Source organism: Acinetobacter sp. CFCC 10889 (genome assembly GCF_003268395.1).
Classification (GTDB): Bacteria; Pseudomonadota; Gammaproteobacteria; order Pseudomonadales; family Moraxellaceae; genus Acinetobacter.
The window spans coordinates 1-115,343 of the sequence record NZ_LQXQ01000003.1 but is presented as its reverse complement, the minus strand read 5'-3'; the positions used below and the strand labels follow the sequence as shown (position 1 = coordinate 115,343).

The following is a 115,343-nucleotide window of genomic DNA, read 5'->3' as shown; positions in this document are numbered from 1 at the left end:
CACTGGGCGAGTTTCGCCTTCTGGGAAACGTGAGTCAGACGTTTCATAACCACGACCTTGAGCAACTTTCAAGCGCATTTTTAATGAGCCTGAAGCACTTAAAGTGCCGATCAAGTGTTCAGGGTTAACCACTTCAACATTATGAGGTAAACGAAGATCAGCGGCTGTTACATCGCCTGCACCTTGTTTTTCTAATGTTAAATATGCTTCATTTTGATCGAACAGCTTAATAGACAATCCTTTTAGGTTCAGCAAGAGCTCGACGATGTCCTGCTGCAAGCCTTCTAAAGTACTGTACTCGTGCTCGACACCTTCTATTTCTACTTCAACCACAGCAGCGCCAGGCAAAGAAGACAATAGAATGCGACGTAAAGCATTACCTAGAGTATGACCAAAGCCACGCTCTAAAGGTTCAAGAATCACTTTTGCCGAGGTCCCGCTTGCCGCTTCGACCTTGATCGCTTGCGGAGTAAGAAACTCGTTTGCAGTACGCGTCATTATTGCTACCTCAAGGATTATTTAGAATACAATTCTACAATCAAGCTTTCGTTGATTTCAGCAGGTAAATCAGAACGATCTGGTGCAGCTTTAAATGTACCTTCAAGTTTCGAATGATCTACTTCGATCCAAGAAGAAGTACCACGTTGAGCAGCTAATTCAATTGCGTTTTTAATACGTAATTGTTGTTTAGCACCTTCGTGAACTGCGATCACGTCACCAGCTTTAACTTGAATCGATGCGATGTTAACACGACGACCATTTAAAGTGATAGAACGGTGAGATACAAGCTGACGAGCTTCTGCACGTGTAGAACCAAAGCCCATACGATAAACAACGTTATCTAAACGGCTTTCAAGCAATTTCAACAAGTTTTCACCTGTTGCGCCTTTAACACGAGCAGCTTCTTTATAGTAATTACTAAATTGACGCTCTAACACACCGTACATACGACGTACTTTTTGTTTTTCACGTAATTGTAGTGAATACTCAGATTGTTTACCACCACGAGCTCCGCCATGTTGACCAGGAGCTTTAGCAGCTTTTTTAGTTTTGACGTCAAAAGGTTTAACGCCAGATTTTAATTGCAGGTCTGTCCCTTCGCGGCGAGAGAGTTTGCATTTTGGACCAATATAACGAGCCATGAATGTTTCTCCTTACACGCGACGTTTTTTAGGTGGACGGCAACCGTTGTGCGGGATTGGCGTCACGTCGGTAATGCTGTTAATTTTATAACCCACTGCACCTAATGCACGAACCGCAGATTCACGACCTGGACCAGGACCTTTTACAAGGACATCCAAGTTTTTCAAACCGTAATCCAAAGCAGCTTTACCAGCAACTTCAGCAGCTACCTGAGCAGCAAACGGAGTTGATTTACGTGATCCACGGAAGCCTTGTCCACCTGAAGTAGCCCAAGCCAATGCATTACCTTGACGATCAGTAATCGTAACAATGGTGTTATTAAAAGAAGCGTGAATGTGTGCAACACCTTCAGAGACGGTACGAGTGACCTTCTTGCGTGTGCGTGTATCTTTAGCCATCTTTTAGCTTCCAGAAATCTTATTTCTTAATAGGTTTGCGCGGACCTTTACGGGTACGTGCGTTAGTTTTGGTGCGTTGTCCGCGAACAGGCAAGCTGCGACGATGACGAAGACCGCGATAGCAGCCTAAATCCATTAAACGTTTAATGTTCATGGAAATTTCGCGACGTAAATCACCTTCGGTCGGAACCTTAGCAACTTCTGCACGAATCGCATCAAGCTGAGCATCATCTAATTCACGAATTTTAGTAGTTGTAGCAATACCCGCAGCAGCTAAGATAACTTTAGCAGTATGGCGACCAATACCAAAAATATACGTGAGAGAGATAACAGCATGCTTGTTATCCGGAATGTTTACACCGGCAATACGAGCCATTCAAATTTCTCCAAAAAGGCAGTAGAGATAATCAACCGCCCCACAAAAATCTTGAGGGGCGGATAATAACCTAATTAGCCTACTGAAATCAACAGGTCTTAATTAAATTAACCTTGACGCTGCTTATGACGAGGTTCTGCGCTACAAATTACGCGAATAACCCCATTACGACGGATAACTTTACAGCTACCACAAATTTTCTTTACAGAAGCTTGTACTTTCATGATGAAACCTCTAAGTGCGCTTATCCTTTAGGATGAGCAGTCGTTTTTCTCATTAACGTTTGATTATCATACTGGCGTGAAGTGAGATGTGCTTGTAGCTGAGCCATAAAGTCCATCACAACAACAACTACGATTAACAATGATGTACCACCAAGGTGGAACGGGATGCTAAATGAGCTTTGTAGAATCATTGGCATCAAACAGATCACTGTAATATAAATCGCACCAATAAATGTCAAACGATTAAGAATATGATCTAAGTAACGAGCAGTTTGCTCACCTGGGCGAATACCAGGTACATAAGCTCCGCTGCGTTTCAAGTTCTCTGATACTTCTTTAGGGCTAAATACAAGTGCCGTATAAAAATAACAGAAAAAGATAATTAACGCACCAAAGAGCACCAAATACAAAGGTTGTCCAGGCGACAATACGAGTGCCAAATCTTGAAGGCTACGTTTTACGATTCCTGCATTTGGATCAGCACTACCTAACCATTGACCTAAACTTGCAGGGAACAACAATAACGAACTTGCGAAAATTGCTGGAATTACCCCTGCCATGTTAATTTTCAATGGCAAATGTGTCTGTTGTGCAGTGAATACACGACGGCCTTGCTGCTTTTGAGCATAGTTAACAGGTATACGACGTTGAGCTTTCTCAATAAACACAATCGCTGCAAGTACAGCAACAGAAAGCAATCCAAATATAGCCAAACCAATTAAACTTGATTGACCATTATCCACCGAAGTAAATGCTTGAATTACTAAATTTGGTAAACCAGCAACAATACCTGCGAAGATAATCATCGAGATACCATTACCAACACCACGTTCTGTAATTTGCTCACCTAACCACATTAAGAACATTGTACCTGCTACTAACGATGTTAGCGCTGGAATATAAAATGCTAATCCAGATGTCAAAGTAATCCCTTGACTAATTAGACCTGCACACATTCCGATACCTTGGACAAATGCCAGTAAAAGTGTGCCATAACGTGTATATTGATTTATCTTACGCTTACCCTGCTCGCCTTCTTTCTTTAATGCTTCCAGCGAAGGAACAACTGTTGACATTAACTGCACAATAATTGATGCAGAAATGTATGGCATGATCCCTAACGCAAGAATTGACATTCGTTCTAATGCCCCGCCTGAGAACATATTAAACAAGCCTAAAAAAGTACCTTCATTAGCCTTGAAAAAACGTTCTAAAGCGACATTATCGATACCTGGTAGCGGAATATGTGCCCCTAGTCGAAAGACCACCAATGCACCAATTAAAAACATTAATCGGCGTATAATTTCACGATATTTCACATGAAAAGGTTGACCTTTCATCATATTCACATGACCTGAAGAACTAGGAGACATACTCACTCGCGATTACTCCTCGACTTTACCGCCAGCAGCTTCTACAGCAGCTTTAGCGCCTTTAGTCAAAGCAACACCTTGTACAGTGAACGCACGAGTAATTTCACCAGAAAGAACGATACGAGCACGTAACATATCTTTACGCACAACATTCGCAGCTTTCAAAGTCTCAAGTGAAACAATATCACCTTCAACTTTAGCAAGTTCTGACAAACGTACTTCAGCAGTTTTCAAAGCCTGTTGGCTAGTGAAACCGAATTTAGGTAAACGACGATATAACGCAGTTTGACCACCTTCAAAGCCTGGACGAACGCCACCACTTTTACGTGATTTTTGGCCTTTGACACCACGGCCACCGGTTTTACCAACGCCAGAACCGATACCACGGCCTAAACGACGGCTTTCACGTTTTGCACCTTCAGCAGGCGCAAGCTCATTTAAACGCAGAGTCATGGCTTATTCCTCTACACTAACCATATAGTAGACTTTGTTGATCATACCACGGTTAGAAGGAGTATCTACCACTTCTACAGTATGACCAATACGACGCAGACCTAAACCTTGTAGGCAAAGTTTGTGATTTTTCAAACGATGCGAAGAAGATTTAGTCTGGGTAACTTTAATCGTTTTCATGATTGATTACCCTAAAATTTGTTCTACTGAAAGGCCACGTTTAGCAGCAACTTTCTCTGGAGAAGTCATATCACGCAAACCGTTAAAAGTCGCATTTACAACATTAGCAGCGTTTGTAGAACCATAACATTTAGTCAATACGTTACGAACACCAGCAGCTTCAAGCACCGCACGCATAGAACCACCAGCAATTACGCCAGTACCTTCAGATGCAGGTTGCATGAACACACGGCTAGCACCATGACGCGCATTGATTGGGTGTTGCAAAGTACCGTCAACAAGATCAACAGTGATCATGTTACGACGTGCAGCTTCAAGTGCTTTAGAAATAGCAGCAGGAACTTCACGTGCTTTACCACGACCAAAACCTACACGACCGTTACCATCACCAACCACAGTCAACGCTGTGAAAGAGAAGATACGACCGCCCTTAACAACTTTGGCTACACGATCAACGGCAACCAGCTTTTCAACAAGACCTTCGTTTTGTTCAACTTTAGCCATGATTAGAACTCCAAGCCGTTTTCACGAGCAGCATCAGCCAAGGCTTTGATACGACCATGATATTTAAAACCAGAACGGTCAAATGCTACTTTAGTAACACCAGCAGCTTTCGCACGTTCTGCGATTAAAGCACCTACTTTAGTAGCTGAATCTACATTACCTGTAGTACCGCTACGTAAAGATGCATCCAAAGTAGAAGCTTGCGCTAATACTTTGCCACCATCTGCTGAAATAACTTGCGCATAGATGTGACGCGGCGTGCGGTTTACACACAAACGAGTCGCACCCAATGCACGAATGTGCAAGCGTGTGCTTTTTGCACGACGCAAACGGGATTGTTTCTTTTCGTTCATAAGAACCTCGCGCCTTATTTCTTCTTAGCTTCTTTACGAAGAACAACTTCGTCAGAATAACGAACACCTTTACCTTTATATGGCTCTGGTGGACGGTAACCACGGATATCTGCAGCGACTTGACCTAAAGCTGCTTTATCAGCAGATTTAAGAATAATTTCAGTTGCAGTAGGAGTTTCAGCAGTTACACCTTCTGGAAGGCTGTAATCGATTGGATGTGAATAACCAAGGTTAAGGTTAACAACATTACCTTTTACCGCAGCTTTATAACCAACACCGATCAGTTGTAACTTACGTTCGAAACCTTCGCTAACACCTTTTACAAGGTTGTTAAGAACAGCGCGAGCAGTACCAGCTTGCATCCAAGCGTCTTTCGACTCAGCTTTAGGAGCAATAACTAATGTACCGTCTTCCTGTTTGAGCTCGACCAGCGCATGCAGGTTGAAAGACAACGTACCTTTGCTGCCTTTCACTTCGACCTGCCGGCCGTTCTGAGTAACTGTTACACCATTAGGTACAGTTACTGGGGCTTTAGCCACACGAGACATGAGGAATCACCTATTAAGAAACAAAAGCAATAACTTCACCACCAACGCCTGCAGCACGTGCAGCGCGATCAGTCATGATGCCTTTGCTTGTAGAAACAATTGCAATACCTAAACCTTGCTTAACGCTCGGAAGTGCATCTTTACCGCGATATTGACGTAGACCAGGACGGCTTACGCGTTTCACAGTATCGATAACTGGTTTGCCTTCGAAATATTTTAAAGTAATAGTCAAAGTAGCTTTGCCTTCATTATCAGCAACTTCTACATTTGAAATATAACCTTCTTGTTGAAGTACGTTCGCAATTGCAACTTTCAACTTAGAATTAGGCATAGAAACAGTTTGTTTCTTTGCCATTTGTGCGTTACGAACACGGGTTAACATGTCGGCAACGGTATCTTGCATACTCATTTATAGTCGCTCCTTACCAGCTTGCCTTAACAACGCCCGGTACATCACCTTGCATTACTGTGTCACGTAATTTGTTACGGCTTAAGCCGAACTTACGGAAGTAACCATGAGGACGACCAGTTAAACCACAACGGTTACGAAGACGTACTGGAGATGCATTACGTGGTAATGCTTGTAACTTCATCATCGCATCGAAACGTTCTTCATCAGAAGCATTTACATTTGCAATCGTCGCTTTTAATTCAGCACGTTTTGCAGCGTATTTAGCTACTGTTGCTTCGCGTTTCAATTCGCGATTAATCATACCTTTCTTAGCCATGTCGACCTCTTATTTGAACGGGAAGCCGAAACCACGCATAAGCGCACGGCCTTCGTCATCAGTGCGAGCAGTCGTAGTAATGGTAATATCCATACCACGAATACGATCGATCTTATCAAAATCGATTTCAGGGAACATGATTTGTTCCTTGAGACCCATTGAGTAGTTACCACGACCATCAAATGATTTTGAAGAAAAACCACGGAAGTCACGGATACGAGGGATCGCAATTGAGATCAAACGGTCTAAGAATTCGTACATTTGTTCGCCGCGTAAAGTAACTTTACAACCAATCGGCCAACCATCACGGATTTTAAAACCTGCGATTGATTTACGAGCTAACGTAAGTACTGGTTTTTGACCAGCGATAGCTTGCATATCAGCTAAAGCGCCATCTAACAATTTCTTGTCAGCTGAAGCCGCACCAACACCCATATTAATGGTAATTTTTGTGATGCGAGGAATCTCCATCACGTTTGCCAAGCCAAGTTCTTCTTTCAACTTAGCTCGGATTTCGTCGTTATAACGCGTTTTAAGTCTGGCCATAGCCTATTTCAACCTATTACTTCGCTACCGCCACTGATTCACCATTTGACTTATAAACGCGAGTTTTCACGCCTTCAGCCACTTGGTAACCAACACGGTCAGCCTTTTGGGTTGTAGCATTAAAGATTGCTACGTTTGAAATATGAAGCGAAGCTTCTTGTGTAACGACAGCGCCTTCAGCACCTGTTGCACGGTTCGGCTTTTGATGCTTCTTAACCAAGTTAAGGCCTTCAACCATAACACGGTCATTAGAAACAGACAAAACAGTACCTTGTTTGCCTTTTTCTTTACCTGCGATCACAATTACTTGATCGCCTTTTCTAATCTTAGCCATGATTGCCTCTATTATAGAACTTCAGGAGCCAATGAAATGATTTTCATGAACTGTTCAGTACGAAGTTCACGAGTCACTGGTCCGAAAATACGAGTGGCAATCGGAGCCTTGTTGTTGTTCAAAATAACTGCAGCATTATCATCAAAACGGATCACAGAACCATCTGGACGACGAATACCGAATTTAGTACGAACTACAACTGCATTCATCACGTCACCTTTTTTAACACGGCCACGTGGAATTGCTTCTTTTACAGTAACTTTAATAATGTCGCCAACAGAAGCATAACGACGATGTGAACCACCTAGTACTTTAATACATTGTACGCGGCGAGCACCACTGTTGTCTGCTACGTCTAGCATACTTTCGGTTTGAATCATTGCCCTACTCCAAAACCGAGTCGCATCACCGGTCGCAATTTCGAAAGGCTCAAAGAGTACTCGAAATTGACCAATGATGCAACAAGAACGTTAATTACTCAGCAGCAGCTTCAACAACTTCAACTAGAGTCCAAGACTTAGTTTTAGAAATTGGGCGGCTTTCTTTGATGGTTACAACATCACCAGTTTTAGCTGTGTTGTTTTCATCATGAGCGTGTAATTTAGTTGAACGGCGGATTGATTTGCCATACAACGGGTGTTGAACGCGGCGTTCAATAAGAACAACAATAGACTTGTCCATTTTGTCGCTTACTACTTTGCCAGTTAACGTGCGAACTGTTTGCTCACTCATTGTCCGTTCCCCTGTTTTTCGGTAAGGAGTGTCTTGATGCGAGCAATCGTCTTACGAGTAAGCGCAACTTCATGCGATTTACCCAATTGACCAGTTGCTTTCGCCATACGAAGACGGAATTGGTTTAGCTGTTGCTCATCAAGCAAAGCTGTCAACTCTTCTACCGATTTTTCACGTAGATCTTTAGTTTTCATTACATCACCGTCTTAGTAACGATAGTGGTTTTGAACGGAAGCTTAGCAGCAGCAAGCGCAAACGCTTCACGTGCCAATTCTTCACTAACACCATCCATTTCGTACAAGATCTTACCTGGTTTGATTTGGCAAACCCAGTATTCCACAGAACCTTTACCTTTACCCATACGAACTTCTAATGGTTTTTCAGTAATTGGTTTGTCTGGGAAAACACGGATAAAGATCTTACCACCACGTTTAACACGACGACTGATTGTACGACGACAAGCTTCAATCTGGCGCGCAGTCATTTGACCACGTTCAACAGATTTAAGCGCAACAGTACCAAAAGATACAGTGCTACCGCGATGTGCTAGACCAGTGTTACGGCCTTTTTGTACTTTACGGAATTTAGTACGCTTAGGTTGCAACATGGATTATTCTCCTTTTTCAGCAGAACGATCATTGCGACGACCACGACGCTCTTGACCTTCACCACGACCGCGACCGCGTTTAGCTGGACGTTCTTCAGCAGGAGCAGGGTTCATGACTTGTTTCATGCCACCTAAAATCTCACCACGGAAAATCCAAACTTTAACACCAATCGTACCGTAAGTAGTTTCAGCACGCATAGTTGAATAGTCAATGTCTGCACGAAGTGTATGTAAAGGTACACGACCTTCACGATACCATTCAGTACGTGCAATTTCAGCACCGCCTAAACGACCAGAAACCTCAACTTTAATACCTTTAGCACCAGCACGCATAGAGTTTTGAACCGCACGCTTCATAGCACGACGGAACATTACACGTTTTTCTAATTGAGAAGCAATTGCTTCAGCAACTAAACGAGCGTCTAAATCTGGGCGATCGATTTCGTTGATGCTTACTTGCGCTGGAACACCCATAATAGTAGTGAGTTCACGCTGTAATTTTTCAATGTCTTCGCCTTTTTTACCGATCACGATACCTGGACGAGCAGTGCTAATTGTTACTTTAGCAGCGCCTGTAGGACGTTCGATAAGAATATTGCTGATCATCGCGCTTTTAAGTTTTTTAGTCAAAAACTCACGAACTTGAAGATCTTTAAGCAAGTATTCAGCGTATTGTTTCGGACTCGCATACCAGTTGGCGTTATGACGTTTTACAACACCAAGGCGGATACCGATTGGATGAACCTTCTGACCCATATCAAACCCCTACCTTAACGGTAATGTGACAAGTACGCTTAGTAATACGATCTGCACGGCCTTTAGCACGTGGCATAATACGTTTAAGGCTCATACCTTCATCAACGTAAATCGTAGTTACTTTAAGATCGTCTACATCTAAACTGTTATTATGTTCAGCGTTTGCAATCGCAGATTCCAATGCTTTTTTAACCAAAACTGCAGCTTTTTTATTACTGAAGTTTAAGATATTTAAAGCGTGCGCAACAGATTTGCCGCGGATTAGGTCTGCAACCAAACGAGTTTTTTGTGCCGAGATAGCGGCACCGCGTAATTTAGCAGTAACTTCCATCATAGCACCTTAACGTTTAGATTTCTTGTCAACACCGTGACCACGATAGGTACGAGTTGGCGCGAATTCACCAAGTTTGTGACCAACCATATGTTCAGATACGATTACTGGAACATGGTTACGGCCATTGTGTACAGAAATTGTTAAACCAACAAAATCCGGGAGGATCATCGAACGACGCGACCAAGTTTTGATCGGCTTACGGTTATTAGCCGCGATAGCCGCTTCAACCTTAGCGAACAAGTGCGCATCGACGAATGGGCCTTTTTTCAGAGAACGAGGCATTGTCAGATTCCTTTACTTGTTACTTAACGCGACGGTCGCGAATGATCATCTTAGTCGTACGCTTATTGGTACGAGTCTTGTACCCTTTCGCTTTTTGACCCCATGGGCTTACAGGTTGAATACCTTTATTACGCCCTTCACCACCACCATGTGGATGGTCTACTGGGTTCATCGCCATACCACGAACGGTAGGACGAACGCCACGCCAGCGTGATGCACCTGCTTTACCAAGTGAACGAAGGTTGCTTTCTGAGTTAGATACTTCACCTAACACAGCGCGACATTCAACGTGTACTTTACGCATTTCGCCTGAACGTAGACGAATGATAGCGTAAGAACCGTCACGACCTAACAACTGAGCAGAAGTACCAGCAGAACGTACTAATTGTGCGCCTTTACCGATTTTAAGCTCGATGTTATGTAGTGTAGAACCGATTGGCATATTGCGAAGTGGCAAGCAGTTACCTGTACGAATTGGAGCATCGTTACCAGATTGTACTTTATCACCAGCGCGAAGACCTTTAGGTGCAATGATATAACGACGCTCACCGTCAGCATAAAGCACAAGTGCAATATGAGATGTACGGTTAGGATCGTATTCAATACGCTCTACAGTTGCAGGAATACCATCTTTGTTACGTTTAAAATCAACAAGACGATAGTGCTGCTTATGACCGCCACCAACGTGACGAGTCGTAATGTGACCGTTATTATTACGACCACCAGTACGTTTTTTAGCTTCTACCAACGGTGCATAAGGCGCGCCTTTGTGAAGATGGCTATGAACCACTTTCTCTACAAAGCGACGTCCTGGAGACGTTGGCTTACATTTTTGAATAGGCATAATTCTCGTCCTTACTCCGCTGCGTTTTCAGCGGTATCGCCCAAGTCAGCCATTTCAACATCTTGGCCAGCTTTCAGGGTGACGTATGCTTTTTTAACATCAGAACGACGTCCTAATGTACGACCAAAGCGCTTAGTCTTACCTTTAGTGATCGTTGTGTTAACTTTAACAACTTGAACACCAAAGAGTTGTTCTACTGCTTTTTTGATTTCAAGTTTGTTTGCATCAAGTGCAACTTTAAATACTTGAACACCAGCAGTTTCACCTAGAACTTGTGCTTTTTCTGAGAATACAGGTCCTTGAAGGACTTGATAGATACGTTCGTTGTTCATCCGAGTTCTACCTCAATTTTCTTAGCAGCAGCTACAGACATAACAACTTTATCGAACGCGATCAAACCAACAGGATCGATTCCAGCAGCATCAACCACATCAACGTGTGGAAGGTTACGAGCAGCTAAATATAGATTTTCATCTACAGCTTCAGTAACGATTAATGCGCGAGTAGCGTTCAAGTCGTTAAGTTTTGCAAGCAATTCTTTAGTTTTAGGCGCTTCAACAGCAAACTCTTCAACTAATACAAGACGATCTTGGCGAACAAGTTCAGCTAAGATACATTGCATTGCACCACGGTACATTTTACGGTTCACTTTTTGTGACCAATCTTGTGGACGAGCAGCAAAAGTTTTACCACCACCAACCCAGATTGGGCTACGAATAGAACCAGCACGAGCGCGGCCAGTACCTTTTTGACGGAATGGTTTTTTACCACCGCCAGAAACGTCTGCACGTGATTTTTGTGCTTTAGAGCCTTGACGACCACCAGCTAAATAAGCTGTAACAACTTGGTGTACAAGAGCTTCATTGAAGTCACGACCAAACGCAACTTCTGACAATTCAACAGCAGAGCCGGAAACAGTTTTTAAATTCACAATATTTCCCCTCAGGCCTTGATCGTAGGACGTACAGTTACGTCACCACCAGTAGCACCAGGAACCGCACCTTTAACAACAAGAACTGAACGTTCAACGTCGATAGCAACGATTTCAAGACCCTGTGTAGTTACGCGTTCAGCACCTAAATGGCCAGCCATTTTTTTGCCTTTGAATACGCGACCAGGAGTCTGGTTTTGACCAGTAGAACCCAAAACACGGTGAGAAACAGAGTTACCGTGAGTAGCATCTTGCGTACGGAAGTTCCAACGCTTAACACCACCTTGGAAACCTTTACCTTTAGAAGTACCAGTTACGTCAACAATTTGACCTACTGTAAATAATTCAACGGTAAGAGCACCACCAACTTCACGACCTTCAAGATCAGCTTCTGTAGCACGGAATTCTTGAACTAAACGACCAGCAGCAACACCCGCTTTAGCGAAGTGACCTTTCTGAGCGTTAGTTACGCGAGATTCGCGACGTTCACCAGTAGTGATTTGAATCGCTTGATAACCATCAGTTTCAAGCGTTTTGATTTGAGTGATACGGTTAGGATCAACCTCAATCACTGTTACAGGTACAGAAACACCAGCATCTGTAAAGATACGTGTCATACCGCACTTGCGACCGACTAAACCAATAGCCATGTGCATAAACCTCTAAAAAAGCGGCCTAATTAACTTAGAGCGTTAATTAACCGAAAGCCTTAACCCAATGCGATCTGAACATCAACACCAGCTGCAAGATCCAACTTCATCAACGCATCTACAGTTTTGTCTGTAGGTTGAACGATGTCGATCAAACGTTTGTAAGTGCGGATCTCGTATTGGTCACGCGCATCTTTATTAACGTGTGGTGATGTTAAAACGTTAAAACGCTCGATGCGTGTAGGCATCGGAATAGGACCACAAACTTGTGCACCAGTACGTTTTGCTGTTTCTACGATCTCTTGAGAAGATTGATCAATTAAACGATGATCAAAAGACTTAAGACGGATACGAATTCTCTGGTTAGACATACCAGTTAACTCCAAGCCAAATATATAAAGAATCACTCCTGACGCATCTCACCCCACTAAATAGGCAAGTGTCAAGAGCAGTGAAAATCACTAAGGTCATGATCGATGCCACGACTGTAACGATCTGGACAACTTCATTTGTTATCCAACCCTTCATATCGAAGGGTCGCCCATTATAACGATTGTTTAACAGTTAAGCAAATGTATTTCGCATTTTTTAATTATTTTTAAATCTCTCTCAAAATTAAACCGATTATTTTTAAGCCACTCTTTTTTCATATTTCAACACATAATCAATTGCTCGATTTAATATTTGATTCCCCACCATAAAATCATTTTTTGCTGATGCTTTTAAGCTTTTTAAGGACTGTACATAATTTCCATAAAAAACTTGCTGATCTTCTTCGTGCTCAATAAAAACCTCTAAATTTTGTGGCGTAATCTCAGGATGAAATTGAAAACCTAAGACATTTTTGCCAATTTGATACATCTGATTGCTACAAATTTCATTCTCAGCCAAGCGCACCGCGCCTTTTGGGATATCAAAGGTTTCACTGTGCCATTGCATAACTTGCATCATCTCAGGTAACTGAAAACAAAACTCTGGTACAGCTGTACTTCTATAAACTGTTGTCCAACCCAGCTCTTGCATCTGATTACGATAGACATTTGCACCTAAAGCATTGGCAATAAGTTGACCACCTAAACATAATCCTATTGCCGGTTTTTCAGTGGCTAAGTAACGGCGAATCCAACGTTTTTCTATTTTCAACCATGGATAATTCGCCTCATCATTCACACTCATTTCCCCTCCCATAATAATGAGTAAATCAACATCATCGACTTGGGGTAAAGCCTCTATATCTAAGGCAAAGTCTTTAGGTAAGGCATAAAATTCTGTTGCTGTAATATGCGCATTTAAGGATTTTAAATAGTCATAGCACGCACCAAAATCTTCACCTGCGATATGTCTAAAATAATGTACTTTTAATTTTTTCATATACGGCACCATTTTTATCATAATGTCCTTGATCATGATTTTAATTAAGCAAAAATGAAGCCAAATTCTTTTTAATTTATAAATATTCACATTTTAAAACTTTGCGGCAAAGATTTTCTATGTTTTGCTTGAATCATCTTTTATTAATACTTTGAGCCTTGTTGTGAAACTTCATCCACAAACTGCTTTGATTCACGCTGAACGTAAAGCGCCACAATTGATCAACACAATCCAACCTCCGATTTATCGTGCATCCACAATTATTTTTAACAATACAGCAGCATTATTTGATCGACATTGGACGGATGCGTATGACTATAGCTATGGTACGCATGGAACACCAACAACCTTTACTCTAGGGGATAATATTGCGCAGATTGAGGGCGGTAATTATTGCTTACTTGCACCAAGTGGTTTGTCTGCCATAAATTTAGTGAATGCTTGTTTTTTAGCACATGGAGATGAAGTTTGGGTTGCTGACAATATATATGGTCCTAATATGGAGCATTTGCGCAATTTAGAATCACGTTATGGCATCACAGTTAAGGTGTATAACGCAATTGATGTTGAAAGCTTTCAACCTTCAGAAAAAGCCAAATTACTGTGGTTAGAAGCAGCTGGTTCTGTCACTTTAGAATTTCCAGACTTGATCAATCTGGTCAAAAAAGCCAAAGCTAATCATATACTCACAGCACTCGATAATACATGGGGTGCAGGACTTGCGTTTAATGCTTTTGATTTTTCGGATCAACATTTAAGTGTTGACCTCACTGTACACGCACTCACCAAATATCCAAGTGGTGGTGGTGATATTTTGATGGGATCTGTGGTGACACAAGATAAAAATCTACATCACAAACTTTTTCGCATGCATGCCATTCAAGGGATTGCCATTTCAGGGGATGATGCTGCGCAAGTGCAACGTAGTTTATCTTCGATGCAAATTCGCTATGAACGTCAAGCTGAAACAGCTTTAAAACTTTTAACATGGTTAAAAACACAAGATATTTTCGCTCAAGTGCTCCACCCTGCCGATCCTGACAATATTAGTCACACTTTTTGGAAAGAAACTTGTCAGACTGAACAAAGTGCAGGTCTAGTCAGTGTGATCTTTAAACCTGAATATGACATGACTGCAATTCGTCAATTCTGTGATGCTTTAACATTGTTTAAACTCGGTTTTAGCTGGGGTGGTCCTGTAAGTTTGGTTATGCTCTACAACTTAAAAGACATGCGTCAATTAGAACATTCACACTTACAACAAGGTATATTGGTTCGCTTTTGTATTGGTCTGGAAAATGCAGATGATTTAATCGCAGATCTTCAACAAGCTTTAAAATTTATCGAAAAATAAGTAAAAACAAGCTCATTGAGTAATGCCTGTAAGTTAAGTTTTTTAAATCCTCTTTCAGAACATGTTTCTCACCTTTTTCAAAGATGAGAAACTAGTTTCACAGAAAGGGAAGATTTTAGGAGTTTATTCTGTCATTTATCCCAACTAATCAGCATTAACTCATTAAGCCTATTGTTATTTTTTCAAATATTTATAACTTACATCCACTTTTTGATTTGCCGTTGGTAATGCTGCGCCATAAAACACTACAGTCACATCTGTCGCACTATAAACCAAATCAAACCCATTTTGATGAGCTAGATCACGTTGTATTTCCTTACCTGCAACTTTCACTGTCACAGTCGATGGAATTGGAAGTTGTGTCAATGTGAAGCTACTTGCCAAACCTGATGCGGACTTAATAATTTCATTAAACATCACCCCCCAACTGCTTGCATTTGAACAAATCGAAGCAAAACTACCACCTGTTACACGTGAAATTTCTTTAAAATGTGCTCCTCCTGCCGCAGAGCCACCCTCCCCTTTACAGTCCCAGTTTTTATCCTGATAACTCAAGTTATTATCTTCAAATGTATTACGGATAACATCTGCTGTACCCACAATAGAGAAATAAGTCGCACCAGTTTTCAAGAAGTAGTTTTTATAATCTGTAAAGTTACGAACCTTATAACCTGAAGCACCTGAAGGTCTTGTCTGCTGTACAGTTTCATTTTCTGGCTCATCAGATACAAAAACAACTAAGTTTTTTGCATTTGGACGATCAAAACTTGTCAAATCCGCTTCACGCACACAGTAAAAGCCCGTCTCTGTTGCAGAATCCCATGTACCAGGTTGAGCAAGTTTTTTCCATTCTTCCTCTGCATTTGCAGTAGTTCGGTCAATAAATACAGACTTCTTATCACTTAAGGTTCTTAAACTTTTACACTCTCCTCCATCCTGCGTATTGACCGCCAAACGGTAATCCACACCCGCCTTATTTAAAGCAGTAAAAAATTGTGAAGCTCCATTTGCGAGATTTTTTTGCTCCTCAGACATTGAGCCTGAAGAATCAATATTCCATAAAATATCAACTGCATTTGAACCTTTAGCATTTTGAGTAAAACTATTAGTCACAGTTTTAATTTCTAATTTCACATTACTAGTTAAAGCACTAGCAATATTTAAATCTCCATATTGTTTTTCAATTGTACCTGCTTGACTCGCTGCATAGGTATTTCCCCATACAAACCCAGTACCATTCGCCACCCAAAAAGCAAGGTTTAAGCGCTGCTTTGTGTCTTTTGCTGTTACTGTTGTAGGTAGTGCAATTGATTTACCCTGATTTAAAGAAAGTAATAAAATTTCACGTACACGATTTAAGTTTTCAGCATTCTTAAAGTCCACATCAAGTGTTACATTAACAACATTACCTTGCGGGTTTTGCGATGTTTTATTCACTAAAACATTGACGATCGCACCATTATCTTTCAACAATTTCATATAATTATTAAGTTGTGCTGCTGAAAATACACTAAGATCCGTTGCTTTTTCTTTCAAATCTAATGCAAAACCAACAGAATTCAATTGAGCATCATCTAAAAGCAAAACACCATTTCCAGTACTTAATGAAGTTTCAGAAAAATTCTTCTTATCCACTTTACCAAACACTGCGATATTCGCTTTTTCACTAATTAAAGTCGCTTCAGTTTGAACAGTAACTTCAGTCGGTTTTGGTTCAGTAGGCTTTGGTTCTGTTGGTTTTGGTTCTGTTGGTTTTGGTTCAGTAGGCTTTGGAGTTGTTGATTCAGAATCATTTGAATCACCACCACATGCGGTTAACAACATTGATGAGCCAACCAATAAAGCAAGAAGTTGTTTTTGAATAAGCATATTGTTTCTCTTTTCTTTGAACTATAATGTGAAAAATAAAATGAATATTGTTTAATAAAGCTAAAACAATATAAGCTATTGAAAGCTAAACTAAATTATAGTTATGATCATTTTACAATGGATTAAAAAAAATACAATCGCATCCTATTACACTTTAAAATTAACATTTGAAATCTTTAAAATTATTTTTTAGACTTATTCCATCAATATTTTTTTTATTTAAGTATTAATCAAACTAATTTCACATATTCTAATATATTTATCACAATATCACTCCTAACTTACTATTTTTTACTCACAAATAAGTTACTTTTTTATGCTAAATTTCACTTTTATACTTTATTTAAATCAACACTTAATATATTTATCTCTGTATTGTAAAAATAGATAAAATTTAAGCACAACAGCTTCTTTCTATGCTAAAAATTAAAGTAATAATTCCAAAATTTTAGATCAGAAATAGGTTCATTTATGGCAACACCAATCGTCATTGCAAAAAAAACATCTGATACAACACAAGACATCGTTTTACATTCTCAATTTGCCAACCGTCACGGACTGATCGCAGGCGCAACAGGTACAGGAAAAACGATCACCCTCAAAGTCCTCGCCGAAAGCTTTTCCCGAATTGGTGTACCCGTCCTCCTCGCCGATGCTAAAGGTGACGTATCCAGTATCGCAAAAGCAGGTGCAAGTAACCCCAAGTTTGATGAGCGTATCAAAAGCTTAGGAGTTGACAGTATTACCTTTACAGCATCACCTACGATTTTTTGGGATTTATTTGGTGAGCAAGGTCATCCGATTCGTACAACTGTTTCTGAAATCGGTCCTTTACTCCTTGCACAGATGTTAAATTTAAATGAAACGCAAGAAGGTGTGTTATCTGCAGTATTTCGTGTCGCTGATGACCAAGGTTTACTCCTCATCGACTTTAAAGACCTCAAAGCGATGCTGACTTATGTCAGTGAAAATGCAGCTGATTTAAAAGCAGAATATGGCAACTTATCTCCAGCCAGTCTCGGTGCGATTCAACGTAATTTATTGGCACTTGGTGATCAAGGCGGAGAGCGTTTCTTTGGCGAACCCAGTTTAGACATTATGGATTTTATCCAAACCGATACTCATGGGCATGGTTATATCAATTTACTCGCTGCTGATAAATTGATGAATACCCCAAAACTCTATGCCACATTCTTACTTTGGATGCTATCTGAGTTATTTGAAAAATTACCTAAAGTCGGTGACATGGATAAGCCAAAACTGGTATTTTTCTTTGATGAGGCGCATTTATTATTTAATAATGCAAGTCCCGCATTACAAGAAAAAATTCAGCAAGTCGTGCGCTTGATTCGTTCTAAAGGGGTGGGAATTTATTTTATTAGTCAAAGTCCACTAGACATTCCCGAAGATGTACTTGGACAATTAGGCAATCGTGTACAACATGCATTACGTGCATTCACCCCAAAAGATCAAAAAGCAGTAAAAACTGCTGCTGATACTTTTCGTGCTAATCCAGAGTTTAAAGTTGACCAAGCCATTACCGAGCTCGCTGTCGGTGAAGCCCTCATTAGCTGCTTAGATGAGCAAGGCACACCTCAAGTGGTTGAACGTGGTATGGTCATGCCGCCCTACTCTGCTTTTAGCCCAATCACACTCGATGAACGCAAAGCACTCATGACACAAAGTATTGTCGCAGGCGTCTATGACACTGAAGTCGATCGTGACAGTGCTTATGAAATGCTACAGCGTAAAGTTGCAAATCAAGCACAAGAAAAAATTGCATTTGAACTCGCAGCACAGCAAGCAAAACAACTTGAGGAAATCACTAAGCAACAACTCAAACAACAGGAAGCCATAGAAAAACAACAAGCCAAAGAACAAGAGCGCCTTGCCAAAGAACAACAAAAGGAAGCAGAACGTGCTGCAAAACAACGTGAAAAAATAACCCAAGATATTGTGGGAACTTTTGCTAAAAGTGCAGCACGTAGTTTAGGTGGCAGCACAGGTCAGAAAATTGTACGTGGTTTGCTAGGCTCTCTATTTGGTGGAAAATAAATTCACACTTTTGAGATATAAAGTACGATTAAATAAGGAATAATTTATTATTCCTTATTTTTTTCATGGTTTTTATTTTAAAGAGGCTTGCAATTTAAATATTAAAGATGTATTTTAAATATATCTTATAAAGCCAGATAAAAAGGTCTAGCCATGACACCACAACATATCGAACTCGTAAAATCTACTGTACCTGTGCTTCGTGAAAATGGCGTTGCATTGACTCAATATTTTTATAACCGCATGCTGACCAACAATCCTGATCTGAAAAATGTATTTAACATGGATCATCAAAGCAGTGGTCGCCAACCACGTGCGCTTGCTGCGGCAGTTTTGGCTTATGCAGAAAATATCGAAAACCCAAGCGTTTTAGCTAAAGCAATTGAACACATTACAACAAAACATGTCAGCTTAAATATTCAAGCAGATCAATATGCAATTGTCGGGGAAAACCTTTTACACTCAATCAGTGAAGTTTTAAATGTTCCTTTTGAATCAGACCTAATCGCTGCATGGAAAGAAGCATACTTACAACTGGCAGATATTTTGATTAATGTTGAAAAAGCCAAATATGATGGCTTAGCAACACAAAATGGCGGTTGGGCTGGCTGGCGTGAATTTGAAATTACAGCAGTAGAAACAACAGAAATCGGTAAAAAATTCACTTTAAAAGCCAAAGATGGCAATGGCATTCCTGCTGCTGAAGCGAGTCAATACATTTCAGTCAAAGTACAAGTGCCAAATCACAGCATCCAACAACCACAACAGTTTACTTTGCAGCAGCACAAAACGATGCTGAATATCAAATTGAAGTAAAACCTGTAGAAACTGCGACTGAATATTCTGTTGCTAATATTTTACTGGAAAATTACAACATCGGTGACACAGTACAAGTGACTGCACCATTAAAAGGCTAATGCTGACTCAATATACTTAAATAGGTCAGACTATGTTTGACCTATTTGCTTCATTCAAAAACTCTGATACTTTTCAAGTTTTCTTTCAACAATCTATTTTTAATCAAGTTTTATAGCCGATAAATTCAGTCGGATTTATTTTCAGATTCTTTTGCTTTCAACAAATTTCACGTTAACATAGTTTTAAATTTAGCAACCGAAAGTACTATGCAGTTAAATAAATTTACGGATTATGCACTCCGTCTCGTCTTATACACAGCAAGACCTCGAGAGACACCGTATACCATTGCGGAAATTGCTAAAGACCTGCACGTTTCAGAAAACCATTTGGTCAAAATTGTACATTTCATGGCAAAAAAAGATTGGCTCATCACCACTCGTGGTAAAGGTGGAGGCATTCGTTTAAATCCTAATGTACACACTTTAAAACTCGGTGCGATGGTGCGTATTTTACAAGGCGAAGTTCCAATCGTAGAATGCAATACTCCACCTTGTGTTCTACGCAGCAATTGCGGATTAAAAGGCATTTTAGATCAGGCTGTTGAACAGTTTTATCAAATATTAGATCAATATACTGTTGCTGATGTTTTGAATCGTTCCAATGGCGCAACACCTTCTCATAATTCACCAATTGAATTAATCCAACTTGGATAAGGGTTTTAATTCGGATCAATGACTGAATTTATTGCAAGAAATTCGTCAGACTCAATCTGATCATTTATACTAGGCATAATTTTTAGTTTGAAGTTGAATTATGCATCGCAGCAGTGGAAAGTCGAAAAACAGTAAAACAGCAAATGCACCTCGGCAGAAAATTAGCTACGAAAAAAAAGTGGATTCGGCTATTTCTGAATATGCAGGCACAGCACTCAAGTGGCTACATAAAGCTGAGTTTTTAATGAGTGCTCCAAAGCTCGATTTGTGCGTAGAAGACACAGGTTATGAGGTCGCATTTGCAGGTCGCTCAAATGCAGGAAAATCGAGCGCAATCAACACCATTACCAATCAAAAACAGCTTGCACGTGCCTCGAAACGACCTGGTCGTACCCAAATGATCAACTTTTTCAGTTTGGGAAATCCAGATCAACGCTTAGTGGACTTACCTGGTTATGGTTATGCCGCTGTTCCTGAAGCGATGAAAATCGTATGGCAAAAAGAGCTTGAAAATTACCTGATTCATCGTCAAAGCCTACAAGGCTTAATTTTACTGATGGATATTCGTCATCCTTTACAACATTTTGATGTGATGATGTTGGAATGGGCGTATTCTCGTCAGTTATTTGTGCATGTCTTACTCACCAAGTCAGACAAACTCAATCGTGGTCCTGCCAACAAAGCCTTGTTAGAAGTCAAACAAGAATTGAAGAAAATGAAACTCAGTTTCTCTATTCAATTGTTCTCATCGTTAAATAAAGAAGGCTTAGAAGAACTCGCAAGTGTCATGGGTGGACGTTTAAACTTCACGTTGGATAACCCAACGGGCTTTGACTTAGACAGTATTCCCGAAATCTCTGAAGATGATTTAGATACTGATCTGGATGATGTAGAAAATGAGTTAGATGAAGCTGATTTAACAGAATTTGATGAAAATTTAGAGAATGATGCCAATAAATAAAATAATTTTGTAATTGTCCGACCAAATACATCACCTATTGATAACGGAATGTCCTAAATTGCTAATAACTATTTAGGACATTTTTTTATACTAAATAATATAGAATGTGTAGTAACAGATTAAAAAAATTAGGACACTGTGATGAAATTATTATCGAAATTAAAAAACAGTAAGATTGGATCGTCTATTCAGTATCATATCAAACCTCGTAAAGTGAAGTTCGAATGGCAAGATACTCCGATTGATTGGATTCCAAATCAGCCATTTACCAGTTATTTCATTAATGAAATTAACAACATTCTACCTGCGGGTGAGTTTTGGTTCTGCCGTTTATACAACCGTGTATTGCCTAAAGTGACTGATGAAAAATTGGCTGAGGATGTTCGTGCATTCATTCGCCAAGAAGCTATGCATGCTCAAGCCCATGTTTCTGCAAATAAAGAATACCTCACTGTACGTAACATCGATATTCAACGTAATTTAGATGTGATGGATTTCCTTTTTGGAAAATTACTGGCAGATAAGCCATTTGGTCTTAATGTTCCAAAAGCCCTTGATCATCAATGGGATTTATTCCGTGTTGGTATTGTGGCAACCGTAGAACATATGACCTGTGTACTCGGAAAATATGCACTTTACAACACCCAATGGGAAAAGTTAGGTGCAGATCCAAATATGCTTGATTTAATCAAATGGCATGGTGCAGAAGAAATTGAACACCGCACAGTTGCATTTGATTTATATCGCCACTTAGGTGGAGGTTATATTTCGCGTTATTATCAAAGTGTTATCGCAATCGTTGCCATTTTAGCACTGTGGGTAGATGGTGCTGCGCATATCATGGGACAAGATCCACGTTTTGCAGATAAGAAACCTGCCTTTTATAAGCCTTGGATTTGGCGTGAATGGGCAGCGATTGCACAAAAAGACAATCGCATCATGCCTCACCCTTTCTGGTTAATTTCACAACAACTCAGCTACTTAATGCCGTGGTATGATCCTGTGCATGAAGCGAAGACCGAAGATGCTATTGCATATTTAGATCAGTCTCCTGCTGCAAAACGTGCTTTACCGAAAGTAGCAGCATAAATTTAAAATAAACATCTTTCAGTATAAAACCAAATAAAAAAGCAGGATTTATATCCTGCTTTTTTTATCGAATCACCCATCAATACTTGATGGTTGGCTTTCCATATTACGTGTATGACGATCAACAACTACACTAATCATCATATCTCCCTGAACATTCACTACAGTACGTACTGTATCAAGCAAACGGTCGATTGGCAGTAAAATTGCTATCGCTTCTGCAGGCAGTCCAACCGACTGCAACACCATGATCATCGTCACCATCCCTGCGCTTGGAATCCCTGGTGCACCCAATGAAGCAATCATCGCTGTCAAACAAACTATGATTTGCTGCCCAATACTCAAGTCCAAGCCCATTAGATTTGCAATAAATAACGCAGCTGCAGCTTCATATAACGCAGTACCATCCATATTGAGCTGTGTGCCAAGTGGAATAACAAAGCCTGCTGTTTGTGGTCGTACACCTAAATTTTCCTGTGCACATTTCATTGAAAGCGGCATAGTTGCCGAACTTGAACTTGTTGCAAATGCAGTGATCAGCGCTGCTCTTGTACCCTTAAAAAAGGTGATTGGGCTCATTTTTCCAAAAACCCATAATAACAATGGTAAAACTACAGCTCCATGAAAAATGGTTGTTCCTGTCACCACCGCAGCAAATTCAGCTAAACGGCTCAAAATCGAAATATCTTCAGTTGAAATCAACTTTGCCAATAATGCAAAAATTCCAATTGGTGCAAGTTTCATGACCCAACTGACGAGCAACATCATCACTTCAAAAAATTGCAGACTTAAACTACGAATACTTTTAAACTTCTCGCCACCTTTGACCAATGCAGCACCCAAAAAAAGCGCAAAAACCACCACCGCAAGGACATTACCTTCTGCAAATGCTTTAAAAGGATTGATTAAGGTATTTTGAATAAAATTGGTGAAAAATGAGCTTGGTGTTAAGGTATCTGGAGTTTGATGACTATTCATTGCATCTTGAAATAGTGCAATGTCTACCCCCTTACCAACATCAAATAAATGAGCACAGGTTAAACCTAAAATGAGTGCCAAAGTTGTTGTGGTTACACAACAGGCTAAGGTGATTTTCCATGTGCGACTCAGCTGCCCACCTGCTTGCAAATTAGAAACACCCACCACGATCGAGCTAAAAATCAAGGGCACAAGCAGCATTTTTAGCAAACCAATAAAAATACTACTGGCAATACCAAGTATATAAATACTACTATCAAAAAATTGTGTTTCGGGAAACTGATTCAGAAAGAAACCAAATGCAATTCCTAATATTGCAGCAATCAATATTTGCGTATTTAAGCTCATCTTCACTGACTATTTTTCTTAAATTAGCTGCACTATGCCATTGAAAGCATGAACAATCGAGCATTTTTTGTGACAAGTCTTGCATTAAAAATGCAAAAGCCATCAAGGATTGATGGCTAAATATATATTTTTATAAATAAAAATCTTAACGCTGCTCAATTTCACGCATACGCATCAAACCTTCTTGCACTGTACTACAAACCAGTTCACCATTTTGCCACATACGTCCATGATTCAAACCACGTGAGCTTGCTGTCACTGTCGCATCCATATCATAAAGCATCCATTCATCTGCTTTGACAGGTTTATGGAAATAAATCGCATGGTCAATACTGGCAATCTGAATGCTTGGTGTGAGATAACTAACGCCATGTGGGCGTAATGCTGTCACCATAAATGAATAATCTGAATAAAATGCCACAATCGACTGATTTAAAGCCACATCATCTGCAAGTTGTTGTGGCAGCTTTTCATAAGTTTTCATATAAAATGCATTTAACGGCGCTTCAGGCTGTGGCTGAAATGGATTGCCAATATTAATCGGTTTAATTTCCACTTGGCGTGGACGCATAAATGCAGCACGAATATTTTCAGGAATAAAATTAATTAAATTTTCTTTTAATTCCTGTTCTGATTTTAATTCATCAGGTGCTGGATAATCAGGTTCATCAACTTGATAATTTAAGCCTTCCTCAGGCGTTGCAAATGACACCATCGCTGAAAAAATGGTGCGCCCATGCTGAATGGCACGCACTTGGCGGCTTAAAAAGCTTTTACCATCACGTAGCTTATCCACTTCATAAATGATTGGCGCATTAATATCACCACCATAAAGGAAATACGCATGCATCGAATGTGCAGGTCGATCCGCAGTATAAGATGCTGCACGCAATGCTTGACCAAGCACTTGCCCACCAAAAACACGTTTACCTACCAGATTACGGCTTTGTCCACGAAAGATATGTTCTTCAAGCTTTTCCAGTGTAAGTAAATCTACGAGATCTTGGGTTAAAGCATTCATATAAAACCTATTCTTATTTAGGCGATAGTGCAGTAAAATTCTCACTTATGCCTGAAACTTTAGATAATGGATGCTATTTTGCCATAATTTCAAAGTAATTGACTAAAGTTTCATAAACAATGTCGTCACTTATTTTTTTGTTATAATTCTTAAAAATACGATTTTTAACGATAAAATTGCATACGATTGTCATGATTTATCAGAAAATGACATAGGATTGTATGGTAATTTTTAAATATTTTAATAGTCTTACCACACACAATATGTCTAGGTGCTAGGAGTAAATATGTCCAAGAATGGTTTTGGTCAACTGTATCGTCGGCTTTCCAGTAAGCTACTTGACCTCGTGGTCACACCACATGTTCTTGGAGAAGTTCCGACAGCAGAAACGACCCTCTTAGACAATGAAAATAATACTAATCCTGCTGCAACACCGACACAAAAAGTTGTGTGCTATGTCTTGCAGAATTATTCACGTAGTAATGCCTTAGTTGTGGATGCAGAAACACGCCGTTTAAAATTACAACCTGCTCTTGATCCAATTCAGCTTGCGGGACAGCATGAAAAAGCGGCTGTAGTCTTTTTACAAAATACAGATGATACGCAATTCTTAGGACAACATAGTCATGCTTTCCCACCTCGTCTGGTACGTTTAATTGAGTTTATTGAACAACATCCCGATGTTGATGTTGAACTGATTCCTGTAACGATCCTCTGGGGGCGTTCACCTGACAAAGAAGACTCACTATTAAAACTTTTATTTACTGACACTTGGGCAACACCAAGCAAAGTCAAACAGCTCATGAATATTGGTTTGCATGGACGAGAGTCTTATTTAGAGTTTCATGCACCACAATCTTTAACAGATTTATTTAACTATGCAAAAACACAGCATCCTAATATTTCTCCTGCGACCTATATTGTCAATCAACTGAATGATTATTTAGATCAGCAACGTGAAGTGGTACTTGGTCCAGATTTATCAGACCGCCGTAATGTGATGCAATCTTTAATCAAATCTCCTGATGTACAGGATGCCATTCGTAAAGAAAGTATCCGTTCAAAAATCAGTATGATCGAAGCAGAACGTAAAGCTGTGGGCTTTGTCAATGAAATTGCTTCGGATTATTCTGCATCTGCGGTACGTTTTGCGGATATGGCACTGACTCGTTTATGGACACAGCTCTATGACGGTGTGGAAGTGCATAACTTCAGTACCGTGCGTGAATTGGTCAAAGACTATGAAGTGATTTACACACCTTGCCATCGCAGTCACATCGACTATTTATTATTGTCTTATGTGATTTATAAGCGTGGTTTGATGGTACCGTATATTGCTGCGGGTGATAACCTGAACATGCCATTTGTTGGTCAATTATTGCGTGGTGGTGGTGCGTTCTTTATTCGCCGTTCTTTCCGTGGTAATGCACTGTACACCTCAGTATTTAAAGAATATTTATTCAGCATCTTGTCCCGCAACACCCCACTCGAATATTTCATCGAAGGTGGTCGTTCACGTACTGGTCGTTTGCTTCCACCAAAAACAGGGATGTTAGCGATGACCGTACATGGTCATTTACGTGGTCGTGCCAAGCCGATTGTATTTATTCCAACTTACGTGGGTTATGAGCGTTTGATGGAAGGCGCAACCTATGTCGGTGAGATGAATGGTAAAGCCAAAGAATCTGAATCGATTTGGGGTATTGTTCAAACCTTGAAAAAGATTGAACGTATCTTCGGTCGTGTTCACGTCAACTTCGGTGAGCCTGTTTTCTTAGATGACCTATTAAAACAACACGGCGCAGATCAGATCAAAATTGAACATAATGATGATCCGATTCCGCAAGAAATTTCAGATGCGGTGAATAGTTCTGCCAATGCGATTTTGGAAAATATCAACCGTGCGGTGGTGATTAACCCTGTTTCGTTATTGTCTTTAATTTTATTGGCAACACCGAAGCATACGCTTGATGAAGATATTTGCGTAAAGCAGCTTGATACTTATCGTAATTTATTGACTGCGATTCCGTATGATGGTCGTACGCAAGTCACTCCTCTTTCAGGTAAAGAAATCATTGCCTATGGTTTGAAACTGAAATTGATCAAGCGTGTACAACACGTATTGGGCGACATTATTGCGATTGAAGACAATCAAGCGGTATTGTTGACTTATTTCCGCAATAATATTTTACATGCCTTTGTTTTACCGTCGCTTATTGCTGCTTTGGTTGAACATAACGGTAAGATCAGTAAGGCTGATTTGTTGAATGTGATTCGTACTTTATATCCATTCTTAAAAGCTGAATTGTTCTTAAAATGGAAAGACAGTGAAATCAATGCTCAAGTTTCTGAATATATTGATGCTTTGGCACAAGCGAATTTAATTTTTGTCGATGATGAAGATTTGATTTTCTGCCCTGCACCAAACTCGGAAGATCATAATCAGTTGAAAGTCTTGGCTGCACCTGTGCGTCAAAGTCTTGAGCGTTATTACATGACTTTGGCGTTAATCACGCAACGTGGTTCGGGCAATATTTCAATTCGCCAAGTTGAAGAATTGAGTCATTTGGTCGGTCAGCGTTTGTCTGTGTTGTATGAGTTCAATTCACCTGAGTTCTTTGATAAGGCTTTGTTCCAGAGCTTTGTGAAAGTATTGACTGAACAAGGTTATATCAAGACCAATGAAGATCATGCGATTGTGTTTGATGCGCAATTCCGTAATGTGGCACAATATGCCAACTTAGTGTTGGATGATGTGACTTTGCAAATGTTGCAACATATCACCTCATTTACGGATGATGAGTTAAAAGAAGCTTTGGATGCTTTAGCTGCGCAACAAGCGAAGAAACGTTTGAAACGGAAGAAGAAGTAAGATTAAGTAATTTTAAACGTTAAGCTAGTAGCTTAGCGTTTAATTTTTTATAAAAGAATATTTATGCTGAAGCCGAACAAAAAATGATGATTTAGTTAAATTTAATCAAATAACTACTATAATTAAATCATTAACTTTGAGAAATTATTATGGGAAATATTACTGATAAAAATTTAAAAATATTATGGGGTGCATCTGGTAATCTCTGTGCTTTCCCAGAATGTAATATAGAAATTACAGCCTTATCTGAAAATGAAGGTTATACCTTAGGTGAAATGGCTCATATTAAAGGAGATAAAAAAGGTTCTTGTCGATATGATCCAGACCAAACAGATTTGGAAAGAAATAGTCATAAAAATTTGGTTTTGCTCTGCCCTACACATCATACTATCATTGATAAACCTGAAAATTTAAATATTTATACTGTAGACTTTCTTATGAAAATAAAGGAAGACCATCTAGCAAATGTCAAAGCTAAATTAAAGGTTGATGAAATATTTAATATCAGTGCTTTGAAAGATAAAATCGCTCCATACTTGACAGATAATCATACAAATTGGGCTGAATACGGTCCTCTATCTGAGAAAGCTAGACGTAATCCTCACAACACTAAGCTACATAAAATTTGGCTACACATTCGCTTGGAAAAAATAATACCAAACAATAGAGCCATATTAGAATTACTAAAAATAAACCGTAATTTGTTCAAAACTAATGACCAACAAACTATTAGTGACTTTATTACTCATGTAGAAAGCTATGAAAACTGGGTGTTAAGCGACAACACTTATGAAACGGTTAAACCATTTCCATCAGCCTTTAATAAATTAATTTGTGGATAAAAATATTATGCCAACAGCTAACATTGATTTCCCTTGGATGAGCTATTATGGGAACTATAATAGTTTTAAAAGAAAAATTAGTAATCACAACAAAGTGATAAATGTAGTAGAAGTTGATGTAGCTAACGGGCTATTCGATATAATACAAGAAAATCGAACTTTAAGAATTTTTATATGTGAATGCTATTCCTTTGGTGTTGCCGAATATGAAGAGGCTTTAGAACATTTTGAAAATCTTGATGCTATTATCATTAATTCAACATGGTGTGAATATACACCAGAGGTAAAAGAATACTGTAAAGAACAAAGGAAAGGCGTATTTAATCTTTCAGAATTTTTTGGTGCTATTAATTTCCCTTCATTCTGGAATTACGTCTCCCCTGATGAAAGATAATAATGAAAATGAGATATTGAAAATATACGGGTTTGGTTCTTATTTTAATGGAGCCAAAAATTTCAATGACATAGATTTTCTAATTATTCATCCAACAATTAACAAGCCTTCATGTTTAGCTGCAATAGAATGCAAGGCATTGCTTTTAAAAAAGATCATGAAATCACACATTTCTATTTTATCTATTAAAGAAAATGAGTCTATACATTTTATTAAAAAAAGTAATGCATATTTATTAGGTGAAATAAATGTTAGCAATATGGAAGCTGACTTAAATAAAATTGTAGATGCTATAGTTCGGAACATTAATTAAATCTTTAATTGGAATAGTTCAAACCATCTTTGCAAAAATCTTCTTCCCTGTCTCCCTTTCACTCTCCAAAACCAACTTAGGCAAACCCAACTCACGTTGAATCTTTAAAATCATTTCATGCAAAGGTTGTGGCTTGTTATTGGTACAAATATAAGATTTTTCAGGACGTTCCACGTGAAGTAAATACGCTAAGAAACTCGCTAGATCATCAATATGAATTCGATTCGACCAATGAATATTTGGATAACTTCTCGTGATTTCAGCAAGCTTCGCCATTCTCGCAGTCGAAGTGCCATAAATCCCTGTTGGACGTACAATCACACACTGCTCAGGATAAGCCTGTTGCCACAGTTGCTCCATTTTCAAAAGCAATTCCCCCTGCTCATCACTCGGAATCGCAGGTGAATCATCATTGATGACTTCACCATGATTCTCTCCATAAACACGAGTCGATGACACCACGATGATTCGTTGAACAGGATGATTTTTTAAAGCACTTACAATTGGCTGAACAGAATCTACATAAGTCTGTTGATAGGCTTCAACTGAATTTAAAGCCGTATTTCGAGATGGCGCAAGAAGCACATAAACCGCATCAACAGGTTGAATCTTTGACAAATCAAGTTGCTGAATATCCTGAATCAAGTGCTCCACAAAATCATCCTCTTTCGGACTACGACTCACTGTGGTAATTTGGTGATCTTGTTGAAATAATTGTTTAGCAACACGCTGCGATGTTTTACCATAACCGATAAATAGAATATGCATCAAACGACCTATTCTGAACACTGATCTATGACGATCAATTAAACCTAAGTTGAGGGGACATGGCTGCCGTCCATCAATTGCAAGGGGTTGGCAATGCCGCCGCTGCGCTACTTGAAAAACTAAATATATTCACCACAGACGACCTGTTGTTTCATCTGCCCCGTGACTATGAAGATCGTAGCACAATCATTGCCATGAACCAATTACAGGTTGGTCGAAGCTATCTCATGGAAGGCGTGGTCAAATCCATTGACATGCCACCCGGAAAGCGCAAGTCGATGGCGATTCTATTGCAGGATGATTACGGTAAAGTCACCTTACGCTTTTATCATATTTATAAAGCACTCATGGATCGAGCCAAAGCAGGCAATCGTTTAAGAATCTTTGGTGAAGTCCGTGTTGGTGCGCGTGGTTTAGAGCTTTATCATCCTGAAATACAGCTCATTACCGAACATACGCCTTTACCGCAAACTGAATTGACCGCGATTTATCCTGCAACGGACGGTTTAACTCAGCCGAAACTACGTGAATACGTCAAACAGGCACTGAATCATCATGCCGATGACCTGCCTGAATTGTTACCTGAAAAATTCACCAATGGTTATGCACTCAATCAAGCATTGGAATATATTCACCATCCTCCTGTCGATGCCAATATGTTGCAACTGTCGCAAGGTTCACACCCTGCACAGCAACGTTTGATTTTTGAAGAATTGGTCGCACATCAAATCAGTTTACTGACCCGCCGTGCTTATATTCAGCAAATCACAGCGCCATCATTTTCCTATAGCAAAAGCTTTGCTAAACAGCTTTTAGCAAGCCTACCTTTTGAAATGACCAATGCTCAAAAGCGTGTATCCAATGAAATTGCCAAAGACTTAAAACAGAACAAACCCATGTTACGCCTTGTACAAGGGGATGTAGGTGCAGGCAAAACATTGGTTGCAGGCGTGGCTGCCTGTCATGCCTTGGAAGAAGGTTGGCAAGTCGCACTGATGGCACCAACTGAGATTTTAGCGGAACAACATTATCTAAACTTTAAAAAATGGTTTGAGCCATTGGGTTTAAATGTTTCATGGCTTTCAGGCAAACAAAAAGGCAAAGCCCGAACCGCAGCAGAACAAACCCTTAAAGATGGTACAGCGAATGTCATTGTGGGAACACATGCGCTTTTTCAGGACAATGTCGAATTTGCCAAACTCGGTTTAGTGATCATTGATGAACAACATCGTTTTGGGGTAGATCAGCGTTTAGCATTACGCAATAAAGGCGTGGACAATACTACCCCACATCAACTGGTGATGACAGCAACACCTATTCCTCGTACTTTAGCCATGTCTACTTATGGTGACTTGGATACTTCGGTGATTGATGAACTCCCTCCTGGACGTACCCCAATTCAAACCGTGACTATTCCACTTGATCGTCGTGAAGAAGTCTTACAGCGTATCGCCAAAAACTGTGCTGAGGGCAAACAAGCCTATTGGGTCTGTACCCTCGTTGAGCAATCTGAAACATTAGATGCTCAAGCCGCAGAAGCAACCTATGCAGAAATTAAAGATAGCTTTCCTGAACTGAATATTGGACTTGTGCATGGCAAAATGAAAGCCGATGAAAAACAATCAGTCATGCAACAATTTAAAGACAATGAATTGCAGCTTTTGATCGCAACTACAGTCATTGAAGTCGGTGTCGATGTGCCCAATGCCTCAATTATGGTCATTGAAAATGCGGAGCGTCTAGGGCTTTCACAATTGCACCAATTACGTGGACGTGTCGGACGTGGTGCAACAGCAAGTTTCTGCGCCCTGCTTTATAAAAATCCACTGTCGCAAAATGGACAGGAACGTTTACGCATCATGCGAGAAACCAACGATGGTTTTATCATTGCGGAAAAAGATTTAGAAATTCGTGGACCGGGTGAATTACTTGGAACGAAGCAAACGGGAGATATGGGCTTCCGTGTGGCAAAACTGGAACGAGATGATCATTTACTCAGTCAAGCTCACCATGTCGCACAACAAGTTTTAAAAGACTATCCTGAAAATGCTGAAGCCTTGTTAAAGCGATGGTTACCTGAAGCACCAAGATATGCGTATGTGTGATTTAACAAACAGAACTTAATATTAGAAACCTCGAGTAATTTTGCTATCGCGTAAGGCGACATGGATGTCGCCGTCAGGCAAGGGTGATATGGATATCCCCTTTGCCTGACAAAGGATTTTTGTAACTTTTGATCCTTCAAAAGTTAGGCATCGCCTACACAAATACACTTCAACTTTTATCTGAAATATGTGGCTGTGCTAATTCATTATCAATCAATATACCTCAAATTCAAGAATAGATTTATAAGTTCAGTATAGCTATTATTAGAATGGTCAAATCATAAAAAATCAGAATAAAATGCTCCAATTCATCAACCAACTACTCCACAAAGGCGTACAAAGTATCTCCCCTTGCCTACTCTGTGGCATAGACCGCCAACAACAGCATTCACTCTGCACAGACTGTTGGGAACAACTGCCGTGGTACAAACAACACATCGCACGTCATGAACACAGCATCCTTTGCGCACATCATTACGACTTCCCGATTGATCGAATTATTCAAACCTACAAATACGAACAGCAACTACAATATCAAAACCTACTCGCACACAGCCTACTCAATTTAAGAATTCCCAAAGTCCACGCCATTGTCCCTATGCCTATTTCCACAGAACGATTAATCGAGCGTGGTTATAACCAAATGTTGATCATTGCTAACATCATGGCAAAAGAACTGAAAATTCCCGTATGGCAACCCGTGATTCGAGCAGCACAGCATTCACAAAAAGGCTTAAGCCGGATCGAACGACTGGAAAATATTGAAGATCAATTTCAAATTATTACGACCGAAAAAAGAAAATATAAAAAAGTACTGATTATTGATGATGTAGTCACAACAGGAAGTTCGATTCATGCACTGAGCCAAGCTTTAGAAAAACTCGGCTGTCAGCAGATTTATACCGCATGTATTGCAGCAGGAGGAATTAAACAATCATCTCAACTTGAAGAATCAGAAATCGATGCACAAGAAAATAATTAAGCCAGATTTGCTTTACACCACGGAATCACAACTTCTTTGGTTAATGGTGCAAGTAAGGTCTGCTCATCATTCAGATCAATCCATTTCATCTCAGCAATTTCTGCATCAATTTTGGGTGCTTGATCAAGATTGACCTGATACACATAGCTCACTAACTGATGCCCTGCTTCATTGGCAGCCCGTGTTTCAAAACGCCCAACAAATTGCTCAATTTCAGCCTTTGAACCAATCTCTTCCGCAATTTCACGAATCATGGTCTGTTCAGGCGCTTCATTTGGCTCAAGCTTGCCACCGACTTGCATAAAAAACTGCGTATTTTTCTTGCGTACAAGTAACAATTGATTATGTTGATTCAGAATAATGGCAGCAGCAACAGTAATAACATTCATAAAATAAAGAAAAACAAAAAAACACAATATATTGTGATATCAATTTTAAAATTAATCAATATATTGTGTTTCAAACTCAAAAAAGTCGCCAACTCTGTTCTTTATGTTAAATTAACCAAACTTTTTATCAGCTTGCTCCAATTTCACCAATTCTTCACGATCTTTAACACCCCATTTCGGTTCAGGTGCTTGATATTGTTCAAACTGTACCAAAATCTCATCTAAAGATGCTGAATGAATCAATTGATCGGTAAAACGTGCTTTCGAGAAGCCTTTGTCTGTTGTGAGTTGGATGAATTTTAATAAATCATCATAAAAACCTTCGACATTTAGAAACGCACACGGTTTTAAATGAATACCAAGTTGCGCCCATGTCCATTGCTCAAAAATTTCTTCGATTGTTCCTGCACCACCTGGTAGAGCAATAAATCCATCTGAAAGCTCAGACATTTTGGTTTTTCGTTCATGCATATTTTTTACAATATACAATTCTGTTAAATCTGGATGTGCAAGCTCTCGATCCACCAACCCTTGTGGAATGACACCGATCACCTTGCCACCTGCTGCCAGTGCACTGTCAGCAACAATGCCCATTAAGCCAGAACGCCCACCACCATAGACCAATGTTTTACCTTGCTTGGCGATAGTTTCGCCAGTCAGCTTTGCAGTATCTGCAAAAATTTGATCTGTACCGAGAGATGAACCACAAAAAATTGCAATAGAATTCATAAATTTAACCTATTTTAAATTTTATTATGCAACAATTGTAAAATGTATCACAAATTTTTTTTTACAAAAGAGCAATGTAATCCGTGTTTTTACTGAAATCCTTGTCTAAAATACACGCATTGATTGAACACTACAGCGCAAGGGAGAAAAGACACTATGCTTGAAGCCTTTTACGCCACTGAGCGCGGTAGCTTAGAAGACGCCACCATTAATGGTGGATTTGATCTACATCCTGAACTGGTCTGGATTGATCTTATTGCGCCTTCACAAGAAGAACAAGAGTGGGTTTTAGATGCCTACGAACAAAATTTTCCAACACTAAAATCACTGGAAGACATTTCTTCTTCCGCTCGATTCTATCGTGATGATGATGGCATTTTGCATATCAGCACCTATTTTTTAACCAAAAATAAAAATTATCAAGTCGAAGATGATCCTGAAGATTCTTCAAACATGCTTGCCAATGTGCAAACCGTGGCTTTTATTCTGCATAAAGATCGTTTATTTACTTTGCGTGGTGAAAAGCTTGTTGCATTTCGTGCTTTCCGCGCACGTGCACGACGCAATGATTATGATATTGACTACAAAGATCCAACATGGATTTTATTAGGCTTACTTGAAGCAAAACTAGATGAACTTGCGGATATTTTAGAAGATGTCCACAAAGACTTAGAGCTATACTCAACCGAAGTACTGAATGTTCGACATCGTGAACAGATTTTAGATCTAGATGACATGATTACCCGTTTAGCACAAAAAGAAGACATGATTGGAAAAGCACAGCTCTGTCTCATTGACTTACGTCGTGTTTTAACTTTTCTTTCTCGCCCTCGTGCTTTAGGCAGTCATATTTATGATGCAGATATTCGAGAGCTTAGTGAAGATGTTCGATCATTGGTTGAGCATGATGCTTTCTTATTTCAAAAAGTGCGATTCTTACTCGATACCACATCAGGATTTATTAACACCGAACAGAATGATACGATTCGTCGATTCTCTATCTTGCCAAGTATGCTTGCACCACCAATGCTGATCGCAAGTATTTATGGGATGAATACAGAAGTTTTACCTTTTGCACATGGTACAACCAGTTTTTATGTTGTCATTACTATTTTAATTGCATTCTTTGTGGGTCCACTAATTTACTTTAGATGGAAAAAATGGATTTGAGCAAGCTTTGAAGCATTGCTTCAAAGCGCAGCGCAAGAAACGTACCTTATTTATTAAACATCAATTTAAATCCAATAAAAAAGCACCTTCCGGTGCTTTTTTATTCTTACAGTCAGATTAAATTTAAATCATCCTGTAAATGGCAGGCTTGGATAATTTTCATCATTTTTTCAGGAACAGCTTTAAACTGTAAACCTTGATTCTTTGGCGTATGGCGTAACCATTGCACAAAAACAGAGAGTGCTAAAGTACTGCCTTGCTCAAGATTGGATAGGTTTACAACCAATGGAAATTTATTTTCAGACTGAATCATGTGCAGCCCCTTTAAATAAATTGCTTCCGCATTGTCATATGCAATTTTACCACTGATATGCATTTCCTGATTTTTAAACTCAATCATCCAACACCTATCCTCTTATTTTTTATTCACAGCTGCATCTGCATCTGGTTCAAATGTTGCAATTGCTTTATCAATATTACCGCCATTACGTTTAACATTTGCCGCAAACTGATTACGGAATTGTAAACCAAGATCAATACCCGATACATTGATATTACGGATTTTCCATTGTGAACCATGATCAGCCAATTGGAATGACACTGGAATTTTCTCGCCTTTGTTATTAAAGTCGATGGTCACCACAGGATTTTTGCTGCCCGTATCTTTATATGGACGCAGGGTATAAGTCTGGTTAGTATATTTTGCAAAAGCCGAACCGTAGTTTTCAATTAAGGTATTACGGAAATTTTGCTCAAATTTCGCACGTTGTGCAGCATTACTATACTGATTAGTCGCATAAGTCCCCATCACAATACGTGTGAATGCTTGACCATCAACATAGGGATCAAGATTTTGACGCACAATCGCTTTCACAGCAGCTGGATTGTTTTGCAATTTTGCATGATCTGTTTTCAAACGTGTAATCAAACCATCTGCAACACGTTTTACAAATGCTGACGGTGCTTCTGCAGGGGCTGCATTCGCAGCAGTTGCAAGCATAGTCGCTAATGCTGTTGCTGTAAGAGTTTGTTTCATTAAAATATTCATCTTTCAATATTTCCTCTAATGTTTATTCAACAAAAGATGTTTGAGCATCTGTCGTTTCATTTGATGCATCTTGTGAATCTGATGCACCCTCTGATGATTTCCCTGCACCACCAGTAATAAATTTAGAAATAAGGTCTTCCAGATCCATTGTACCTTGGGTATTTGAAACGCTTTCACCACGTTTCACATAATTCAAACCACCACCTGGAACAACTTTGAGGTATTTCTCACCTAAAAGACCGTTGGTTGCAACCATTATGTAAGCATCCTCATCAATACTGGTGATGGATTTCATGTTACTCAATAGTTGCTGTTCCATTTCTTTTTGTTTCTTTGCATCAGCCGCTTGATAATCTGAACTATAACGCAATTCTTCTAACGCATTTTGTTGTACAGTTTTGAGTTGTTTTGGACTAAAACTGGTTAATGAGCCATCAAGATCAAATTTTACAGTCGCTAAACGTGTCACAGGATCTAGACTGATCGATTCTACCTGACCAATTTTCACCCCACTCATGGTCACTTTCGCACGTGGTTTTAAACCATTGACATTGTCAAATGTTGCAGACATTTCATAACTGTCTTTTAAATTTGTACCAACTAAACCACTGACTTTCATAGCCAAGAAAAATAGCGCAATACCGAAGATGATGACAAAAACACCTACGGCCAACTCACTTGTACGTGATTTCATTAAACACCTCCAAACATGACCGCAGTCAACACAAAATCAAAACCTAATACACATAATGATGAATACACGACTGTACGTGTTGTAGATGTCGCAATCCCTTCTGATGTTGGTTCACAAGCATAACCTTGATAGACTGCAATCCAAGTACAGAGCAAAGCAAAAACCAAACTTTTTATAATTGTGCCATTAAAGACATCTTTGTAAAATTGAGTACTGCTCATGATGCCACTCCAATAAGAGCCTTCATCTGCACCCAAAAAGTCCACACCCACCATTTTACCGCCCATAATACCAATAGCAGCAAAGATCACAGACAACATCGGTAAACTCACAATGCCTGCCCATAAACGCGGTGAAATCACACGCTTTAATGGATCAACACCGATCATTTCCATACTCGAAAGCTGCTCTGTAGCTTTCATTAAACCAATTTCTGCAGTTAATGCAGAACCTGCACGACCTGCAAACAGCAAGCCAGCAACAACAGGAGCAAGCTCACGTAATAAGGTTAATGATACCGCCGCCCCCAACATTGCCTCACTGCCTAAAGTGACGAGAATGTTATACATTTGCAAGCCGAGTACCGCACCAATAAACAAGCCTGATACAGCAATGATCAAAAACGACAATACGCCGACTCGATACATTTGATAAATAAAAAGTTTTACACCTAACCATGTGGGCATTGAAAATAAAATGCGTAACAACATCAGTGTTGCAACGCCAATGCCTTGAATACGCTCTAAAACACGTCTACCTAATAAGGCAATTGCATTCATGAAATGACCTCATTGCTTAAATAGGCTTGATGGCTAAATTGATAATCAACAGGACCTTCAACAGATCCCGTTAAGAACTGACGCACAAATGGGGATGCATGTTCACGTAATTGTGCAGGTGTACCCTCACCCTGAACTTTCCCTTCAGCCACAACATAAATGTAATCTGCAATAGATAATGTTTCATCCACATCATGCGAAACAATAATCGTAGTCAAATCTAAAGCTTCACGCAAAGAGCGGATCAAGCGTGATAATACCCCCATCACAATAGGGTCTTGCCCTGCAAAAGGCTCATCATACATGATTAAATCTGGATCTAAAGCAATCGCACGTGCTAAAGCAACACGACGATTCATCCCGCCTGAAAGCTCTGAAGGCATGAGTTTTTCTGAACCACGCAAACCAACAGATTCAAGCTTTAATGCAACAAGTTCAGCAATTAAATTTTCTGGTAATTTTGTATGTGCACGAATAGGAAAAGCGACATTTTCATATACAGACATATCCGTAAATAAAGCACCACTTTGGAATAGCATTCCCATACGTGCACGTGCTGCAAATAATTCGTGACGTGACATACTGGCAATATTCTTAGCATCCAGTAATATTTCACCTTGATCTGGAGTTAATTGCCCACCAATCAAACGTAGTAATGTGGTTTTCCCTGTGCCAGATGGCCCCATAATTGCGGTAATTTGCCCACGACGAATTTGTAAGTTCACATTGTCATATATGACACGCTCCCCTCTCCTAAAGCTTAAATTTTTAACTTCAATTAGAGCTTGAGTATTGGGAAATAATTGATTATTCATAGCTGAACGTTTTCCTGCATTCATCAGCTCGCATACTATACTCTGAAATCAAGATTTTTGTTGTAATTAAAGATAAAGAACAATGTCTAATTTTTATCACTAAAAATCGGATGGGTATTTTGTAGAAGAATAATGGTGTGGATTTTTATTTATGTTTTAATTCACTTTAAAATTTCATGAATATTTAAAGCAAGCTACTATAAATAAAATACACAATATTTGAAATCAGTAAAATCGAAAAAATATATAGCATAATTTCCCCATAATTTTCTTTCATCATAATATAAGCCTACAGGTTAATTTATCACACCTTAACATAAATGTGATTTAATTCACAAATATTTAAGCAAATGTACCATAATTAAGCATAAAAAAACCAGCATAAATGCTGGTTTTTGTTTTATAGAAGATATTAGTCGTTAAATTTACGACGTGGACGATCTTCACCACTTTCACGACGTGGACGGTCATTATTGAATTCACGACGTGGACGGTCATTGCTGAACTCACGACGTGGACGATCTTCACCGAATGAACGCTTTGGACGATCCGAGAAGTTACCTTCACGACGTGGCTTATAGTCTACACGATTGCCGCGATTATCATCATTTGAATCAAAACGTGGTTTATCATTGAAGCCACCTTCGCGACGTGGGCGATCATTATTGAACTCACGACGTGGACGATCTTCAAACCACCTTCACGACGTGGACGGTCATTGCTGAACTCACGACGTGGGCGATCTTCAAAACCACCTTCACGACGTGGACGATCATTATTGAACTCACGACGTGGACGATCTTCACCACCAAATGAACGTTGTGAACGGTCACCAAAACCACCTTCACGACGTGGTGGACGATCACCAAAATCACGCTTTGGACGATCATCACCATAAGATGGACGTTCGCCACGAGGTTTATCATCAAAGCTACGACGTGGACGGTCATCACCACCTTCACGACGTTTGAAATTGCTTTCACCTTCAAAGCGACGACCACCATCACGACCGCGACCGCCACCAAAACCACGACCATCACGACCACGACCGCCACCATTGCGACCACGACCATCACGACTACCACGTGCAGGTGGTGGAGATGGCTCTAAACCTTCGATTTCAGAAACATCTAAACGAGTTTCTAAATAATCTTCTAAAGCACGGATTTTGCCACGCTCACGGTAAGTCGCCAAAGTAATTGCTTTACCTGTACGACCCGCACGACCTGTACGACCAATACGGTGTACATAGTCTTCGTTCTTCATTGGAAGACCGAAGTTAATTACATGTGAAATCGTTGGTACGTCTAAACCACGAGCTGCTACGTCTGTAGCAACAAGGATTTTTGCACGACCTTCACGGATGCTACGTAAACGACGGTTACGTACTGTTTGCGGCATTGCACCATGGAGTGCAACAACTGACAAACCTGCTTCAGTTAATTCTTCAGCAAGCATATCCGTGTCTTCTTGTGTAGACGCAAATACAACTGCTTGATCCAAATCTTCTTCATTTAACCAATGCGTAAGCAATTTTTTCTTATGCTCAAAACCATCAGTCCAATGTAAAGTTTGGGTAATATCAGTATTTGTTGAATGACCTGTTTCAATTGCAATACGCTCAGGATCATTCATCATGCGTTCAGCAAGGTTAATGATACGTGGTGCAAATGTTGCAGAGAACATTAATGTTTGTTTACGGTTTGCAGCCAAATCGCTAATCGCTTCAAGGTCTTCAGAGAAACCTAAGTCAAGCATACGGTCAGCTTCGTCAACAATTAAAGAATCAACTTTATCAAGTTTGATTTGACGACGATTTACAAGGTCAAGTAAACGACCTGGGGTTGCAACAACAACTTGTGCGCCTTTTAATTGTTGGATTTGCTTACCAAAAGGCATACCACCCATGATTGCAGCAACACGAACACCTTTCATGTGACGTACAAGAGCGATTGCATCTTGACATACTTGCTGTGCAAGTTCACGAGTAGGAGAAATCACTAAAATATTTGGTTGAGTGACTGCTTTCATACGTTCTTTAAAAGGAACAAATATGTCTTCTTGACCAGCCAAAGCGTTTAATGTAGGGAGTAAGAATGCAGCAGTTTTACCAGAACCTGTTTGGCTTGATACAAGAAGATCTTTGCCTTCCATAGCCGCTGGAATAGATTGTTCTTGCACTGGTGTAGGTGCAGTAAAACCAAGAGATTCAAGTGCTTTTTGTAGCGACTCGTCTAAAGAAAAATCAGCAAAAGTTTTGCTCATAGAGATATTCACCCGAATGTGGGTGCTCCATTAAATATATATGGTCTGATGGACATCGGCAAAAAGCGGCACAGCAATTATCGCTGAAAATATAGAATCAGCGGCGATCCGAGAACGACGATGCGTATAACGCACACATGATTACAGCCGCAACCTGAAGGAATCGCTTTAGCGATTGGGTGGGGCGCGATATAATGTCCTCTCTTGGGACCGGACGCGCATACACAATATAGAAGGAATGTTCAGGTAATGAACGAAATTTAGTGCGTGCGCGGAGTATAGCAGAATTTAAAATAATGTCACGAAGTTTTATTGTTTTTTCCTGTGAGTGATAATTTAGTCATCATTGGGAATTAAATAAAAAATTGAATCTAAATCTTCATCTTCTATAATATCAGTGACTGCCAATGCTAGACACTCGACTGTAAATTGGTTCAAAATAATTACATTGGTTTGCCAGTGATATGCTCCTGAAGCACACTCTCCAGTTTGTTTATTCTTTTCCATTATAGATTGAATATTTGCAGTAGTCGTTGCACTCCCCCAATAGGTCTTTCCATCAGTTTTAATCGTAAAATCTATATTTTGATGAGTAGTATCTTCATTAGGTATCTGATGATGTGTTACCAAACTAAATTTTTCGTTTTGGTAAATTGTTTTCAATACACTTATTCCTAATTAATGTTTGAACGCCAGTTATTTTCTCGTTTCACTCTTGTAGTGTGAAATACCAAAATGGTTGATACTTCAACCCTAGTAAATGCATGAAAATCTAATTATAAATTAACCATAAACAGTCTAAAATTCCACATTCAAGCAAATAAAACTAAATAATTAGAATTTATTATCTAGCTGAAAAGGATATGGATAATATGTAGGGCATCCTGTTATTTTAGCCAATCTATATCTAGCTTCATCTCGTATTTGTTTATCTAACGAACTTGTATAGAGCTGAATAACAGCTATCGACTCTTCAGTTCCAATACTTTCAAGCGCCCAAAAACATTTTTATAAAATGCCCCATAATAATCATAGTCTAAATAAGAAAGTTGAGGTTTTAACGCCACAACCTTCTTCAAATAAGGTATAGCATAAGGATTTTTACGAAATTGTAAATTCTGAATAATCTCTGCATGATCATAATGATCCAATTCAAGCAATTTCTCACACTCAACTTCTATAGAAAGTGTTTCATTTACCCACCAAAATTCTTCATAGTTTTGATTTTCATATTTCATCAAAGTGCTACATGATTTTGGCAATAAAAGTAGACTTAATTTTTTGTAATATATCACTCTATTTCCTCATTTATTATTCTAGTTAAAATATCGCAAAAAAGCCCTCATTCACATGAAGGCTTTTCAAAACTCAAACTACAAAAGCATAAATTACTTCGCAGCTTCACCCCAAGCAGGAACAACTTGTTGCATGAGTGGTTTTAACATTTTCATAGAACATGCGATCACTTGACCGTTTTCCATAGAATCAGAACCACCACGTGCATCCACCACTGTACCGCCCGCTTCTTTCACGATGAGCTCGCCTGCTGCGATATCCCAAGGTTTCAAACCAAGTTCAAAATAACCATCTAAACGACCTGCAGCGACATAAGCCAAGTCCAATGCAGCAGAACCTGCACGGCGATATTGCGCACCCGCTTCAGTGACATTCAATAATGAATCAAAATGGTTTTTTGCATAAGAAACCACTTCACCATTACGGATTTTACGGAATGCATGACCAACACCCATGAACGTATTTTCAAGGCTGTCTTTGACATTTACACGGATACGGCGTTGGTTCAACATTGCACCACGACCACGGCTCGCAGAGAACAACTCATCTTTCACAGGGTCATAAATAACACCGTGTTGAGTAATGCCTTTGTGTTGAACAGCGATAGAGACACAGAAATGAGGGAAACCGTTAATGAAGTTTAAAGTACCATCTAAAGGATCAATCACCCAACACCAATCAGCGTCGTGACCTTTACCTTCTTGCAGACCAAACTCTTCACCAAGGAAGCTGTGATTTTTATAACTTTTACGAAGCGTATCAATGGTTAGCTGTTCAATGTAGCGATCTACACGTGTTACAGGACCATCAATACCTTTTTCTTCGACTTGTAGATCGAGTTTATGACGATTTTGATGCGCTTTTAAAAGCTCTTGACCAACTAATTGAGCCGCACGCGCAGCCATCACCACCATAGGTTCCATTGAACACCCACTACAAATTTGAAGATACTGATAAAGAATAATGCATAAAAGCCTCGACATTTTAGCAAATATCGAGGCTTTTAGGGAAAATTTGTTGCTAAATTTTAGTGTGACTCATTTTTCATGAATATTTACATCAATTTAGCAGATAGACTTAAATATGCTGAACCAACTTTGTCCAAGCGTGTTCAATTGAATTTTGAATGCCTTTTGCATCCAAACCACAATCTTGCAACATTTCAGCATGACTGGCTTGTGGTAAAAATTCATCAGGTAAACCAAGGTTTAACATTGGCTTGAGAATTTGCGCTTGTGCCATAAATTCATTCACAGCACTGCCCGCACCTGCCATCACGGCATGTTCTTCTACAGTCACGAACAGACTGGTCTTATCTGCCAAATCGCGAATGATTTGCTCATCCAATGGTTTCACAAAACGCATATTGACCACACGTACAGCAAGATCAAGTTTACTCGCAAGTTGTTTTGCCGCTTCAACTGCGATACTGACACGACTACCAAATGCAAGAATGCTAATACATTCATCATGCTCAAGATTAAATTCAGCAACGATTTCAGCTTTACCCATTTCAAGGGTGGTCAACTGTTGTTGAATCTCAACACCTAAACCATTACCACGTGGATAACGCACTGCAGTTGGACCTTGATGTAAATAAGCAGTGTGCAACATTTGACGACATTCATTTTCATCTTTTGGTGCCATGATCACCATATTTGGCACAGTGCGCATAAATGCGTAATCGTATGCACCCGCATGGGTTGGACCATCTTCACCGACCAAACCTGCACGATCAATTGCAAAAGTCACATCAAGATTTTGCAAAGCAACATCATGAATCAGTTGATCATAACCACGTTGTAAGAATGTTGAATAAATCGCAACGACAGGTTTTAAACCTTCACATGCCATACCCGCAGCCAAAGTCACCGCATGCTGTTCCGCAATCGCCACATCGAAATAGCGCTCAGGGAATTGCTTGGCAAATTTAACCATACCCGAGCCTTCACACATTGCAGGGGTAATGGCGAGTAATTTGTCATCTTGTGCAGCTTCATCACACAACCATTGCCCAAATACATCTGAATACTTTGGTGCTGTATTTTTCGCAGGGCTTACGTTTAATTTGCTAATCGCATGATATTTAATTTGATCTGCTTCCGCAGGAGCAAAGCCTTTACCTTTCACTGTATAAATGTGAATCAGGCGTGGACCTTTACGTTTTTTCAGTGCATTAAAAACTTGTACGAGTTGATCAACATCATGTCCATCAAATGGACCAAAATAGTCAAAACCAATCGCTTTAAATAGATTATCGGCAGCATCAGTTGCAGACTCATGTAAACGAGAGGTGTAATCCCATTCAGGGCAATCTTGCACAAAAGCTTGACCGTGTTCATCAATATTGACGAACTGACCTTGTTCCCAAATCGAAGCTAAATGTTTAGCAAAACCACCTGTGCTTTGCGAAATTGACATATCATTGTCATTCAATACAACCATCATGTCCGCATTGTGAGCAACCGCGTCATTCATCGCTTCAAATGCCATACCTGCGGTCATCGCCCCATCACCAACGATGGCAACCACTTCACGTAGAGATTTTTGATAGCGACTGGCTAAAGCCATGCCCAAGCCTGCTGAAATCGCAGTCGATGAATGCCCTACACCAAAGGTATCAAATACAGATTCTTCACGTGCAGGAAAAGCCGCCAAACCATTTTTAGCACGAATCGTACGAAGTTGTTCACGGCGACCTGTTAAAGCTTTGTGCGGATAAGCCTGATGACCAACATCCCACACCAAACGGTCTTCTGGCGTATTAAAACAATAGTGCAATGCAACAGTGAGTTCGATAACGCCAAGATTAGCGCCAAAATGCCCACCACTTTGTCCGGCAGCATACAAAATAAATTGACGCAATTCGTCTGCGACCTGTGGCAATTGGCTTTGCTCAAGTTGACGTAATTGTTGAGGATGATCAATCACATCCAACAAAGGCGTTACAGGACGTTGACTAGGTATTTCGGTATACAACATATGTGGCAAAGCCTTCTAAAGCCTGGCAAATCTAAGCTAGGTACACGGGTTAGCATGATCGTGAGACTGAATCATATCACATTCGATCAGCCACATTTATAATGATGCGTCATTGGATGGTTTCCAAATCCACAAGCGTGTTCGTAGCGTCAATTATCCTGAATAATCTATCTATATCAACTATTATTGCGTGCTTTGCACAAAAAAGAAATTTTTTATCTCAGACTTCACAATAAAATCACAATACACGATTCTACCAAAGTGCGAGCATTGCGTTATACTTTAAGCAATTTCTAAACAAAAAATGGAAGATTCTGTGCCAATAGCGTTTGTTGCCACTTCAAAATTACCAACAGCTTATGGTGATTTTAAAATTTCTGTATTTCAGGATCCGCAAACGGGTGAAGAACATGTTGCACTTTCTACAGGTTTGGAAAATGCGCCGACTGAGCCTGTTCTTGTTCGTATTCATTCTGAATGTTTAACAGGTGATGCCTTTGGTTCTTTGAAGTGCGACTGTGGTCCACAACTGCACAACACCATGAAAATGATGAATGATGCAGGGCAAGGTGTGATTTTATATTTACGTCAGGAAGGTCGTGGTATTGGTTTGACCAATAAAATCCGTGCCTATGCACTACAAGATCAAGGACATGATACCGTAGATGCAAACTTGTTATTAAATCTTCCTGCCGATGCACGTACCTATGAGATGTGTAGCATCATGCTGGATCATTTACAGGTCAAACAAGTCAAACTCATCACCAATAACCCTCTGAAATTAAAGGCTTTGACTGATTTAGGAATTAATGTCATTGATCGTGTGCCATTGACTGTCGGTTTAAATGAATTCAATGCGGACTATTTAAAAACTAAACATGATCGTATGTCACATATGTACGAAAAAGATGATTTTTAAAATAGCACTTTTAAGAAAAATCACCTCATTTAAAAATTAGAGATGAAGCAAATGAAGTTTTCTTCCATTTTATTTGCTTGTACTCTTTTTGTGCAGAGTAGATTTACACATGCAATTGCAGCAAAACATCAACTACAATAATGATGCAAAATACATCTGAAAGCTTTCAACACATAAATCCCGTAAGTGTAGATTCTGAAGATTAGCAATAAGTCACACCGACATTTGAAAAATTTCTAATATTATCGAGTTAAAAAGCACTGAAAAAATTTTGAATACATGAGCATATGGTGGAGAAATCAAACATATAATTGAACAAGGAATCATTAAACTGCATGAATGATCTGTAAAAATCTATGTTAAATTCAATATAAATGTCATTCCACAATACTGTAAAAAAGAAATGATCAAAACCTTACTTTTTTTATGGTTTTGTGCTTTTATATACGTATTACAGTATATTTTTGAATTCAAATCTTCCCAATGAGGGTCATCATGCAGAATCCTACTTCAGCTGATATTCAACGTGTCCGTGAATTTCTCCTCGACTTACAAGCACGTATCTGCGCGGGCTTAGAAACCCGTGAACTCGAAAGCGGTGGTACAGCAACATTTGAAATTGATGATTGGGAACGTCCCGAAGGTGGCGGTGGTCGTTCACGTGTTTTACAAAATGGTACAGTGATTGAAAAAGGTGGTGTGATGTTCTCACACATCAATATTTCCAAGCTGCCTGCTTCTGCCACCGAACGCCATCCTCAAATTGCAGGTGCAAAAGCTCAAGCCATGGGTGTTTCACTGGTCATTCATCCTAAAAACCCAAATGTACCCACTTCACATGCAAATGTACGTTTATTTGTTGCTGAACCTGAAGGTCAAGACCCGATTTGGTGGTTTGGTGGTGGTTTTGACTTAACCCCATTTTATCCTGATGATGCAGATGTGTTGGCTTGGCATCAAAAAGCAGCAGATCTGTGTGCACCATTTGGTGAGCAAGTCTATGCTGAACACAAAAAATGGTGTGATGATTATTTCTATTTAAAACATCGTGATGAGCAACGTGGTATTGGTGGATTATTCTTTGATGATCTAAATCAATGGGATTTTGAAAAATGTTTTGAATATATCCAAGCTGTGGGTAATGGCTATCTCGAAGCAATTTTACCTATTTTCCAAAAACATCAAAATCAATCCTATACCAAGGCACAACGTGATTTCCAACTGTACCGCCGTGGTCGCTATGTTGAATATAATTTAGTGTACGATCGTGGAACATTGTTTGGTTTACAAACTGGTGGTCGCATTGAATCGATTCTGGTCAGTATGCCACCGCTTGCTGCATGGTCTTATCGCCCTGAATGGGATGAAGATTCAGCAGAGAAACGTTTAACTGATTATTATTTAAAACCAAAAGATTGGCTTACAGAATTAAAATAATTTTAATGTTAAATATAAACAGAAATTCTAAATTTTAGGTTTCTGTTTATAGTTTATATGTTCCATCACCCCAATCTTTTCATTTCTCTAAACAAACTACACACTCACATAGTTTGTCACACTTTCCTCGCAGCTTTTTCTTTTTTTCATAGATAAATGACGTACACTTGACTCAAAACCTAATCCCATTTTATGGACAGCAGAATAATTTTTTATTTGCTATTTTGTATGCCCAATGCTCAGGAAATTGAGATGCAGACAAAACGTATTAACCTTAATTATGCGGTATTTTTCACACTTTGCATTACCCTCATTAGTGCTATTAGTACTGTGATTTTTTCCGAAAAACCATTCAATGACAATTTTGGATTCAGTCTAATGTTTTTTGCAATCATTGGCTTATGTCTAAATATGTCTCATATTTTTATGGATACCATCCGCAATATTTGTAATCCTTAATTTTTTTATATTGTTCAATACTATTGTGCAAAGATAGGCTTTAGAGCTATACATTTTTGACGTATATTAAGCCCTTATTTTAGCCCAAGGATGTTGCAACATGCGCAAACAGTTTGCCGTTATTGGTAATCCCATCGAACAATCACGCTCACCTGAACTTCATCATGCATTTGCTGAAAAGACTGGAATCTCGCTTGATTATGCCAAACGTTTTGCGCCTTTAGATGGTTTTGAAGACAGTGTTCGTACTTTTTTCGCTGACAATGGTCAGGGTATGAATGTCACTGTACCTTTTAAAGAACAAGCATTTGCTTTATGTCAGCACTTGTCTGAACGTGCCAAAATTGCAAAAGCTGTCAACACTTTATGGATGGAAAATGGCGAATTACATGGCGATAACACCGATGGACAGGGTTTAGTTGAGGCCATTCAAGCTTTAGATTGGGCATTGGACAATGCTTCCATTTTAATCATTGGTGCTGGCGGCGCAACTCGTGGGGTGATTTACCCATTAGTACAAGCAGGCGTGAAAAAAATTGTGATTGCCAATCGTACCCTTGCACGTGCTGAGCAATTAATCTCTGATCTTCAAGATTCCGTAGCTACAGCAACATTATCTGCATGCGCTTTAGATGATCTTCATGGACAATTTGACATCGTCATTAATGCTACCTCAGCAAGTTTGTCAGGTGATATTTTGCTGTTACCTGAAAGCTTACAGTTTAATGCCGCTTATGAAATGGCGTATGGCAAAGCATCAAGCTTTTTAGAGCAGGCTAAAGCACGTGGTGTAGCCACCTCTGAAGGTTTTGGTATGTTGGTTGGACAAGCCGTTGAAGCTTTTTATATTTGGAATGGTGTGAAACCGAATATTAAAGATTTTCTCTAAAAAATCATTTCGCTTAAAATAAAAGAACCTCCGCAGAGGTTCTTTATGCAGTTTAAAACCTTACTTTAAATTTGCAGCGTTCAAAGCCTCATAGGTTTCTTTAAATAATGCATAATCAATAAATTCAACTGACTCTTCTGTTAAATTTTTCACCATTTCATTTTTAAACTTGTTATTTTTCAATGCAACATAGACTTTACCTAAAGTATTTACGGTTTTCTTAAATTCAGCCTGTTGCAAAGCCTCTACACCATTTTCTTCCTCAAATTTTTGCGTATAGTAATATGCAAATACAGCTTCTGTGGTCTTATATTTTTTCACCAATTGCTGCATTTCATTCACACTTTTTTGTGCAGCCATCGCACTGGTTACAATATCATCAACATCATTACCCAGATCATGATCAAACTGCTCATCTTCTTCTAAATGATGCTTTTTCTGTAATGCTTCAATCTGTTTTAATGCCTGCCCTTTCGGATTGTAGATATCTTCATCACTATAAGAATAAGCATAAACTGCTGCGATCTCTTGTAAGTCTTGTGCTGAATATTGCTTAATAATCTCTGGAGACTGTTGAGTTAATTTAGCAATAAATACTGCTTTATAGGTTTTTTCATAAGACTGATTTTGCTGATACAACGTGGTTGCCAATTTTGCTAAATATTCAGAAAAGTCCATTGTTTCAGCTTGGCTTTCAGATGAATCATCTTTTCCACCAAACAGTTTTTGCATTGGACTGCCTTTAAAGATTTCCTGAAATGATTTGGCTTGACTTAAAGCTTGACGGTCGATTTTATTGGCATTGCCATAGTTTTTAATCTGCATATCAAATTTGACGTTTAATTTACGATCAAAATCAGCTAAATCATACTTTAAATCATAATCTGCTTTAACCATACGCCCCTGTTGATCCAAGAAAACATCTATCGTCACTGGATTACGCTTTTCTTTAGGAACAAGAACAGTATTAATATCCGCTTGGTGATCTAACCACAATTGTTTAAATTGTTGAGCATTCACCAACTCACCTTTACCACCCAAAGTCGCAAATTTTTCAGTCAAAGCCCTACTTTTTGCCGATAACTGCATTTCAACTAGCGATGGTGCTGAAGCTACTTCAAAAACATCTATATCATAAGCATATTGGCAATATGCAACATCACCTATGCGAAGATTGGCTTTATTTTCAGTTAAATCATCACATTGTTGTGCTGTCAACAATACGCCTTCTTCAGATGCAGACTCTTCATCTTCTTGTGCTGCCGATTCATCTTCGTCTTCGTCACTTACTGCAACCGTAGCATCTGCGGCTGCCGCAATAGCTACATCTGCTGCTACAGCAGCTGTTGCATCTTTTGTGGCTCCTACAGTTTCAACATCTTCATCTTCATCAGAGATATCTAAAACCGTTTTATTCACTGCTTCATACAATGTATACATTGCAGCAGTTGCCTCATCTCGTTCTTCATCCGTTGCAGTTTCTTCTGCGGCATATTCAGCTTCTGCTTCAGCAACGGCTTGAGCTGCTAAACTCTCAATCGCCGATTTCTCTGCTGCTGCGGCATCCATACCAAATACTGATTGCATCAAATATTCACGGTTGACTGTGTTATATAAGTTCGCTTGTAAAAAAAACTCTTCAATACTGCTATTCAAACGGATTTTTTCAACAATCCCTTGCTGTTTTTCCGCATCACTCACACGCAAACTTTGTATTTGATCTGGATCAGCCAAAACATAACTGGTTGCACTGGATTGCTTTAAAAATTCGATCAAGGCTTTGCTATTTACCTTTGAAATTTGATCCTTATATTTTGAAAAATCTAAATAAGCGTATTTATCTTGATCTTGTGAATTTGCCAAATAAGGCATTAATGAAAAGATTTGGGTATAAAATTTATAATCATTAAAATCAACAACTGTTGGCACACGTACCGCAACCAATAAATTTGGTTTTTTATATTCTGCGGAAATATTCATTGATGCTATTTTTTGACGATAATTGACCGTACCGTCATAACTCATATTTAAATCATTTAGCATATTTTCAACAAAACCAGCACCTTTACCTAAAACATCAGACAAAGAAGCCACGTCTTTTTGGGCAATATTTTGATACAGTGCTTTCTTTTCCGCAGTGCTTAATTTGATGTTTTGTGCTTTTAAATATTGCTCTAATTTTCTTTCAATTTCAGCATCTAAGCTTTGGACTTTCTTGGCATTATTGTTTGTTTTTGCACTTTGATTTTGAGTTAAATTCACATTGACTTGACCAGAATAATCAAAGTTTGGATACTCATAAATTGCGTTTATAGCTTGAGTTGCTCGTGCCGATGGCGCTAAGTCTGTTTGTACTGAATTGGATTTTATGACATGTGATGAACATGCAGTTAAACTTAAACTAAAAAGACTTAAACTTAAATATTTTAATCGCATAATGTTACCTAACACCTTGAATAATTATAATTACCAATAGACGTCTTTAAAAGAATATTTTAAAAATTGTTTAAAATTATATCAAAAAAAAATAAAAATGCATTGCATCATTTCTTACATATTCGCTTTTCTGACATTTTTTTTAACGACTATTATCAATGTAATTCAGTAATGTTTATGAATAATGAAACTATAGATTTTAAATCCACAACTATTTTTAAATTAGGATTAAAGACATGCCAGCATATAAAGCCCCGCTCCGTGATATTCGTTTTTTAATGAATGAAGTATTTGATTACCCTGCTCACTATAAAACTCTCTCTATTGGCGAAAATGCCGATGCAGATACAGTAGATATGATTTTAGAAGGTGCTGCAGATTTTTGTGAAAATGTACTTTCTCCGCTGAACCAATCAGGTGATGAAGAAGGCTGCCAATTTAAAGATGGCGAAGTGACTACACCTAAAGGTTTCAAAGAAGCATATAACCAATTTATCCAAGGCGGTTGGCAAGGTTTGTCTTACCCTGAAGAATTTGGTGGTCAAGGCTTACCGATGTCACTCAACCTTGTAAAATCAGAAATGATGGGTTCTGCAAACTGGTCATTCACCATGTACCCAGGTTTGAGCATGGGTTGTATGAATACGATTCTACAATTTGGTACAGAAGAACAAAAAAATCTGTATATGCCACCACTTACTGCAGGTACTTGGTCAGGTACGATGTGTTTAACTGAGCCTCAGTGTGGTACTGACTTAGGTCAAGTTAAAACCAAAGCAGAACCTAAAGCAGATGGTACTTATGCCATCACAGGTACAAAAATCTTCATCTCTGCGGGTGAACATGATTTAACTGAAAATATCGTACATATCGTTCTTGCACGTCTTCCAGATGCACCAGCAGGTACTAAAGGTATTTCACTGTTCATCGTACCTAAGTTCATTCCAAATGCAGATGGTAGTGTCGGTGAGCGTAACCCTGTGACTTGTGGTTCGATCGAACACAAAATGGGGATCCGTGCGTCTGCAACTGCTGTATTGAACTTTGATGAAGCGACTGGTTATTTGATCGGTGAAATCAACAAAGGTTTACATGCAATGTTTACCTTCATGAACACTGCTCGTATTGGTACTGCGGTACAAGGTCTTGCACATGCAGAGTTGTCTTTCCAAGGCGCTTTACCTTATGCCAAAGATCGTATGTCTATGCGTGCACTTTCAGGTAAAAAAGATCCTGAACGTGTTGCAGATGCGATTATTCACCATGCTGACGTACGTCGTATGTTATTGACGCAAAAAGCCTTTGCTGAAGGTGGTCGTTCAATGATTTATCACGCAGCTCAGCTTGCAGATAAAATGGCAGATGCACTTGCACAAGGTGACCAAGCGAAGTTTGATGAATATGATGACAAACTTGGTTTCTATACACCAATTTTGAAAGGTTTCTTGACTGAAATGGGTCTTGAGTCTGCAAACTTAGGTATGCAAGTCTTTGGTGGTCATGGTTATATCAAAGAACACGGCATGGAACAGATTGCTCGTGATGCACGTATCTCTACATTGTATGAAGGGACAACGGGTATTCAAGCACTCGACTTAATTGGTCGTAAAGTTCTTCTATCTTCTAAAGGTAAAGTGGTTCGTGAATACACTGCTGAAATCTTAAAATTCTGTGGTCAACATGCACGTAATAAATACATGCGTCGTTTTGCATGGGACTTAACTAAAGTATGTGCACAGTGGAATGCTTTAACTGTTCGTATCATGCTTGCTGCACGTAAAGACCGTGACATCGTATCTTCTGCATCTGTAGACTTCTTGATGTTCTCTGGTTATTCAATGATGGCATATTATTGGGCACAACAAGCAGCCGTAGCATCTGAAAAATTGGCTTCAGGTACAGGTTCAGAAACCCCTGAATTCTATAAAGCCAAAATCAAAGTTGCTGATTTCTACTTTGACCAATTGTTGCCACGTGCACAAGGTCATGCAGAATCTATGGTGAACCCATCTAAAACCACGATGGCGCTTGAAGCAGAACATTTTAGTTTTGATTACTAAGTTTCTAATTTAAATATTTAAGTTTAGAAAACAAAAAGACCACTACGGTGGTCTTTTTTATGTTATGAATAAAACACTTGTATAGAGGATCAATAATGCTACAACGTGCAACCCAAGAAGACTTTCCTATTTTAATTGAAATATGGGAACGCTCTGTCAGAGCAACACATGACTTTCTCCCAGAAGCCGAAATTAATGAGCTAAAACCATTAATTTTGAATGAATATTTCCAACATGTGCTATTGCACAAATATATAATAGATGAGCAAATTATTGGGTTTATCGGTACAAGCCCTGACAATATTGAAATGTTATTTATTGAACCTGACTTTAGAAGTCAAGGGATTGGTAAAGCCTTAACATTGTTTGCCATTGAAAAACTTAATATTCAAAAAGTCGATGTCAACGAGCAAAACCCGCAAGCCGTTGGCTTCTACCAAAAACTTGGATTTGAAGTCATCGCAAGATCTGAATTAGATGGTCAAGGTAAAGCCTATCCCCTTTTACATTTAAAATACAGCGCTAAAGTCTAGCGCTGTTTTATATCAAAATACTGTGTAATGAAGCTTTGAACGCCCCCGTTTCTTTACATACTGTTTTTATGCATTTTTTGATAATAATCATTTAAATACCTTCCAAAACATAATTGCTCATTCTTCTTTTGGCGCTGGTGCTTTCACCGTTTTCAATAATTTAAATTTATTATTTTCAAAAAGATAAAATCGTGTTGTTAAACTTTCCACTTCCCAGTTTTCATTCATATTTTCTTCTTGCGTGACCAATAAACGACTATTGGCACGCGAATCAATCACATCTTCCTGACTTTCTTCGCCACCAAAACCACCTGCCAATAACTTGCCTGTGCGCTTATTGACAAATGAATAAACCCGACAGCTTGCCCCGCAACCCCACATGGTGATGACATATTCTCCTGCAAAATCAGGCTTTTCTTTTAAAGCCTCACGCAGTCGAGTACGAAACATACGTGCATCAGGATCAGACATGTCCAATTGTGCAGTTTTGCCTGTATAAAGTTTAACAGGATAATCGGTAAATTGAGGAACATTGGTTTTGCCGTGAACCCACCCTATACTGAGGATTGAAACACACACAGCCATCAAAAATTTATTCATTTATTTTAATCCTGACTAAAGTAAAGTCCACAACATCGAAATGCCTGCCAAAAATAACATTGCGTCAAGTAATACATTAAACATGCGTTCTGATATTTTCAACACAAATAATTTACCGAGATAATTACCCAACATCAGTGATAATCCGACCAATACCCCTGCAAAAACCACTTCTTGTTTTAAAACACCCAATGCACCAAAAGCGATACTTTTCGATGCATACAAGGCAAATGATGCCGCTGCTTCTGTAGCGAGCAATGCTCCTTTGGTTAAACCAAAACCACTGAAAACAGGCAATAATAATGGACCTGTCGAAAAGACCATTCCTGTCAGATAACCAAGCACTGCACCTGCAATCAGCAAATGGACTTGATTGAGTATAAAGCCTTTACGTTTGGCTAAATGGCGCAAAGGAATAAGTGCAATAAAAAATAAACCGATACACAGATTGGAAATATTCGCAGGTATGACCCACAATGTATTTGCACCCAAAGCAGCCGCAGGCACACCGACACCACTAAACAGTAGAAAGGCTTTGAGATTTAGTTCATGTCGCCACAGCACAACTCGGGAAATATTGCCCATAATCGAGGCAATTGCCATGATTGGCACTGCCAATTTTGCACCAAATATATAAGCAAGAATCGGCAATAAAATAATGGATGAACCTGTTCCCACTACGCCACTGATCATGCCCGAAAGCACACCAATCACTGCCAATGCAAAATAAATCATCGTGTTGTCAATTCACCTTAGTCAGGTTAAAACTTCAAAGAAATTCTTCCAAAACAGAGTTTAAAAATATATGTCCTTTGTCCGTACAATTAAGAACTTCAACACTAGTCATTGCAACCCATATATTTACGTTTTCGCCATTAGACTTCTTGCGAAAGTTAGTTTCAGCAAAATCTAAATTAATATTGAAGGTTCCCTCTCTTTTCAGGATGAGAAACATCGTTTCGCAAGAGGGAGAGGTTTTCTATTTAAAAGCCCTCATCCTTTTGCGGAGTTACCTCCTCATTCTAAAGGGAGAAGAAACTTCCAATATTGTTTTGAATATGTTTTAAATCTAAAATTTGAACATTTTTCGACCTATGCAAGAGGTCTATTTTACTTTTAAATTTTCAACTTTTAATGCTTCATTATTTGAAAAACAAATCCAATGAAAACAATGAAACTTGCTAAAACAGGCAAATACCACACTGACCAATCAAAATGAAAAATTAAACCACCAATTCCTGCCCCAATTGCACCACCCAAATATAATGCAGATTCATTTAAGGCAACAGCCAATTCACCACCACCCTTTTGTTCTCTTTCGATGATTAATTGTTCATTTTGAGGCACTTGTAAAGCCCAACCCACTGCTCCCCACACCATAATTGGTAATAATGTCAGCCATGGACTCAGTAATGCCAACAAAGGAATCATCAATAAACTAATACTCAATATCAACATAATCCACGATGTTAATTTTTTATTCGACATCCTCTTAGCCACACCCCCCACTAAGACACTTCCTAATATTCCTCCAATTCCCCAAAACCATAAAAATACCGTAATATTTTGAACACTACCAAAAGTAGAGGAATTTAAAAAAGGAAATAAATATGTATAGAAGCCAAGACTAGCCACTGCTGCAAGAAGAGAAATCAAAAGTATTTTCAGAACTCGCTGATCACTTAAAAGTTTAAGCTTCTCTCTCAATGTCTGCACTGTAATATTTTGAATTATGGGTAATTTTAAATATAAACCGACGAAAGCTAAACCACCTAAGACTGAAATCATATACATAGATGCCTGCCAGCCCAACTGATTTGAAATGAGCAATCCAATCGGTACTCCAAGTACCGTACCTGCCGCCATCCCTCCCATAATAATCGAAATAGCCTGTCCTCGCTGTTGAGGATCTACCACAGTTGTTGCAATCGCTATGCCTATAGCCAAATAAACACCTGCACCTATACCTGCAAGAAGCCGTGAAACCAAAAGCATAAAGAAGTCGGGAGCTATAGCACTGATAAAATTAGCGATAAAAAATATGAAAAGCGCAGATAATAAACCCTGTTTTTGTTTATTTTCAGGCAATAACGCTACAATAACAGGTGAACCAAGACCATAAGCCAGAGTAAAAACCGTCACTAGCTGAGCCGTTAAAGTGATTGATACATTAAAGTCATGTTGAATGAGCGGTAATAAACCTGCTGTAATATACGATGACATGCCTAAAGAAAATGCACCAATCGCAATAAAATACACTGCCAAAAAATTTGAATTATTTTGAGTTTTAACCATACTAATGACATACAAAATGAATGAATAACTCAATCTACGCCACTATTTTAATTTGTATATATCTTACATTTTTGAGCTCAAGTATAGTTTTTGGTACCTAAAGCAGAGAGTTTATGAAGCAAAATCACTCAGGTTGTCCCGTCGAAGAAGTTTTTGTTCAATTAGGTGGACGTTGGAAAATTATGATTTTATCGTTTCTCTTAGAAGAACCTAAACGCTTTAATGAGATCAAAAAAAGCATTCCTAATATTTCACAGCGGATGCTTGTTTTAGAACTCAATTTCTTGGAAAGCAAAGGTTTTATAAAAAGAACGGTATATTCTGAAAAACCTTTAAAAGTAGAATATTCTCTTACTGAGGAAGGACAATATCTTGATCGCCTCATTTTAATGTGCCGTGAGTATGGTACATGGATCAGAGAAAGAGAATTTATGCGTAATCAATTTGATCAAAACCAATAAATTGTTACATTTATTGGTGATCCAAGAACAGAAATTTAAATAAATTATAAAAATTCTTCCAACACTGAGTTTAAAAATATATGTCCTTTATCTGTACAATTGAGAATATTTTCATCATCGACCATCAACTGACGCTGACGAAGTGATTTTAATAATTCATCCAAATGCGCCAAATCCAAACCTGTACGTTGTGCATAAATTGCAGAAGCCACACCCTCATTTAAACGCAAGGCATTCATCATAAATTCAAATGGCATATCTTCGTTTTCAATGCGCTTGAACTGTAAATTTTCCGCAGGCACTTTGGCTAAATAGTCTTTTGGCAAGCGAGTTTTTTGAAAACGATACACACCATCAGGCTGAGTGACTTTGCCATGCGCTCCTGCACCGATCGCCAAATAATCCCCGAATTGCCAATAATTTAAATTATGTGCCGAAGGTTTTTCTTTACGCCACGCGGACACTTCATAATTGATAAAGCCTTGTGCTTTTAAGTAGGCTTCACCCTGCTCTTGAATATCTTCAAGGACATCATCGACAGGTAAAATCGGTTGGGTACGGAAAAATACTGTATTCGGTTCAATGGTCAACTGATACCATGAAATATGTGTTGCACCACTTTCCACGGCGAGTTTTAAATCCAATAAAGCTTGTTCTATGCTTTGCTCAGGCAAACCATGCATCAAATCCACATTGACCCGTTCAAAACCTGCTTGTTTGGCATGTTGAATGGCTGAAATCGCATCATCGTTGGAATGAATACGTCCTAATTTTTGTAAATGTTCAGTATTAAAACTTTGTACACCAATCGATAAGCGATTAATTCCCGCAGCTAAATAATCTGCAAATGGATCGTGTTCTACCGTTCCCGGATTGGCTTCTAAAGTGATTTCACAGTCTTTTTCAAAGGGAATAAGTGCTTTCAGTTGTGTAAATAGCCATTGATAACTTTGTGCTGAAATGAGTGATGGCGTTCCTCCACCGATAAATACACTATGAATTTCACGCCCCTGTGCAAAATCAATTTGGGTTTTAAAATCCTCAACCAAAGCTTGTAAATATTCCTGTTCCAATGCCAAAGACAATTTTCCATCAGGTACAGCATGCGAATTGAAGTCACAGTACGGACATTTACGCACACACCACGGCATGTGAATATAAAGAGACAACGGAATATTTTGGGGATTTAAATCAGCCAAGGAACAAGCTCAGAACAGTATGGAGAATGAGGAATTTTAACATGAGTCGAGTCAATTCAACTCAATCTAAATAAAGCAAATCACAAATGATTTTTTGGCTTTATTTTCGCTTAATATATCCCTCCAAGAAAAAGAAAAGAGAACAACACTCATGGAAATTGATCATATTTTTATTCGTAGCCAATCTGCTGCACCTGAAGCAAAATTATTAAAAAGTTTTGGTTTGATTGAAGCAAGTGCAAATACTCATTTAGGACAAGGCACAGCCAATCGGCGTTTTTTCTTTAAAAATTTATTTCTTGAATTGCTCTTTCTTGAAAATATAGAAGATGCACAAAGTGAAACCACCAAGCCTACACAACTTTTTGAGCGTTTAAGTCACCATGATGCTGAGGTTTCACCATTTGGCTTTTGCTTCCGACCACAAAATGCCACGCAAACTGCTTCACCATTTTTAAGTTGGCACTATCATCCTGCTTATTTACCACCACATTTACATGTTGATATTGCACAACAGCTTTCTTTGGCTGAACCCATGTGGTTTTATTTATCTTTTGCAACTCGTCCTGATCAAGCTGCACCTGAAAAACAGCAACCATTTCAACATCGTCATGGTATATCTGAAGTCACAAAAATAAAGCTCCATATTCCCAAACTGTCAGAAAGTTTAACGGTGAATGAAGTTCAACATATTGAAAATTTTGAACTCATAGAAAGTGAAAAGCATCTTTTGGAAATGACTTTTGATCATGGTATACAGGGGTTAACACATGATTTTAGACCTGATTTACCGCTTATTTTTCATTATTAACTGATTATTCAACCCATGAATATTTTCATTCGCTCATGTCATAAATTTCCATTAGACTAAAAATCAATCAAGGACGATTGAGTGGTCAAACAATGATAAAACTCTCAAGCCAATTTCTCCTCCTGTTGCCATTAGCAATGGGCATCGGCATTGCTATGGCTTTTCAAACCGCGATCAATTCACAACTAAGAGAATATTTACACTCACCTTTGCAAGCTGCCCTTTTGTCATTTTTAATTGGTACAATAGTGCTCGCTATTTTTGTGTTTTTTCAGCCTGCATCTAAGCCCAATCTACACGATTTAGGTCAAATTCCTTGGTATCTATGGTTTGGTGGTTGTTTGGGTGTTTATGCGATCAGTATCAGCATTTACACTGCACCTAAACTTGGCTTTCTGACTTTGTCAGCTTTGATCATTTTTGGGCAGATCATGATGTCGATGCTGCTTGATCATTTCGGATGGCTCGGTGTGGAAAAAACTCAACTCAATTGGCAACGTCTTTTTGGTGGCGTGGTGATTTTTATTGGTGTGCTTCTCACTCTACAACGCTAACCTCCTTTCTTCTAAGCACATTTAAAACGAGTAATACGTGTCAAATCATGCTGCCACTACGACCCGCTTTGAATTAAAGCAACTTTTTCATTTAATGTTACCGATTTTGGTGACACAGTTTGCCCAAGCAGGCTTTGGTCTGATCGACTCCATCATGGCAGGTCATATGTCTGCACAAGATTTAGCAGCCATTGCGGTGGGTGTGGGCTTATGGATTCCTGTGATGCTATTGTTTAGTGGCATCATGATTGCTGCAACACCTTTGGTTGCAGAAGCTCAAGGCGCACGTACCCCTGAAAAAATTCCATCCATTGTGCGTCAATCCTTATGGATCGGTTTGGTTTTGGGCATTATCGCAGGACTGATTTTGCAAGTGCTGCCTTTTTTACTTCCTTTATTTAATGTACCTGAAAGCTTGCTTCCCAAAGCAAGTTTGTTCTTACATGCAATTGGTTTTGGAATGCCTGCGGTGACCATGTATGCTGCTTTACGCAGTTATTCTGAGGCAATGGGCTATCCTCGTCCTGTAACCGTACTCAGTTTATTGGCATTGCTTGTACTGATTCCACTGAATTTTATTTTCATGTATGGGCTTGGTCCAATTCCTGAACTAGGCAGTGCAGGCTGTGGTTTTGCCACCGCAATTTTGCAATGGCTCATGTTTATTGCCTTGGCGTTTTATGTCTTGAAAGCCGAGCGTTATCAGAAAACCCAACCGTTAAAAGCATGGGAAAAAATCAATCCTGTGCTGATCAAACGTATTTTAAAGCTTGGTTTACCGATTGGTTTGGCGATTTTCTTTGAAGTCAGTATTTTCAGTACAGGAGCAATTGTCCTGAGTCCGTTGGGCGATATCACTGTCGCCGCACATCAAATTGCGATTTCTGTCACTTCCCAATTGTTTATGATTCCAATGTCTTTGGCGATCGCACTGACCATTCGGGTCGGAATGTATTATGGTGAAAAGAATTGGGCAGCGATGCGTAAAGTGCAGTTTGTGGGTTTAATTACAGGGACTGTATTTGCATTGGTCACCATGGCATTGATGTGGTTTTTACGCCCTGAAATCGTGGCAGCTTATACCTCTGACATCGAAGTTTCACAAGTGGCAATTTACCTGATTTTGTTTGCAATTGGCTATCAGTTGATTGATGCGTGGCAAGTCAGTGCCGCAGGCTGTTTGCGTGGTATGCAAGACACCAAAGGTCCAATGTGGATCACCATGTTTTCCTATTGGGTCATTGCATTTCCTGTTGGGATTTATTTGGCACGACAGACCTCAATGGGTGCAGCAGGTGTTTGGACAGGGTTAATTGTGGGTTTAAGTATTGCTTGCGTACTTCTGTTAATGCGTTTGTATATGAATAATAAAAGGTTAGAGCACAGTTAATCCCAACCAATGCTATAACTTTTTACTGACTCCTCACACAATTTAAAGTGAGGAGTTATTCAAACTCCTCAAGATTGTCGTGCAATCGCATCCCTCAACCCTTGAGGCACTTCACTTTCATCAGCAACATCTTTGACAATCGCCTGTCCCACAATTACATCTGTACCATTAAATGTCATCGTGGGCGCACCATATAACTCATAACCCTCATTTAAAGCTTTCGTTACTCTTGCACAAAAATTCACATCATCCTTGCCTGTCAAATAACGATAAACTTTCATAGCCAACTCTTGATTTATACATTAAGATCATTTTAACGTTGAGTGATCGCTAAAGCCCATTCATCTATAAAAATATATTCAAAATAGCAAAGAAGAAACAATCTCTTAACAATTTAAAGTAGGCAGTTTAAGAATAGTCGCCTATGATCAAAATGAGAAAAAACTTCATCAAAGTTTAAGGATTTGTCTGAATGTCTAAAAATTCAAGTACACCCGGTCGCCGTTTTATGAAACTTGCAGGTATGACTGCAAGTATCGCCACCAAAACTGTGTCCAATTCCATTCGCAACTTTAATGCTGATGAAGATAAAAAGAATGAAGCACGCAGCAAATTGTTTCAAGACATTGGCTTACAAATCGCCGATACACTTGGAGAAATGAAAGGTGCGGTGATGAAAGTCGGGCAAATCGCCTCACAGTACAAAGACATTTTCCCACCTGAAGTTGCCAAAGCCATTGCCAAACTGCAACGCCAAGCCCCTGCAATGCCCTTTGCAGACATCAAAAAGCAAGTTGAAAAAGAACTTGGTAAACCACTGGATCAAATATTTACAAATTTTGAAGAACTGCCTTTTGCAGCAGCATCCATCGGGCAAGTACACAAAGCCATCCTGCCAAATGGCACGGAGGTTGTGGTCAAAGTACAATATCCCGGTGTGGATGAAGCTTGTGAAAGTGACCTGAAACAAGTGCGTTTAGCTTTACGTTTAATGGGGGTGTTAAAAGTCGATAAAAAACTGCAAGACCGCTTATTCAAAGAGATTCAAGACAGTTTGCATGAAGAACTCAACTACGAAATCGAAGCACAAAATCTGCAAGTTTTTAAAACTTTCCATCAAGCTTTAGACACAAAAATTATTATCCCGAATGTTTATCCTGAATATTCAAGCAGACGTATTCTGACCTTGAGTATGGAAAAAGGCGACAATATCGAAACCGCAAGCACATGGGATTTGGAAATTCGCAATCAAATTGGTGAACGTTTGATTCGTGCCTTGGGACAACAAATGTTCTTCTTAAAACGCTTCCATTGCGATCCACATCCAGGGAATTTTGCCTTCCGTGCCGATGGCAGTGTGATTATTTATGACTTTGGTGGGGTGAAAACTTTATCCAATGACATCATTACTCATTTTAAAACTTTAGTGCGTGCAGGTCGTCAAGCTGACATTAGCACCATTGAAAATGAACTCACTGCTTTGGATGCACTTGCTGAAAAAGGCAAATTTCCTGAAGAACTTTACAAAGCATGGCTTGAAGTTTTATTACGCCCTCTCACCACACACTATGATTTTGCTGAAAATTCAGCGCATCATGATGGGATGAAGTTGGTAAAAAAATCACTGAAATATTGGGATGTTTTCAAGCCCTCACCTGATACCTTGATGGTCAATCGAACTATTTCAGGACATTATTGGAACCTGATTCAACTCAAAGTACATGACGATTTAAGCGATGTATTTGAAGAATTAATACCTCAGTAAAATTAATCTTTCATTCATGTTAGGTTAATTGTTTTTTAAGCAGGCTCAATTAAAGTAAACACATATTTTGAAGTCTAAGCAAATTATCCTCCTGCTTAGGCTTCTTTTTTTGCCTTAATTTTTAAATGTATTTTCCAATATTTTAAGCATCTGCTTTTACAGCATTGCAAATAACTTTACACTTCAATTGTTATGTTATAACATTTCAATAACCGTAAAATTGATTGGAGAATAAAATGCGTCCCAACATCCATCCTGAGTACCGCCAAGTTCTATTTCATGACACCAATGCCAATGCTTATTTCTTGATTGGCAGCACCATTCAGACTAAACAAACACGTGAGTTTGAAGGTCAAGACTATCCTTATGTCGCTTTGGATATTTCAAGTGCTTCACATCCGTTTTATACAGGTGAAGTCCGTCAGATCAACAATGAAGGTCGTATTGCAAGCTTTAACAAACGCTTTGCACGTTTTAAACGTTAATTTTTATGCTCAAATTTGAGTTAAATGATTTAGCTCTAGCCTAAAGTAAATCCTCCCTTTAGGCTTTTTTTATTGTTTATTTTGAAGCTAAAATCATTTGGAAAATATAAAAGCCAATCGCTAAAAAAATTACACCGATGATTACACTTGAAACTGTATATGCCAAAGCCATCGGAAACTGCCCTTGACGGATCAACTGAAATGTTTCCAAGCCAAAACTTGAAAATGTGGTAAATCCACCTAAGATTCCAACCATTAAAAATAAACGAGTTTCATTTTGCAGAATTGGATATTTTTGTGTGAAAGCAAAAAAAATCCCTGCTAAAAAACAGCCTAAAATATTGATTGACCATGTTGTCCACGGGAAAAGGCTGTGTGGTTTGGAAATGATCAATCCCGCACCGTAGCGCAAACTTGCACCAATTGCACCACCGCAAGCGACCAATAGCCAATTCATTATTGAGTCCTTAGATTAAATTAATCACGAAATATCATCTAGATTATTTATTATAATTGCAAATCTATAGTTTAACTATCATACTAATATGCCTATAACATGTTGAAATATAAATATTAGGTACTTAAATTGTCAGAAAATTTAGATAAAAGAAAAATCGTTGTTTTAATTGATGCTGATAATGCCCAATATTCTAAAATAGAATCTATTCTTGAAGAAATTGCCGCAAGAGGGCAAATTATTACAAAAAGAGCATATGGTGATTGGTCTCAAGAAACCTTAAAAAATTGGAAAACAATTCTAAATACTCTTGCAATACAACCTATTCAACAGTTTGCATATACATCAGGAAAAAATGCAACTGACTCTTCGATTATAATTGATGCAATGGATCTTCTATATGGGAATAGACATGATACTTTTGTCATTGTATCAAGTGATAGTGATTTTACTCGTTTAGCATCTCGCCTAAGAGAATCGGAAATTTTTGTCATTGGATTCGGGCAATCGAAAACACCAGTAGCTTTCAGGAATGCATGTGATGACTTCATTTTTACTGAAAATTTAAATTCTAATGAAGAGCAAGACTCTAATGAATCAACTAACCAAATTCAAAAAGTCAAAAAAGTTACAGAACTTGTTCCTCTATTAACAAAAGCTTGGAGTCAATTTCGGGAGGAGGATAGTTGGGCAAACTTATCTATAGTCGGAACTTATATTAAGCGCAGTCGTCCTGACTTTGATCCGCGAACTTATGGTTGTACTAAATTATCAGATATTATCCGAAAACTTGAAAAATATTATGATCATAAAATGATTTCTATTAATGGAAGTAAAGCATCAATTATGGTTTTTCGGCTAAAAAAATCCACTTAACACAAAGTTTTTTCACTCTTCACATAAAAGTCCAATTCAGGCACAACAAATACAAACACCTCTTGTTCATTCACACCCCATTCTTTTAACAAAGGACATTGAATATCGAGCACTTTTGCCGCTTGGATTTGGGAAAAATCAAACGGCATTTCAATATCACCTTGCGACATTTTTTCAGGCTGATCAACCCATTCCACCCACGCATGATCTTGATCAACTAAATAGCGAATGGCTTCATCCCATGATGAAAATAAAGATTGCCAAATCTTTGGCAATTGCTGATCTGTACTGATCTCGACTGTACTGGATAATTGATAGCATTCATCAACATGAAGTTGCGTATGAATCTGTGAATTATTTTTTTGATGAATAAATGGTTGTGCAAACTGTGCAGGCATCGCATCACTGGCAAGCCGCCCACTCAATACATAGAGCTTTTGATCAACCACAACTTGTTCAAAAATTACAGTTTTGTCTTGCTGTTGCGGTTCGATATAAAAACGCCAATTACTTTGTTTCGGTGATGGCATCAATTTTCGAAACCACCCTAAGAAAGAAAAACCAAAATGTTCATGCTGATACGTTAGAATGGTAAAAATGGTTTTACCTTGTTTTTCCCATAACTGAACATGTTTTGGATAACGTGAACGTACTTTTTCAATATCAACCAACCATGATAAATAGACAATATTTTTGACTCGGCTTTGTAATTTGAAGAATGGTAGAACTCGCATCAACGCACGGCGCAAATTTAAAAGCCATGAACTTTGCACCAAATAAGCAATGAATTTCATGATCCAATTTAAATCTTTATTTTTAATTTGATGTCGATTCATAATGCTCTTTGTTATTGCTTTGTTTTATTTATTCTAACAAATCTATGCAAATAATCCTCAAGACTAAAACAACAAAACATAAATAGGCATTACGTGATTTCAAATGAATCAGCTATGATAAGCGCACAATTAAATCAGGAATTTAAATCGTGGCTCAAGATTTATTAAAACAACTGCAAGCAAATGAAGCTCAATTTGCCGATGTCATTGCTTTTATTGAAGCACGTTATACGCACACGCCAACTGCATTTCAAAATGGTCAACAACACAATGCAGCCACTGAAAACCAAGGCAGTGCCAAAGTCTTTTCTTTCGCGCAATTGAATGATTTAGATCAACAACAAACTTTAAGTCTATTTGCCGAACACTATGCTTCTGTATTGGCAAGCCCTGAAGCAACAGATCATCAAAACATTCGACAGTTTATGCAAAACGGTTGGGATGGAATCAAGTTTGAAGGTACTGCTTTAACTGCGAAATAACCCTACGCAGGCGACTCCTCCCTTTTTAAAGGGAGGTTGGGAGGGATTTATTGCCCCCTACAGCCATTTTTATAATAAAAATCAATTAGATTAATAACATCAAATCACGGACGTTCATCGTACTGTGGTAAACCATCACAAATCGTATCCCATTCTGCCTTATAAGCCGTAAACGTATGCATGGTTGGCTTTTGCTCAAGCGGTGTATCCAAAGTTCCAATTCTTAAACGATAAGTATCAGGTGTTTCAGCTTTAATACTGATAATCGGTGAAGCACATTCACCACAAAAACAACGCTGTGTGGTTTCACTAGACTGATATTTTTTCAGTAACTGCTCACCTTGTACGATTTTAAAATCTGCTTTTTGAATGGGTGCATTGGCAGCAAAAGCACTGCCATTTGCCTTACGACAACGACGACAATGACACTCAATAATATCGCCAATTTCGCCATGAATTTCATAGCGAATCCCGCCACACAAACAACTTCCTGTATATAATTTTTCAGCAGACATGACTTAACTCTAAAATATAAAACCATTTAAAATTAGCACATCTTACAAGTGTTAATCCAAATTTAATCTTATGAAATTGTTGTTTCCGTTATTCACTTTGTTAAATACTGATACACACCTTGCCCTGCTGCACGACCTGTCGCAAAACACGCAGTCAGTAAATATCCGCCCGTTGGTGCATCCCAATCCAACATTTCCCCACAACAGAACACATAAGGATTGGATTTGAGTTGTAAATGCTCAGTGAATACGGATTGTTTCACACCACCTGCACAGCTAATCGCTTCCTCAATCGGACGAAAACCTGATAGCTCGATTTTTAAATGTTTAATTTCATTCGCCAACTTTTCAGCGTGATTCCACAGTGATTTATCGACCATTTCACGGACTAAATTGGCTTTAGCAATATCCAAGCCCGCTTTACGCCAAATATTCGCAGTCGATTGTTTTTTTGATGCTTGTAATTTTTGCGCCAATTGTGCCACCGTCAAATCAGGCAACAAATCCAAATATAAGCACATAGATTGTTGCTGTTTCAGTTGCTGTCTTAACGCTCGTCCTTGCTTATAAATCAGCCCACTTTCTAAACCATAATGGGTAATGACAATATCGCCCTGTGTTTTAGATGCATGCTCTACCCATGCCTCAACACGTTTCAGTGGCTGCCCAAACACAGCTTGCATAAACTTAGACCATGTTTTTTCTACGCCTGCATTACTGGCTTGAAATGGCTCAATTTCATCTGCATTGAGCCATTTTTGCCATGCGCCATCACTGCCTAAACGTGACCATGACACTGCGCCGCAAGCAAGAATAATCGCATCAAACACTTGCTCAAAAATCTGTTCCGTTTTCAAATCCTGAATTTTTAAAGTTTGATTGCTCAAATCCAAAATTTGATGCCGATAATGAAAATGGACTTTTTGCTCAGCCAAACGTTTCAACCAAGCTCTCAATAAGGGTGCAGCTTTCATTTCAATCGGGAAAATCCGTCCAGAAGTACCGACATAAGATTCAATGCCTAAATCTTGCATCCACGCTTGAATCCAATTGGCATCCCATTGTTTGACCCACGGACTCAACCATTCCACCTGATCATAACGCTGTACAAATTGTTCAATCGGCTCAGCATGGGAAATGTTTAACCCTGTTTTGCCTGCCATCAAAAATTTACGTGCTGCCGATGGCTTCTGCTCAAAGACATGCACTTCATAATCATGCGCACTCAAGACTTCCGCAGCCATCAAACCCGCAGGACCTGCCCCGACAATCGCAATGCGTTTATTCGGCATCTTTAGACTCAGTCATTTGCGTATTTTGACCTTGCAAAGGCTGAAAATCATCAAAGCGAGTAGTGTAATTTTCAGGTTTAGAAATGATCAACTGCTGACACAATTCACCACGTTCCAAATATTTCACTTCAAAATGAGTACGTGCCGAATCTGATGCAATCACCTGTTTTTCATAAGGTAAATGCCAAACCTGTTTTAATTGTTGCTCTGCTTCTTCAATATATTCAGGAATATTACTGGCCAATGTCACTGTGCCATTCACAGCCAAACGTGAGATGAGAAACTCAAAAAATGGCATATTCAACCAACGCTGTGCAGGATTATGTGGCTCAGGATTTGGATAGAGTATAAAAAAATGTTGTACTTGTTGTGGAAATAAAGCATGCACCACCCACGGCAAAGCATCGGCATGCATTGGGGTTAAATTGGCTTGTCCTTCAAGCTGATGTTGCTTTTGCATCGCTAAAAATTTTTCACGTGTCCGTTCAATCGCAATCAATTTCAAATCAGGATGTTGCCCTGAAAATAACAAAGCATGTTTACCCTTACCTGCACCTATCTCTATACAAATAGGATGATTTTCAATGGATTGGAAATCACGAGGAGCATGCATGCGATGTGCTTGAAATTGACGAATTGGCATAAACAGATCAAACTAAGAAAAATCAGCGCAAGTTTAACAAGTCTGCGTTATTTTTGCTTCTTAGATTGTCTATTTAAATCAGGAATTCATCATGCCTAAATCATTTCCATGTCCACGTTGTGGTGAAGCGACCACTTGGGAAAATAATGAATTTCGTCCATTTTGTTCAGATCGTTGTAAATTGATTGATCTTGGCGCTTGGGCAAATGAAGATTATAAGCTTCCAACTGAAGATGCACCGCAAGCAGAGGATTCCTAAGGAGAGGCAATATTTCATTACAATAATAAAATCACAGCGTAAGCAGTTTGTATTATAACTTAACTATATTTTTAAATTATTGTTACTTTTTTAGTTTACGAATAATGTGAATCATAGAGAAAAATTATGCATTTCGTATTAAAAGTTATTTTTATCATTTTAGTTATTTTAAGTTTACTTTTTATCGTCCTCGGCTTTTACGCTTCCGATGGTCTTTTCTTTGTCATCGCCTTGTTGTTTATCATTGCTACTATTTTAGTAGGTCTAGAAATCCGTAAAAGATTTTCAAATCCTTTTGAATAAGCAACATGATAAAAGCTTTATTCACCAAATCGAATAAAGCTTTTTCTTGCAAATAAAAGACTTAACCTGCTTTACTTGCCACAAATGGATTATGTTGCTTTTCAAAACCAATGGTACTCATCGGTCCATGCCCAGAGATGAACTGTGTTTCATCAGGCAAACTAAAACATTCACGCTGAATTGAATCTAACAACTGTTGATGATTACCTCTAGGAAAATCTGTCCGTCCAATTGAACCTTTAAATAAAACATCTCCAGTCCACAGCACACCATATTTTGCATTATAAAAAATCACATGACCTGGCGTATGACCTGGCGCAAAACGAACTTCAAATTCCTCTTCACCTAATTTAAGCACTTCACCGCCTTCTAGCCATTGATCAACTTTTACAGGCTCAGGAATTGGGAAACCATAACGAGCTGATACTTCTTGAATCATATCCAACCAAAAAGCATCTTCTTTGTGCGGACCAATCACAGGAATATTCCACTCTTTAACTAAAGCGCCTACAGCGCCTGCATGGTCTAAGTGCCCGTGCGTTAACCACAATGCTTTGACTGTTAATCCCAAGCTTTCCACTTCTTGTTTAAGCTTTTCAGCATCACCACCTGCATCAATTAATACAGCTTCTTTGGATTCAGAATCCCACACAATCGAGCAGTTTTGAGCAAATGCAGTGACGGGTACAATTTTAACTTGTAACATGTTTTTTCCTCAAATTGACTCAAATGTAGAAAATGTTGTGCTAAGTGGATCTAAATTTGCCTGTAATAATTGGGCAAGTAATTCGATATGCAAAGTATCATTATTTAGTGCAGGAATGTATTTATAAGACTGTCCGCCTGCTTGTAAAAACAGTTCTGCATTTTGTAATGCCAATTCTTCTAAAGTTTCCAAGCAATCTGCTGAAAAAGCAGGGCTCATGATCTGTACAGACTTAACACCTTGAGCTGCCCAATCTTGTAAGATTTGATCTGTATAAGGCTTGACCCATTCTTGCTTACCAAAACGTGATTGGAAGCTTATCGCCCATTGATCATCCTTTAATCCTAAAGCTTGAGCTACCTTAAGCGCAGTAATACGACAACGATCTGCATAAGGATCACCTTTATCTGCATAAGGCTGTGGAATCCCATGAAAAGACATCAATAGTTTTTCAGCTTGTCCATGTTGTTGCTGAAATCTAATAACACTGTCTGCCAAAGCCTGAATATACAAAGGATGCTGATAATAATCACGAATAATCGTTAATGCAGGTAAATTTCTCTGTGTCAGTACCCATTTTGCAAGAGCATCATAGAGTGGTGCTGTCGAAGTCGCTGAATACTGAGGGAAAAGTGGCAATAAAATGATTTGATCATATTGTTGTGCTGCATCTTTTAATACTTGCTGAATACCTGGATGACCATAGGTCATTGCAGGGACAACCTGTAGCTCAAGCGCTGGATTTTGTGTTACCAATTTTTGCTTTAACACAGCTGTTTGTTGTAACAAAATTTCTCGCATAGGAGAGTCTTTTAGCCATACTTGCGCATAAGCATGAGCAACTCGCTTCGGACGAAATGGTAAAACAAAAGCATGTAAAATAATTTGCCAAATAAATTTTGGAATTTCAATTACACGCCCATCAGACAAAAATTGTTTTAGAAAACGCCGTACCGCAGCCTCAGTTGGTGCATCTGGCGTACCTAAATTTGCAATAATCACTAAAACTTTGGGTTTTGCGAACTTCATTCTATTTTCAAATTGATTGACTTCACTATACATTACCGAATATTGAAGCAAATGTCCTTTAATTTAAATACTCAAAGGACGTGTACCCAAAATTTGCGAGCTTTCTAACAGCCTCAAACCTTTCATCGTAATTTGCCATAACATACGCTGACGATCATCTCGCCCAATCGGTGCAATCCAATCATTTTGGCGCATTTGCTGCTTAATCGTGTGTAATGCTCGTACATTAATTTGCGCCCTCGCAACAGCATGCGCTCTAGGCATAAATACTTGTACATCTGCCAAACCAGATTTATTGAGGTATTCATTCAGTACTTTTGAGAAACTATCTTCAAGCGTTGTTTCTCTAAACTCAACCGATAATACTTTTAAAATTTCAATCCATGTCATTTCACGGATCGGGTTCATTTCTTTAAAATTACCATCTTGATAGGCATGCACACGATAATCAAAATTAAAGACATCATGAATAGATACTTTTGGTAAAGTCAAAAATGGATCTGTTTCTTTGGGTGCTTGCGTATGTTTCACTTGCGCCAGTTGCGTTTTTAAACGGTCAATTTCATCTTGTAAAACTTGAATATTTTGTGGACGTACCCATCCCACAACAGGATAACGCTCTAACATCTGTGGCATATAAGAACGGACGCTTAGCTCTAAATCCCTTAAAGTTCGATAAGTAATAACTTGCTCTACTTCTCTTTGTAACTGGTTACGAAACTCATAGAATTTTTCTTTTAATTCTGCACGAGATTCTTGTAACACATCCTCTCGTAACTCGGGTGTTTCATGCAAAAAAACAATGATCGGTTTTTGTTTGGTTACGGCGTAGATATATTCTAAATGCATATAGCTCACCCCAGAAACGGATTGTTCACCGTACTGGCTACCTAAAAGCAATAGAACATAATCACAATCATCAATTTGGCGGCGTGCAAACGCAGTACTTAAAGGTGTACGTTGTTCGAGACCCCATGAAAAAAATCCCATGCCGATGAGTGTTTGTGACACGATCATTCGTTCTGGCTGCATTTCTTTGCCAGACGTTGTAATAAACACTTGATAACGTTTGTCGAGCATAGGTTTAACCCATCCTTCTCATATAGCTTAAATATCGATCTGCCCCAAACAAATCACGAAGTTATATGCCCTACACTTATAAATATAAATCAATAAAATTAAAATTTTTTAATTTTATATGTTGGACTGATTATTACAGTCTATCAAATAACATCATGGATTGACCATGACATTTTTCCTTGAATTAAATGTTTTAAGACAGGTTCTAAAGCATGCGCATTATGACCACTGGCATAAAAATTTAATTGTATTTCTTGTCCTCGTGCTGTCTCTAATAATAACCCATTTTTAATTAAAATTCGTGCAGTTTGTCGAGCTACTGCAAAACCAGAATCAACTAAGGTAAGTTGATCTGTATATATCCCCTGAATCGTCTCTTTTAAAAATGGATAATGAGTACACCCTAAAACCAAGTAATCAGCATGTCTTGCAACTACGGGATCCAAAACCTTTCTTAATGCCTCTTTGCAAGCATCACTACTTTGCAAACCTGCTTCAACAAAAGGAACTAAATCTAAACAGGTTACCGTAATAACCTCAACACCTGAAGGCTCAGCAAAACGATGCACCACATCTTTGATCAACTGTCCACGAAATGTTGCAGGTGTTGCTAAAACAGCAACAACTTTATTTTTCGTTTGTAAAACAGCAGGTTTTAATGCGGGTACTAAACCAACAATTGGAAAGCTTTCACCATAATGCTCACGTAAAAAGTCCAAACTAAATGCTGAAGCTGTATTGCATGCAACCACAGCAATTTTACAGCCCTGTCGATAGAGCCATTCGATTGCATGTGCGGTCAACTCACGAATATTTTGATCATCTCGTGCACCATAAGGTACATGTGCCGTATCTGCAAAATAAATGATCCGTTCATTTGGTAAATAGTTTGCAATCTCCTGAGCCACAGAAAGCCCACCTACACCCGAATCAAAAATACCAATAGGTGCATCTGCAGATGCTTTAGGCATAGGATTTTCTAAAGGATATAAAGGAAGAATGGCGCTCATTTGATCCACTATTTATATGAGTCAACAATAATTAGCAAAGCTTAAACCTCAAGTGCCTAATTGCAAGTGCAAATCACCACTTGTTAACGATAAAATGGTATCGCCTTGTGCATTTTCAAACAATTCACCATATTCAATCAAATGAAAAAATGCAGCTCGCTGAATTAAAGCATTTATTCCAAAACGCACATGCACATAAGGTCGTACTTCACCCTCAAATTCCCGCATAAAAATCAGATGTTCTTGATCCACAATAATGACATCTTGATTGGTTGTCGTCAGTTGTAGATATTTTTTTTGCTCAATCTCAACCTGCTCAACCTCATTGACCAACAGCGGCTCATCCTCTACCTCAATTTCAATCTGCTCTACAGGTGTTTTTAAGTAGAATTTTCCACTTTCTTTCCACAGCACACGACTAAAAAGGTCTAATAGGGCTTTTCGGCGAATCAATTGACCTTCGTGCCACCATTCTCCATTGGCTTTTATACGCAAATCCATTTTGCCGCAATGCTTTGGTTGCCACTGCTCCAAAGGTGGTATTGACCTTTTGTGACCCAACTGTGCAACTTTTAGGTATTGTGCAATGCTCATTAAGTTTTTATCATCAGAAGCTCGTGATTTATTCCGATCTGACGTTGAATTATTTTGATTTACCATGGTTTATGCCTTGCTGACTAAAAAATAAAACGACTCAGCCAATTGGCTAGATCAAGGTTTGAAACTATACTAGCGCAAAATATATTATCGATACGAGCGTTAATTCGTATCACAAAATTTTAGAACACTCACGGCAGCACCGATTTATTGTTTTAAACGTAATATTCAATAAATATATACGGTTGCCACCCTTAGAAATATGAGGAGTCCTACATGGAACACATCGAACGTGAATCGATGGAGTTTGACGTAGTGATCGTAGGCGCAGGTCCTGCGGGTCTTTCTGCTGCGATTAAAATTCGTCAACTGGCTATTGAAAACAATCTTCCAGACCTTAGCGTCTGTGTGGTTGAAAAAGGCTCTGAAGTTGGTGCGCATATCTTATCTGGTGCTGTACTTGAACCTCGTGCAATCAATGAACTTTTCCCAAACTGGAAAGAAGAAGGTGCACCTTTAAATGTGCCAGTGACTGAAGATCAAACTTACTTCACGCTTTCCGCAACAAGTTCACAAAAAGCACCTCATTGGATGGTGCCAAAAACCATGCACAATGAAGGCAACTATGTTGTTTCTTTAGGCAATGTTGTTCGTTGGTTAGGCACTAAAGCTGAAGAATTAGAAGTTTCTATTTTCCCTGGCTTTGCTGCATCTGAAATTTTGTATCATGCAGATGGTTCTGTAAAAGGCATCCAAACTGGTGATATGGGTATTGGTAAAGATGGCGAACCGACACATAACTTTACCCCTGGTTATGAGTTACATGCAAAATATACAATTTTTGCTGAAGGTTGCCGTGGTCATTTGGGCAAACGCTTATTGGCTAAATTCGATTTGGACAAAGATGCTGATCCACAGCATTACGGTATTGGTATTAAAGAACTTTGGGAAATCGACCCTGCAAAACATAAACCTGGTTTGGTGATGCATGGTACAGGTTGGCCGCTCAATGAAACAGGTTCTTCAGGTGGTTGGTGGTTATATCACGCTGAAAATAATCAAGTGACTTTGGGTCTCATCGTTGATTTATCTTATCAAAATCCAAATATGTATCCATTTGCCGAAATGCAACGCTGGAAAACCCATCCATTGATCAAGCAATATCTTGAAGGTGGTAAGCGTATTTCTTATGGTGCACGTGCGATTACCAAAGGCGGTATTAATGCCTTACCAAAACTGACTTTCCCAGGCGGTTGTTTGATTGGTGATGATGCAGGCTTCTTAAACTTTGCAAAAATCAAAGGCTCACATACTGCAATGAAATCAGGCATGTTATGTGGTGAAGCTGTATTTGAGGCAATCCAAGCAGGCGTGGCGAAAGGTGGTGAGTTAGGTTATGCTCGTGTCGTTGAAGGCGAAGATTTCTTTGCTAAAGAACTCACTTCATATACTGACAAATTTAACAACAGTTGGTTAAAAGAAGAGTTACATCGTTCACGTAACTTTGGTCCAGCAATGCATAAATTTGGTCAATGGATCGGTGGTGCATTTAACTTCATCGACCAAAACATTTTCCAAGTGCCATTTACTTTACATGATTTAATTCCTGATTTCAGTGCGTTAAAAACGGTAGATGCTGCAACATTTAAACCAGACTATCCAAAACCAGATGGCAAATTAACATTTGACCGTTTATCTTCGGTGTTTGTGTCTAATACTGTACATGAAGAAAATCAGCCAGCACATTTGAAACTGACGGATGCATCTATTCCTGTAAACGTAAACTTACCAAAATGGGATGAGCCTGCTCAGCGTTACTGCCCTGCAGGTGTTTATGAAATCATGGAAAATGATGATGGTTCTAAACGCTTCCAAATCAACGCAGCGAACTGTGTACATTGTAAGACTTGCGATATTAAAGACCCATCACAAAACATCACTTGGGTAACACCTGAGGGTGGCGGTGGTCCTAATTACCCTAACATGTAATTAGTATCCAAATATGTAATTTGGATAGTTCTTGCGCAAGCTCATACCCTAACATGTAATCTCGTTTGAGATGAAAATAAACCCGCCAAGTGCGGGTTTATTTTTTAATTATTCTTCTACAATTAAAATAAATTCTTTATCGAACTTTTCCAATCCACTACGTGCAACACCTGAAATTTGAATCTTGTATTTACCTGTTCGCTGAGGAATACCTGTAATTACAGTCGTTGAATGCGCAAAAGTTGTGCCCTGATTGGCTAAAATGGTTAAACCACTGTCTTTATTCAGATCCGTTTCAATAGAAAACTTATCTTCTATAATGGCTTGCTCTTTCATTTGAATTTCTGCGTAATATTTTTGATGTAGCTTTGCTTTAGGTAAGTTTTTTGTGATAAAAATATCATCATAAAAGTAAGAACAAGCTGACAATGCAATCAAGCAAAATAAAGAGAAAGCTTTCATTTTAATTTTTCAGTTTTAGTGGATATATAATTTATACGTTTTATTAAAGTCAATCACCTGACCAAATGCACCACCTCTAAATTTACCATATATTCTAATGTCATAATCTCCTCGAATTTTAGGAGTTCCATCGATCATAATTGTATTTTTAGATAATAGATCAGACTTACCATCAACATCAATTTTCAAACCAGAATGATCAGGTAAATTTGTTCCTACCAATGTATACAGCAACTCTACATCTTCTATTTGAATAACTTCAGCATAACTTTTACCATACGTAGCGGGTGCTAAAACCGCTTTATCAAACTGTAGTTGATGATCACAACCCGTTAACACTATACTCAACATAATGGCAGAAACAAAACATCTAAGCTGCTGTACTCGCATTGCACTGCCTCATTTTCAAGCTTTAAAATGCTTTATTTCCCATCACAGTTTTTTTAATAAAATCAGCCTTTTTTCACCAAATAATGAAACTCTTTATTGCCATTTTCATCGAGTTTTTCTTCTTGTAACAACAACTCATGCCCTAAGTGCATACAAAATTTTGGAATATCCCAAGAAGTTGAATTATCCGTTGCAAAGACTTCCACAATTTCACCTGATTTGGATTTACGAATCGCTTGATGCAACATCATGACAGGTTCAGGACAACGCAAACCACGAGTATTCAACTGTATGCTCGGTGTAGGCAACTGTTCAGACATATTCATTCTCAAAATCAGGAAAATAGTGACTCGATTTTAACATAAACTCAGTTTATGAATAAGCCTTATAAATTCTGCATAAAATTCTACATAAAATCATGCAGAGTTTCATCGCTTCAACGCATTTATTCGATAGACATCTGTATTTTCTAAGGTATGATAAAAATTCGATTATTTGATATTTAGAGTCTTTAGGAAAGATCATGCACGAGGAATCAGGCACGTCGTGGGGAATGCGTGGCTTACGCAAATGGTTAGGTACAGCACCCGAAACTCGCGATGAATTGCTAAAATTAGTACAAGATTCACGTCGTTTTTTAGAACCCGATACCGTTGCTATGTTAGAAGGCGTTTTAGACCTTCCTGCAACAAAAATTCGTGAAGTCATGACCCCACGAACTGCAATGATCAGCTTACAAGAAGATGATCAATTGTTGGATATTTTGCATGTTTTGATCGAGTCTGCACATTCTCGTTTTCCTGTATTTTCAGCGGATCAACCTGAAAATGTTGTTGGTATTTTACTTGCCAAAGATCTATTACCCTACTTAACAGATCGCACGATTAAAGTCGATGTGCGCAGTATTATGCGTCAGCCTTTATTTGTACCCGAAAGTGCGCGTTCTGACCAAGTGCTACGTATGCTCAAAAATACCCAAACTCATATTGCGATTGTGATTGATGAATATGGCTCAACCGCAGGCTTGGTGACTTTAGAAGACATTTTAGAAGAAATTGTGGGAGAGATTGAGGACGAACACGACAATGTCGATGAAGAGGCTCAATTTATTCTCCCTGATCCTTCACATAACACAGCCAATACTTGGATTGTACAAGCACTTACACCAATCGAACACTTTAACAATGTTTTAGATGCTGATTTTTCTGATGATGAAGTGGAAACTATGGGCGGTCTATTGCTTCAAGAAATTGGTTTAGTGAGTGATTTACAAGGTCAAGTGGTTGAACTTGAGGCTTGGCAATTTACCATTATTGAAGCAGATGCCCGCACTATTCATCTGATTCGAGCTGTACGTAAATGAGAGCCTATTTTGACAAACTGCTAAAACCGTCAGAACAACATAAGCAACTTCCCTTTATTATTCCATTATTGATTAGTCTAGTGTCAGGTGCGGTGTTTAGTTTCGCACTCGCACCCTTTCATTGGTGGTGGTTGGCGATTTTATCACCTGCACTACTGTATGCCTGCTTAAAAGGACGTAATCCTAAACAAGCCTTGTTCTTAGGTTGGAGTTTTGGTTTTGGACTCTGGTTCGTTGGTGCATTTTGGCTCTATACCTCAATCCACACCTATGGCGATACCAACTCATTTTTAAGCGTGCTGATGATTGCTGTTATGGCAATATTAATGGGCTTGTTTACTGCAGTACAAACTTGGGCATATCGACGTTTTTTTCCCCGAAACCCCACTGACTTTTGCCCCACTTTGGGTAGCATTTGAATGGGCGAAAACATGGGTATTTACAGGTTTTCCGTGGTTATTTGCAGGTTATGCCTTCACTGAACGCTTTTTAGACGGCTATGCACCTTTATTTGGTGTATTTGCTGTATCTTTTGTTGTAATCATTCTTGCTTGTGCCTTGGTTGAGATTTTACAACGTAAATTGATTTGGATTATTCCTTCAGCCCTGTTGCTACTTGGCGCTTGGAGTGCATCATTCATTACCTTTGTGCAGCCTAAAAATGAAAAGCCACTCAGTGTTTCTTTGATTCAAGGCAATATTCCACAAGATTTGAAATGGCTCACTGAATACCAAATCAAAACCTTACAGATTTACGTTGATCTCTCTCGTAATGAATGGGGACGTGATCTCATCGTTTGGCCTGAATCTTCTATTCCACTATTCCAAAGTGATATTCCTGACTTCTTAAAGATGATGGATCAAAAAGCCAAACAAACAGGTTCGGCTTGGGTCACAGGTATTCCCTATTGGGACTTAAAAGAGTCAGAACAAGTTGGTCAGCCAATGTATTACAACAGTATGATGGCATCAGGTGCTGACTCATCTGGTTTGTATAAAAAGCAACGCTTAGTACCGTTTGGAGAATATATTCCATTATCAGGTTTTCTGAGCTGGGTACTACCCGCTTTGCAAAATGATCCTGCAATGGCTGGTTTTTCACGTGGTGACAGTGATCAGAAGCCATTTAAAATTAAAAATCATCAACTTGCAGCAGCAGTTTGCTATGAAGTTGCTTATCCAAATCTGACTCGTCGTAACGCAATCAATAGTGACTTTTTGGTCACTGTGTCTAACGATGCATGGTTTACAGGTACAGCAGGACCACAGCAACATTTACAAATGGTACAAATGCGTGCCAAAGAAAATGGACGTTGGTTTATTCGTGCCACCAATACAGGTGTGACAGCATTTATTGATCATAATGGACATATTGTTAAACAAGCGCCAATGGATCAGCAGGCTGTGCTACGTGGTGATTTACCTGCGATGCAAGGTGAAACGCTCTATACACGTTTAAGTGATTGGCCAATTTTGATCTTCTCATTGCTCTTGTTAATCGTAGGATGGATTTACCGTCCTAAACATATTGATGTCAGTTTTAAATCTAGACGATAAATTCAGAAGCCTCTCTTAGAGAGGTTTTTTATCACCTATAATAATTTTGTACCTAATGGCACATCTGTATCAGGCACACACAGTGCCACATGACCCTCTACATTATGAAAACCTGTCACTAAACATTCTGACTGAATAGAACCAATCTGTTTTTTCGGAAAATTGACCACCGCAATCACTAACTTTCCCACCAAACTGTCTGGCTGATACAAATCTGTAATTTGTGCACTGGATTTTTTAATGCCAATCTCAGTGCCAAAATCAACATGCAGAATATAAGCAGGCTTACGTGCTTTGGCAAAAACTTCTGCGGATACGATTTTTCCTACACGTAATTCTACTTTTAAAAAATCATTCCATTCAATTTCTTGCATCATTTCACCTTATTTTCATTTTTAAACTTCACTGTGCTATTTTAAAGCATGAGAAAAATAAAACCTGAGGCAAAACGGACAAACAATCATGTTAAATGGACAATGTTTATGTAGCAGTGTGCAATTTCAAATTGCACAAAATGATTTTGAAATGATTTATCAATGTCATTGTAGCCTATGCCGCAAACAATCAGGAACACATGCCAATCATGCAAGCATGGTCAAAGTTGAAAATTTTGCATGGAAAAATGGGCAAACTGACATCAAAACCTATAAAAAGGACACAGGATTCACCTCATCTTTTTGTCAAAACTGTGGCTCACCTGTGTCCAATCTCATCGGACAACATCCCTATATGTGGATTCCACTTGGTTTGATTGACAGTGGTATTCAGCCAAAGCTGCGTTTAGATTTTTGTATGACTTCACGGACAAATTGGGAGGAAACAGCACAACATAGCCAATATGCTGAACTTCCAACATGGGATGAGTTAAAAGATTTTTTTAAACTTGGATCATGATTTTGATTTCAAGGCAAAATATTTTATATCTCATTAAAATGAAAAATGCTGATGATGCACCTGTATCATCAGCATTCAAATTTGGTTTTCACACTCAAAATCTTAAATTTGTGCTGCTAAATAAGACAACATCCCTGCCAAAAACAACATCGGCAAATGACGATAGACTTTCACTAAAACAACATCAAACTTTGATAAATCATCGAGATTAAATGTAGACACTGTAGCATTTAAAGCCTGATAAAAACTGATAATAGCAACTGCACTAAAAACACTCAGACCTAAAAAGCCCATCATAATTTGGCTACTTGCATCGAGGTCTTGCCATACATTTAAAAATACTTGACTCATTGGCAATAGGCTCAAAATCAAAAGAACAGATTTGAGCATAGACCAATGAAATTGGTTAATTTCATCTGATAAAAATAATGCTTTCATCTTATTCTCCTAGCAATTTAGTTGCCTTTAAAGAACATTATGCAAGCTTTTAAATAAATAAAAAGTCTATTTTTATCCATCATTTAACTTTCTTGTAACTATTAAATATGGGAATAATTCTTATTATATCTCTCAACAAATAAATTTTTATTTTATTTCTTATTATCAATAACTTAATATTAAATTTAGAATCAAGAAAGATTATCACTTCACTTCATATTTATTAACTCGATCAAGTGAAGTGATTATTTCCATGACTGTTTTATTTAAGGCGTATAATAAATATCTGCATCATTGCCTTCACCACCTTGTTTTCCATCTGCACCAAATGAATATAAATCAAATGGGCGACCTTCAGAACCAGGAATAACATATTGCACATCATTTTCCCAACTGTCTTTTGGATAGCCACCTTTCAAATAACCATCTGGCATCCAATTCTTTGCAGTTGCAGGCTTATTAATTAAAGCATCTAAACCACCTTCTTGGCTATTTGGAAAGTGCCCATTGTCCAATTTATATTGGTCTAAAGCACCCGCAACACCTTTTAGAGTAATTTTTGTGGTATCGACTTTGGCTTTTTCACCACGTCCCATCACATTCGGTACAATCAATGCTGCCAACACACCTAAGATTACAATCACTACCATGACTTCGATCAGTGTAAAACCCGATTGTTTACTTCTATTCATTTTACCTTGCATTGAAATTCTCTCTTCACACAATTCATTATAAAATAATTAAATTCTTGGCTTAAATCATATTGTTCATATTGACGATTGGCAACATCACAGCGATCACAATCACCAAAACAATACCTGCCATAAACACCAACATCAACGGCTCAAGCAGTGCCAATAAAGTTGAAATAAAAGCACTGACTTCACGATCTTGCATATCTGAGGCTCGTGCTAACATGCGATCAAGCTCACCCGATGCTTCACCACTTTTAATCATTTGCACCATCATCGGTGGGAAATAACCACAACGTTCTAATTGTGTTGCTAAATTTCCACCCTCAGTAACTTTCTCGGCTGCAATATTTACCGCATCTCGAATGACCCAATTACTACTCACAGCTGCACCAATCTTCAAAGCATCCACTAAGGGAACACCTGACTGAGTTAAAATCGACAAGGTACTGGCAAAACGTGCTGAATTTATACCACGTGATAATTTACCAAATAATGGCAATCTGAGCGTTAAACGATCAAAGGCATAATGTCCTGCACTGGTTTTTAAAAAACGAACCAGTACAAAAGTACCCAATACGCTTGCCACCAAAACAAAAGGCCATGAGGTGCGAATAAAATCACTGGCTTTCATTAAAACCACTGTAATCCACGGTAAGGCTTGTTTACTTTGATCAAATGTTTTGACAATATCTGGCACGACGTAAGTCATCAAGCCCATCACAATCCCAAAAGACATCAGCATCAAAATGATGGGGTAAATCATTGCACCTTGTACTTTCTTTTGCATGGCAAAACGGTTTTCGGTGTAATCCGACAACTGATCTAAGATCAAATCCAAATGCCCTGAACGCTCTCCTGCTGCCACAGTCGCAATATACAAGTCAGGAAAACTTCCTGACTGTTGCATGGCTTGTGCCAAAGAATGCCCTTCTAAAACTTTAGAACGCACAGCCAACAGTAAATTTTGCACATGGGCTTTTTCACTTTGTTTGGCAACTGCTCGTAAGGCTTCTTCTAGAGGAATCGAGGCAGCAACCAATACAGACAACTGACGCGTCATCAGCGCCAATTCATAGGCTGAGAATTTTTTTTGAAATAATCCTGTACTTTTGCTTTTATCTTTTTGCTCAACAGCATCAACCGTAACAGGAATCCATTCTTTGTCCCGCAATTGTTGTCGAATCTGGCGTGCTGAATCTCCCTCTAACACACCTTTTTGTTGCTTTCCTGAAGCATCAATAGCAGTAAATTGATATGCTGGCATTATAATGCTCTAGTTTTCCAAAATTCTTGTCTCTTAGCAGTTGCATAAGACCCTTAAAATCATTCATATTCTAAGCAATTATTCAAAGATCTTCATGACTGCTACACTCTACCATACGCTCAACACTACACGATACTTTTTCATTCAAGTGTAATTGATAATTTATGCCAAACTCTGAAAATGTCACCCTATCCATGCCTGAATCCCTCATCTACCGTGTACGTGTTGCTGTACCTGTATTTTTATATGATTGCTTTGACTATAAGGTCACGGCTGAACAATATACTCAAGCCGATGTAGGAATGCGTGTGGTTGTGTCTTTTGGACGACAAAAACTCGTGGCGATCATTACTGAAAAACTTGCTGTAGATGCTCCACTTGATCCACGCTTTCAACTCAAGTTTATCACTGAGTTTTTAGACGATCGAGGGATTCTAAATGACAAAGTTTTAAGTTTATTGACATGGGCAGCGCAATATTATCAATTCCCAATTGGTGAAGTGATGCAAACTGCATTACCCACTTTATTACGTCAAGGCAAACCCTACAATCTACTGGCACGCATTTGGAAAGTTTTAGATTTAAAGGCTGAAGACAAAGTAAAACGCTCTGAAAAACAACAAGAAGCCTATAAAATTTTAAAATTACATCCTAAAGGTACACAAGAAAATATTTTAAATCTGAGTGGTATCGAAACTGCGACTTTAAAAGCCTTAGAAAAGAAAGAAATTATTGTTTGTGATTTAGAACCTCAAAACTTTAAACCAGAGCCGATCAGCTTGGCACAAATGCCACTTACTCCAAATGAAGAACAAAAAAAAGCCATTCAAACTATTTTAAAAGCACAAAAAAAATATCAAGGCTTTTTGCTTGATGGTTTAACAGGGAGTGGTAAAACTGAAGTCTATTTACAAGTCATGTACGAAGTTCTAAAGCAAGGCAAACAAGTGCTGGTACTCGTTCCTGAAATTGGCTTAACCCCACAAACTGTTAGCCGTTTTCAATCTCGTTTTCATTGTAATATTGCTCTACTCCATTCAGGCTTAAACGACACTAAACGCTTGCAAGCATGGCAGCATACCGAAACAGGCAAAGCCTCAATTATCTTAGGTACCCGTTCTGCGATCTTCACACCTATGCCAAATTTGGGTTTGATTATTTTGGATGAAGAACATGATCTTTCTTTTAAGCAACAAGAAGGTTTTCGCTATCATGCCCGAGATGTCGCCTTATATCGGGCACATTTGGAAAACTGCCCAATTATCTTAGGTTCTGCCACACCAAGCATTGATAGCTACTTTTTAGCACAACAAGGCAAACTTACACGTTTAGAATTAAACCAACGTGCAGGCACAGCCGTCATGCCAAAAATGCACGTTATTGATTTAAAAATCAGTAAAAAAACCGCAGGTTTAAGCGAACAATTAATCAGTGAAATCGGCAAACGTTTAGAGAAAAAAGAACAAGTTTTAATTTTCCTGAATCGGCGTGGTTATGCCCCTGTACTGATCTGTGAAAGTTGTGGTTGGCAAGCCAATTGCCCACATTGTGATGCTCATTTTACGCTACATTTAAAACCATATTCACATTTGCATTGCCACCATTGCGGTACGATCAATCGCTTACCTGATGCCTGTCCTGAGTGCAACCAGAACACCTTAAAACCGATTGGTATGGGAACAGCCAAAGTTGAAGAAGCGCTCAATGAACTGTTTCCAAAGTATCCTGTACTGCGTGTGGATCGTGATTCGACCAGTCGAGTTGGTAGTTGGCAGCGGATTTATGATCAAATCCAAAAAAGTGAACCGACTATTTTACTAGGTACACAAATGCTAGCAAAAGGTCATCATTTTCCTTATGTGACTTTGGTGGCGATTTTAGATATTGATGCAGGCTTGCTCAGTGTTGATTTTCGTGCAACCGAACGTACAGCACAGTTGATCGTACAAGTTGCAGGGCGTTCGGGACGTGGTGAGAAAAAAGGTGATGTATATTTACAAACCTTAAGACCTGAGCATCCGTTGCTGAATATATTACTGGATGAAAATTATCGAGCATTTGCCAAACAAACCTTAGCAGACCGAAAAATCGCCCAAATGCCACCTTACCGTTATGCGATTTTGCTGCGCTGTGAGTCAAAAAGTCAGGATGACAATCAAAAATTTCTGACGGAAATGACCCAACAATTACGACATAATACTGAGGAAAATTTGATTGATATTTGGGGACCGATTCCTGCACCGATGGAACGTAAAGCAGGTCGTTATCAAGCGCATGTTGTGTTGTTATCGCATGATCGTGCCAAGATGCATTTTTATATTCGTCAGTGGTGGCAATACGTACTTCAGCAAAAACCATCTCAAATGAAACTAACGATTGATGTTGATCCGCAAGAGTTAAGTTAATGTTGATATCAAAATAGCTTCCGATTTATCAGCTTTAATACCATTGCTGCTATCACGTGAAGCGACATGGGTGTCGCTATGTTGGGACAAGGTTCAGGGATGAACCTTTGTTCCAACAAAAGGGTTTTGTTACTTTTGCCCTGTCAAAAGTCAGGCATCGCCTACACAAATTCATCTAAATTGTTCAATAAAATATGGGGCTGTGCTAAAAATTGATCTTCATTTAATTTTATAAAATGCGCACGGTGATTTAAAAAATCTAAAATGGCTTGTTTGTACAAATTTTCATTACACTCTTTTTCATACAATATCATCAATCTAACAACAGCGTACCCATGAATACTCAGTCTCAGTAAAAATACTGAGTCGCTTTCAAAATCAAGGTACAATTTCCAAAGTAAAAAAATTAGGACAGGTCAATGTCACCGTTATTACAAATAACGCTTTTTCTAGGTGCAGCATTAATACTGGTACCCTTAGGCAAAAAATTTGGTATTGCTACGGTACTTGGCTATCTCTTTACAGGGATTTTACTTGGTCCGAGTGCTTTTAACATTGCCAGTGATCCAGAAGAAATCATGCATCTTGCTGAATTTGGCGTGATTTTACTGATGTTTCTGATTGGGCTAGAACTTCGCCCACAGCGTTTATGGGAAATGCGTCAATCCATCTTTGTGATGGGAAGTTTACAAGTTGTCGTGACAGGCATTGTGTTGATGGGTACTGTATTTTTATTGTTACAACAATCACTTTCTGCCAGTTTTGTCATTGGTTTTGCCTTAGCACTCTCCTCTACTGCATTTGTACTGCAACTCTTATCTGAAAAACAACAACTAAACACCACACATGGTCAGCAGTCCTTTTCGATTTTACTGTTCCAAGATATTGCCGCTATTCCTTTGCTTGCTGTGATTCCACTATTATCAGGCAATTCCACCACCCATCATGGTGTTGCCTATTTCGCAGCAATCATTGCAACTTTCACAGGACTGTTTTTGTTTAGTCGTTATGTCATGCGTCCATTTTTCCGATTCGTTGCTAAAAGTGGTGCAACTGAGCTTTTGACTGCTGTCGGTTTATTCATTGTTTTGGCTGTCGTATTACTGATGGATACTTTGGGCATCAGTACGACTTTAGGTGCATTTTTAACGGGTGTGCTGTTGGCGGATTCTGAGTTCCGTCATGAAATTGAAGCCAGTATTACGCCATTTAAAGGCTTATTGCTTGGTTTATTTTTTATGACAGTAGGCATGACCACACAACTGAATTTGTTGGTTGATATTCCACTGCAAATCATCGGTGCTGCACTGCTGTTAATCATAATTAAAATGATCACAATGACCGCCATCGCCCGATTTAAAAAAATGAGTTGGTCAAATAGTTTGATGGTGGCGACGTGTTTGGCACAAGGTGGGGAATTTGCTTTTGTTGTACTGAATGTTGCCAAAAGTGAAAAAGTTCTCAGTGCTGCAATTGCTGAACCAATTACTTTGGTTGTGACGCTGTCAATGGTCTTTACACCTATCGTCTTTTGGCTTGTCGGAACATTTATTCTTCCTTTATTGAATAAATCACAACCACCTGATTATGATGACATTCCAAATCAACACCCGCCATTGATCATTGCAGGTTTTGGGCGTGTTGGGCAAATTGTGGCACGTTTGGCACACATGCAACATTTTCCATTTACAGCGATTGACCATAGCTTACAAAAAATAGATTTTGTTCGACGTTATGGCGGTACATTGTATTATGGTGATGTCACTTTGCCTGATATTTTACGTGCAGCAGGGATTGAGGAAGCCAAAGTTTTTGTATTAGCCATTGATGATGTGGAAGATTCAATGAATGTGGCACGTCATATACGCTTAAATTACCCGCAATTAACCTTGCTTGTACGTGCCCGTGATCGTTATCACATGCATTTATTACGTGACTTGGGTGTGAAACATATTTGGCGTGAGACTTACTTAACTTCTTTAGGCATGGGTTATCGGACGTTATGTGAATTAGGCTTGGACAAGTCTGCAGCGTATGACAGCATTGAATTGTTCCGAAATTATGATGAAGAACTACTTTCTCGTCAGCAGCGTATTTATACCGATGAGCAAAAAGTCTATGAAAGTTATCGTGATTTTATTTCTGAACTTGAGCATTTATTTGAAAGTGATGCTGATGCTGCACAGCAAGATCCTGAACAATTTAAAGATAATCCAGACTTAGATGAATCAGGTTTAGAACGTAAAACCGTTTTGGCTCACCATCCTGACCGAATCAATGTCAGTGATGAAACTAAAAACTCATCTGATATTCAGCAATAAATGGCTTGTGATTTAAAATATCGTCACCATTTAAACAGGGATTTGGAGAATTTTATGACTGATTTACGTCAACGTTTTTATATTGAAGATAGTCCTGTTCGTGGTGAAGTAGTACATCTTGAAACTGCACTACAAACCATTTTAGCGCAGCGAGAATATGCACCCGCAGTACAAGTCCTACTGGGTGAAATGCTCAGTGCAACAGCTTTACTTGCCAGTACTTTAAAAATTAAAGGACGAATCAGCTTACAAATTCAAGCGCAAGGTACATTTAAATGGGCAATGGCAGAATGCAACCATCTAGGTGAAGTACGTGCCCTTGCTGATTATGAGGAAGACCCACGTTTTATGCAGGGTGAAAGCAGCAGTACGGTACTTGCAGCACTTAACTCAGCAGTCTTGTTTATCAATATCGAACCTGAGTTTGGTGAACGTTATCAAGGTATTGTCGCTTTAGAGAAGCCAACCCTAGCAGGTTGTTTAATGCAATATTATGATTTGTCTGCACAAATTCCAACACGTATTGTATTAGCCAGTAATGCAACTCGTTCTGGTGGTTTACTGATTCAATTATTACCTCGTAATAATGAAGAAGAACAGCAACGTGTTGATGAAGACCTCTGGCCTCGCCTGACCATGTTGACTGAAACTTTAAAAGCTGACGAACTGACTGAATTAGATGCACAAGACATTTTGTATCGTTTATACAATGAAGAAGAAGTGCGTTTACCTGAAGTTGAACAGCTCAAGTTTGCCTGCACATGTTCACGTGAAAAATGTGCCAATGCACTCATTCAAATTGGCTTAGATGCAGTAAAAGAAACCTTAGAAATCAATAATCCAATTGAAATGGATTGCCAATTCTGTAACAAACGCTATATCTTTACTGCAAAAGATGCTTTGAGTTTATTTGGTGAACATTTAAGTTAAATGTTTTAAACATTTGATTAAAATTTATATTGCTTTTTCTCCTAAAAAGAGTAAACCTAAGTTTGCTCTTTTTATTACAACAATGATATTGGAGGATAAAATGTTAAAAAAATCACTACTTTTACTGAGCTTAATGTGTTCTACATCTCTATTTGCAGCAACAGATATTGTCGGAAAATGGCGAACTGTTGATGATAAAACTGGAGATTCACGTGCTGATGTGCGCATCGTTAAAAATAGCGATGGAACTTATTCAGGGAAAATTTTTGAAATCCGCCCCATTGCAGATAAACCTTTAGAGCCCAATTGTAAGAACTGCAAAGGTGATTTGAAAAACAAACCTTATGTTGGTATGCAAATATTTTGGAATTTTAAGCAAGATCCTAAAAATCCTAATGAATATAAAAATGGACAAGTGCTTGATCCACTCTCAGGCAATGTTTACCAAAGTAAAGTTAAAGTGAATGATAAAGGTACACGTTTGACCGTACGTGGTTATATTGGTGTTTCAATGTTAGGGCGTTCGGCAACATGGATTCGCCTACCAGACTAAATATCACCAAGTAAGTTAAATCTATGGGATTAAAGTTTGTATTGATTTTTTAAATCTGATCATGTTATTTGATTAAGAACAATACAAGCTTTAATTTAAAATCAAAATCACTAAATATTTCACATTATAAATAAACAATAAAATCAAAACCTTATCACCACACTCCAATTTTAATAGGTCTTTTAAAAGTACTTTGATAGCTTTTGAAACAATATCTGCACCAAGTCACTCTTTTATCTTTGCCCAAAATGGCATATTAATGAATGAAATCAAGATCAAAAATGATATCAACTATGGCAAAAAATTATTATGAAGAACTTGGTGTTGCCAGAGATGCAACACCTGAACAGATCAAAAAAGCATACCGAAAATTAGCACGTAAATATCATCCTGATGTCAGTAAAGAAGCCGATGCTGAGGAAAGAATGCAAGCGATTAATGTGGCATACGACACATTAAGCAATGAAGAAAAGAAAAAACAATACGATTTTGAGCTTGATCATCCTCAAGGCTTTACAGGTGGTGGTTTTGGCGGTCAAGCTAGTGGACAAAGTGGCTTTGATGGCAGTCAGTTCTATCGCTCTAGTGGTCAATCCAATGCTCAAGACTTCAGTGGTTTTGAAGATCTATTTGGTCGTTTTGGTGGTGGTTTTGGTGGTGGTCGCCAACAAGAATATGATCAAAGAAGTTCACAGCAACGAAGTTATAAAGGCGAAGACCAACATGCCAGTATAGACGTTCCAATTCAGGTAGCATATGAAGGCTCAACCCAAACGATCACCCTACAAATTCCAACGTATAATGCCTATGGTGAACCTGAAGTCCAACGCAAAACCTTACAAGTAAAAATTCCCAAAGGTATGAAAGAAGGACAGCAAATTCGCCTTTCTAAACAAGGACAAGCAGGGATCAATGGTGGTGAAAATGGTGACCTATATATTGAAATACGCTATCAAGATACTGATCGAATTCGTGTCGAAGATGCGGACGTTTATTACACTGTAGATATCACACCTTGGGAAGCAGCACTTGGACAAAGCATCGAACTCAATACACCTGCAGGTAAAATCCAAGTCAATATCCCTAAAAATGCCAAACAAAATCAACAATTACGCTTAAAAGACAAAGGAATTCCAAATAAAACTGCAGGACACTTATATCTCATTTTAAATATCGTTTACCCAAAAGCTGATACTGCCCAAGAGCAACAAGCCTACCAAGACTATGCCAGTGCTTTTCCAAACTTTAAAGCTCGATAAGCTTTCGACATCTTAAAGGAGCAACATATGACAACTATACATTACCGTGAAATTGTCAGTAACGGCTGTCAAGACGCTGAAATCGTTGATGAACGATTATGTTTTGATTTAACCCATTTTGCCCAAGCCTGTGGTCAGAGCCCAGAATGGGTATTGCAACTACTCGAATATGATATTTTAACAGCACGACCAGAAGATCGTATTCACCAGTTTTTTGGTGAAGATGTCACACGTGCACGGCGTGCATATCGACTGCAACGTGATTTTGAAGCCAGTTTTTCAGCTGTTGCAATGATGATGGATTTGATTGATGAGGTTCAACAATTGCGCAAACAAGTTAAGCAGGTTCACTATTAATTTGATTAATTCATTTCAAATTGTTAAATACAGATGACAGGTTAATATTTAACCTGTCATGATAGTCCTCTTATACAATCAAAACTGGTACTAAGAGGTTATCTATCCTGATGAATTCAAAAGTTATCAATAAGAAAATCAAATATATGTTCCCTGAGCATAGTGAACTTGTGAACACCCTAAAAGATAACAATCCTCGATTTGCTAAGCTCTTTCAAGAGCATGATGAATTAGACAAAACCATCACGCATTTAGAACTCGATCCGATCAATCATATCCATGATGACATCGAGATTTTAAAGCGCAAAAAACTTAAAATTAAAGATGAGCTTTATCTACTTTTGCAAAAAGCATCTGTACTTACAGGCAAATAGCATAGTCTGAAATTATTTCAATTTAGTGATTTTTTCGACTTCTTTCATCGTTTGTTTAATGGGCTCATAGTCTAAAAACCACAGCAGATTGACGTGTTGATTTTTATGTTGTTGCGCCAACATATCAATCACACTTCTTTCGCCACGCCCCACCAAATGTCGACGATAGAAATAAACCAATAAAGCAATGGTACAGATCAACATACTAGATAACATGATCCAAAAACCAATTGGACTTTTCAATCCTGGAATAAACTCAAAGTTCATCCCATAAATACCCGTCAGCAATGTGAGCGGTGCAAAAACTGCGGTAATAATTGCAAGAATTCGCATATTTTCATTGGTTTGATTGGCTATCGCTGAAAAATGTAAATCAATCGCTGCCTGAATCGCACTACTCAAACGTGATGTATACTTTTGAATACGCTCAACATGGCTATTTAAATCATCAACACGTACCAACATTAAATCTTGCTTATCTGCCTTTTTCTTGCCTTTAAAATGAGAATAATTATCCACGATTTCATCACGTAGTTCCTGCAAAGCATCTATTTGTTCTTCGCATAGATTTTCAATTTGTTGAAAAACCATCATTTCTTGAAAAAGTTGATGCCATTGTGCAAAACGTCGATTGCCTTGCAATAAATCTTGTTGCCAATATTCCACCCGTCGTGTTAATGGTTTTCTTAAATCTAAATAGCCATCTATCATCGTATTGAGTAAACGCAAAGCCAGATCTAAAGGCGTAGAGGGTAATTTTCTTGGCTTATTTTGCTCCTCAAAATCTTTGCTCATGATATTCATGATCCGATTGAGATAGCTTTCAAATGCATGATTGCCCTTTTCATGAATACTAATCAAAACTTGTGGCGTGATCACAAAACTTACAGGTGTTGAAGTCAGACCAAAAACACTTTCATGTTGTTCAACTGCCATTTCATCACTATTAATATGATCATCTGGCGTAATCAACTTGCGAAAAATCAACAAATCATAGTCTTCCATCGCATCAAATGCGCATGGATGCTCTAGATTTAAAATGTCACGAATATGATATTCATTTAAATAAATACCTGTTAATTCTAAAATTTCTTTTTGCCAATGCTCACTACGATTGACCACATCTTCACGGGTACAATCAATCCAGATAAATTGCTGTTCAGCATGAGGATTAGACTGGTTTTGAATACAAATATTGCTTTGTTCTTGGGATTGAAAAAAATAAAAAGTTTGCATACATCATTATCTCAAGCGCCGTTTTTTCTTAAAACTTGCTCTATTTTAAAAACTCATCTTACTTTAAATTGCATCATGACTTGATGATCAATCTTTGCTTTTTTTCTATTTTTAAATCCATAAAAATAAAAAGTCCGCTTGATGCGGACTTTTTATTTAGCTTAAAAAATTAAGCTTGTTCGATGTCTTTCATCGTAAGTTTAATACGACCACGATTGTCTACATCAGCAACTTGTACTTTGATTTCTTGACCTTCAGCAAGAACGTCCGATACATTTGCAACACGCTCATTTGAAATTTGAGAAATGTGAAGTAAACCATCAGTACCTGGAAGGATATTCACGAACGCACCAAATTCAACGATACGAATCACTTTACCGACATAAATTGTACCTGGTTCAACTTCAGCAGTAAGTGCTTGGATTTTTGCAATCGCAGCTTGAGCAGCAGCTTTAGACTCACCAAATACACGTACTGTACCATTGTCTTCGATGTCAATCGCAGCTTTAGTTTCTTCAGTGATTGCACGAATCGTCGCACCACCTTTACCGATTACATCACGGATCTTATCAGGGTTGATGTTGATCACTTGGAATGTCGGTGCGAACATTGAAATTTCAGGACGAGCACGTGAAATCACTTGGTTCATTGCATTTAGAATATGCATACGACCTGCATATGCTTGGTTCAATGCAACTTCCATAATTTCTTCAGTGATACCTTCGATTTTGATATCCATTTGAAGCGCAGTAATACCGTTTGCAGAACCCGCTACTTTAAAGTCCATATCACCTAAGTGATCTTCATCACCCAAGATGTCAGAAAGTACTGCGAAACGCTCACCTTCTTTTACTAGACCCATTGCGATACCCGCAACTGGTGCTTTAAGTGGAACACCTGCATCCATAAGTGACAATGAAGCACCACATACAGAAGCCATTGAAGATGAACCGTTAGATTCAGTGATGTCTGATACGATACGGATGACATACGGGAAGCGATCAGCCGCAGGAAGAACAGCTTGAACACCACGGCGTGCCAAACGACCATGACCGATTTCACGACGTTTAGGACCTGATTCACGACCAGTTTCACCTACAGAATATGCAGGGAAGTTGTAGTGCAACATGAAGTTGTCAGTTTTAGTACCCGCTAAAGTATCAACCATCAACGCATCACGTGTATTACCTAGTGTCGTTGTTACTAATGCTTGAGTTTCACCACGTGTGAACAATGCAGAACCGTGTGCACGGTCTAATACACCCACTTGTACGTCTAATGCACGAACAGTTTTAGTATCACGACCATCAATACGTGGTTTACCTGAAAGGATGTTGTCACGTACTGTACGGTATTTAAGATCTTCAAATAATTCGTTTAGGTCATCAGCGATGCCATCAACGTCTTCTTCAGGGATAAATTGAGCTTTTGCTTCAGCTTCCAAAGCATCTAAAGCTGCATAACGATCTTGTTTAACTGCAATCGTATAAGCTTCTGAGATTTTAGCTTCAAATGTTTCTTTTAATTTTGCACGAAGATCTTCATTTTTCGAAGGTGCAGTCCAAGTAGACTCTGTTGCACCCGCAGCTGCTGCAAATTCTTTAATTGCTTGGATCGCAATTTGCATTTCGTCATGACCGAAAAGCACAGCGCCTAACATTTGGTCTTCTGAAAGTTCTTTCGCCTCAGATTCAACCATAAGTACAGCAGACTCTGTACCAGCAACAACAAGATCAAGATCAGATTGAGCAAGTTGTTCTAAGTTCGGGTTAAGAACATATTCACCGTTGATTAAACCCACACGTGCGCCACCGATTGGACCACGGAATGGTGTACCTGCAATCGCAAGAGCAGCAGAAGTACCCAACATTGCAGCAATATCAGCTTCCATAGTTTTGTCAGAAGACACAACAGTTGCCGTTACTTGGATTTCGTTATAGTAACCTTCTGGGAACAATGGACGAATTGGACGGTCGATCAAACGAGAGATTAAAGTTTCAGACTCTGAAGCACGACCTTCACGTTTACCATAACCACCTGGGATACGACCCGCAGCATATTGTTTTTCTTGATAGTTTACTGTAAGTGGGAAAAAGTCTTGACCTGCTTTAGCAGTCGGTTGAGCAACAACAGCAACTAAAACTGTTACGCCACCCATTGTGATCACAACAGTGTTTGCTTGACGTGCAACGCGACCTGTTTCAAGTACAACTTGATATTGACCATATTGAAATTCTTTACGAATAACATTAAACATTGACATGTAATTTTATTTCCTATGTTCTTTTGAACAGTTATTCTAGTGGAGACCCCTAAGGTTTGGCATTCATCTTACCCTTTCAAGTAATCCTATAAATGACAAAGCTTAGAAGCCGACCTCACTAGAGAATAAATTCAAATTAATCTTTATTTACACTAATTTTAAACACGAAGAAGGAGCGAATATTCGCCCCTTCCTTTTATCCAATCGAAACTGGATAGACTTTAGTTTTCATCAATACAGCATTTAGCATGCAATAATCCGAAAATAAAAGTTTAAATCGAATTAACGACGTAAACCTAAAGCAGCAATCAAATCGCTATAACGAGTAGCATCTTTACCTTTAAGGTAATCAAGAAGCTTACGACGTTGGTTAACCATACGGATCAAACCACGACGGCTGTGATGGTCATGTTTATGTTCTTTAAAGTGACCTTGCAAATCATTGATTTGACCAGTCAATAAAGCAACTTGTACTTCTGGTGAACCAGTGTCATTTTCTGCACGAGCGAATTTTGCAATGATCTCTGCGCGATCTGCGTTTGTTAAAGCCATTCGATTTCTCCGAGATGCTTATATAAATACTTGATAAAAATCAAATTGATTCTTCAAAATCAATTCAACTGCCGTGCATCACTACAGCAGTCGCCTATTTTAAAGGAACTGCCCTGAGATTGCAAAACTATCGTCAGGATATTTCAGTCATAACACGTCGCTCTTGCAAATTTATGACAATGTTGAGGCAATTCGGACACTGACAAGAAAAGCCATGAAAGGCAGACTGAGTCATAGAAAAAGAAAATGGATAACATCGTGAAAATATTTTCAACTAATACCTGCCATGTACCCAAAGATTTAACTTCAATTATTCAATCTAAACATGAAGTTGCTGCTGAACTGGGTGGAATGAACAGCAAACAAGTCAATAAAATTTGGCACAGTATTGAGTCCCTGTATAGAACAGGCAATCATCCATTGATCAGTATTTGTATCCGACGTAATGGACAAGTGATGCTCAATCGCAGCATTGGCTATGTGCAAGGCAATACTGCTCATGGACTTACTAAAAATGCCACGATTGCCAATCCTGATACACCAATTTGTCTATTTTCCGCATCGAAAATGGTCACAGCAATGTTAGTACATATGCTGGATGAAACAGGTGAAATTAATTTACTTGATCCGATCAGCCACTATATTCCTGAGTATGCACAAAATGGCAAACGCCGTGCCACTATTTTCCATTTACTCTCTCATCGTGGCGGCATTCCACGTGTAGAAGCTGAGGTGACGCCTGAATTACTCTTTGATAAAGAACAAATTTTGCAACAACTCTATGCCTCAAAACCGATTTCACCCGCAGGTGCACACCTTGCTTATCATGCTGTAACTGCAGGCTATATTTTAGGTGAATTGATCGAACGAGTGACTGGGCAGGATATTCGTCAGTTTTTACATGAAAAAATCGAAAAGCCAATGGACATGCCATTTTTTAACTATGGTTTAAAACCTGAGCTTCGAGATCAAGTTGCGCTGAACACCGCAACAGGCATCCATCCTAAATTTGGTACAGATCTCTATTTAGACCATGTTTTAGGCGGTGGTTTAGAGTTGGCAGTAAATGTCACGAATGATCATCGTTTTATGGATACAGTCTGCCCTGCGGGAAATATTTATACCAATGCAGAACAAACCAATCGTTTTTTTGAAATGCTACTTAATGGCGGACAATACAATGGCAAACAGATCATGAGCCCACAAACGGTGTTTCGTGCTACGCTACCAACATCCACAACTACCATTGACCGTACCATTTTAGCACCGATGCGTTATGCACTTGGTCCGATGCTTGGCAGCAATCCTGTAGGCATCTTTGGTCCACAAACTGGACAAGCTTTTGGGCATTTAGGATTCTCCAATATTCTATGCTGGGCTGATCCTGAACGTGACATTAGTGTCAGTATTTTAAATACTGGAAAATCTGTGGTCGGGACACACTTAGCTGCGCTTGCAAATGTACTGTTGCAAATCTCAACACAATGTCCAAAAGTACCGAAAGAACAACGCCGTGGCTTATTTGGCACAGATGCAACAGAAACAGATCGTGTTTAACTTTTAAACACCATAAGATACATTGTCAAAAGACACTGTATCTTTATTCATCAATATTGCAATATTTAAGTACTGATTAAGAAAAAGCCCTTAGATTACTCTAAGGGCTTTTCTGTGCGCTGTAGTTTCTTATTTTCTCTTTCTTATTATTTTATTTATTTTTATTGTTATCTCATATCATTTATCACTATGTTGAGATCCATATATTTTGCTGTTGTTATATTTCCTTATGTGTTCATAATGCCACAAACAAAAGATGATGAAAGTCGCATTTTTCTTATATTTTTGTAAGTAATATCTTACATTATGTATACTTTGTGACACTGATGTAACAGAAAAAGACATAAAAAAGCCTTGTAGTCTCTCCCAAAACTACAAGGCTTAGCGGCTGTAAGTTTCCTCTTTATGCCCTACTTCATGTAAGTTCGCAGTCTCTCGACTTTAAATTATTGTTATTGTGCGATTTTGCTTAGTGTTCCTTACCAAGCTCTTTATGTGCTCATCATCTCAAAAAGTGCTAAGAAGCTCTATGCGTCAATTTCTTGAATTCATGTAAGCAATTTCTTACAAAATGCAAATTAATTAATTAAATTTAACAATAAAAATCAGATGTTAATTTTTTTAAGCAATCCACTTTGACGCTGTGTCGCAACAGTTAAAGCTTGGTAGAAAGCATCCTTATTCACCAATAAACTGACCACTGATTTGGCACGTGTAATGGCTGTATAGAGTAATTCTTGACTTAAAAGCCTTTGTGCAGATGCATCCAAAACCACCATCGTATGCTGAAACTCAGAACCTTGTGACTTGTGAATGGTCAATGCAAAAGCTGTTTGAATGGACTTCGGTAAGCGAGAAGCAGCAATCCATTTGTTTAAACTTGGGAAATAAACCTCAAACTGCCCCACTTGCTGACGATGTTTAAAACATACACCAATATCACCATTAGATAGTCCTAATTGATAATCATTGTAATCCATCATCACAGGTCGTCCCACATACCAGTCTCCTTGGCGATAGAGTTGTGGAATGGCTTTTAACAATGCTTGCTCCATTTCAGCATTAATGGCTCTTAAGCCTAAGCCCCCATGACGAACTGCTGTTAAAACCCGATACTGATCAAAAGCTTGAATCACGCTTTCTATCTGTTCAGGTGATTCAATGTCATCCAAATAATCAATCAAACTATTAAAATAGCCTTGAAAACCAAGTGCTAACTTTTGGTAATATTCACGATATAAATCAGCGGCAATTTGTTCTGGTAAATATTCCAATTGCACAATATCTTGCAGATCAGCATGTAGTTCAACTGTTTCAATCTGGTTTCGAGTCACGATATTCTTTTCAAAAGCCTGTAAAAGCGAAGATTGTGCTTGTTCAAAAATATGATCTTGTTGAATAAAATGTGCAAATTTTCCAATCGCTGCATCTTGTTTAAAACGATGTGTCGTGACCAAATTTACACAGTTATCTTGCAATGCAGCAACACGCTGTAAATCCGCCAATACCGCACCAACATCAACAGATGCTAGCTGATTAGCATCTCCTAATAAAATTAAACGGCAATTTTCAGGTACGGCTTCAAAAAGCATGGTCGCTAGATTTAAATCTAACATTGAAGCTTCATCAACCACGATGACATCATAGGGCAAAGGCTGCTTTAAATGAAAACGTGGAATATGTTGATTTCCTAAGCCAAGCAAACGGTGAATAGTTACTGGATTAAACATCTCTAAACGTAGTCCAAAACTTTGTAGCTTCGGATCACTTAAAGATTTTTGTAAGGCTTCGCCCATACGCTGTGCGGCTTTTCCTGTAGGTGCAGCCATTGCAATGCGGATATTTGGCAAAGCCTGATGTAAAACAGCAATAATACGTGCCAGCGTATAGGTTTTCCCTGTCCCCGGTCCACCCGTAATGATATTCAAAGCATTTTGAGCGACCATATTCAGTGCATTTTTCTGGTGTGAATCACTCAATAAGCCATTAAAATTTTCCGTTAACATTGCATCAATAGATTGCTGTTTTAAACGAATGATCTGTTGTGCTAAACGTTGCTCAAGCTGCCAATAACGGTATAAATACAGATATTCATCATCCACTACAAAAGGTGCAACCTGCTGTTGAGCTTGATCTTTATGCATGATTTGATCTTCAGCAATAAATAATGCCTTGAGATAATCTATATTTTGACCATTTCGTTTTAAACAACTATCCCCCTGTAGAGATGCCATCAATATTTCACTGATTATTTTAAATGAATTTTCATACAATTTTTCATCATCTAAACATTGCTTTAATAGATAATTTGTCCAGTTACTAACCCATTGAGGTAATTGATTTTCTAAATTTTGACTATTTTCCACACAGTTATCCTCAGAGTTATCTACAGAGTTTTCAACAAATTTATCCACAATATAGTTCATTGTTTATACAGAGATTCATCTAAATATTCATGCAATATTGCCAAGTTTATCCTCAGAGAAATAACCCAATATTGCATCAAGTCTCAGGATAAATTCCGAATCAGGTCGCCAATATTGATAGCCTTGTCCATGCTCGCCATTCATGCCTCGCAGATATAAGTAACTCGCCCCACCCAAATGCTGATCTATTTGATAATTCTCAAGTTTAACGCTTAAATAACGATGTAATGCCACCAAATACAATGCCGCTTGCAGCCAATAACTCGCTGAACTCATGCTGTCCTGTATAGCTTCACTGTGATAATGCTGTTGCGCTGTACCCAAGAAATTACTTTTATAATCCGCAATGTGATAACGCTGACCATCAAAAAATACAAGGTCGATTGAACCATTTAAATAGCGTGCTGAATTGGCTTGATTAAACTCAGGCATTTGAATGTTGTATTTTTCTTTATATTCATCAAATAAGTCATGAATCCGTTGAATGGCGAACACTCGATCTGACAATGCTAAATAGAATGGAAACTCCGCCAAGTGTTCATGTGCTTGCAGTTGCCCCAAATGAAAATGATCCATCAGGGGAGTAGCCAAAACATCGTGTAACCATGCCATCATCCATTGAATCAAGGTGTCTTCTTGCTGCTGTTGCGGTTCATCACTTGCAAATGCTTGTTGATATTTTTCAATCAGTTCTGCCCATAAGCCCGCATAGTCATTTTTAAAACGGCGATGAATTTCCAAATGCCAAAATTGGCGATTGTGAAAATCAATATGTTCAAAAATTTCATGCAGGAAATTCCCTGCCACTGTACCTTTGGGGAAATTGGCTTTGATCCATGCAATCGGTTGTGTTGGCACATTGGCTTGATTGTGTTGCTGTACAAAACTTAGCTGATTGTATTGCACTTCATCCGCAGCCCGATCTTGCCCTTGTTCAGACACTGCCAAATGATCCTGAGGTTTTTGTCGCACTGAATGTTGTGCCAAAGCACTGAAACTAGTTTTGCCACGTGCATAAAAGCGTTGTTTTGGAAATACTTCGGCAACAATTGCAGCTTGAACTTCTGTTGTTTTCTGTTTTAAACGGGGTGGACGTTCTGTCAGTAAAGGCTCAACTGTCGTACCGATATGTTGAAAAGCGGTTGCAGGATGCCCACGCCAAAATGCCAAACCTGTGGTGGACTTGCCGACATTGTCCTGCATCATCGCATAGACCCGATAGCTTGCCCGTGTCAGTGCCACATACCATAGGCGGTGATGTTCTGCCAAAGCACGTGCATTGTGCTGTTCAATATCTTCTTTTTTCAGCACATGAGGATCATTGACCGCAACCACACGTTGCACTTCGATTTGTCCTGTCACAGCATTGGCTTGTTCTTGGGTAGAGAAATTTAAGGCTTTGTGCATTTCCTTAAAATCTTTATCTGCGCCCAATAAAAATACCACTTTAAATTCCAAACCTTTGGATTGGTGAATGGTCATCAATTGCACGCCTGCTTCATTTGAAAGCTTACGTTCCAATTCCCATTCCCGTTCCATTGGTGAAGTCAGCTGTTTTAAATACCAATGATACAGATTTTGTGCACCTTGATATTCTTCACTGTGTTGGCTGAGCAATTCCGTCAAATGGCGTAAATTTACCACCACTCGTTCATTGTCACGGCTTTGCGTTGCGACCAATTTTGTCCATACAGAAAATTGATTCAGGGCATATTGCCAAGCGGTTAAAAAGCCTTGATTGAGCCACATTTCACGAATCAAATCGAACTGTTCAATATATTGACTCAAGCCATCAGCACGCTGTTCCAATTTGATTAATTCAGACAATTGAAAACCCAATAAACGGCTGAGCAAAGCACGTTTGATTTTTGCCTCATCATAAGGATGCATAATTGCAGTCAATACTGCGCCAACATCACGGGCAATTTGGCTTTCAAAAACACTTTTTTTCGAAGGGCGATTGCTGCGAATGCCTAAAAAGGTCAGTGCCGATTGCGCCTTATCTAAGCCATCGTGATTTTTGGACAGTATCGCAATATCATTTTCCTCAAGACTGCGATGCCCTGTTTTTTCAGCAAAATAAAGGGTTTCTTGAATGCCTTGATTGAGCAGATCACGGATTTTCCAAGCCACTTGCTCGGCTTCTTTATTTTTATCTTCAAGTTGAATCCATCGTAATGGTTGCGGATTCACCACACCATTGTCAATCAAATCAGGATGTGGGCGACTGCCTGCTTGCACAGGGGTATAACTCACCTGCTCACCAAAATCCATTTGCCGTTGAAACAATGCATCAACCACTTCAACCAAAGGTTTAACCGAACGATGGTTATAGATCAGATTATATTCATGTCCATCTTTACCAAAGACATCTTGATGTGCCTTTAAAAAGGTCAGCATGTCACCGCCACGAAAGCCATAAATCGCTTGTTTACGGTCACCAACCATGATCATACAGCCTTGTTTGACACGGCTTGGATGTCGCCAAATCTGTGCCAACATATTATCCTGATCTTGGTTGGTGTCTTGAAATTCATCAACTAAAATCAAGGGATAACGCGCATGGATAAAAGTAGCAAAACGCTGTCCTTGCTCGCCTTGCAGTGCTTCTGCGAGTGTACGAATTTGCTGTGAAAATGTGGTTTCGCCTTTTTGTTGTAAGACTTGTGGCAGACGCTTTTTCACTTCTTGTGCAAGGTAGTATTTCAGGAAAGTATCTGTTCCGACCAATTGCGCTTCAAATTGTTCAATATCTTGATAAATATTGCGTAATTTTAAAATTAAAGGATGCTGATAAAATTCATTTTGAATCGTTTCTGTTGCTGCTTTTTTAAAAATCTGTTGTTCATTTAAGACTTTGATCAAAGTCGCCATATCAGCTTTTTCAAAGCTAAGTTGCGTACTTAAATAACTTTTTGTGCCTTGTTGGCGTAGCACCTCAATAATTTTAGGCAAACTTTTGGCAAAAATACGATTGAAACGCCCATTTCTAAACTTTGTTCCATTGATTTGTTTGTAATGTGCAGCATCTTCGACATAATACGGCGCTAAGGATTGTAATTCTTCAACAGAAATCTGCTGTAATGCGGTCATCGCTTTTTTAAAATGTTCAAAATCAGCACTGACAAACTTCGGCTCTATAAAATTGGCAGAGGTAAAATTTAAACTTTGTTCAACGGTAGCAACATAATAATCCACTGCATGTAATTCACCTGCAAAAATCAGACTATCCACAATTTCCTGCGGTTGTTTTTGTACCCATTCCCGTAATACATCATGAATCAATTGATAACTATAACTTTTTGCATCATCGGTAATTTCAGCCCGTTCAATTTTGCCACTTTCAAAGGCAAATTCACGCAATAATTTTTGGCTGAAACTGTCCAATGTACCAACAAATAATTCATCGAGTTGATCAATCACCAACTTCAAACGCTCACAAGCATAGGCAACTTGAGTGGCAAAAGTCAGCAATAACTTGGCAAATAAAGGATCACTTTCCTGCTGTGCCTTGGCTAAAACCGCTGACTCACTCAAATCACGACAGGCATCAAAATAACGATAGGTTTCCTGTAAACGTGAGCGAATACGGCTTTTTAACTCTGCTGCGGCTTTACGGGTAAATGTCGTGGCAATCACTTGGCTCGGGAGATATTTTTCAAGAAAAATCCGCACCATTAAACTTGATAAAGTATAGGTTTTACCTGTACCTGCCGAAGCTTCAATCCAATGCAGACCTGAAAAATGCAAATCCGCAATCGGCTCATTGGAAATTTTTTTATTCGTCTGATGTGTCAATGGGGAATGCTGTTGACTCATGGTTATTCCTCCACCACAGTTTGATATTGATAAATCGGTTGATACAAATCATAGGCAAATACATCGCAAGCATGTTTCAACAAAGCCGTAGTGTCTTGCTCTTGTAAAATAAACTGCCAATCTCGATGCTTTTGATGTGATTCATCATTTTCTGTACTAAAGGACGAATTAAAAGCTTGTGACTCTTGCCATTTTTTCAGTAATTTGTCGAAATCGGCTAAAACCTGCTGCCCTGCTTCATTGCTGTCCCACGCCACTTCACCTTGATTGTCCGCAAGAAGTAACGAGGTTTTTTTAGATTCAGTCGCAAGCAACAATGCCGATGGCAATACCAAAGGTTCAGATTGTCCATAACTATAGGCTTTAAACCATGCCAATAAATGCGCTTTGGCTTCTGCTGAACTTAAACCTGTATTGAGAATGGTCGCATCACTAAACACCGCAATGCGTTGTAAGGTTTTTGCTTGCTCACCTGCAAGATTTAAATAACTCAGCCACAGCAAATATTCGAGCCATACTTTGGCACGGCGTTTCCCCCGTGCGCTTGAAGCATCCAAACTGACCCAATTCACTGCATGTTGTTTTGGCACAGTAATATTCATCACCACATTATTTTCAATACGCCATTGCCGTTGTGTAGTTGCGGTCACCTCAGGCGCATACAAACGCAATCTTTCTTTTAAGCTGTCCTGTTCCGCCAAACTCATTTGCCATGCGCTGTATTGCACTTTTCCAATCGGCAATTGATCTTGCAATAACGCCATATCTGTTGCCAAATGCGCTGTAATATCTTGATTGTCCGTTGGTTCAGCATCCTGTTTTTGCAAGAAATCTCGGATTTGATATTTCGCCAAACCATCAAGTACCAAGGGTTCATTTAAAGCAGGCAAATCTTCGGCACGTAAATTTTCCACCCCCAAGGTTTTTAGATATAAACGTGCAGGGAATGTCACATCCTGAATCCATTGTCCTGCATCCAATACGGTCATCTCTGCTTGCATCACAGGATAAGGCGTATTGACCCAAGCTTCTCGCTGTGACAAATTTTCTGCTTGGTGAATCTTTTGTGCCACTGCAAACCATTGATCTTGAAAACGCATTTGCTCGGTGGATACAAAACCACTCGGATCAAAAGGTTGTAAAGTATGAATATGGTATAAAGACTGAATTTGCACAGGAATTTCAATACCATCTTGTTCAATCATCCGATCTGCACGATCCACAGACGATGTTTCAGCGTCATTGTCCAAACCATCAGGTGATTGGGCAATCAAAGCGATATGATTGATCAGCTCCTGTAACACACTTGAGGGATCACGCACTTCACCATCACTGACATCAAAACCATTGTAAAATAACCACAAATTTTCCTGTGCAAGTAGCAAAGCATCCAAAAATGCGCCTTGATCATCATCCAAACGTGAACGATCACCCAATTGTGGTTTTAAAATTTCCATTAAATCAAAAGGTAAATGCGTGTTACGATTTGGAAATTTGCCACTGTCCAAATTCAACATCACGATCAATTTATAAGGCAATGGTCGAATCTGTCCGATTTGGCTAAAGGTAATCTGCCCTGTTGGCAAAGCCTGATCAAACTGCCCCTCCAATGTATTTTGGATTTCATTGAGCAAATAAGGCAAAGGCAAGTCAATATTGTGCAAAATCGCTGTACCTTGAGCATCATATTGTGGCGCATTGCGCTGATCATAATAATTTGCCAAGGTCAGCATACGTTCTTGTTTTTTGACAATTTCATAAACAGATTTTAAGGCTTCAACACCACATTGTTCAAACTCGACAATGTCTTGCATCAAACGTTTTAACCATGATTCAACATGGATTTTTTGCTTGGACAATGTCGGCGTTTCATGCGCAATCATCCATTCACGACGAGTTGCAAAGTCTTGATAAATTTCGATCAAGGTCGCAATCAATTCAAAATCACTCGACAACACTTGCGCATAACTTAAGGTTTCGCCCTGTGAATGGGCAAAAATCGTATGTTCAGGAATCGCCACACCCAATGCCAAACGATCCAACGCATATTTAAAACTAAAGCGATAATCGGTATCGTCTGCGCTCAATGTCCGCTGCAAATGTGCTTCATCCAAACCACGCTTAAAGCCTGCATTGATCAATAACACAACCATGCGTTCTGTATTAGCAATGTCCAAGCCATAACGTAATTGGGTGGCATTTAAACTTAACCAATCGGCAAAATCTTCAACACTAAAACGCCCTTGTACCAACTGAATCCGACCTAGTACCGCTCGCCATGCATTGACCGCATCAAGCTGTGTCACCCCTGCAATTTTCACAGGTAAATAAACACTGTCCTGATTTGGAATATGTGGAAATACGCTACGAATTAAAGGTTCAATCTGTTTTAAATCAGGTGCTAAGACCAAAATATCACTTGGACGATGCGGATGATCCGCTGTGCCTTGCGCCAACCAATGAATCAATTGATCTTTCAATACTTCCAACTGACGCAATGCCGAATGACACACATGAATCTGAATCGAATCATCATTTTCAGCAATCGGATAAGCATGGGGTTCAGGTTCAACCAAATACAAAATATCAGACTGCAATTTTGTCAGTAAATTGCTCGGTTCTTCATCGACAAAAGCATCAATCCACTGCCCCTCTTCGCCCGAAGATAAATTGGATAAAATCGAGAAATGGTCACGGGCTTGCTTGCCAAAACGGGTCAATAATGGGTGGCGGGATTCACGGATTTCTGCATTGAAATTTAAGGTAAATGCATTAAAAAACTTTTCAATATCAGCATCGGTTGCTTTGGGATTTTTGGCAACAAAACGCTCTTTAACCCGTAAATCATATTGTCTTTTCCAATTTGGATCGACACTGTCTGCCCAATATTCTTGTGATGGATTGTAATGCAAAATCACCACATCGAGATATTGACCCAAACGTCTTAAAAACTGTAACTGACTTGGTGGCAGATCCAACAAAGTAAATATAATTAATTGATTGGGTAAATTTTTTAAAGCCTGTGCACGCAGATTTTCATCATCTAAAATTTGCCAAAAATCCGCATCAATGCCACGCATTTCCACAAAATCGTCATGAAAAGTCTGTTGCCATAACCAACGTTGCCAAGCTTCCAACTCTTGCGCTTGATTTAAAGTAAATGCCGAAACTGCTTGCTGAGTTTTAAAAAATTGTTGTTCTAAATCAAGTTCCTGACCACGCCCCCATTGTCCCAACCAATTGCTTGGGCAGTTGCACAACTCACCACAACCACGCTGACAATCACCACGATATTGCATATAGTTACTGAACAATTTCGAGACTTGTTCCGCCGTCCAATACAACATGCTTTGTTTCTTCAGTTGTTTATCCAAGCCATTTTCAAGCTGAGCAGCCGCATCATAAATCCGTTTGATAATGCCAAATAAAGGATGATCTTCTGCAAGTGTATTCTCATCAGCAACAATAAAACCTTTTAAAGTCTGATAAATACGCCATTTCATAATCAAACGGGGAATATTTGCTTTACGAACTTTGTCTTTATCGTCCAAAACTTGCTGATAGGCGAACCACTGAAACCCACGAATGCGTTGATGAAAAATGCTGTTGGCACTCATGCCTTGTTGTTCTGCCATTTTTTGCGTCAGCCATGCCTCAATCGCAGGACTTGGCACAATAAAATGTTGTGGCTTTAACACAGAAAATGGGTCATTTGAGACACTTTGCGTACTTTGTACAACACCCTGAATCAATACTTCGATTGATTGGCTTTGAATCACATGAATCGCCATATTCCCTCAACTAATTTGCCATTTATTGTGTTGTTTATGCACAAAAACATAAACATTCGCCACTATACAACTGCATCATACTATGGCATTTTGACAACATTATTTGGAAATAACATGATTATTTCAAGCTAAAACAATGCAACTGCATAAATATGATAAATAGTTTGAATTACAGGTAGATATTTTATGAAAATCGACAAAATCCCCGACTCAATTGACCCAAATCTAAACTTGGAAAATGTTCGTAATGAATGTTTAGAACTCGTCAAAAAGCGTGCTTATTTTTCAGCAGGTGCAGCTGTTGTTCCTGTACCTTTTTTTGATGTGGTGATTGATGTGGGAATTTTATCGCAATTGATTCCTGAAATTAATGCCCGTTTTGGTTTAGCGCCTGATCAAATCAGCGTTTATGACCCTGCGACTAAAAAAATCCATTGGAATGAATTGCGTAAACGTGGTTTTGAGTTTTCAGGCTTGGTGGTAGCACGTACTGCGGTGAAATCTTCTTTGAATAATGTTGCTGCCAAAGTCATCACCAAACAAGTGACCAAATTCATTCCTTTGGGCGGTTCGATCATTGCGGCAAGCTTGGGCTATATTGTGATGAAAAAAGTCGCTGAAGCACATGTGGAAGAATGCTATAAATTGGCAAAAGGCATTCAGCAGAAACAGAATGCGAGTGTGGTGAAATATTCTTGATGTATTAATTTAAGGCGGGCTTGATGTCCGCTTTTTATTGTCAAATATAAAGCTCTATTTAACATGCTTTGCTGCAATTTTGACTGCTTCAGTTTGATCTAAAAATTGAATGCTTTTTCTATTTATTTCCTCCACAAGCCATAGTACTGCTTGCTTAACCTCATGTGTTGTAAGATAAATCTTTTCAATCAAACATACGCTTGCATGGTCATTATTCAATATACGTTGAAATAAAATCATTGCCCATTGAGGAGATTTAAGCACTAGATCAGGTAACTCTTTTATACATTCAGTAATATAAACATCATCCTGAAAGGATTCGATGCTATGTATTATGGCAAAAATTGCCTCATCATATATTGCATTATCTTCAATTAATCGTATCAAAGGACGAATGCTTGAAGCCTGATTAAAAGCCATTATTTTAGCAAGGCTTTCATCAATAGCTTTCACATCAGAAAAATGACTCTTTTTTATAACGTCAATTAAAATCTGTATTTCATCTTCAAGTTGAATTGTTTTCATAAAAATATATTATTTAAAATCAAAGTAATAAGATCATTAAACTGACAAATAAATATTGTAAAATAGCTCTACGACCTACTCCATTAGAACAACGGACTTATCATCCGCTGCTCTATCTCAGAATTTTTTAAATCAACTGTCTTTAATTTGCTTTAAAATCGCTTTTAAAATTTCAATCCGTGCCGTGTACTTATCATTGGTTGAAATCACATGCCACGGCGCATAGAAAGTATGTGTCCGTTGCAACATATCGGCGGCTGCATTCAAATAATCATCCCAATGGCTACGATTACGCCAATCATCTTCAGTAATTTTAAAACGCTTATGCGGTGTTTCTTCACGTGCTTTAAAACGAGCCTCTTGCTCATCCTTACTGATCGCAAGCCAAAACTTCACGATGACGTGCTGATTGTCGGTTAAATCTTTTTCAAAACGATTAATTTCATCATAAGCACGTTGCCATTCAACAGGTGTTGCAAAACCTTCAATCCGCTCAACCAACACACGCCCATACCAAGTACGATCAAAGATCGAAATTTTTTCATCTTCTAATAACTTTGTCCAAAAACGCCACAAATATGGACGTGCCAATTCATATTTTTCAGGTGCTGCAATGGTGTAAATGCCGTACTCACGTGGGTCTAGCTTTTTAACAATACGCTTAATCGCACCACCTTTGCCCGCTGCATCCATACCCTCAAAACTGATAATGACTTTACGCCCATCAAAACGCATGGCTTCAGCGACTTTTTTGGTCAGTTTTTTTAATTCTGTTTTATAATCTTCTTCATCCAAAACATCACTTGAAACTTCTAGTAATTCTTTAGGCACTTCGGCTTGCTGCCATTTTTCTTTGACTTGCGTACTGTAATTTGGCAAATGCTGTAAATTTTTTAAAATGCTTTGTGCAAATTGTTGATCACGAAGTTCTTCATTTTCACAATCAATCACAACCCAATCATCAGTAAAACGCTGACGTAGCTTTTGCACATTGTCATACTGTTTTTTGTTGCGCCAATCCAAACCATGTAATTTGTGCCAACGTTGGTCTTCGGTGTCCATTTTATCTAAGCGTTTTTGCAACGATTTCCATGACAAATCAAACCAAACTTTAATCACATCGACATGATTATTTTTTAAATCTTGTTCAAAAGCATTCATTTGAGCAACATAGGCATCAAATAAAGTATCATCCATTGGTGCGGAAACGTGCAAAGCGGTGGACAATAAATCACTGTACCAATTACCAAACATCACCAAAATCTGCCCTTCCGATGGAATATAACGTGCATAAGGCTGCCAAAATGCTTGATCTCTTTGCATCATATAGGGTGGATCAGCTTTAACACGCAAATAACGAGGATCAACCCATTCACGGAGTTGTTTGACAGCTTCGCCCTTGCCAGCAAGCTCTATTCCGCTGACTAAAATGACTAAACTTTTGGCATTTTTTTGTCCTCGGGTATTTTTCAAAGCATATTGCGCTTCGATCAAATCTAAAGACAATTGATCTGGATCAAGCAATTCACATGCAGATTCAGTTATTTTCATAAATACGCTCTTTTCTTATGTTTTCATTATACTTTTTCAAGTTTACAAAGATTTGCTGAGCCTGAACATATTTTTTGTATCAGTTTCTTTATATGAGAAATATGCTCACAATATTTTCAATAGCACAACAAATAAAGCATCAACTGACTTAATTTCAGTCATTTTCATGCAATATCGTCATGGTTGTTCAGATAAACTGTGATTATGATTTTCTTGAATATATGGAAATTGAGTTCACCTATGTCTAAACTCGCAGCACTTGATCAACTTTTAGAAGAATATAAACAATTTAATTATCATCAAGATCCTGTACTTAAAAAACGTTTGCATGAAGCGCAAGATTGGTTAAAAGCACGTATTTTAGAAACCCATACTGAGTTATTTAACCGTAAGGAAAATAAACTCATGGCAGATTATTTTATTAATCGCTTATACGGTGGTCCTGAGTTTGATGACTTAGCCATTCAAATTGAACGCTTGTTAAAATATGCACATAAAGCTGAAAAAATTATTCCTGAAAATGCGATCAAGACAGGGCTCAAATCTGTAGGGCTGGCAGTATTGGCGATGCAACTTGATGAACAAGTGGCTGCGCAACTCTTGAAAGATTATCCTGCTGATCAAGTGATTGATGATGAAATGATGCGTTTGACTTTAATCAAACTCAATCAACATGATGCACGTTTAGAACAACTCAGTTTATTGGATGATTTAGGTGGTGCATTAGACAAATATATGCGTTCTTTCATCATGCATACTGCCTTTAAAATGTGTAAAGGCACTGCACATAAATATAAATTTGATTTGATGTATGACTTTATTGGTGAGGGTTTTGTGGCAATGAAACCAATGAAATCAGCCGCTGATTTTATTCATGCATTTACAGTCAAAGAGTCTGAAATTGTTAATAATGTACATTCAGGACAAGCCAATCCTTTTAGAATATGATAAGGTTTTAACATCTAAATGACGGCATAAACGTCATATTTTCTGTATATTATTTTTGGTTTAGCATTAGACCTTAAATTTTGCATGATCGGCACTGTAAAAAATCACAGAATCTGTCATCATGCAAAACATAGCAAGATTTCTTATTTTTGTGTTCAGGAGTGACTCACGTGTCGGATGAAAACCAAAAGCCAAGCCAAGTAGCTGAATCGGCAACAAATACAGACAAAGTCAGTCCTTTTTTAACAGAACCATTACCACAAGGTGCACCACAAGGTCAGCAACAATCTTTACAACAACAGCCGACCGATACCCCAGTTTCAGGCACAGTGCCTAAATACAATCTACCTCGTGGCGCAAACACAGGCAATGTTGGTGCAACCACACATTTCGGTTACCAAACTGTCAGCAGTGAAGACAAAGCACAAAAAGTCGCTGAAGTGTTCCACTCAGTTGCAGCCAAATACGACATCATGAATGATTTGATGTCTTTCGGTATCCACCGTTTATGGAAACGCTTTGCGATCAATATGTCAGGTGTCCGTCGCGGTCAGCATGTGCTTGATATTGCAGGCGGTACAGGTGACTTAGCCAAAGTCTTCAGCCGTGAAGTAGGTCCTACAGGTCATGTTGTATTATCAGACATTAACGAATCTATGTTGAATGTGGGTCGTGATCGTTTAATCGATGCAGGCTGTACCAATGTGGATTTCGTTTTAGCCAATGCTGAAACTTTAGAGCCATTTGCAGACAACAGTTTTGACCTACTGACGATCAGTTTTGGTTTACGTAACGTGACCGATAAAGATGCAGCACTTGCAGCGATGTATCGTGTACTTAAGCCGGGCGGTCGTTTATTGATTTTAGAATTCTCTAAACCTGTGTTCGAGCCATTCTCAAAATTGTATGATTTGTATTCATTCACTGCTTTACCGATTATGGGTAAACTTGTAGCGAATGACTCAGAAAGTTATAAATACTTGGCTGAATCGATCCGTATGCACCCTGACCAACGTACCTTAAAAGGCATGATGGAAAATGCAGGCTTCCAAAACACCGATTACCACAACCTAACAGGTGGAATCGTGGCTGTGCATCGTGGTTTTAAACTTTAAAGGTTAATCGCCATGTGGTCAATTTTGGCACTCGGTGCTGTTGAACGGCTGATCAATCAATTTATCAATTTGGATGCGATCACTCGTATCCAATTCGATGAATTACAAGGTAAATTATTACGTGTGGTGATCGACTCACCACAATTGTCTGTTGATGTGTTTTTTGATACACATAAAGTTCGGCTTGAACCGACAGTGACAGGCAAAAGCGATACGCCATCTGTGTTTGAACAACGTCCTTTTGATCAAACGGTTGCGATTTCTGAAGCAACTGCAACTTTACATGTCAAAAGTGTGGTTGAACTCGCCAAACTGTTTGTTGCGGATGATATTGGTAATATTCCACTTCAAGGCGATTATCACCTGCTACAGGATATTCAACGTATTCTGCAACAGGCTGAACCTGATTTAGCCTCACATTTAAGCCCGTGGATTGGTCCTGCATTGGCACATGAAATTGGTAAAATTCAGCTTGCACCAAAGCATTTAAAACGCTCTTTGCAAAGTCATTTATTTTTTGCTGAAGACTTTTTTAAAGAAGATACAGGGCTAGTTGCACCACGTTGGCAAATGGATGATTTGCAACACGATACGCGTTCTCTCAACCAAAATATTGATCGGCTTGAAGCGAAAATCCAAGAGCTTCAAAACCATTTCAACTCTGAACAACCTAGGTAAGACCATTTATGATTCCGCACATTTCCCGATTACTCGAACTGTGGCGCATCGCTGCTCACTATAGACTCGATACATTGGTACCTGCGGAAGAATTACCTGAAAAAGCCCGCCATGCCTTGTCGATTATTCGCATGCATCCTGCAGCATGGTCAAGCAAAGAAAAGAAAAATCCGCTGAAGCTGAAAGAAGCTTTAGAGGAAATGGGACCTTTGGCGATTAAATTGGGGCAGTTGCTTTCCACTCGCCGTGATTTGATTCCACCTGAAATTTTACAACAATTGGTGTTATTGCAAGATCGAGTTAAACCTTTTGGTGTTGATGTTGCTAAAACGCGTATTGAAGAATCGCTCAAAGCCAATATCTCAACACTTTTCGCTCGTTTTGATGAACAGCCTTTAGCTGCGGCTTCGATTGCACAAGTACACACGGCGGCTTTACATGATGGTCGTGAAGTGGTCGTTAAAGTCACTCGACCTGATATTCGCAGTCAAATCTTAGAAGATTTTGAAATTTTAAGATGGCTTGGGGCGAATTTGGAAAAACGCCTTGAAGCAGCACGTGCTGTGCATATTTCAGAAATTATCGAGAACTATCGTCAAGTCATTTTGAATGAATTGGATTTGACTTTAGAAGCGGATAATACCCGCCGTATGCGCCATTACTTCACTGGCTCAAGCATGATGTATGTGCCTGAAGTGTATATGGATAGCAAAGATGTAATGGTCGCTGAACGCATCACAGGTGTGCCGATTTCGGACATTGAAACCTTTGAAAAACTCGGCATGGATCGTAAAGATTTAGCTGAAAAAGGTTTAACCATTTTCTTTACCCAAGTATTCCGTGACAACTTTTTCCATGCAGACATGCATCCGGGAAATGTCTTTGTTGAAACCTTAAATCCAAGCAAACCTCGTTATATTGCCCTTGACTGTGCAATTATGGGTGAATTGTCTAAGTCAGATCAGATGACTGTCGCTCGCATGTTACTTGCGGTAATGAATAGCGACTTTATGCAATTGATTCAGATCGTGCATCAAGCGGGTTGGATTCCACCGGGAACTGATCAAGATGCCCTCGCCCGTGAAATGCGTCGTACGGTTGGACCGATGGTGTCTAAACCAATGCACGAATTAGACTTTGCAGGCATCCTGATTCAAGTCATGGACATTGCCCGTCGTTTCCATTTGGAAATTCCGCCACAACTGATGTTATTACTCAAAACATTGGTGCATGTGGAAGGCTTAGGGACAGATCTCTATCCTGATTTGGACATTTGGAGTTTGGCAAAACCGATTCTGACCGAATGGGTTAAAGCACAAATGAATCCGCAGAAAAACTTAAAGGAATTAGGACAAAAAATTCCTGATCTACTGTTAGGTGCGCAGGATTTCCCTACATTGCTGATTGATAGTTTGAATGGTCTGAAAAATCAGTCTGCATGGCATTCGAAACAGTTACATGAATTGCAAATGATGCGTTTGGAAGTTGAACATCAACAAAAACGCAGTTGGATGTTCGGCAGTATCATGGCGATTTTATTGTCGATAGCGATTATTGCACCGTGGTATGTGTCGATTGTACTCATTGTATTGGCGAGTGTTTTAGCGGTTTGGCGGATTGCGAAGTAAATAAAATCACATTGTTTTTTTTAAATAATCTCGAAAAGATCACCTAGCGTGAGGCGACATGGATGTCGCCTGTTGGGAGTTCCTTCTCCCTTTGGGAGAAGGCTAGGATGAGGCTTTTAAAATAAAACCTCTCCCTAACCCTCTCCTGAAAGGAGAGGGAACATTCAATATTGATTCAAATATTGTCGAAACTAACTTTCGCAGAAAGTCTAATATCTAGATAAAATAAATTTAACGAATGACTCCCAAGTCACCCACTGAAACCTCTCGCCATTGTCCAACAATCCCTCACCACTAAAATACCCTCATCCGTTTGAGTGAGTGAACCCATGACCCAAATCCTACAAAAACACCCTGCTGCTTTAACTATCCAAGCAGGCTCACTTGCCAAACAACTGATTCAAAAAGAAGGACTACAAGCACACTATGTCGACATGATTCCTGGTGCGGCAGGTGGTCCGAAAGGCATAGGTTTAATGGGTCTGGATCAAGCCATATTCGGTGATTTTCTACAACGTGAAAAACAACGTCGTTACCTCATCGGCTCATCAGTGGGTGCATGGCGTTTTGCAAGTCTCATTGCACAAGGTGAAAAAAAGGGCGCGGAACTACTGGCAGAGTTATATATCAATCTACCCTTTCATAAAGGCATGAAAATCGCTGAGATTGAGAAAATATCACGTGATATGTTGCATGGAATATTAGGCGATCAATCTGAAAAATTAGTCACTCATCCTGATTATCACCTTGCGATTATCGCTGCCAAAGCAGAGCATATTTTCCAAAGTGATCAAAAGCTTGCGCTCTATGGTTCATTACTGGGCATCATTGGTAGCAATGCAATTTCACGTAATCACTTGAATAAATTTATGCAACGGGTGATCAGTCAGCCTGAACATTTCCCACAATTTAAAATTCAGGATGATGCCTTTACAACCCATTATGTCAATTTTAATACCGACAATGTCGCAGATTGGCTGATGGCTTCAGGCTCGATTCCAGGTGTAACTCCTGCCGTAACAAATATCGCTGATGCACCACAAGGCGCATATCGTGATGGTGGTTTGATCGACTATCACATCGACTTGCCATTCAACAGCAAAGGCATTGTTTTATATCCACATTTCACCGACAGTATCACCCCTGGCTGGTTCGATAAAATGTTTAAATCCCGCAAAGCCAATCCTGAAAATCAAGCACGGACTTTGCTACTTTCACCGTCTGCGGAATATTTAAAATCATTACCTTTGGGTCGCCTCCCTGACCGTAAAGACTTTGTGATGAAAGGCTTATCAGACAGTGAACGTAAAAAATTATGGCGACAGTCTGTGGCTGAAAGTCAGCGCATGGGCGATGAATTTTTAGAATTGGTCGAAAAGCAGAATTTTGCCGATGTGATGGTGGATTTGTAACTCTGCAAAAAATCCTCCTAAAATCCATATTTAGGGTAATGCTGATCAGTTAAGCAAAATTATTTGAAAAATTCCTAAAATCTCCCCTAATCCTGAGCCAGATATGGCGCAAGGAAAAAGAGGGGAACTTCTTGTAACTAAAATGATTTTTAGTAATG

General features: G+C 38.8%; 116 protein-coding genes and 4 pseudogenes (1 of these 120 running past the window's edge). 45 read left to right on the top strand and 75 right to left on the bottom strand.

The genetic code is table 11. The features are described from left to right. The 28 genes and pseudogenes from AVJ19_RS01865 to AVJ19_RS01730 all read right to left on the bottom strand — a co-directional run. Positions 1-498, bottom strand: partial view of a DNA-directed RNA polymerase subunit alpha gene (locus AVJ19_RS01865; protein ID WP_005094131.1) — the beginning only. Its footprint begins 510 nt before the window's first position; the window shows 498 of its 1,008 coding nt (coding positions 1-498); it begins with the start codon at positions 496-498; its stop codon lies off the left edge, out of view. 17 nt (positions 499-515) lie between these two features. Further along, positions 516-1,142 carry a 30S ribosomal protein S4 gene (gene rpsD, locus AVJ19_RS01860; protein ID WP_111858119.1) on the bottom strand — a complete coding sequence of 209 codons (627 nt, stop codon included), beginning with the start codon at positions 1,140-1,142 and terminating at the stop codon, positions 516-518. A 12-nt stretch (positions 1,143-1,154) separates the two neighbouring features. Beyond that, on the bottom strand, positions 1,155-1,541 hold the full coding sequence (gene rpsK, locus AVJ19_RS01855) for a 30S ribosomal protein S11 (RefSeq protein ID WP_001040166.1): 387 nt from the start codon (positions 1,539-1,541) through the stop codon (positions 1,155-1,157). 19 nt (positions 1,542-1,560) lie between these two features. Next, positions 1,561-1,917, bottom strand: coding sequence for a 30S ribosomal protein S13 (rpsM, locus tag AVJ19_RS01850; protein ID WP_111858118.1), 357 nt, complete (start codon positions 1,915-1,917; stop codon positions 1,561-1,563). A 107-nt stretch (positions 1,918-2,024) separates the two neighbouring features. Further along, positions 2,025-2,141: a 50S ribosomal protein L36 gene (gene rpmJ / locus AVJ19_RS01845; RefSeq protein WP_000867907.1), complete on the bottom strand. Its 117-nt coding sequence runs from the start codon at positions 2,139-2,141 to the stop codon at positions 2,025-2,027. A gap of 20 nt (positions 2,142-2,161) precedes the next feature. Further along, on the bottom strand, positions 2,162-3,481 hold the full coding sequence (secY, locus tag AVJ19_RS01840) for a preprotein translocase subunit SecY (protein WP_171334147.1): 1,320 nt from the start codon (positions 3,479-3,481) through the stop codon (positions 2,162-2,164). Positions 3,482-3,526: 45 nt separating this feature from the next. Next, complete coding sequence (rplO, locus tag AVJ19_RS01835) at positions 3,527-3,967, bottom strand: 50S ribosomal protein L15 (RefSeq protein ID WP_111858116.1); 441 nt, start codon at positions 3,965-3,967, stop codon at positions 3,527-3,529. 3 nt (positions 3,968-3,970) lie between these two features. Then, entirely contained in the window at positions 3,971-4,147 is a 177-nt protein-coding gene (rpmD, locus tag AVJ19_RS01830; RefSeq protein ID WP_004825182.1) for a 50S ribosomal protein L30, read from the bottom strand. A 6-nt stretch (positions 4,148-4,153) separates the two neighbouring features. Beyond that, positions 4,154-4,651, bottom strand: coding sequence for a 30S ribosomal protein S5 (rpsE, locus tag AVJ19_RS01825; protein ID WP_065994106.1), 498 nt, complete (start codon positions 4,649-4,651; stop codon positions 4,154-4,156). Between the two features lie 2 nt (positions 4,652-4,653). Beyond that, positions 4,654-5,004 carry a 50S ribosomal protein L18 gene (rplR, locus tag AVJ19_RS01820; RefSeq protein ID WP_004725713.1) on the bottom strand — a complete coding sequence of 117 codons (351 nt, stop codon included), beginning with the start codon at positions 5,002-5,004 and terminating at the stop codon, positions 4,654-4,656. 14 nt (positions 5,005-5,018) lie between these two features. Then, the gene (gene rplF / locus AVJ19_RS01815) at positions 5,019-5,552 is read right to left on the bottom strand and encodes a 50S ribosomal protein L6 (protein WP_111858115.1); all 534 of its coding nucleotides are present in this window, start codon (positions 5,550-5,552) and stop codon (positions 5,019-5,021) included. Between the two features lie 13 nt (positions 5,553-5,565). After that, positions 5,566-5,961 (bottom strand): 30S ribosomal protein S8, encoded by a 396-nt coding sequence (gene rpsH, locus AVJ19_RS01810; protein WP_107007583.1) that lies wholly within the window; start codon positions 5,959-5,961, stop codon positions 5,566-5,568. A gap of 13 nt (positions 5,962-5,974) precedes the next feature. Then, entirely contained in the window at positions 5,975-6,280 is a 306-nt protein-coding gene (gene rpsN, locus AVJ19_RS01805; protein ID WP_068973576.1) for a 30S ribosomal protein S14, read from the bottom strand. Between the two features lie 9 nt (positions 6,281-6,289). Continuing rightward, a complete protein-coding gene (gene rplE, locus AVJ19_RS01800) occupies positions 6,290-6,826 on the bottom strand; it encodes a 50S ribosomal protein L5 (RefSeq protein ID WP_111858114.1) in 537 nt (178 codons plus the stop codon). A 16-nt stretch (positions 6,827-6,842) separates the two neighbouring features. Continuing rightward, a complete protein-coding gene (gene rplX / locus AVJ19_RS01795; protein WP_111858113.1) occupies positions 6,843-7,160 on the bottom strand; it encodes a 50S ribosomal protein L24 in 318 nt (105 codons plus the stop codon). Positions 7,161-7,171: 11 nt separating this feature from the next. Beyond that, a complete protein-coding gene (gene rplN, locus AVJ19_RS01790; RefSeq protein ID WP_004725701.1) occupies positions 7,172-7,540 on the bottom strand; it encodes a 50S ribosomal protein L14 in 369 nt (122 codons plus the stop codon). Between the two features lie 94 nt (positions 7,541-7,634). Further along, positions 7,635-7,892, bottom strand: coding sequence for a 30S ribosomal protein S17 (rpsQ, locus tag AVJ19_RS01785; RefSeq protein ID WP_004691314.1), 258 nt, complete (start codon positions 7,890-7,892; stop codon positions 7,635-7,637). Continuing rightward, a complete protein-coding gene (gene rpmC, locus AVJ19_RS01780) occupies positions 7,889-8,086 on the bottom strand; it encodes a 50S ribosomal protein L29 (protein ID WP_004650482.1) in 198 nt (65 codons plus the stop codon). Before rpmC ends, rpsQ begins: the two co-directional genes overlap by 4 nt. Beyond that, positions 8,086-8,499, bottom strand: coding sequence for a 50S ribosomal protein L16 (rplP, locus tag AVJ19_RS01775; RefSeq protein ID WP_111858112.1), 414 nt, complete (start codon positions 8,497-8,499; stop codon positions 8,086-8,088). Before rplP ends, rpmC begins: the two co-directional genes overlap by 1 nt. Beyond that, positions 8,439-9,255 (bottom strand): annotated as a pseudogene (gene rpsC / locus AVJ19_RS01770) (30S ribosomal protein S3). Before rpsC ends, rplP begins: the two are co-directional and overlap by 61 nt. A 1-nt stretch (position 9,256) precedes the next feature. After that, the gene (gene rplV / locus AVJ19_RS01765) at positions 9,257-9,586 is read right to left on the bottom strand and encodes a 50S ribosomal protein L22 (protein ID WP_065994096.1); all 330 of its coding nucleotides are present in this window, start codon (positions 9,584-9,586) and stop codon (positions 9,257-9,259) included. A gap of 9 nt (positions 9,587-9,595) precedes the next feature. Continuing rightward, entirely contained in the window at positions 9,596-9,871 is a 276-nt protein-coding gene (gene rpsS, locus AVJ19_RS01760; protein WP_004281508.1) for a 30S ribosomal protein S19, read from the bottom strand. A gap of 19 nt (positions 9,872-9,890) precedes the next feature. Next, a complete protein-coding gene (rplB, locus tag AVJ19_RS01755; RefSeq protein WP_107007577.1) occupies positions 9,891-10,715 on the bottom strand; it encodes a 50S ribosomal protein L2 in 825 nt (274 codons plus the stop codon). An 11-nt stretch (positions 10,716-10,726) separates the two neighbouring features. Continuing rightward, complete coding sequence (gene rplW / locus AVJ19_RS01750) at positions 10,727-11,047, bottom strand: 50S ribosomal protein L23 (protein WP_111858111.1); 321 nt, start codon at positions 11,045-11,047, stop codon at positions 10,727-10,729. After that, the gene (gene rplD, locus AVJ19_RS01745; protein WP_068973570.1) at positions 11,044-11,646 is read right to left on the bottom strand and encodes a 50S ribosomal protein L4; all 603 of its coding nucleotides are present in this window, start codon (positions 11,644-11,646) and stop codon (positions 11,044-11,046) included. Before rplD ends, rplW begins: the two co-directional genes overlap by 4 nt. A gap of 11 nt (positions 11,647-11,657) precedes the next feature. Continuing rightward, on the bottom strand, positions 11,658-12,296 hold the full coding sequence (rplC, locus tag AVJ19_RS01740) for a 50S ribosomal protein L3 (protein ID WP_111858110.1): 639 nt from the start codon (positions 12,294-12,296) through the stop codon (positions 11,658-11,660). Between the two features lie 59 nt (positions 12,297-12,355). Continuing rightward, positions 12,356-12,667, bottom strand: coding sequence for a 30S ribosomal protein S10 (gene rpsJ, locus AVJ19_RS01735; RefSeq protein WP_004725677.1), 312 nt, complete (start codon positions 12,665-12,667; stop codon positions 12,356-12,358). Positions 12,668-12,926: 259 nt separating this feature from the next. Further along, complete coding sequence (locus AVJ19_RS01730; RefSeq protein ID WP_111858109.1) at positions 12,927-13,667, bottom strand: type 1 glutamine amidotransferase; 741 nt, start codon at positions 13,665-13,667, stop codon at positions 12,927-12,929. Positions 13,668-13,830: 163 nt separating this feature from the next. Here AVJ19_RS01730 and AVJ19_RS01725 point away from each other — a divergent pair, with 163 nt between their 5' ends. Beyond that, complete coding sequence (locus tag AVJ19_RS01725) at positions 13,831-15,021, top strand: PLP-dependent transferase (RefSeq protein ID WP_111858108.1); 1,191 nt, start codon at positions 13,831-13,833, stop codon at positions 15,019-15,021. Positions 15,022-15,195: 174 nt separating this feature from the next. Here the strand turns inward: AVJ19_RS01725 and AVJ19_RS22420 are convergent, their stop codons facing one another. Then, the gene (locus AVJ19_RS22420) at positions 15,196-16,890 is read right to left on the bottom strand and encodes a vWA domain-containing protein (RefSeq protein WP_228203260.1); all 1,695 of its coding nucleotides are present in this window, start codon (positions 16,888-16,890) and stop codon (positions 15,196-15,198) included. Between the two features lie 471 nt (positions 16,891-17,361). On the opposite strand from AVJ19_RS22420, the gene AVJ19_RS01715 reads away from it, so the two are divergent. The 5 genes and pseudogenes from AVJ19_RS01715 (at position 17,362) to AVJ19_RS01695 (ending at position 22,566) form a co-directional block, all read left to right on the top strand. Continuing rightward, the gene (locus tag AVJ19_RS01715; protein ID WP_111858107.1) at positions 17,362-18,945 is read left to right on the top strand and encodes a helicase HerA-like domain-containing protein; all 1,584 of its coding nucleotides are present in this window, start codon (positions 17,362-17,364) and stop codon (positions 18,943-18,945) included. Positions 18,946-19,098: 153 nt separating this feature from the next. After that, a pseudogene (locus AVJ19_RS01710) lies at positions 19,099-19,862 on the top strand (globin domain-containing protein). Between the two features lie 207 nt (positions 19,863-20,069). After that, the gene (locus AVJ19_RS01705; protein ID WP_111858106.1) at positions 20,070-20,516 is read left to right on the top strand and encodes an RrF2 family transcriptional regulator; all 447 of its coding nucleotides are present in this window, start codon (positions 20,070-20,072) and stop codon (positions 20,514-20,516) included. A gap of 100 nt (positions 20,517-20,616) precedes the next feature. Then, entirely contained in the window at positions 20,617-21,477 is an 861-nt protein-coding gene (yihA, locus tag AVJ19_RS01700) for a ribosome biogenesis GTP-binding protein YihA/YsxC (RefSeq protein ID WP_111858105.1), read from the top strand. Between the two features lie 141 nt (positions 21,478-21,618). Further along, positions 21,619-22,566: a metal-dependent hydrolase gene (locus AVJ19_RS01695; protein WP_111858104.1), complete on the top strand. Its 948-nt coding sequence runs from the start codon at positions 21,619-21,621 to the stop codon at positions 22,564-22,566. 72 nt (positions 22,567-22,638) lie between these two features. Here the strand turns inward: AVJ19_RS01695 and AVJ19_RS01690 are convergent, their stop codons facing one another. Further along, positions 22,639-23,892, bottom strand: a complete 1,254-nt coding sequence (locus tag AVJ19_RS01690) for a dicarboxylate/amino acid:cation symporter (RefSeq protein ID WP_111858103.1) — start codon at positions 23,890-23,892, stop codon at positions 22,639-22,641. A 145-nt stretch (positions 23,893-24,037) separates the two neighbouring features. After that, positions 24,038-24,913: an acyl-CoA thioesterase gene (locus AVJ19_RS01685; RefSeq protein ID WP_111858102.1), complete on the bottom strand. Its 876-nt coding sequence runs from the start codon at positions 24,911-24,913 to the stop codon at positions 24,038-24,040. Between the two features lie 286 nt (positions 24,914-25,199). Here AVJ19_RS01685 and plsB point away from each other — a divergent pair, with 286 nt between their 5' ends. The 4 genes from plsB (at position 25,200) to AVJ19_RS01665 (ending at position 29,334) form a co-directional block, all read left to right on the top strand. After that, the gene (plsB, locus tag AVJ19_RS01680; RefSeq protein WP_111858101.1) at positions 25,200-27,785 is read left to right on the top strand and encodes a glycerol-3-phosphate 1-O-acyltransferase PlsB; all 2,586 of its coding nucleotides are present in this window, start codon (positions 25,200-25,202) and stop codon (positions 27,783-27,785) included. Positions 27,786-27,934: 149 nt separating this feature from the next. After that, the gene (locus AVJ19_RS01675) at positions 27,935-28,627 is read left to right on the top strand and encodes an HNH endonuclease (RefSeq protein ID WP_111858100.1); all 693 of its coding nucleotides are present in this window, start codon (positions 27,935-27,937) and stop codon (positions 28,625-28,627) included. A 7-nt stretch (positions 28,628-28,634) separates the two neighbouring features. Further along, complete coding sequence (locus AVJ19_RS01670; RefSeq protein ID WP_111858099.1) at positions 28,635-29,021, top strand: hypothetical protein; 387 nt, start codon at positions 28,635-28,637, stop codon at positions 29,019-29,021. Further along, a complete protein-coding gene (locus AVJ19_RS01665) occupies positions 29,011-29,334 on the top strand; it encodes a hypothetical protein (protein ID WP_111858098.1) in 324 nt (107 codons plus the stop codon). The genes AVJ19_RS01670 and AVJ19_RS01665 overlap by 11 nt, the downstream gene beginning before the upstream one ends. An 18-nt stretch (positions 29,335-29,352) precedes the next feature. Here the strand turns inward: AVJ19_RS01665 and AVJ19_RS01660 are convergent, their stop codons facing one another. Continuing rightward, complete coding sequence (locus AVJ19_RS01660) at positions 29,353-30,102, bottom strand: NAD(P)H-binding protein (RefSeq protein WP_111858097.1); 750 nt, start codon at positions 30,100-30,102, stop codon at positions 29,353-29,355. Between the two features lie 59 nt (positions 30,103-30,161). Here AVJ19_RS01660 and recG point away from each other — a divergent pair, with 59 nt between their 5' ends. Beyond that, positions 30,162-32,207: an ATP-dependent DNA helicase RecG gene (gene recG, locus AVJ19_RS01655; protein WP_111858096.1), complete on the top strand. Its 2,046-nt coding sequence runs from the start codon at positions 30,162-30,164 to the stop codon at positions 32,205-32,207. 298 nt (positions 32,208-32,505) lie between these two features. Then, positions 32,506-33,189, top strand: coding sequence for a ComF family protein (locus AVJ19_RS01650; RefSeq protein WP_111858095.1), 684 nt, complete (start codon positions 32,506-32,508; stop codon positions 33,187-33,189). Here the strand turns inward: AVJ19_RS01650 and AVJ19_RS01645 are convergent. Together AVJ19_RS01645 and AVJ19_RS01640 are read right to left on the bottom strand one after the other, a co-directional pair. Then, positions 33,186-33,578 carry an NUDIX hydrolase gene (locus AVJ19_RS01645; protein ID WP_111858094.1) on the bottom strand — a complete coding sequence of 131 codons (393 nt, stop codon included), beginning with the start codon at positions 33,576-33,578 and terminating at the stop codon, positions 33,186-33,188. The two genes, AVJ19_RS01650 and AVJ19_RS01645, sit on opposite strands and share 4 nt — an antisense overlap. A gap of 111 nt (positions 33,579-33,689) precedes the next feature. After that, positions 33,690-34,307: a TIGR00730 family Rossman fold protein gene (locus AVJ19_RS01640; protein ID WP_111858093.1), complete on the bottom strand. Its 618-nt coding sequence runs from the start codon at positions 34,305-34,307 to the stop codon at positions 33,690-33,692. A gap of 156 nt (positions 34,308-34,463) precedes the next feature. Between AVJ19_RS01640 and AVJ19_RS01635 the strand changes: the two genes are divergently transcribed. Further along, the gene (locus tag AVJ19_RS01635) at positions 34,464-35,477 is read left to right on the top strand and encodes a CorA family divalent cation transporter (RefSeq protein ID WP_111858092.1); all 1,014 of its coding nucleotides are present in this window, start codon (positions 34,464-34,466) and stop codon (positions 35,475-35,477) included. A 112-nt stretch (positions 35,478-35,589) separates the two neighbouring features. On the opposite strand, the gene AVJ19_RS01630 is transcribed toward AVJ19_RS01635, so the two are convergent. From AVJ19_RS01630 to dxs, 10 genes and pseudogenes are all read right to left on the bottom strand, one after another. Next, positions 35,590-35,877, bottom strand: a complete 288-nt coding sequence (locus tag AVJ19_RS01630; RefSeq protein WP_111858091.1) for an STAS domain-containing protein — start codon at positions 35,875-35,877, stop codon at positions 35,590-35,592. Between the two features lie 15 nt (positions 35,878-35,892). Continuing rightward, positions 35,893-36,525: an MlaC/ttg2D family ABC transporter substrate-binding protein gene (locus AVJ19_RS01625; RefSeq protein WP_111858090.1), complete on the bottom strand. Its 633-nt coding sequence runs from the start codon at positions 36,523-36,525 to the stop codon at positions 35,893-35,895. 22 nt (positions 36,526-36,547) lie between these two features. Then, positions 36,548-37,219, bottom strand: coding sequence for an outer membrane lipid asymmetry maintenance protein MlaD (locus tag AVJ19_RS01620; protein ID WP_111858089.1), 672 nt, complete (start codon positions 37,217-37,219; stop codon positions 36,548-36,550). Further along, positions 37,219-37,998, bottom strand: a complete 780-nt coding sequence (mlaE, locus tag AVJ19_RS01615) for a lipid asymmetry maintenance ABC transporter permease subunit MlaE (RefSeq protein ID WP_111858088.1) — start codon at positions 37,996-37,998, stop codon at positions 37,219-37,221. The genes AVJ19_RS01620 and mlaE overlap by 1 nt, the downstream gene beginning before the upstream one ends. Further along, a complete protein-coding gene (locus tag AVJ19_RS01610; RefSeq protein ID WP_111858154.1) occupies positions 37,995-38,813 on the bottom strand; it encodes an ABC transporter ATP-binding protein in 819 nt (272 codons plus the stop codon). The genes mlaE and AVJ19_RS01610 overlap by 4 nt, the downstream gene beginning before the upstream one ends. 412 nt (positions 38,814-39,225) lie before the next feature. After that, a pseudogene (locus AVJ19_RS01605) lies at positions 39,226-41,078 on the bottom strand (DEAD/DEAH box helicase). 336 nt (positions 41,079-41,414) lie between these two features. After that, positions 41,415-41,741: a hypothetical protein gene (locus AVJ19_RS01600; protein ID WP_111858087.1), complete on the bottom strand. Its 327-nt coding sequence runs from the start codon at positions 41,739-41,741 to the stop codon at positions 41,415-41,417. 299 nt (positions 41,742-42,040) lie between these two features. Then, entirely contained in the window at positions 42,041-42,316 is a 276-nt protein-coding gene (locus AVJ19_RS01595; protein WP_111858086.1) for a hypothetical protein, read from the bottom strand. Positions 42,317-42,466: 150 nt separating this feature from the next. After that, a complete protein-coding gene (locus AVJ19_RS01590) occupies positions 42,467-43,297 on the bottom strand; it encodes an inositol monophosphatase family protein (protein ID WP_065994065.1) in 831 nt (276 codons plus the stop codon). 154 nt (positions 43,298-43,451) lie between these two features. Next, positions 43,452-45,356: a 1-deoxy-D-xylulose-5-phosphate synthase gene (dxs, locus tag AVJ19_RS01585; protein ID WP_111858085.1), complete on the bottom strand. Its 1,905-nt coding sequence runs from the start codon at positions 45,354-45,356 to the stop codon at positions 43,452-43,454. A 316-nt stretch (positions 45,357-45,672) separates the two neighbouring features. Here dxs and ribA point away from each other — a divergent pair, with 316 nt between their 5' ends. From ribA to aroE, 3 genes are all read left to right on the top strand, one after another. Further along, positions 45,673-46,275 carry a GTP cyclohydrolase II gene (gene ribA, locus AVJ19_RS01580; RefSeq protein WP_111858153.1) on the top strand — a complete coding sequence of 201 codons (603 nt, stop codon included), beginning with the start codon at positions 45,673-45,675 and terminating at the stop codon, positions 46,273-46,275. Positions 46,276-46,770: 495 nt separating this feature from the next. Further along, positions 46,771-47,712 carry an oxygen-dependent coproporphyrinogen oxidase gene (gene hemF / locus AVJ19_RS01575; protein WP_111858084.1) on the top strand — a complete coding sequence of 314 codons (942 nt, stop codon included), beginning with the start codon at positions 46,771-46,773 and terminating at the stop codon, positions 47,710-47,712. Positions 47,713-48,271: 559 nt separating this feature from the next. Then, positions 48,272-49,060 (top strand): shikimate dehydrogenase, encoded by a 789-nt coding sequence (gene aroE, locus AVJ19_RS01565; RefSeq protein WP_111858082.1) that lies wholly within the window; start codon positions 48,272-48,274, stop codon positions 49,058-49,060. Positions 49,061-49,120: 60 nt separating this feature from the next. Here aroE and AVJ19_RS01560 read toward each other — a convergent pair whose 3' ends face one another. Continuing rightward, positions 49,121-51,496, bottom strand: coding sequence for a hypothetical protein (locus AVJ19_RS01560; RefSeq protein ID WP_111858081.1), 2,376 nt, complete (start codon positions 51,494-51,496; stop codon positions 49,121-49,123). Positions 51,497-51,732: 236 nt separating this feature from the next. Between AVJ19_RS01560 and AVJ19_RS01555 the strand changes: the two genes are divergently transcribed. Then, positions 51,733-53,556, top strand: coding sequence for an acyl-CoA dehydrogenase C-terminal domain-containing protein (locus tag AVJ19_RS01555; protein WP_111858080.1), 1,824 nt, complete (start codon positions 51,733-51,735; stop codon positions 53,554-53,556). A 95-nt stretch (positions 53,557-53,651) separates the two neighbouring features. Beyond that, the gene (locus AVJ19_RS01550; RefSeq protein ID WP_111858079.1) at positions 53,652-54,089 is read left to right on the top strand and encodes a GNAT family N-acetyltransferase; all 438 of its coding nucleotides are present in this window, start codon (positions 53,652-53,654) and stop codon (positions 54,087-54,089) included. A 117-nt stretch (positions 54,090-54,206) separates the two neighbouring features. On the opposite strand, the gene AVJ19_RS01545 is transcribed toward AVJ19_RS01550, so the two are convergent. The 3 genes from AVJ19_RS01545 to AVJ19_RS01530 all read right to left on the bottom strand — a co-directional run bounded on the left by AVJ19_RS01545 (position 54,207) and on the right by AVJ19_RS01530 (position 56,984). Further along, positions 54,207-54,689, bottom strand: coding sequence for a hypothetical protein (locus AVJ19_RS01545; RefSeq protein ID WP_111858078.1), 483 nt, complete (start codon positions 54,687-54,689; stop codon positions 54,207-54,209). 15 nt (positions 54,690-54,704) lie between these two features. Further along, positions 54,705-55,424 (bottom strand): sulfite exporter TauE/SafE family protein, encoded by a 720-nt coding sequence (locus AVJ19_RS01540; RefSeq protein WP_111858077.1) that lies wholly within the window; start codon positions 55,422-55,424, stop codon positions 54,705-54,707. Positions 55,425-55,820: 396 nt separating this feature from the next. Further along, positions 55,821-56,984, bottom strand: coding sequence for an MFS transporter (locus AVJ19_RS01530; RefSeq protein WP_111858075.1), 1,164 nt, complete (start codon positions 56,982-56,984; stop codon positions 55,821-55,823). Between the two features lie 113 nt (positions 56,985-57,097). Between AVJ19_RS01530 and AVJ19_RS01525 the strand changes: the two genes are divergently transcribed. Continuing rightward, complete coding sequence (locus AVJ19_RS01525) at positions 57,098-57,445, top strand: winged helix-turn-helix transcriptional regulator (RefSeq protein ID WP_111858074.1); 348 nt, start codon at positions 57,098-57,100, stop codon at positions 57,443-57,445. Between the two features lie 44 nt (positions 57,446-57,489). Here the strand turns inward: AVJ19_RS01525 and hemW are convergent, their stop codons facing one another. Next, the gene (gene hemW, locus AVJ19_RS01520) at positions 57,490-58,644 is read right to left on the bottom strand and encodes a radical SAM family heme chaperone HemW (protein WP_111858073.1); all 1,155 of its coding nucleotides are present in this window, start codon (positions 58,642-58,644) and stop codon (positions 57,490-57,492) included. A gap of 151 nt (positions 58,645-58,795) precedes the next feature. Here hemW and AVJ19_RS01515 point away from each other — a divergent pair, with 151 nt between their 5' ends. The 3 genes from AVJ19_RS01515 (at position 58,796) to AVJ19_RS01505 (ending at position 61,399) form a co-directional block, all read left to right on the top strand. Beyond that, a complete protein-coding gene (locus tag AVJ19_RS01515; protein ID WP_111858072.1) occupies positions 58,796-59,455 on the top strand; it encodes a glyoxalase-like domain protein in 660 nt (219 codons plus the stop codon). A gap of 92 nt (positions 59,456-59,547) precedes the next feature. Then, a complete protein-coding gene (locus AVJ19_RS01510; RefSeq protein WP_111858071.1) occupies positions 59,548-60,009 on the top strand; it encodes a DMT family transporter in 462 nt (153 codons plus the stop codon). A 94-nt stretch (positions 60,010-60,103) separates the two neighbouring features. After that, positions 60,104-61,399 carry an MATE family efflux transporter gene (locus tag AVJ19_RS01505; RefSeq protein ID WP_111858152.1) on the top strand — a complete coding sequence of 432 codons (1,296 nt, stop codon included), beginning with the start codon at positions 60,104-60,106 and terminating at the stop codon, positions 61,397-61,399. A 68-nt stretch (positions 61,400-61,467) separates the two neighbouring features. Here the strand turns inward: AVJ19_RS01505 and AVJ19_RS01500 are convergent, their stop codons facing one another. Further along, on the bottom strand, positions 61,468-61,680 hold the full coding sequence (locus AVJ19_RS01500) for a DUF1737 domain-containing protein (protein ID WP_111858070.1): 213 nt from the start codon (positions 61,678-61,680) through the stop codon (positions 61,468-61,470). A 191-nt stretch (positions 61,681-61,871) separates the two neighbouring features. Here AVJ19_RS01500 and AVJ19_RS01495 point away from each other — a divergent pair, with 191 nt between their 5' ends. Continuing rightward, the gene (locus tag AVJ19_RS01495) at positions 61,872-63,164 is read left to right on the top strand and encodes an ABC1 kinase family protein (protein WP_111858069.1); all 1,293 of its coding nucleotides are present in this window, start codon (positions 61,872-61,874) and stop codon (positions 63,162-63,164) included. 236 nt (positions 63,165-63,400) lie between these two features. Next, positions 63,401-63,649 (top strand): type B 50S ribosomal protein L31, encoded by a 249-nt coding sequence (locus AVJ19_RS01490; RefSeq protein ID WP_111858068.1) that lies wholly within the window; start codon positions 63,401-63,403, stop codon positions 63,647-63,649. A gap of 76 nt (positions 63,650-63,725) precedes the next feature. Here AVJ19_RS01490 and crcB read toward each other — a convergent pair whose 3' ends face one another. Further along, a complete protein-coding gene (gene crcB / locus AVJ19_RS01485; protein WP_111858067.1) occupies positions 63,726-64,106 on the bottom strand; it encodes a fluoride efflux transporter CrcB in 381 nt (126 codons plus the stop codon). Between the two features lie 129 nt (positions 64,107-64,235). Between crcB and AVJ19_RS01480 the strand changes: the two genes are divergently transcribed. Beyond that, on the top strand, positions 64,236-64,982 hold the full coding sequence (locus AVJ19_RS01480; RefSeq protein ID WP_111858066.1) for an NYN domain-containing protein: 747 nt from the start codon (positions 64,236-64,238) through the stop codon (positions 64,980-64,982). Here the strand turns inward: AVJ19_RS01480 and AVJ19_RS01475 are convergent. Beyond that, a complete protein-coding gene (locus AVJ19_RS01475; RefSeq protein ID WP_111858065.1) occupies positions 64,979-65,818 on the bottom strand; it encodes a DUF2071 domain-containing protein in 840 nt (279 codons plus the stop codon). The two genes, AVJ19_RS01480 and AVJ19_RS01475, sit on opposite strands and share 4 nt — an antisense overlap. A gap of 149 nt (positions 65,819-65,967) precedes the next feature. Between AVJ19_RS01475 and AVJ19_RS01470 the strand changes: the two genes are divergently transcribed. Next, positions 65,968-66,300 carry a HopJ type III effector protein gene (locus AVJ19_RS01470; protein ID WP_111858064.1) on the top strand — a complete coding sequence of 111 codons (333 nt, stop codon included), beginning with the start codon at positions 65,968-65,970 and terminating at the stop codon, positions 66,298-66,300. Between the two features lie 104 nt (positions 66,301-66,404). On the opposite strand, the gene AVJ19_RS01465 is transcribed toward AVJ19_RS01470, so the two are convergent. From AVJ19_RS01465 to AVJ19_RS01455, 3 genes are all read right to left on the bottom strand, one after another. Continuing rightward, a complete protein-coding gene (locus AVJ19_RS01465; RefSeq protein WP_068975279.1) occupies positions 66,405-66,815 on the bottom strand; it encodes a GFA family protein in 411 nt (136 codons plus the stop codon). A gap of 92 nt (positions 66,816-66,907) precedes the next feature. After that, positions 66,908-68,107, bottom strand: a complete 1,200-nt coding sequence (locus tag AVJ19_RS01460; RefSeq protein ID WP_111858063.1) for a TIGR03862 family flavoprotein — start codon at positions 68,105-68,107, stop codon at positions 66,908-66,910. Next, the gene (locus AVJ19_RS01455) at positions 68,097-68,756 is read right to left on the bottom strand and encodes an SAM-dependent methyltransferase (protein WP_171334145.1); all 660 of its coding nucleotides are present in this window, start codon (positions 68,754-68,756) and stop codon (positions 68,097-68,099) included. Before AVJ19_RS01455 ends, AVJ19_RS01460 begins: the two co-directional genes overlap by 11 nt. Positions 68,757-68,841: 85 nt before the next feature. Between AVJ19_RS01455 and AVJ19_RS01450 the strand changes: the two genes are divergently transcribed. Then, on the top strand, positions 68,842-69,009 hold the full coding sequence (locus tag AVJ19_RS01450; RefSeq protein ID WP_111858061.1) for a DNA gyrase inhibitor YacG: 168 nt from the start codon (positions 68,842-68,844) through the stop codon (positions 69,007-69,009). Positions 69,010-69,373: 364 nt separating this feature from the next. On the opposite strand, the gene AVJ19_RS01445 is transcribed toward AVJ19_RS01450, so the two are convergent. The 5 genes from AVJ19_RS01445 to AVJ19_RS01425 form a co-directional block, all read right to left on the bottom strand. Continuing rightward, the gene (locus AVJ19_RS01445; protein ID WP_111858060.1) at positions 69,374-70,018 is read right to left on the bottom strand and encodes an MBL fold metallo-hydrolase; all 645 of its coding nucleotides are present in this window, start codon (positions 70,016-70,018) and stop codon (positions 69,374-69,376) included. A 9-nt stretch (positions 70,019-70,027) separates the two neighbouring features. Next, a complete protein-coding gene (gene hemH / locus AVJ19_RS01440) occupies positions 70,028-71,047 on the bottom strand; it encodes a ferrochelatase (RefSeq protein ID WP_111858151.1) in 1,020 nt (339 codons plus the stop codon). A 63-nt stretch (positions 71,048-71,110) separates the two neighbouring features. Continuing rightward, positions 71,111-72,127 carry a DUF4062 domain-containing protein gene (locus AVJ19_RS01435; RefSeq protein WP_111858059.1) on the bottom strand — a complete coding sequence of 339 codons (1,017 nt, stop codon included), beginning with the start codon at positions 72,125-72,127 and terminating at the stop codon, positions 71,111-71,113. A gap of 143 nt (positions 72,128-72,270) precedes the next feature. Continuing rightward, on the bottom strand, positions 72,271-73,137 hold the full coding sequence (murI, locus tag AVJ19_RS01430; protein WP_111858058.1) for a glutamate racemase: 867 nt from the start codon (positions 73,135-73,137) through the stop codon (positions 72,271-72,273). A gap of 48 nt (positions 73,138-73,185) precedes the next feature. After that, entirely contained in the window at positions 73,186-73,797 is a 612-nt protein-coding gene (locus AVJ19_RS01425) for a DUF1285 domain-containing protein (RefSeq protein ID WP_111858057.1), read from the bottom strand. Between the two features lie 213 nt (positions 73,798-74,010). Between AVJ19_RS01425 and AVJ19_RS01420 the strand changes: the two genes are divergently transcribed. Next, a complete protein-coding gene (locus AVJ19_RS01420; RefSeq protein WP_111858056.1) occupies positions 74,011-75,723 on the top strand; it encodes an electron transfer flavoprotein-ubiquinone oxidoreductase in 1,713 nt (570 codons plus the stop codon). A 108-nt stretch (positions 75,724-75,831) separates the two neighbouring features. Here the strand turns inward: AVJ19_RS01420 and AVJ19_RS22415 are convergent, their stop codons facing one another. The 3 genes from AVJ19_RS22415 to tusA all read right to left on the bottom strand — a co-directional run bounded on the left by AVJ19_RS22415 (position 75,832) and on the right by tusA (position 76,895). Beyond that, a complete protein-coding gene (locus tag AVJ19_RS22415; RefSeq protein ID WP_228203259.1) occupies positions 75,832-76,185 on the bottom strand; it encodes a hypothetical protein in 354 nt (117 codons plus the stop codon). A 15-nt stretch (positions 76,186-76,200) separates the two neighbouring features. Then, positions 76,201-76,575, bottom strand: coding sequence for a hypothetical protein (locus AVJ19_RS01410; RefSeq protein ID WP_111858055.1), 375 nt, complete (start codon positions 76,573-76,575; stop codon positions 76,201-76,203). 62 nt (positions 76,576-76,637) lie between these two features. Beyond that, positions 76,638-76,895, bottom strand: coding sequence for a sulfurtransferase TusA (tusA, locus tag AVJ19_RS01405; RefSeq protein ID WP_111858054.1), 258 nt, complete (start codon positions 76,893-76,895; stop codon positions 76,638-76,640). A 203-nt stretch (positions 76,896-77,098) separates the two neighbouring features. On the opposite strand from tusA, the gene AVJ19_RS01400 reads away from it, so the two are divergent. Together AVJ19_RS01400 and lnt are read left to right on the top strand one after the other, a co-directional pair. Continuing rightward, a complete protein-coding gene (locus tag AVJ19_RS01400; RefSeq protein WP_111858053.1) occupies positions 77,099-77,938 on the top strand; it encodes an HlyC/CorC family transporter in 840 nt (279 codons plus the stop codon). Next, positions 77,935-79,495, top strand: a pseudogene (gene lnt, locus AVJ19_RS01395) (apolipoprotein N-acyltransferase). The gene AVJ19_RS01400 and the pseudogene lnt overlap by 4 nt, the downstream one beginning before the upstream one ends. A gap of 35 nt (positions 79,496-79,530) precedes the next feature. Here the strand turns inward: lnt and AVJ19_RS01390 are convergent. After that, the gene (locus AVJ19_RS01390) at positions 79,531-79,869 is read right to left on the bottom strand and encodes a tRNA-binding protein (RefSeq protein WP_111858052.1); all 339 of its coding nucleotides are present in this window, start codon (positions 79,867-79,869) and stop codon (positions 79,531-79,533) included. Between the two features lie 88 nt (positions 79,870-79,957). Between AVJ19_RS01390 and AVJ19_RS01385 the strand changes: the two genes are divergently transcribed. Then, complete coding sequence (locus tag AVJ19_RS01385) at positions 79,958-80,389, top strand: GFA family protein (RefSeq protein ID WP_111858051.1); 432 nt, start codon at positions 79,958-79,960, stop codon at positions 80,387-80,389. 102 nt (positions 80,390-80,491) lie between these two features. Here the strand turns inward: AVJ19_RS01385 and AVJ19_RS01380 are convergent, their stop codons facing one another. From AVJ19_RS01380 to gspF, 3 genes are all read right to left on the bottom strand, one after another. Next, positions 80,492-80,827 (bottom strand): hypothetical protein, encoded by a 336-nt coding sequence (locus AVJ19_RS01380; RefSeq protein ID WP_111858050.1) that lies wholly within the window; start codon positions 80,825-80,827, stop codon positions 80,492-80,494. Positions 80,828-81,093: 266 nt separating this feature from the next. After that, positions 81,094-81,531: a type II secretion system major pseudopilin GspG gene (gene gspG, locus AVJ19_RS01375; protein WP_111858049.1), complete on the bottom strand. Its 438-nt coding sequence runs from the start codon at positions 81,529-81,531 to the stop codon at positions 81,094-81,096. A gap of 49 nt (positions 81,532-81,580) precedes the next feature. Beyond that, positions 81,581-82,786: a type II secretion system inner membrane protein GspF gene (gspF, locus tag AVJ19_RS01370; protein WP_111858048.1), complete on the bottom strand. Its 1,206-nt coding sequence runs from the start codon at positions 82,784-82,786 to the stop codon at positions 81,581-81,583. 194 nt (positions 82,787-82,980) lie between these two features. On the opposite strand from gspF, the gene AVJ19_RS01365 reads away from it, so the two are divergent. The 7 genes from AVJ19_RS01365 to AVJ19_RS01335 all read left to right on the top strand — a co-directional run bounded on the left by AVJ19_RS01365 (position 82,981) and on the right by AVJ19_RS01335 (position 90,985). Continuing rightward, positions 82,981-85,191: a primosomal protein N' gene (locus AVJ19_RS01365; RefSeq protein ID WP_111858149.1), complete on the top strand. Its 2,211-nt coding sequence runs from the start codon at positions 82,981-82,983 to the stop codon at positions 85,189-85,191. A 419-nt stretch (positions 85,192-85,610) separates the two neighbouring features. Further along, positions 85,611-87,512, top strand: a complete 1,902-nt coding sequence (locus AVJ19_RS01360) for a monovalent cation:proton antiporter-2 (CPA2) family protein (protein ID WP_111858047.1) — start codon at positions 85,611-85,613, stop codon at positions 87,510-87,512. Positions 87,513-87,566: 54 nt separating this feature from the next. Further along, positions 87,567-88,442, top strand: coding sequence for an Hsp33 family molecular chaperone HslO (locus AVJ19_RS01355; protein ID WP_111858046.1), 876 nt, complete (start codon positions 87,567-87,569; stop codon positions 88,440-88,442). A gap of 100 nt (positions 88,443-88,542) precedes the next feature. Beyond that, entirely contained in the window at positions 88,543-88,995 is a 453-nt protein-coding gene (locus AVJ19_RS01350; RefSeq protein ID WP_111858045.1) for a DUF2147 domain-containing protein, read from the top strand. Positions 88,996-89,288: 293 nt separating this feature from the next. Next, on the top strand, positions 89,289-90,254 hold the full coding sequence (locus tag AVJ19_RS01345; RefSeq protein WP_111858044.1) for a DnaJ C-terminal domain-containing protein: 966 nt from the start codon (positions 89,289-89,291) through the stop codon (positions 90,252-90,254). 27 nt (positions 90,255-90,281) lie between these two features. Next, a complete protein-coding gene (locus tag AVJ19_RS01340; protein ID WP_111858043.1) occupies positions 90,282-90,611 on the top strand; it encodes a chaperone modulator CbpM in 330 nt (109 codons plus the stop codon). Between the two features lie 110 nt (positions 90,612-90,721). Continuing rightward, positions 90,722-90,985 carry a YdcH family protein gene (locus AVJ19_RS01335; protein ID WP_111858042.1) on the top strand — a complete coding sequence of 88 codons (264 nt, stop codon included), beginning with the start codon at positions 90,722-90,724 and terminating at the stop codon, positions 90,983-90,985. Between the two features lie 12 nt (positions 90,986-90,997). On the opposite strand, the gene AVJ19_RS01330 is transcribed toward AVJ19_RS01335, so the two are convergent. The 3 genes from AVJ19_RS01330 to rpsO all read right to left on the bottom strand — a co-directional run bounded on the left by AVJ19_RS01330 (position 90,998) and on the right by rpsO (position 95,036). Then, positions 90,998-92,221, bottom strand: a complete 1,224-nt coding sequence (locus tag AVJ19_RS01330) for a magnesium transporter CorA family protein (protein WP_111858041.1) — start codon at positions 92,219-92,221, stop codon at positions 90,998-91,000. A 169-nt stretch (positions 92,222-92,390) separates the two neighbouring features. Next, positions 92,391-94,478 carry a polyribonucleotide nucleotidyltransferase gene (gene pnp / locus AVJ19_RS01325; RefSeq protein ID WP_171334143.1) on the bottom strand — a complete coding sequence of 696 codons (2,088 nt, stop codon included), beginning with the start codon at positions 94,476-94,478 and terminating at the stop codon, positions 92,391-92,393. A gap of 288 nt (positions 94,479-94,766) precedes the next feature. Then, positions 94,767-95,036, bottom strand: coding sequence for a 30S ribosomal protein S15 (gene rpsO, locus AVJ19_RS01320; protein ID WP_111858039.1), 270 nt, complete (start codon positions 95,034-95,036; stop codon positions 94,767-94,769). Positions 95,037-95,294: 258 nt separating this feature from the next. Here rpsO and AVJ19_RS01315 point away from each other — a divergent pair, with 258 nt between their 5' ends. Continuing rightward, the gene (locus tag AVJ19_RS01315) at positions 95,295-96,593 is read left to right on the top strand and encodes a serine hydrolase domain-containing protein (RefSeq protein WP_111858148.1); all 1,299 of its coding nucleotides are present in this window, start codon (positions 95,295-95,297) and stop codon (positions 96,591-96,593) included. A 605-nt stretch (positions 96,594-97,198) separates the two neighbouring features. Here AVJ19_RS01315 and recD read toward each other — a convergent pair. The 3 genes from recD to AVJ19_RS01300 form a co-directional block, all read right to left on the bottom strand. Next, positions 97,199-98,959 (bottom strand): exodeoxyribonuclease V subunit alpha, encoded by a 1,761-nt coding sequence (gene recD, locus AVJ19_RS01310; protein ID WP_228203263.1) that lies wholly within the window; start codon positions 98,957-98,959, stop codon positions 97,199-97,201. A gap of 87 nt (positions 98,960-99,046) precedes the next feature. Further along, positions 99,047-102,838 carry a UvrD-helicase domain-containing protein gene (locus tag AVJ19_RS01305; RefSeq protein WP_111858037.1) on the bottom strand — a complete coding sequence of 1,264 codons (3,792 nt, stop codon included), beginning with the start codon at positions 102,836-102,838 and terminating at the stop codon, positions 99,047-99,049. Positions 102,839-102,840: 2 nt separating this feature from the next. Continuing rightward, the gene (locus AVJ19_RS01300; protein ID WP_111858036.1) at positions 102,841-106,629 is read right to left on the bottom strand and encodes an exodeoxyribonuclease V subunit gamma; all 3,789 of its coding nucleotides are present in this window, start codon (positions 106,627-106,629) and stop codon (positions 102,841-102,843) included. A 186-nt stretch (positions 106,630-106,815) separates the two neighbouring features. On the opposite strand from AVJ19_RS01300, the gene AVJ19_RS01295 reads away from it, so the two are divergent. Continuing rightward, complete coding sequence (locus AVJ19_RS01295; RefSeq protein ID WP_111858035.1) at positions 106,816-107,328, top strand: hypothetical protein; 513 nt, start codon at positions 106,816-106,818, stop codon at positions 107,326-107,328. Between the two features lie 54 nt (positions 107,329-107,382). Here AVJ19_RS01295 and AVJ19_RS01290 read toward each other — a convergent pair whose 3' ends face one another. Both AVJ19_RS01290 and AVJ19_RS01285 read right to left on the bottom strand, forming a co-directional pair. After that, on the bottom strand, positions 107,383-107,853 hold the full coding sequence (locus tag AVJ19_RS01290) for an Imm30 family immunity protein (protein ID WP_228203258.1): 471 nt from the start codon (positions 107,851-107,853) through the stop codon (positions 107,383-107,385). 132 nt (positions 107,854-107,985) lie between these two features. Further along, positions 107,986-109,404, bottom strand: a complete 1,419-nt coding sequence (locus AVJ19_RS01285; RefSeq protein ID WP_111858034.1) for a phosphate--AMP phosphotransferase — start codon at positions 109,402-109,404, stop codon at positions 107,986-107,988. Between the two features lie 240 nt (positions 109,405-109,644). Between AVJ19_RS01285 and AVJ19_RS01280 the strand changes: the two genes are divergently transcribed. From AVJ19_RS01280 to AVJ19_RS01260, 5 genes are all read left to right on the top strand, one after another. Continuing rightward, entirely contained in the window at positions 109,645-110,352 is a 708-nt protein-coding gene (locus tag AVJ19_RS01280) for an FFLEELY motif protein (protein WP_111858033.1), read from the top strand. A gap of 170 nt (positions 110,353-110,522) precedes the next feature. Beyond that, on the top strand, positions 110,523-111,467 hold the full coding sequence (gene ubiE / locus AVJ19_RS01275; RefSeq protein WP_111858032.1) for a bifunctional demethylmenaquinone methyltransferase/2-methoxy-6-polyprenyl-1,4-benzoquinol methylase UbiE: 945 nt from the start codon (positions 110,523-110,525) through the stop codon (positions 111,465-111,467). Between the two features lie 12 nt (positions 111,468-111,479). After that, entirely contained in the window at positions 111,480-112,145 is a 666-nt protein-coding gene (locus tag AVJ19_RS01270; RefSeq protein WP_111858031.1) for a ubiquinone biosynthesis accessory factor UbiJ, read from the top strand. Between the two features lie 8 nt (positions 112,146-112,153). Next, complete coding sequence (locus AVJ19_RS01265; RefSeq protein ID WP_111858030.1) at positions 112,154-113,773, top strand: ABC1 kinase family protein; 1,620 nt, start codon at positions 112,154-112,156, stop codon at positions 113,771-113,773. A 329-nt stretch (positions 113,774-114,102) separates the two neighbouring features. Next, a complete protein-coding gene (locus tag AVJ19_RS01260; protein ID WP_111858029.1) occupies positions 114,103-115,185 on the top strand; it encodes a patatin-like phospholipase family protein in 1,083 nt (360 codons plus the stop codon). The last annotated feature ends 158 nt before the right edge of the window (positions 115,186-115,343 follow it).

Bases quoted from the DNA above. Each gene is read 5' to 3' on its own strand.
- rpsD (WP_111858119.1), bottom strand. From the start codon at position 1,142: ATGGCTCGTTATATTGGTCCAAAATGCAAACTCTCTCGCCGCGAAGGG.
- rpsK (WP_001040166.1), bottom strand. From the start codon at position 1,541: ATGGCTAAAGATACACGCACACGCAAGAAGGTCACTCGTACCGTCTCT.
- rpsM (WP_111858118.1), bottom strand. From the start codon at position 1,917: ATGGCTCGTATTGCCGGTGTAAACATTCCGGATAACAAGCATGCTGTT.
- rpmJ (WP_000867907.1), bottom strand. From the start codon at position 2,141: ATGAAAGTACAAGCTTCTGTAAAGAAAATTTGTGGTAGCTGTAAAGTT.
- secY (WP_171334147.1), bottom strand. From the start codon at position 3,481: ATGAAAGGTCAACCTTTTCATGTGAAATATCGTGAAATTATACGCCGA.
- rplO (WP_111858116.1), bottom strand. From the start codon at position 3,967: ATGACTCTGCGTTTAAATGAGCTTGCGCCTGCTGAAGGTGCAAAACGT.
- rpmD (WP_004825182.1), bottom strand. From the start codon at position 4,147: ATGAAAACGATTAAAGTTACCCAGACTAAATCTTCTTCGCATCGTTTG.
- rpsE (WP_065994106.1), bottom strand. From the start codon at position 4,651: ATGGCTAAAGTTGAACAAAACGAAGGTCTTGTTGAAAAGCTGGTTGCC.
- rplR (WP_004725713.1), bottom strand. From the start codon at position 5,004: ATGAACGAAAAGAAACAATCCCGTTTGCGTCGTGCAAAAAGCACACGC.
- rplF (WP_111858115.1), bottom strand. From the start codon at position 5,552: ATGTCTCGTGTGGCTAAAGCCCCAGTAACTGTACCTAATGGTGTAACA.
- rpsH (WP_107007583.1), bottom strand. From the start codon at position 5,961: ATGAGTATGCAAGATACCGTTGCCGACATGTTAACCCGTGTTCGTAAC.
- rpsN (WP_068973576.1), bottom strand. From the start codon at position 6,280: ATGGCTAAGAAAGGTATGATTAATCGCGAATTGAAACGCGAAGCAACA.
- rplE (WP_111858114.1), bottom strand. From the start codon at position 6,826: ATGGCCAGACTTAAAACGCGTTATAACGACGAAATCCGAGCTAAGTTG.
- rplX (WP_111858113.1), bottom strand. From the start codon at position 7,160: ATGGCTAAGATTAGAAAAGGCGATCAAGTAATTGTGATCGCAGGTAAA.
- rplN (WP_004725701.1), bottom strand. From the start codon at position 7,540: ATGATTCAAACCGAAAGTATGCTAGACGTAGCAGACAACAGTGGTGCT.
- rpsQ (WP_004691314.1), bottom strand. From the start codon at position 7,892: ATGAGTGAGCAAACAGTTCGCACGTTAACTGGCAAAGTAGTAAGCGAC.
- rpmC (WP_004650482.1), bottom strand. From the start codon at position 8,086: ATGAAAACTAAAGATCTACGTGAAAAATCGGTAGAAGAGTTGACAGCT.
- rplP (WP_111858112.1), bottom strand. From the start codon at position 8,499: ATGTTGCAACCTAAGCGTACTAAATTCCGTAAAGTACAAAAAGGCCGT.
- rplV (WP_065994096.1), bottom strand. From the start codon at position 9,586: ATGGAAGTTACTGCTAAATTACGCGGTGCCGCTATCTCGGCACAAAAA.
- rpsS (WP_004281508.1), bottom strand. From the start codon at position 9,871: ATGCCTCGTTCTCTGAAAAAAGGCCCATTCGTCGATGCGCACTTGTTC.
- rplB (WP_107007577.1), bottom strand. From the start codon at position 10,715: ATGCCTATTCAAAAATGTAAGCCAACGTCTCCAGGACGTCGCTTTGTA.
- rplW (WP_111858111.1), bottom strand. From the start codon at position 11,047: ATGAACAACGAACGTATCTATCAAGTCCTTCAAGGACCTGTATTCTCA.
- rplC (WP_111858110.1), bottom strand. From the start codon at position 12,296: ATGGCTATTGGTTTAGTCGGTCGCAAGTGCGGTATGACACGTATCTTT.
- rpsJ (WP_004725677.1), bottom strand. From the start codon at position 12,667: ATGTCTAACCAGAGAATTCGTATCCGTCTTAAGTCTTTTGATCATCGT.
- AVJ19_RS01730 (WP_111858109.1), bottom strand. From the start codon at position 13,667: ATGAAAAAATTAAAAGTACATTATTTTAGACATATCGCAGGTGAAGAT.
- AVJ19_RS22420 (WP_228203260.1), bottom strand. From the start codon at position 16,890: ATGCTTATTCAAAAACAACTTCTTGCTTTATTGGTTGGCTCATCAATG.
- AVJ19_RS01715 (WP_111858107.1), top strand. From the start codon at position 17,362: ATGGCAACACCAATCGTCATTGCAAAAAAAACATCTGATACAACACAA.
- AVJ19_RS01705 (WP_111858106.1), top strand. From the start codon at position 20,070: ATGCAGTTAAATAAATTTACGGATTATGCACTCCGTCTCGTCTTATAC.
- yihA (WP_111858105.1), top strand. From the start codon at position 20,617: ATGCATCGCAGCAGTGGAAAGTCGAAAAACAGTAAAACAGCAAATGCA.
- AVJ19_RS01695 (WP_111858104.1), top strand. From the start codon at position 21,619: ATGAAATTATTATCGAAATTAAAAAACAGTAAGATTGGATCGTCTATT.
- AVJ19_RS01690 (WP_111858103.1), bottom strand. From the start codon at position 23,892: ATGAGCTTAAATACGCAAATATTGATTGCTGCAATATTAGGAATTGCA.
- AVJ19_RS01685 (WP_111858102.1), bottom strand. From the start codon at position 24,913: ATGAATGCTTTAACCCAAGATCTCGTAGATTTACTTACACTGGAAAAG.
- plsB (WP_111858101.1), top strand. From the start codon at position 25,200: ATGTCCAAGAATGGTTTTGGTCAACTGTATCGTCGGCTTTCCAGTAAG.
- AVJ19_RS01675 (WP_111858100.1), top strand. From the start codon at position 27,935: ATGGGAAATATTACTGATAAAAATTTAAAAATATTATGGGGTGCATCT.
- AVJ19_RS01670 (WP_111858099.1), top strand. From the start codon at position 28,635: ATGCCAACAGCTAACATTGATTTCCCTTGGATGAGCTATTATGGGAAC.
- AVJ19_RS01665 (WP_111858098.1), top strand. From the start codon at position 29,011: ATGAAAGATAATAATGAAAATGAGATATTGAAAATATACGGGTTTGGT.
- AVJ19_RS01660 (WP_111858097.1), bottom strand. From the start codon at position 30,102: ATGCATATTCTATTTATCGGTTATGGTAAAACATCGCAGCGTGTTGCT.
- recG (WP_111858096.1), top strand. From the start codon at position 30,162: ATGGCTGCCGTCCATCAATTGCAAGGGGTTGGCAATGCCGCCGCTGCG.
- AVJ19_RS01650 (WP_111858095.1), top strand. From the start codon at position 32,506: ATGCTCCAATTCATCAACCAACTACTCCACAAAGGCGTACAAAGTATC.
- AVJ19_RS01645 (WP_111858094.1), bottom strand. From the start codon at position 33,578: ATGAATGTTATTACTGTTGCTGCTGCCATTATTCTGAATCAACATAAT.
- AVJ19_RS01640 (WP_111858093.1), bottom strand. From the start codon at position 34,307: ATGAATTCTATTGCAATTTTTTGTGGTTCATCTCTCGGTACAGATCAA.
- AVJ19_RS01635 (WP_111858092.1), top strand. From the start codon at position 34,464: ATGCTTGAAGCCTTTTACGCCACTGAGCGCGGTAGCTTAGAAGACGCC.
- AVJ19_RS01630 (WP_111858091.1), bottom strand. From the start codon at position 35,877: ATGATTGAGTTTAAAAATCAGGAAATGCATATCAGTGGTAAAATTGCA.
- AVJ19_RS01625 (WP_111858090.1), bottom strand. From the start codon at position 36,525: ATGAATATTTTAATGAAACAAACTCTTACAGCAACAGCATTAGCGACT.
- AVJ19_RS01620 (WP_111858089.1), bottom strand. From the start codon at position 37,219: ATGAAATCACGTACAAGTGAGTTGGCCGTAGGTGTTTTTGTCATCATC.
- mlaE (WP_111858088.1), bottom strand. From the start codon at position 37,998: ATGAATGCAATTGCCTTATTAGGTAGACGTGTTTTAGAGCGTATTCAA.
- AVJ19_RS01610 (WP_111858154.1), bottom strand. From the start codon at position 38,813: ATGAATAATCAATTATTTCCCAATACTCAAGCTCTAATTGAAGTTAAA.
- AVJ19_RS01595 (WP_111858086.1), bottom strand. From the start codon at position 42,316: ATGAAATATGAAAATCAAAACTATGAAGAATTTTGGTGGGTAAATGAA.
- AVJ19_RS01590 (WP_065994065.1), bottom strand. From the start codon at position 43,297: ATGGAACCTATGGTGGTGATGGCTGCGCGTGCGGCTCAATTAGTTGGT.
- dxs (WP_111858085.1), bottom strand. From the start codon at position 45,356: ATGTTGTATACCGAAATACCTAGTCAACGTCCTGTAACGCCTTTGTTG.
- hemF (WP_111858084.1), top strand. From the start codon at position 46,771: ATGCAGAATCCTACTTCAGCTGATATTCAACGTGTCCGTGAATTTCTC.
- aroE (WP_111858082.1), top strand. From the start codon at position 48,272: ATGCGCAAACAGTTTGCCGTTATTGGTAATCCCATCGAACAATCACGC.
- AVJ19_RS01560 (WP_111858081.1), bottom strand. From the start codon at position 51,496: ATGCGATTAAAATATTTAAGTTTAAGTCTTTTTAGTTTAAGTTTAACT.
- AVJ19_RS01555 (WP_111858080.1), top strand. From the start codon at position 51,733: ATGCCAGCATATAAAGCCCCGCTCCGTGATATTCGTTTTTTAATGAAT.
- AVJ19_RS01550 (WP_111858079.1), top strand. From the start codon at position 53,652: ATGCTACAACGTGCAACCCAAGAAGACTTTCCTATTTTAATTGAAATA.
- AVJ19_RS01545 (WP_111858078.1), bottom strand. From the start codon at position 54,689: ATGAATAAATTTTTGATGGCTGTGTGTGTTTCAATCCTCAGTATAGGG.
- AVJ19_RS01540 (WP_111858077.1), bottom strand. From the start codon at position 55,424: ATGATTTATTTTGCATTGGCAGTGATTGGTGTGCTTTCGGGCATGATC.
- AVJ19_RS01530 (WP_111858075.1), bottom strand. From the start codon at position 56,984: ATGGTTAAAACTCAAAATAATTCAAATTTTTTGGCAGTGTATTTTATT.
- AVJ19_RS01525 (WP_111858074.1), top strand. From the start codon at position 57,098: ATGAAGCAAAATCACTCAGGTTGTCCCGTCGAAGAAGTTTTTGTTCAA.
- AVJ19_RS01515 (WP_111858072.1), top strand. From the start codon at position 58,796: ATGGAAATTGATCATATTTTTATTCGTAGCCAATCTGCTGCACCTGAA.
- AVJ19_RS01510 (WP_111858071.1), top strand. From the start codon at position 59,548: ATGATAAAACTCTCAAGCCAATTTCTCCTCCTGTTGCCATTAGCAATG.
- AVJ19_RS01505 (WP_111858152.1), top strand. From the start codon at position 60,104: ATGTTACCGATTTTGGTGACACAGTTTGCCCAAGCAGGCTTTGGTCTG.
- AVJ19_RS01500 (WP_111858070.1), bottom strand. From the start codon at position 61,680: ATGAAAGTTTATCGTTATTTGACAGGCAAGGATGATGTGAATTTTTGT.
- AVJ19_RS01495 (WP_111858069.1), top strand. From the start codon at position 61,872: ATGTCTAAAAATTCAAGTACACCCGGTCGCCGTTTTATGAAACTTGCA.
- AVJ19_RS01490 (WP_111858068.1), top strand. From the start codon at position 63,401: ATGCGTCCCAACATCCATCCTGAGTACCGCCAAGTTCTATTTCATGAC.
- crcB (WP_111858067.1), bottom strand. From the start codon at position 64,106: ATGAATTGGCTATTGGTCGCTTGCGGTGGTGCAATTGGTGCAAGTTTG.
- AVJ19_RS01475 (WP_111858065.1), bottom strand. From the start codon at position 65,818: ATGAATCGACATCAAATTAAAAATAAAGATTTAAATTGGATCATGAAA.
- AVJ19_RS01465 (WP_068975279.1), bottom strand. From the start codon at position 66,815: ATGTCTGCTGAAAAATTATATACAGGAAGTTGTTTGTGTGGCGGGATT.
- AVJ19_RS01460 (WP_111858063.1), bottom strand. From the start codon at position 68,107: ATGCCGAATAAACGCATTGCGATTGTCGGGGCAGGTCCTGCGGGTTTG.
- AVJ19_RS01450 (WP_111858061.1), top strand. From the start codon at position 68,842: ATGCCTAAATCATTTCCATGTCCACGTTGTGGTGAAGCGACCACTTGG.
- AVJ19_RS01445 (WP_111858060.1), bottom strand. From the start codon at position 70,018: ATGTTACAAGTTAAAATTGTACCCGTCACTGCATTTGCTCAAAACTGC.
- hemH (WP_111858151.1), bottom strand. From the start codon at position 71,047: ATGAAGTTCGCAAAACCCAAAGTTTTAGTGATTATTGCAAATTTAGGT.
- AVJ19_RS01435 (WP_111858059.1), bottom strand. From the start codon at position 72,127: ATGCTCGACAAACGTTATCAAGTGTTTATTACAACGTCTGGCAAAGAA.
- murI (WP_111858058.1), bottom strand. From the start codon at position 73,137: ATGAGCGCCATTCTTCCTTTATATCCTTTAGAAAATCCTATGCCTAAA.
- AVJ19_RS01425 (WP_111858057.1), bottom strand. From the start codon at position 73,797: ATGGTAAATCAAAATAATTCAACGTCAGATCGGAATAAATCACGAGCT.
- AVJ19_RS01420 (WP_111858056.1), top strand. From the start codon at position 74,011: ATGGAACACATCGAACGTGAATCGATGGAGTTTGACGTAGTGATCGTA.
- AVJ19_RS22415 (WP_228203259.1), bottom strand. From the start codon at position 76,185: ATGAAAGCTTTCTCTTTATTTTGCTTGATTGCATTGTCAGCTTGTTCT.
- AVJ19_RS01410 (WP_111858055.1), bottom strand. From the start codon at position 76,575: ATGCGAGTACAGCAGCTTAGATGTTTTGTTTCTGCCATTATGTTGAGT.
- tusA (WP_111858054.1), bottom strand. From the start codon at position 76,895: ATGTCTGAACAGTTGCCTACACCGAGCATACAGTTGAATACTCGTGGT.
- AVJ19_RS01400 (WP_111858053.1), top strand. From the start codon at position 77,099: ATGCACGAGGAATCAGGCACGTCGTGGGGAATGCGTGGCTTACGCAAA.
- AVJ19_RS01390 (WP_111858052.1), bottom strand. From the start codon at position 79,869: ATGCAAGAAATTGAATGGAATGATTTTTTAAAAGTAGAATTACGTGTA.
- AVJ19_RS01385 (WP_111858051.1), top strand. From the start codon at position 79,958: ATGTTAAATGGACAATGTTTATGTAGCAGTGTGCAATTTCAAATTGCA.
- AVJ19_RS01380 (WP_111858050.1), bottom strand. From the start codon at position 80,827: ATGAAAGCATTATTTTTATCAGATGAAATTAACCAATTTCATTGGTCT.
- gspG (WP_111858049.1), bottom strand. From the start codon at position 81,531: ATGCAAGGTAAAATGAATAGAAGTAAACAATCGGGTTTTACACTGATC.
- gspF (WP_111858048.1), bottom strand. From the start codon at position 82,786: ATGCCAGCATATCAATTTACTGCTATTGATGCTTCAGGAAAGCAACAA.
- AVJ19_RS01365 (WP_111858149.1), top strand. From the start codon at position 82,981: ATGCCTGAATCCCTCATCTACCGTGTACGTGTTGCTGTACCTGTATTT.
- AVJ19_RS01360 (WP_111858047.1), top strand. From the start codon at position 85,611: ATGTCACCGTTATTACAAATAACGCTTTTTCTAGGTGCAGCATTAATA.
- AVJ19_RS01355 (WP_111858046.1), top strand. From the start codon at position 87,567: ATGACTGATTTACGTCAACGTTTTTATATTGAAGATAGTCCTGTTCGT.
- AVJ19_RS01350 (WP_111858045.1), top strand. From the start codon at position 88,543: ATGTTAAAAAAATCACTACTTTTACTGAGCTTAATGTGTTCTACATCT.
- AVJ19_RS01345 (WP_111858044.1), top strand. From the start codon at position 89,289: ATGGCAAAAAATTATTATGAAGAACTTGGTGTTGCCAGAGATGCAACA.
- AVJ19_RS01340 (WP_111858043.1), top strand. From the start codon at position 90,282: ATGACAACTATACATTACCGTGAAATTGTCAGTAACGGCTGTCAAGAC.
- AVJ19_RS01335 (WP_111858042.1), top strand. From the start codon at position 90,722: ATGAATTCAAAAGTTATCAATAAGAAAATCAAATATATGTTCCCTGAG.
- AVJ19_RS01330 (WP_111858041.1), bottom strand. From the start codon at position 92,221: ATGCAAACTTTTTATTTTTTTCAATCCCAAGAACAAAGCAATATTTGT.
- pnp (WP_171334143.1), bottom strand. From the start codon at position 94,478: ATGTTTAATGTTATTCGTAAAGAATTTCAATATGGTCAATATCAAGTT.
- rpsO (WP_111858039.1), bottom strand. From the start codon at position 95,036: ATGGCTTTAACAAACGCAGATCGCGCAGAGATCATTGCAAAATTCGCT.
- AVJ19_RS01305 (WP_111858037.1), bottom strand. From the start codon at position 102,838: ATGAGTCAACAGCATTCCCCATTGACACATCAGACGAATAAAAAAATT.
- AVJ19_RS01300 (WP_111858036.1), bottom strand. From the start codon at position 106,629: ATGGCGATTCATGTGATTCAAAGCCAATCAATCGAAGTATTGATTCAG.
- AVJ19_RS01295 (WP_111858035.1), top strand. From the start codon at position 106,816: ATGAAAATCGACAAAATCCCCGACTCAATTGACCCAAATCTAAACTTG.
- AVJ19_RS01290 (WP_228203258.1), bottom strand. From the start codon at position 107,853: ATGAAAACAATTCAACTTGAAGATGAAATACAGATTTTAATTGACGTT.
- AVJ19_RS01285 (WP_111858034.1), bottom strand. From the start codon at position 109,404: ATGAAAATAACTGAATCTGCATGTGAATTGCTTGATCCAGATCAATTG.
- AVJ19_RS01280 (WP_111858033.1), top strand. From the start codon at position 109,645: ATGTCTAAACTCGCAGCACTTGATCAACTTTTAGAAGAATATAAACAA.
- AVJ19_RS01270 (WP_111858031.1), top strand. From the start codon at position 111,480: ATGTGGTCAATTTTGGCACTCGGTGCTGTTGAACGGCTGATCAATCAA.
- AVJ19_RS01265 (WP_111858030.1), top strand. From the start codon at position 112,154: ATGATTCCGCACATTTCCCGATTACTCGAACTGTGGCGCATCGCTGCT.
- AVJ19_RS01260 (WP_111858029.1), top strand. From the start codon at position 114,103: ATGACCCAAATCCTACAAAAACACCCTGCTGCTTTAACTATCCAAGCA.